Here is a 98,721-nt window from a genome sequence, read left to right on the forward strand (position 1 = left end):
CGGCTCCTTCGATCTCCAGCTTCGTCATCTTCAACACGCCGTATCCCAATGCAAGAATAATAGTCCTTGTATGGTGCCGCTCCCCCGTTTCCGCCGTAAGCACCATCGTGCCATCCTCCAACCGCTCCAGTCCGCTGATCTGCTGGCCTAATATGATCGTCGGATCAAACGTATGCGCCTGTTGGATGATCTGCTGAATAAGATGCTCGCAGCGAATCGGCGTGACGCCTCCGACATCCCAAATCATTTTCTCCGGATAAATTCTCAACCGGCCGCCCAGTTCCTCCTTCGCCTCGATCAGCTTCGTTTTCATATCGCGCATGCCGCTGTAGAAAGCCGCATACAGCCCGGCCGGCCCCCCGCCAATAATCGTTATATCGTAAAGCTCCAACGCCTGTGTCATGCTGCTGCCTCCTAAAGAATAGTTATCGTTCCCAAAATATTCACAGCATTTGTTGGCACTATTATACATGATAATGATTATCAATATCAAATTAATATGAGGCTCGGCAGACGTGGCCCAATTCCAAGCGTTGACAAAAGCAACATGCAGAAAGTGCCGGGAAAGTCCCGACACTCCGTTAGGGCAACCGGGATGCTGCCCGCGGCCAGGCTGGCGCGCCGCGCGCATTGCCCAGCGCGTGATGTCGCGCTGCATGACGGCAGTCGATCGATGCAGCAAGCAAAACCTGCAAAAGTGCAGTTTTTTTCGGTGGAAACGGCCCGGTTTGGCGAAAAGCCTGCGATTGTGCAGGAATTTCCGGTCAACTTGGGCTAGAGTGGGAGTTTGGGCGGAAAAACCTGCAAATTTGCAGGAATTTGCCGTAGGCAAGCGCAGCGGGGAGCAAAAAGATGCACTTTTGCAGGCTTTTCGCGCGTTGCCAGGTTGAGGCGCAGCGTAAACGGGCGGGTTCATCGATAGTTCCACTATGGCAGATCAACTTGTGTCGTGGTGTACCCATGGCGTGTTAGCTGGTACTGGTTCGTTAAGCGGCGGCCGGCACATCCCGCAAAACCTGCAAAAGTGCAGTTTTTTTCGTTGGAAACGGCCCGGTTTGGCGAAAAGCCTGCGATTGTGCAGGAATTTTCGGTCAACTTGGGCTAGAGTGGGAGTTTGGGCGGAAAAACCTGCAGATTTGCAGGAATTTGCCGTAGGCAAGCGCACCGGGGAGCAAAAAGATGCACTTTTGCAGGCTTTTCGCGCATTGCCAGGTTGAGGCGCAGCGTAAACGGGCGGGTTCATCGATAGTCTCACTTTTGCAGCTTTTCTTCACGCTGCCGGGCAGGATGTGCTTTCTGCTCTATCCGGGAGCAGTAAACCGTATGTCATGGTCTCCGGCATCGGCCGCGGTAAACTTGAGCAGGCGGCTCCTCTCCTCGGCCAAAGCAAAGCATAACGGCCCGCTGCACGAGCGGCTCGATACTGGCTTAAGTCGATGTACATTCGTTAGTGGCCTGACTGACACCACGATCCTGGCCCGAAAAGCACTGCCAAATCTATACTTTCAACTGCCATACCATGTCAATTTGCTCAAAATCGAGCGTTTTTCAACTGCTCGCCGGGATAAAACCGGGGAAGACGATCGGCAAGCTTTTAAAAGGAAAAACTGACTTTACGTAGAATTATTAAAATTATGAATACAAAACAAGGCAACTATATGTTGAAATATGCAGCTTTTATTTTGTTGTTTCTTGCCGTACTCCTTGGATTGCGGCTGATTTGGTTCGGGATCGTCGCGACCCCGGAGCATCCGCAAGCGTCGCGCGGCGTAGTGGATTTGCGCAGCTGGAATTTTAAACAGTCGCATTCCATCCCGCTGGACGGCGAATGGGAATTTTATCCGGGCAAGTTCGTTTCGCATGAAGACCTGCTGCGCCAAAACGCCGGCACGCCGCGCTATGTTCAAGTTCCGGGCGATTGGAGCGGCTCTTTGTCCGAAGCGGGAGACACGTCGTTCGGCTACGGAACGTACCGGCTGCGCATTTTGATCGATAAGCCTATAGATGAGCCATACGGATTCTGGTTTCAGGAGATCGAAACCGCCTCTATGGTTGAAATAAACGGAAAAGTCGAGTCCGCAATCGGGCGGCCGGCTGCGCAAGCGGAATTGTACAAGCCGAAGTCGGTCTCTTACACGGCCACTTATACCGCAGACGGTCAAGCGGACATCGAACTGATTATACAGGCTGCCAATTTCGACCATCCGCGGAACGGCGGAATTACGAGATCGATTCACTTCGGCTCGCAGGCGGCCATTGATACCGAGCGTTGGTACTCTATCGGTTTTCAGCTCGTCACGTTCGTCATTTTGCTGCTGCACGGCTTGTATGCCTGCATACTGTACGTTTTCAATCCCCGGCAAAAGGCATTCCTGGTGTTCTTTCTGCTGCTTGTTACCGTCAGCGTATCGATTGCGGCCGACCACGAAACGCTGCTGCTGATCTGGTTTCCGATCAATTACACGTGGGCTCTGAAAATCAAGCTTCTATCCTATATATGGCTGCCCTTTTTCATACTGCTTATGGCAAGAAGCTTCTCCGGCTATGCGGAACGCGTCAAACTGTTCTACGGCTATTCAGCCGCGCTTGGCCTTTATTCGGCATTTGTGCTGGCTGCGTCGGCGCAGCATATTTATGCTCCGGCCTCAGTCAACTTTTTTGCGGTTCTGTATATGTTCCCGATAGTTTGGTTTGTCTGGCTGATCGGAACGATGATTCTCAGAAATCATAAGGATTCCGTATTCCTGCTGTTTGCAGCCGTCAGCATTTTGTCCAGCGTCATCTGGGGCGTGATTTATCATAACGGAACGGCGATCCGGTTGTATTATCCAATCGATGTCATCGCCGCGATCGTCGGGTTTTCGGCTTATTGGTTCAAGCGGTATTTCCGTAATTCTGAGGAAAACGCCAAGCTTAACGAACAGCTCCAGGCCGCCGACAAGCTGAAAGACCAATTTCTTGCCAACACTTCGCACGAGCTGAGGACGCCGCTGCACGGTATTATCAATATCGCCCAAGCCGTCGTGACGAATGAAAAGCATACGATGAGCGAAAAAAGCTTCAATGAGATGAAGCTGCTGATTACGATCAGCCGCCGAATGTCGCATATGCTGAACGATCTGCTTGACATCGCGCGGCTTCAAGACAAGCGGATCGTGCTTAAGCAGGAACCGTTGGGCATCCAGTCGGTCGCTTCCGGCGTTATCGACATGCTTGAATTTATGACCGACGGCGCGCCCGTCCGGCTGAAGATGGATATTGCGCAATCCTTACCGCCCGTTTTTGCCGATGAGCAGAGGCTTGTGCAAATTTTATTCAATCTGCTGCACAACGCCATTAAATACACCGATTATGGCACGGTGACGATTTCGGCGGAAGTCAGAAACGGTCAAGCTGTCATCCATGTGACGGACACCGGATACGGGATGGAAGCGGAAACGCGGGAGCGCATATTTTTGCCGTACGAGCAAGGACCGCAAGGAATAAGCGGCGGCGGCATCGGGCTCGGACTGAGCATCTGCAAGCAGCTTGTGGAGCTGCATGGCGGCGTGCTGTCCATCCAGTCCGAGCTGGGACAAGGCTCGGTGTTCAGCTTTACGCTCCCTCTGGCCCAGCATTCAAGCGACGCTTTCCAGCCGCCGCATACCGCCCATGGAGCCGAGTCGTACTTGGAAGCCGCCGGCGGGCTGTTTATCGGGAATGCCGCTGTCGCCGAGGCCGCCGTTATGAGGGACGTGCACCCTGCTGCCGATCGGCTGAACATACTTGCCGTGGACGACGATCCGGTAAATTTGCGGGTGCTGGCCAGCATTTTTTCCGCGGACCCGTATAACATCAAAAGCGTCATGTCCGCCCAGGAAGCTCTGGAGCTGCTCGGTACGGAGCCGTGGGACTTGCTGATCGCCGACGTCATGATGCCGCATATGTCCGGCTATGAGCTGACGCGCCTTGTGCGGGAGCGCTTCACGAGCTCGGAGCTGCCGATTTTGCTGCTGACTGCGCGCAGCCAGCCCGAAGATATTTATTCCGGCTTCTTGTCGGGAGCCAACGATTACATCGCCAAGCCGGTCGACGCCATGGAGCTGAAATACCGCGTCCGGTCGCTGACGACGTTAAAGCAGTCGATCAACGAAAGCCTGCGTATGGAGGCCGCCTATTTGCAAGCGCAAATTCATCCCCATTTTCTGTTCAATACGCTCAATGCCATTATGGCGTTAAGCGAGATCAGCACGGACAAAATGCGCAGCCTCACAGAAGCTTTTACATCGTATTTGCGAATCAGCATCGACTTTTTGAATTCGGAGCAGCTGGTTGAGCTCGCCCATGAACTGGAGTTGGTGCGGGCCTATCTGTTTATCGAGCAGGAACGCTTTGAGGAGCGGCTGTCCGTCCAGTGGGATATCGAACCTGACATCGATCTGCTTCTTCCGCCGCTCACTCTGCAGCCATTGGTCGAAAATGCGGTCCAGCACGGCCTGCTCAGCAGAGCCAGAGGCGGCACGGTGTATATCCGGATTGCCCGCCTGGACCGCGCTACTCTTTTTGAGATCAAGGATGACGGCAAAGGCATGGACGAACAAAAAGTCCGCCAGCTGCTTGACCAGGCCGGAAAGAACGAAAGAGGCATAGGTCTGCTGAATACGAACCGCCGATTGACGCAGCGGTACGGCCGGGGCTTGACGATTCGGAGCCAGCCGGACGTGGGAACGACGATTTCGTTTGTCATTCCCGATCGAGACAAGCCGCCGCATTGGCCGCAATCGCCGCGTTTTTAAGACAGCGCAAAAAGAGCGCCGGGTTAGGGAGCTCAGTCTTAGCTCAGTCCCCCTAACCCGGCGCTTTCTTTGCATGTTCCGGCTTCAAACGCATTTTGATGACAGCACTCGCCGCCCGATCATGAAGCTCCTGCCGCGGATGCATGTTTGCCGCAATGGCTGCATTCCGCCTTCTGCTTCACATCGATCTCCAGCCGGTATCCTTGCAGCCACTCCCAAAAATGGGAAGGCGCATGCTCTTTCAAATATCGGATCATGTCCTCCTCTTCCTCCCAATCTCCGTGCCCTGCAACTTCGGCGATGACAATGTCCAGCCCTTCTTCCTGCTTTTCAGCCGCATTCCAGCGCGCTTTGCCGGCAAAAAGGCTCTCCAGCAGCAATTCTACCGATTGGATGAACCGATCCTCCAAACTTCTTTCACGAATAAAACATATATCCAAAACAAACTCCGACTTCATGGTGCAGTACCTCCTTGGATCGGCAGCAAGAGCCGCTCTCCCGATATCCCGGGCAGCGGATTCGGCTCTCACTCCCGACGTTCTTTTACATCGATTGTACGGGACCGGATACATTCCATCTGTGATCAATATCACGATGTCCGAATATCGTTTTGCTTGATTGTGATTCCAATCACAAAGCCGCTCGCATCGCTCCTTTATACTGTACCTGTAATCAAAACTTGCCGGCGAAATAAACGATATTCGGTACGGGGAGGTGATCCAAAATGAAACCTGCAGCTTCGCGAACTTTCGAATTGGATGTAAGACCTTATTTGCAGCAAAAAATGGAGCCTTTTCAAATGATTATGGATCAGGTCCGTTCATTAGAAATCGACGATATCTTTGTTTTGCACGCCACAATAAAGCCGACTCCCTTGCTGGGGATTATGAAACTGAAAGGGTATGCCCACAAAACAGAGCAAATCGACTTGCAGCACTGGAAGGTCACTTTTGTAAATAAGAAAAACAAGAAATGGCTGGATTCCCCGGAGGATTGGACGGCAAAAATGGCGGAAGAAGCCCCGGAGTGCAAAGAAACAGCGGCAGCCGATAAAAGGACGATAGAACTCGACAACCGTGGGCTTGAACCGCCGCAGCCGATGATTCGCACATTAAGCGCACTGGAAGCGTGCGGACTTGGCGACGAAGTGATCATTCACAATGATCGGGTGCCCGCTTTTCTCATCGAGGAATTGAATGCTCTTGGCTATGTGTATAAGATCGAAGAGCAGCCGGACGGCTCCGCCCGTGTTGCCATACAAAAGGTGAAGAGGTGAACGCCGATGTTCCGACTCCCCTTTTTGTTCATTGTAACGGGAATCACCGGGTTTGTGCTGTTTCATCTATCTTCGCTGGCCGCGCTGGCCGATTGGATGAACGGCTATATGCGCGGTCCGTCCGGCTGGTTTCACATTCATTTGCTCATATTGGGATGGGCCACAATGATTGCGATGGGAGCCGTATACCAGCTCATTCATGTTATTTTGCAGTCGAACGTTTACAGTGAAAAGCTTGCTTACGTTCATTACGCGTTTTTTACGGTCGGCACAGCCGGATTGCTGTACGGTTTTGCGGAAGGGAAAGTTGCCTGGATCGCGGGCTTTGCAACGATTGCGCTGATCGGTATTTTCCTGTTCGCCTGGAACATGGCCGTCACCTTATTCCGCGCCGCACAGTGGGACGCTATTACTGTCAGCACGGCCTGCTCCGTTTTGTATCTGGTTTTGACAGGGATTTCCGGCATGGCTATGGGGCTGAATTTTGCGCTGGGTGAGTGGAACATGCTGCATGAACGATTATTCGGCGCGCATATTTGGCTCGGGGCCGTAGGTTGGTTCGGGATGCTCATTACCGGATTCAGCTACAAAATGGCGCCCATGTTCTATTTGGCGCATGGATTTCCGACAAGATCGCGGAGTGTTACGCTTTGTTTGTGGAATCTCGGCGTTTTAACGGGTGCAGCTGCCTTCCTGTTTGAATGGGGTTTTTGGGCAAAATGGACCGCATTCCTATGTATAACGCTAGCCCTTGCCGCGTATAATTGGCATCTTGCCCAGATCCGCAAATACCGCCATAAGCGGCATCCGGGTGCGGGGATCGCATGGTCCGTTTGGAGCAGCCGCGTTCTTGCCGGCGCTGCCGCTGTGATGCTGGTGTATTTAGCGTGGAACACACATCGTGCATTGACGGCCGAATTTGTCACGCTTGCCGGCTGGATCTATTTGGCGGGTTGGGTTGGCTTTACGATTTTGTGTTATTTATCCAAAATTGTGCCATTTTTATGGTGGACGCACAAATATGGCCCGCAAGCGGGAAAACCCGGCATACCGACATTGGCGGAACTGCTGGGAGAAAAAAGAGTTCAAACTGGCCTAACCGCCCTTGCTTGCTCTCTGCTGCTTCTGTTTTCCGGTTTGATGTTAGGCGTACAGACTTTGGCAGTCGTCGGCGGAGTCGTATTTTCCGTCGTTTCACTCGGATATATTTCTTTCATCTCGCTTGTGTTTACCCGTTGACGAAAGGAGCAATGGCATATGGACGAAAGATCGGAAGAACGCATTCTCGGTCTGCTGCGGCAGGTGAACGATCCGGAGTTGGGGGTCAATATTGTCGATCTCGGGCTTATATATGGGATAGATTGGAAAGAGGATGAGCTTGTTGTCCGCATGACGCTTACTACGCCGGGCTGCCCGCTGCACGATACGATTGCCGGGGGCGCCAAGTACGTCCTCCAAGGCCAGCTGGGCTTCAAATCCGTCAAAGTCCAAGTCGTATGGGAACCGCCCTGGACGCCGAACATGATGTCGGACTCAGCCAAAGCACAGCTTGGATATGGCAAACCGGCCCGGTAGCGGAGGAAGTTCATTTCGGTTGCACCGGAACCGCGCTGAAAGAACGGGCCGCGAAACAAAAAGCCGGGATTCCCCTCCCCAAGGGTTCCCGGCTTTAGTTTCTCGCTCCGAACGATGCGAAAGCAGCACGCCGCCCTCGTTCTCCCTCCGCGGATAACACTTTTTCCAACTTGCTCAGCGCGCGCAGAAAAGCTGTAAGAGCTGATGCAAAACCCGCCTACTAGAGCCGGCACATCTACTTGGTGGCGCGAAGAGAACCGGTACATCTGATTGGCAGCGCGGAGAACCGGTACATCTGATTGGCAGCGCGGAGAACCGGTACATCTGATTGGCAGCGCGGAGAACCGGTACATCTGATTGGCAGCACAGAGAACCGGTACATCTACTTGGCAGCGCGGAGAACCTGCACTTTCCAGGCTGCCCGAGAAAATCGCGATACTCAGTTTGGGCTAATGGAAACAGTGAGGCCCTAATTTGAGGAACAACCGCTTTTTCTGGGCGCGCACCTCTCCTTGTGAGGTCACTGAACTGAACAAAATGGGCAGGAGACATCTTGATAGGAAAATGCCTGCGAAAGTGCAGGTTTTTTCTTTGGAATTTGCTTATTTTGGCGAAAAACCTGCAAAAGTGCAGGAATTTTCGCTGAAATTGAACCTGAGCCCATGTCCCCGCTGAAAAGCCTGCACAATTGCAGGAATTGTTAGTGGCCAGCGATCAAGAACGCAAATTCATGTATTTTTGCAGGTTTTCTTCGTGCTGCCAGGCAGATTGTAGTTATCGCCGCTGACCGCGGGGATTTTTCAACAGCCTGACTTTCGCAGGTTTTGCGGGCGCCACCCCGGTTAGCGAACGGCTGCGCTGTCTTCGCAGCAGGCAAATTTCGCCCATGTCAAAGACTTCCCCTCCACAACCATCACGGAGTGCCGGGACTCATTTGGTACACGACCCAGTCCGCCGCTTCTATAAATTGATGCGCCGCATCGTAGATATGCGGGGCTTCGTTCAAGGTTTGCCACGCTTTGGCAACCATCCACTCCGACGACGTCTTCCCCCCGTACCGTCCCAGGAAAGACAAACCCATCGCCTCCGCCGTCTCATTGATGCGGTTCGCCTCTCCCTATGCGGCATGGTGCTTCCACAGCTTGACATACGCATGCGGTTCATCGCGGTATGCTTCCTTCATGCACAGCGGCACGCCGGCCTCATCGACGGGAAGCATCGTGCACGCCGTAAAATCAACGCCGATCCCGATCACCTGCCCGGGCGCGATGCCTGAGCTTTGCAGCACCTCGGAGTCTGTCCGACGGAGTTACTTTTGTGCTTACCGGGTGAATAATGACTGCATACATTGCCGCTTACGCTGCATAATGACTGTCATTTTGCAGATACATACCTTCTACGTGGTTCATCGGACAGACTCCTCAAGCACCGAGCGGCGCAAAACTTCCATGTAATCGCCAGGATGCTGCAGCGCCCAATCCGGCTCAAGGGGCCTCCCCGAGCCGGGCAAAGCTTCGTCGATGACCCCATGCGGGTAGGGCGTCACATGGACGCCCGGTTCATCCCCGGTATCGACATCGACGAGAACCGCACGCCCGGATTCCGTACCGTAGTCAATGCCAATGACGTACTTCTTTTTCATGCGCCGTCTCGCTCTACCGGTACAAAGGCCCGAACGCCGAGCAAGCCCGATAATCTGCGCCCAACGGCTCGTTGATGCCGAACGCCGTCCAGGCGCTTGGCCGGAATACGCGGTCTTCGGGCACATTGTGCATGCAGACCGGGATACGCAGCATCGATGCCAGCGTAATCAATTCGGCGCCGACATGGCCGCTGCTGACGGCACAGTGGTTGGAGCCCCAGTTATTCATAACGGAGTACACGTCTTTGAACGCGCCTTCTCCGGTCACGATCGGAACGAACCATGTCGTCGGCCACGTCGGATTCGAGCGCTGATCGAGCACATCATGGACTTCCAGAGGAAGCTCGACGGAATATCCTTCGGCAAGCTGCAGCACAGGCCCGACACCCTTGATCAAGTTGATCCTTGCCATCGTCATCGGCATGCCGCCGCGCGTCGTAAAGTCTGTCGAATACCCGCCCCCGCGGAAAAAATCGACCGCCGGGCACCACTGCACAGCGTCCATACATGTTTGAGCCTCTTCATCGCTGATGTCCCAGAACGGCTTCATGGCCGGCTGCCCATTAAGCATTTGCTCACCGGTTCCATCCAACGCCGCAGGCCCCGAATTGATCAAATGAATGACGCCGCCCGCAGCCGCCCCCGTCAGCTCTTGCCCGGTCACGCGCTTCACGGCTTCCGGACTCCAGTACGTCCTCACATCGGCAAAAATTTGCGCGCTGTTCGTCAGCAAATGCCCGAAAAGCATCGTTACCGCATTGAGATTGTCATTTTCGGTAGACAGCATGAAAGGCTCGCGAATGCCGTTCCAATCGAACGAACTGGTCAAAATCGCCTCCATGAAATCGCCGTTCGGAAAATGATCCGTCCAAGCCCGCTGCCCTTGGAAGCCTGCGGCAATCGCATTGCGCCCCATCGCTTCCTCCTCGTAGCCCATCTCGGCGAGCTTCGGATTCCCGATCATCAAATCGCGGGCAATGAGCGTCATTTTCACGACCGTTTCCCAGTCCTGCTCCTTCTGCTCGGCCGTCCGCTGCAGCTCCGGCGGGTTGACGTCCGCTCCGGTCCGGCAGTTCTCCTTCGTCCAGGCAAGCGCTCTGCGATATTCGTCCTTGTCATAAATTTCGCGTTCCATCCGCCGCACGAATTCCGACATGTCCACATACTCATTGCGCATGCCCAAATATTCCTGGAAAAACGTCTCGTCCACGATGCAGCCGGCGATACCCATCGATACGGTTCCCATCGCCAAATACGATTTGCCGCGCAGCGTCGCCACCGCCAATCCCGCTTTGGCGAACTGCAGCAGTTTGGCCTGCACGTCCTCCGGAATGGAGCTGTCTCCGATATCCTGAACGTCTTTGCCGTAAATGCTGAAGGCCGGAAGCCCCTTCTGATTGTGGGCGGCGAGCGCCGAAGCCAGGTACACGGCGCCGGGGCGCTCCGTCCCGTTGAAGCCCCAAACCGCTTTCGGCATGGAAGGGTCGGTGTCGATCGTTTCGAGCGGATAGCACCAGGACGGCGTTACGGTAATTGTCAGCCCGACGCCTTCCTTGCGGAATTTTTCCGCCGCTTTCGCCGCTTCGGCCACGCCGCCGATCGTCGTATCGGCAATGACGCATTCCACCGGGTGACCGGACGAATGGCGCACATGTTCGCTCAAAAATTGAGCGCAAGCTTTCGCCATATTCATCGTCGGCTCCTCCAGCGATTCGCGGATACCGCCCCGGCGGCCGTCGATCACCGGACGGATTCCGATTTTCGGCAAATCTCCTTGCAAACGATTCGTGAACACCGCTGTACTCATCGATCATTCCTCCTGAAAGTAGGCTTGTTTGAGTTAGTTTTTGTACTGTTTGGCATAAGCTTTGGACAAAGCGTACAACTGCCTGACTTCGAGGCGGTTCGTCGCCGTAAATTCCAGATGATTTTTGGAACGGCTCACGTAGTTGGAATAAACGCCTTCCAGCATCAAGTAATATTTGGCGTTGACCGGGTACAATTGTTTTTCAATCAAGGAGGCTATGCTTAAAAACTGGATCAAGTGCTCGGCCTCCTCAGCCCGCTCCGCCCAATGACGCATCAACCAGACGTACAAATCGGGATGGAAATTCGCCATAATGCCGCTGTATCCCGTAATTCCAAGCTTGATCGTTTCCAGCAGCGTCGCCGTGTTCGCGTTATATATTTGAAGGCCTGTGCCTTGGACAGCTTCCATTTTTGCTTTTATATTTTCCACATCGCAGCTCGTATCTTTAAGAAAAAGGAATCTGCCGGTGTCCGCCGACCATTTCAACAATTCGGGGGAAATCAGTCTTTTGTAAGGAAACGGGCATTCATAAAACCCGAGCGGGACGTCCGCCGGAATTTGTGCAAGCAGCTTCTCCAGGTTGCTTTTGAAAACCTCGTCCGACTCGTCCTGCTGCGCCAGCCTGTTCGTAATCAGCACCAAAGCGTCAATTCCCGTCGCGGCGATCGCATTCAGCTCTTCCACCTGATCTTCCATCGTTTCCGCGATATGGCCCGAAGCTATGACAGGGACGCGTCCCGCTGCCTTCTCTTTGACAAAAGCCGCAACCCGAACCCGCTCCTCCAGGCTCAGAAAAAACATTTCGCTGGACTGGCATACCGCAAAAAGGCCGTCCACCCCGTTGCCGATATACCACTCAATCGCCCGTTCCAGAACTTCGTAATCAACCTCGTTTTCCGCTGTAAAAGGAGTGACCATCGTCGGCCACACGCCTTGGGCAAGTGCTTTCATCCGTTTCTCCCTCTCATTTCGATATAAATGAAATATTCGTGCTAATACGTTATGCTAAAACGTTTTGCTAATACGTTTTTATTATATTTATAAACCGTTTTCACGTCAATTCTTTCTTTGTAAACGCAAAAAAACGCCTGATTCGGCGTGCGGATGATACGAAAAACCGGATTGCAACCTGCAGCACAGGCCGACTCCGGTCATGATAGGTTCGACCGCCTTCAACCAAAAACCGCGCGGCATAGAGCCTTCCCGGTTGTTTTGATTGGCGCTTCGATTTCTATAGCAAGCTCCATTTTAAAGACGGAGACGATGATGACGCCGCTTCCGGTATTTGCGGATAAAACCCCAAATCAAGTACGGCCACGATTCTCTCCTTTTCCGATACGCCAAACTTTTGGCAATACCTGCGATCAAACATCCAGTCATAGAAAGAAACCTTTACACCCAGCGTCTTTTCCAAAGCCAGCAAATGAAAATTTTGAATGAGACAGAACACGGCGGCCAAATTCTCATTCTGTTTGTAAGTATCGTTTTCGTCCTTTATCGTCATAATTAGATGGGCCGGCGCCTGTTTATGAAAAAAATCCAATTCCCCCTTATTGTCGTATCCGATAAAAATAAATCTCCACGGCTCCCTGAGCCGATGATTCGGGGCCCATACCGCATGGTTTAACAGTTCAAGCACAAGTGCCTGCGGAACCGGACGCATTTCAAATCGGAGGTCGTGCAGCGGCCCAATAAGCCTATCCATCAGCTTCATCGTATTGGATCGGATCGGAATCCGTCTTTGCCATCACAATGACGTTGGCAGGCACCTCCACAAAACGCTTGCGATAGCTCTCGGCCAGCTTGCCCAGAACCAGTCTGGCCATTTTGCTTTCCTGCACTTTTTCCATTAAGTAGTCAGCCAACCGTTCCCGCGCTTCGAGAGTACCTGCATAGACATAGCGCCAACGTGCTTCTCCATCATAAGGACACAGTTGTTCGGCTTTTTGCAGCAGCTTGATGACCAATTCTTGCGAAACCGGCACGCTGTTGAATTTCCGGATACTTCGCCGTTCCCTGATTAAATGTTCCAAACTCACGCTTTGTCATCCCCCTAATGCAATCAATGTCTGATTCTGGTCACATCTTAATCGAGAATCATTATCAACGTCAATGGCGGGTGGGAAAGTGCCATAAATAGTCCGGTTAATCGCCTATTTTGGCAGCCTCGCGATTTTTAAGTCCCATCGTCTGTTCGCGTTCCAATAAACGAAAAAGGTCCTGGACAACGGCAGCTTGATCGGGATTGAGATTAGATCGGATGCCCGCCCATAAAATGGAAGAGAGATGCCGCGCTCCAGTCCGCTTGATCTATGTTATTTTTTGCAAGCATATCCTTGGAAAAAATAAGCAGGCAGCCTGTAAGCGGCTCATCCGATTCATTTTCCAGCCAACGATGAATTTGACCGGGGGAAATCAGACAGAGTGAATGCGGAGAGTAGCTGTACCTTTGAAAATCGATTTGAAACTTCCCGTAACCGCCGGTGGCCCAAAAGATTTCAAAACAATCATGCCGATGCGGAGCAAGTACGTCCGAATTATATGTAAGCTGTTCCAAACTTAATGACAGCAGCCTGAAATTGCGAGCTTGCAGCGACACGCCGGATATAATAGGAACGGTTTTGCTCATGGTCTTCTCCTCATCCAAACGACATGTAAAGAATAGTTTAGCGAAAACAATTCTCACAATCAATGCAATGAAGTTTAGGCGAACAAACTGACTAGATTGCCGTCGGGGTCTTTCACGATCGAGTATCGTTGTCCCCACACGGCGTCCCAGGGCTCGCGGTGACAACTGTATCCATGCTCCGTAATTTTAGTGTACAGCTCGTCTACCGCATCGCGGCTGCCGCACAGAAAGGCCAACTCAATTCGATGTCCGGAAGGTTCCTCCCATCCGCCGTACACATCTTCAATGATTTCCCGCGTGTCGAAGGCCAGCCGGAAACCGTTTTGCTGCACATCTACATGCACTTGGCTATTTGCACTTTCCGGAATTTCGAGGCCGAGCAAACGATAAAAATCCAGCGCCTTCTTCATATCCTTCGTCACAATGCCGACCATCCTAAACCAAGCTCACGATCGAAGGTTCTCCTGATGTGCCGTTCGCTGAAACTCAGCTTGTCCGCCAACGCCGACATTGAAATCGTCCCTTTGCTAGCATACAAGTATTGCATGCCGGCAAGCAGCAGCCGATCTGAGGAATCGTCGCTATTGGAGAGCAAGCGAAGGAATGTGCGTTCTGCGACGTCGATCATATCCCTCACGGTCAAAGCGGACAGAATCCCTTCGACCATCTCCAGCGCTTTGGCTCCCCAAACTTCCTCCAGATAGACATGATGACCGATAAAAACGGTGACTGGACATTGCAGCAGGCGCTGCGCCATCTCCGGATAAAAGCGGATGCCAAATAGAGATTGCGGCTCCGAAAAGCTCATTACCTCATATCGGGTCATCAAGCCTTCGATAAACGCGGCCTTCCGGGCAGAGGCGGAGTGTCGGTCGATAATCATGTCCACGCAGCCGTCAGGTATGATACGGTTCACTGCGGATGCGTGGGAATCTATGGTCCAATAACAGGCAATATACGCAGCCAGCTTCTCACAGGGCGCATATTCCCGATAGCTGAAGCCTGCAGGGAGCATATCGCGCTGAAGTCCGGGCGGCTGCACGGGGCGGTATCGCTGCATCATTGTTTATATGGCACCTCCAAACTTCATAAGTTCAGGGCGAGCGGATTCCTTCAAATGCGCAAGCGACCAAATGCTGGACGTATGAATCGTCCAATTTTTCACCTGTTACCAACAAGCGATAAAAAATCGGTCCGTAAATGAGATCCGTGCTTAATTCGGTATCGAGATTTTTCTTCAATTCCCCGCGCTGAACCCCCCGCTCCATAAGTTGCCGGGCCTCAAGCCGGCGAGGCCGGAAATATCGGGCCCGATATTCCTCCGCCAATCCTGAATCAATCTGCCCTTCGCCGATTAACTCGGCAATCACCATACCCTCTCGACTTGTCAAAAACCGGACTAAATTCGTGGCATGAATGAGAATATCATCGAATACTGATCCCGTGTCAGGCACGGGCAGTCTTGCCGCAGCGGCAGACATAAAACCATCCATCACCACGGCGGCCTTGTTAGGCCACCATTTATAAATCGTAGCTTTGCTGACCTTGGCACGATCAGCAATTTTTTCTACCGTGACCGCTCCAAATCCATTTTCCAATAAGAGATCATAAGAAGCGGTCAGGATCGACTTTTGCGTTTCAACATTACGCGGACGCCCTCTTTTTCCTTTTTCTTGCACCCGAACCCTCCCCTTTTTTGGGCTGCATGTTTGAACAACAGGTACATAAACTATACGTTCAGTATACTAAAAATGAAATAAAAAGAAAACGCCACTACATTATCGTAGTGACGCCAGACTGTTGAAAAACTCGCACGCAGGAGATAGCACATCTGCTTAACGTGGAGAAAGCCTGCAAATGTGCAGGTTTTTGCTCGCGGATACGCCTGCAGCGAAATATTCCTGCACATGTGCAGGTTTTTTTGCTGCTGCACGAGCTCAGCCCCATTTTAATCGGGAATTCCGCACAATTGCAGGCTTTTCCTCAAAAAGAGCTTCATGCACGGAAAAAGCCTGCACTTTCGCAGGCTTTTACGTTTGCCAAGCCGCTTCACGTCAAGCACCCTCCGGCTGCGCCGATAAAGTGTCGCGACTTTCTCGATACTCTAGCGCCGCTGCGTTATCGTAGTGACGCTTTCTTTTTAAGACCCAGGAGTCTGTCCGATAATGACAGCAATTATGCATCGTGAGAGGCAATATACGCAATCCTGATTTACCACGATATGCACAAAAGTAGCTCCGTCCGACAGACTCCTAAGGGATCTGCCCCCTGACCCCACCGCTGCCAGGGAAGCGATGGGGGTTCTGTACATTTGCATTACGAATACCTTGTGGGACAAGGCTTTTTCAATTTTACACCTACGTTCGTGAGTGCTACTGCGCTCTGTCTTCCACCTTCTGCTTAAGTGAATTTGATTAGCTTGCCTCGAATCCACTCGGCAGTCTGCAACCATCGTTGCACAATCGCCACTGTCTTCGCTCCGGTGCTGCCGCGCTTTTTTCAGCTTAACCTTGAGTGGCGTTCCCGTTGTCGATCAGCTTGGCTTTGATCAAGAACCGTTGTACAATCGCCGCAGTCTCGGCCCGGGTCAGATTGCCCATTGGCTCCAATCCTTCCGACGAGCCCTTCACAAGACCGTTCTTCACGGCCGCAGCAACGGCCGGCTTCGCCCAAGAAGCTACAGCCCCCCGGTCTGCGAACGGGGACAGCAAGGATTCTGCATCACTCGCAGCTGTCTCTAGCCCCGCCAGCTTCATCGCCCGGGCCATGATCACCAATGCTTCCTGCCGGTTAATGGTCTGAGCGGGATCGAACATCCCGTTCTTGTAGCCTTCGATCAAGCCATACTCCGCAGCCTTGGCTACGGCCCCCGCATACCAATCGCCGGGCTTGATATCGGTGAATGCGCTGCTGCTGCCGTTGTCGGCCAAGCCCAACGACCGTACGACAATCGCCGCGAATTCCGCCCGCGTAATAGAAGCATCCGGGTTATAGCGGTACGCATCCACACCCTTGACAATCATCCGCGAGGCCATATCGTTCACGGCCTGCTTCGACCAATGCCCCTCTACATCCACAAATGTCTTCGGATTCCAGATCAGTGAATAGTCGCTGTTCGTGAGACTGTTCACTACCGCATAATGCTTTCCTGCCCGAGTCTTGATGAAGGTTGGAACATGGCGAACGCTGCCATCCGGATTCACTACCGCAGCCGTTGTCACCTTGCTTGGGTCGAGGCCGTCGGGAAGCGGAATTTCGCGTTCCACGTAGCTGCTGAAGTGCTCCACGCTTACCGTTTTGCCGTTGTAAGAGGCCGTCACCTTAAAACTGACAGGCGGAACCACGATTCCATAGTTTCCTTGAGTCGCCGCAGTCTTTGCGAGATCCGCCACGGATTCATCGCTCTTGGCAATGTCCACATGAACGACGATGTTCGACAACCCGACCTGTGTTCCCAGTTTGGAGGAAACCTCGTCGATAGCGACTTGCTGCGCCGGCAGCTTGTAGATACCGTTTGGCGTCTGTACCTCCAGGACTACCTGCTTGGTTGCCATGCTCTTCACCGCGTCGCCGGTCAATACAACCGACACCTTCTCCACACTGGCAGTCACAGGAACGACCACGGTGGATTTGTCTGCCGCAAGTTTCAACTGTTCAACCAGCTTGGCTTGGTCGACAGTGGCCGTCAGCACGTTCTTGCCGTTCTCCTTGGCAATTGCGCCTGTGGCAATTTGCTCTTTCACCACGCCGTCGACGATGACTTGCAGGCCATCTTGCTTCTCGACGGTTGCGCTTGAATTGGTCGAAGAAGAAGATGAAGAATTGCCCGAACCCGAGCTGTCCGAAGAATTGCTCGTCCACTTCGCATAGAGCGTCACATTGGACGTTACCGTATCCGTCGCAAAGTTCCACGCATTCGTCCACGCCGCGTCCTTGTACCACCCTGCGAACGTATAACCGGCCTTCGTCGGCGCTGTCGGCTTGTTGATGGTCGCACCGCTGTTTACGGTAATGCCGCTAACCACGCTGCCTCCCTGCGTATCGAACGTCACGGTGTATTGAACTGCCGGAATCGCCGTCCACTTCGCATAGAGTGTCACACCAGCCGTTACCGTATCCGCTGCAAAATTCCACGCATTCGTCCACGCCGCATCCTTGTACCAGCCTGCGAACGTATAGCCAGCCTTCGTCGGCGCTGTCGGCTCGCTGATGGTCGTACCGCTGTTTACGGTAATGCCGCTAACCACGCTGCCTCCATACGTATTGAACGTCACGGTGTATTGACCTGCCGGAATCGCCGTCCACTTCGCATATAGCGTCACATTGGACGTTACCGTATCCGCTGCAAAGTTCCACGCATTCGTCCATGCCGCATCCTTATACCAGCCAGCGAACGTATAACCGGCTTTCGTCGGCGCTGTCGGCTCGCTGATGGTCGTACCGCTGTTTACTGTAATGCCGCTAACCACGCTGCCTCCCTGCGTATCGAAGCTGATCGTGTACTGCACCGGTCCTTCGCTCACCGTGACCTTGCCGGTCGTCAGTGTTGCTTCCATTTCGTTTGCTAGCGAATCCGAGATTGAGAAATGGCTCAAATCTTCAGTCCGCACCGTCAATGGCTTGTCCCCCGCTGTCGTCCCGCTCTTGATTTTGAAGCTGACAGTGAACAGCTTCTCTCCCGCTGCAATCGGCGTATCTCCGGCATCACTGTCCGCCCACACGGCTTTTAGCCAGCCCGTGCCGTTATCGTAGTTGGAGTCGAAGTAGTCTCCCGCTTCTCCCGTAATCTTCGTTACTTCCAACGCTGCCGAGTCAAAGTCGATTTGTACGCCGTAAGCCCCGATTCCATACGTCGAGCTGGCTACCGTTACCGGCACGTTAACCGTTGACCCCGGTGTTCCGCTCTTTGCGCCGATCTCAATATGTGCCGCGTTCCGCGTCCACTTCGCATAGAGCATCACATCGGACGTTACGGTATCCACGGCAAAATTCCACGCGTTCCTCCCTTCCGCTTCCTTGTACCAGCCTGCGAACGTGTAGCCGGCCCTTGCCGGCGCCGCCGGCTCGCCAATCGTCGTGCCGTCGCTCACATGGGTGATGCTGTCAACCCCGCTGCCTCCCTGCGAATCGAACGTCACGGTGCGAGTTCCGGCAATCACGTTGATCTTGCCCGCTTCCACATTTGTCAATGGGAGGTTTCCCCCCTCATAGAGATCGTGCTTGGGCACATTCAGCGCCAGTTCCCCAGGCTGTGCGGTATTTTTGATTTTGAAATGAAGGGTGAATACTTTCGTATTATCAGTCATGATGGAGTATTCGACCAGATTGGCTCGTACGTTGACCGTACCGGCATTGGAGAAATCCGGCACGAAGGTATCGCCATTTTGATTAACGCCTAAATTGTTGGTAATTTCATTTCCCTGCACCAGCTCCAGTGACCCGGGATCGAATGAGATCGTAATGTCATATTGGTTAATTAAGTCGATCGGCGTCAGATATACTGCCGCTTCAACGGTACCTCCCGGACTACCTTCCGCACTGCTTACCTTGAGAGAGTTCTTCGGGTCCGGTGCGCCGGCCGCCAGCGTACTGAAAGACAGTATCATGCTGACAGCAAGTATGATCGAAATCAGTTTCTTCCAATGCATTTCATCAGCCCTTTCCTGCAACGATCGCGAGAATTGCTTTTACATCGGCTTCGTCCCATCGCCCGTCACCGTTCATGTCCAGTCCTTGCAATTGCTCCGGCGTCAGCGTGATCTTGCCCTTGATATGCTGGGTCAGGAGCAGCGCATCGGCAGGGGTTACGGACCCGCTTCCATCCGCATCGCCCATGACGATCTTCGAATAGTACGCCGTGTACAGAACGTCCGCCGTTACTGTCGTGGCCGCTACCTGCTGGCTGTTGAGCTTTGTAAGCCCTCCGTCACTGCTCCAGCCTGCAAATCGGTAGCCGTTGGCAGGGGTAACCGCCGGCACCTCCGCAGGATGCCCTCCGATCGTCACCTGCTCGCTCGTTCTGTTGATCGTGCCATGATCCCCGGGCGCGTAGCTCACCGTCGCATTCTGCGGCGTTGAGTCGCTGACCGCAATCTCCAGTGTCTGCGCCGTTCCCGCACTGAACGTGAAGGCCAACCTCGTCGTCCCAACCGATTGCGCGGCCAAATACTCCTTCTTGATCGTCACCGTATTTCCGCTTACCGTATAGTCCACGCCCGCTCCCAGCACCGAGGATTGGTTACTGATGCCGGTCAGTGTATTTCCATTCAAGGACAGCGTAACATTCACATCGGTATAATCCGCAGACGAGGCATACTTATCGAAGCTTGCGCCGGACGGATCGATTGTGCTGTTCGGCTGCACGGTTCGCTTTAGAATGATTCCGTTCTGACCCACCACCACATAGGTGTTGTTGCCGTAACTGACTTTGTTAAGTTCTTCCTGGGTACCGCTCGCCAGCGGCGTCCAATTCATGCCGTCGGTCGAGGTTAAAATAACCCCGTCTTTTCCCACGGTTACAAAAGCGCCATTACCGTAGCCCACGCCGTTAAGTATGCTCTGTATTCCGCTGGTTTGCGCGACCCAATCCACACCGTTGGTTGAGGTCAGGATCGTTCCGGTATCTCCCACCGCTACAAACTTGCCGTTGCCGTAGCCGATGCTTTTAAGATTGACTTGTGTGCCGCTCGTTTGCAGCGTCCAGTTCTCTCCATCTGGCGAAGTGATGACCGTGCCTCCGGCGCCTACCGCCACAAACAGATGACGACTATAGCTGATGCCATTGAGCGTGTTCGTCGTGGGACTCGTGACTTCAGTCCAGGTTGCTCCGTCAAGCGAGGTCCGGATTTTGCCTCCATATTTGACCGCTACAAATTTCCCCTCGCCGTAGCTCAAGCCATAATAAGAATCCGTCCACGCGCCGCCTGACGCTTGACTTGTCCAGGTTGTTCCGTCCGTTGAAGTCATGATTCTGCCGCCAGATCCTAACGCCACGTATGTGCCGTTGCCATAGCTAACGTCTTCAAGACTGATCGACGAATCCATTGCTTGCTTCTGCCATAACGCACCGTCGCTGGAAGTCAGGAGCGTTCCGTAATACCCTACTCCCACGAATTTGTTATTGAAGAAACCGATGCCTCGAACGGGCTGTGTCGTGCCTTGAATCCGACTCGTCCATGTCACACCGTCGGCAGAAGTCAGGATCGACCCATAAATGCCCACCGCCACAAAGATGTTGTTGCCATAGGTCACAGCATTCAGATTGTTGGTCGTACCACTGCTCTGCGCTTGCCAGTCGTTTGCGTAGTTGGAGGCAGTGTAGACCTTACCACCGATCCCCACCGCGACATACTTGCCATTCCCATAAGTGACGCCAGAGAAACCGTCTATGGCGGCGCTGCCCCTGTTCTTGCCAATTGCCCACGCCTGCCAGTTAGTTCTCGAGAGAAAAGTCGAATAAATAATCCCTCCCTGACTGCCTACCACCACATACTTGTTGTTGCCGTAGGCAACGCCGGTATATCCTTCCCAATTCGTATAAGCGCCCCCGTCAGTCCAAGTCACCCCGTCATCCGAGATCACCCGTGTTGGGGACGCTCCTGTCGCAAGAAACCAGCCGTTGCCATAGGTGATGGCCATGAGCCTATCCGTTGTAACGCCTGTTATTTCTGTCCATGAAGATGCGTCGCTTGAGACCAGAATCTTTCCCGACCCTCCCACCGCCACAAACTTGCCTCCACCGAAAGCGACACCCAGAAGATTGGTGGTGCCGACTTGCTGACTTGACCATATGACCCCATCGGTTGAAGTGAGGATATACCCCCAGTTTCCCACCGCCACATATTTGCCATTCCCATAAGTAACCCCGTTAAGAATAGCGTTGGAATTGCTTCTTTGGCTGCTCCAGGTTATTCCGTCTGTGGAAGTTGCAATCGTCCCGTTTTCTCCCACCGCCACGAACATGTTGTTGACGTAAGCCACGGCGTTAAACGTATTGCGCGTGGGCAAAGGACTCCGGAGATCCCAGCCGTACGAACCGGCTGTCGCATACTGCGGAATCATGGCTCCTATGATCACGAAAGCCAGCATAATTGAAAGCCATTTTTTGAGCGCCGCCATTGTCTTTCTTCACTCCTTTTCGATTTAGCCCGATCCGGACCCGTTGCCGGGACCTGAGAAGGGGACCTGGTTGATTATGCCAACCGGCATCTCCAGTGTAACAAAGCGGTTCTCAACATTTTTACAACATTCCCTAAAAAACGACAAAAAACGGCCATCGGATAAACACCCGATAACCGTTTCCTATCGAATACAAGCACGCTTCCGCGCTAATTCTCCTCCAGCAGTATCCGCTCTTTCATGGCTTGCGCTTGACGGGCGCCGGCCCTATCGCCGATTCGTTCATGCACATCCGCCAGCAGATCGTAATATTCCTCCCGTCCCGGCTCCAGCTCAATCAGCTTGCGCAGCAGCATGACCCTGGACTCATTTCCGGCTTCGCCCAGGGAGGCAAGAAGGCCGACTATGAAGGCGGAGCGCAGCTCGAGCCGGTAGGCGTCCGCCCAGTGATAATGATCGGTCTCCAGATAGTCGCCTCCGTACAGCGCCACTGCCTTCTGCCCGCCTTCCCCGCGAAGGCCCGACTCCAGTCCTTTCAGCAGCTCTTCCAGGTCGCTAAGCATGACCGCCGGGTCGAGCCAGTACCGCTCGTCGCGGTACCGGACGATCTCCCCGTAGCCCTCCGACTTGAACATGCTCCGCAAGTAATAGAGCGACGTATGCAGCAGCTTCTGCCCCCGCTCCGCTTGATCGTTCGGCCATAAATGCTCCAGTATGGCATACTTGTAGACCGGCTGTCCCCGATGATGCCAGAGAAAAGCGAACAGCTCCTTGGTCTTGCGGGTGCGCCAGGTCAACAGACGGCCGTCCGAGGTATACAGCTCCATGCTTCCCAGCACCTTCAGCGACAACGCCGGCTTCTCTGCATCGGGCCCCTCCGGCGCGCCCTTTCTATCCGGTCCAGCCTGTTCGCCGCCTTGGCCCCGCTTTTTGGCTTGCAATTTCTCGTAGCGCGCTAGCGTTTTGAGCAGCTTATCCTTGGCGACCGGCTTGAGCAGATATCCGATCGCTTCCGTATCGTACGCATCTACCGCATACTGGTGGTAGGCCGTCACGTAGATCACTTCGGCGTCAGGACAACGGGCGAGCAGCGCCTCGGCGGCCTCCAATCCGTTCATTCCCGGCATCTCGATGTCCAGGAAAATGAGATCCGGGCGCAATGCCTCGCATTGGCGAAGCGCTTCGGCGATCAGTTGGAATTTGCCGACGACCGCCATGCTGCCGATCTCATTCAGCTTGATCTCCAGTACATCAAGCGCGATTTCTTCATCGTCAATCAGAATGGCTCTCCACATGATGCTCCTCCGTCAAAAAGATCGTAATTCGGGTACCGGTACCCGGGCTGCTGACAATCTCCAGCTTCCGCCCGTATCTCATTTGCAGCCGGCGGTTGACATTGCCGATCCCGATGCCGCCGGTATGTCCTTCCTCCAACTGCGCCAGCTTGTCCGCGTCCATCCCGACGCCGTCATCCTCAACGACAATCTCCACGCCGTCCGCGCTCTTGCAGACGATGATGTCCACCGTTCCTCCCTCGGGCTTCGGCCCGATGCCGTGGCGGACGGCATTTTCTACGATGGGCTGGAGGGTCAGCGGCGGCAGAAGGCTGCGCGCACTTTCGTCAATCGTATACCGGACCCGGAGCCGCTGGCCGAAGCGAAGCTGCTCAATCGCCAGGTAGGCGCGGACCAGCTCCAATTCCCGTTCCAGCGGGACCGCCTCGCCCTGGAAGATGAACGTGAACTTGGCGCGAAGATAGGTGGTCAGATGCTCAATCGTCTCACGCAGCTTGTCCACATCCTTATAGCTCAGCCCGACCAGTGCGTTCAGGCTGTTGTATAGGAAGTGCGGCGTAATCTGGGTCTGCAAAAAATCCATCTCCCGTCGCACGGCCTGCTCCGAGGAGCTTTTCATCGCCAGCAGCGACTGGACGCGGGCCTTGAGCTCCGCAATCTCGAACGGCTTCTGCAAAATATCGTTGGCCCCGGCTGCAAAGGCGGCGAGAATATCCCCCGTCTGCCCGGACGCGGTCAACATGAGCACCGGGAGCTCGGCCAGCCCGTGCAGCGTCCGAGTATCCCGGCAGATGTCCAGGCCGGACACGCCGGGCATCATCAGGTCCAGCAGCACCAGATCCGGCTTGCTGCTCCGAAGCGCTTCGAGCGCCTCCTCCCCGCTCCCCACCGCCGTATATGTATGCTTCATGGAGGCGATCGCGTCCATCGCCACCTTCAGGTTGGAGGGCTCGTCGTCGACGATCAGTATGTGAAAAGCCTCCCCGCCGCCGTCACCGCCCACCCCGACTGCGGAGCGCAGCATCGGATTCTCCCCGAATTCCGCGTATTCGGCATATTCGGTGTAATCCGCATATTCCGCGGACGCAGCCGCCTCGTTCTCCACGCCTCCGGCAACCGCAAGCGTGAACGTGAACCGCGAGCCTCGTCCCACCTCGGATTCCACCCGCATGACGCCGCCCTGCAATTCGACAAGCTGCTTCGAGATGCTCAGCCCGAGCCCGATGCCGTCACGCGAGCGAGCGCCTTCCTCGTCGTATTGGAAGAAAGGATGAAATAGATCGCCCATGATCTCCGGCGGTATCCCCCTGCCGGTGTCACTGATCGTGACGAACAACCTCTCTCCCTGTCTCTGAGCCGATATGGACACTGTTCCATGGTCGGTGTACTTCAATCCGTTTTCCAATAAATTATGCAAAATTTGCCGCAGCCGGTTCTCATCGGCCAGAACAAGGGGCAGCCCCGGCGGCAGCTCGTTAGCGAACCGAACTCCGCTTTTGACCGGTGCGATCGACAGCGTCTCCATCACGAAGGCGGTTGAGATGTACAGGTCCACCGGCTTCGGCTGCACCCGCAGCTCGCCGTAGCGAATCCGGTTCATATCGAGAATGTCGTTCACGAGCCCGGCTAGCCGCCGTCCGATTAGATTCAGCAGCCGGATATTGTCGCGATGCCCGGACGCAAGCGGAGCGTCGGTGTTGTCGAGCAGTGATTGCGACAGATTGACGATGCCGTGCAGCGGCGTCCGAAGCTCATGCGATGTTTTGGCCAGGAATTCGTCCTTCTGCCGGTCGTAGATCAGTAATTGCTCGGCCAGCCGCTCGATCCGCAAGTAAGCCGTACGTATCCGGTCGGTCATGAGGAACGATTGCGACAATACCACCAACAGCAGCGTTACAATCATATAGTACGGGCTGTCCAGCGCCAGCTGATAGCGAGTCTGGGCAAACACCCAGCTGAAAATGAGGAAAAATGCCCCGAGCAGAATATAATAGATCCTTACACCATGATGGAGATTGCGGAAAATAAACGTAAAAATGAAACCGAAGGCCAGCATCTGCATCAGGATACCGGGCAATAGGATCGGTACCAGATACTCGTTAGGAATCACGACCAGAACAGCCATAAACACATAACAAACACGCAGAAACCCCTTCAGCCATCTGCCGGGCTTATCGTCCAGATAGAGACGCACGTAATGAATAAAGAACAGAATCGACAGCGACGGCAGGATGAAGAGCAGCTTCTGCAGCAGCGGAAAGGAGATCGTCGGCAGCAGCGAGGCCACGACAATCTCGTCATCGATACCAAAGAACAGACCCAGGGACAGACAAAACAGACTGAAAAAGATCAGGTACGGTTCCCTGCTCCATTGTCTGAACATGCCTGCGAAATAAATACCGAAAACCAGAAGCGTTGTGATGAGAATCATGTCGGCCATGCGGGCGTTGTCCCGCCGGTTCTGCACCGTATCCGTCAACCCGAACTCCGGCGCTTGCACGAGCCCGCCTTGCAGATAACGATAGCTCGCCACCTGAATGATAATCTCGATCGTATGGCTCTCGGCCTTAACCGTCCCGAAAAACGGCAGGTTGCTTGGAACAAAACGGTCAACTGCCAAAGCGGGACGCCCGGAGCCCCCAAGATCGTCGCCCGCCATATAGATGCGGCTGGACATGCGGATTTTCTTCGCTCTCAGGCTGTAAAAATCGGAATCGCTTACTTCCACCCGAAGCCGATATGTACCCGCGCCGAAGCCGCTGGCCGATACGCTGCCCTTCCAGTCGCCGGGGACGCTCAACAGCCTCCGCTGACCTTGCAGCTCCTCTTCATGACCGGCAAAGTCGCCGGGCGTCAGTAGCCGGTCCTTGTAAAATTCCCATTCCCCCCGAAGCGGAATAATTCCCTGCACCGCAAAATCCCAATCTCTGGCGTCCAGCACGCCCGCCCGTGCCTCAGGGTAATCCGCATCGGGATGGAGCCATTCATAGATAGTGAGAGAGGTGGTTACGGCAAAGACAACGATCATGCCGATCAGCACGAACAATTGTTTTCTCATGGGGACGTGTTCCTTCCTGTTAAAAGAGAAGATTCGAAAACACCATCCACCTTTTCTCACTGGGTGGATGGTGTTTCCCATTACTTAGAGTCTTGTAAGGATATAGACTCACGAAGACGTTTGATATCACTTAATGGGGGCAGACCGAACATTCGAGCATATTCGCGGCTGAACTGGGAAGGACTTTCATAGCCCACTTGGAATCCGGCATTCGCAGCTTCCGGAATATCTGAAAGCAATAAACGGCGAGCCTCCTGCAATCTTACTTGTTTTTGATATTGCAAGGGGCTCATTGCAGTAACTTCTTTGAAATGAGAGTGCAATGAAGATGCACTCATGCTTGCAGCCGCAGCTAGCTCATCAATACGCAAAGGCTTAGCGAAATCGCGGTTAATAAGATTAATCACTTTTGCGATCCGTTGGGCATTACTGCCGGCCACGGCGAACTGTAAGACGGAAGCTCCCTGTTCATCCCGTAAAATCCGATAAAGAATTTCACGGATTATTAGAGGAGCAAGAGCAGGAATATCCTGAGGTGTATATAAAAGACGGACTAACCTCAATACAGCATCGAGAAGAGACGGACTAGTTTTACTTACCATCAGGCCGCGCCTCGAACCTTCCTTATGATTCCATTCTGAATTGAACTCCTTGATCATATCAACTATCTGATCCGTACTAAAATCCAGTTGAAGACTAAGGTAAGGATGCTGTGGAGTGGCTTGGATGATTTGTCCGGTAATCGGCAAATGTACGGAGGCAACCAGGTAGGACGCTGGATTATATCGATAACTCTCTTGTCCTAGCATAATCAATTTCGATCCTTGTGCAACAATACACAATGATGGATTATAGATCGAATAGACCGGTTGAGATTCTCCATTAGAGCGAATGAACTTCAATGAAGAAATGGCTGTAGAATGCGTTCCTTCACTATAACGATCAATAATCAAAGCCAATTCTTCCTGCTGTCTAATGATCTCGTCATCCAATGCCATTTTTATCGTCACAGTCTCCTTCCTTTGCTCCGTTTTCGCTTCATTTTATTATGATTTGGAGTATTATGCAATAACTCAACAGGAATCGGCTACCGGATAACATCTCATTTGTTACATACTGAAATTACCGAAAAGCTTACTTGCGCTGCAGGATATTGAAAGGATGCGTTCGCAAGTAACCATAATAAATCAAAGGAGGAAATCAAAATGGAGAAAAAAAACATTGTAGAACAACAATCCTATGTCGGTATGTGGGTTACCCGGGACGGTATTTTCTACCACGGAGGCATGATTTTTTATCGGGAAAAATAAACGTTCATATCGAGAGAGGAACTAAACAAACATGTCAAGCACTTTAAAAATTTACACATTAGCGATTCTTAGTTTTTTAGTCGGAACATCGGAGTATATCATAGCGGGTATACTGGATAAAATTGCAGAGTCAATGGGTGTCTCGGTGGTGACAGCGGGTCAACTGATTACCGTATTTTCGCTCGCTTACGCTTTTGGTGCACCGTTCGTGATGGCTTTGACTGTCCGTATGGAGCGACGAAAACTTCTGCTTTACGCTCTATTCTTATTTGTAATAGGAAATGGAATCGCCTATGTATTGCAGGGATATGAACTACTTATTATATCGCGGATCGTTATGGGTGTAAGCGCAGGGGTCACGGTTGTTTCCGCACTAACGATAGCGTCCAAGGTTGCCCTGCCAGGCAAGCAAGGAAGTGCTCTTGCAGCCGTGCTTATGGGCTTTACGGCTTCCTTGATTTTCGGTGTTCCGATTGGAAGAGTTATTGCCTCCGCATACGATTGGAAGGCCGTTTTCGGGGGAATCGCATTGGTTGGGCTACTGGCGATCATCATTATTTCGCTTACGATTCCGCGAATAGATGGGGAGGAACCTGTACCCTTGCGTAATCAACTCGCACTACTGAAGCAAACGAAGATGGTTATTGCTTTATCCGTTACTTTCTTCTGGATTGTTGGCTATTCCATTTTCTACTCCTACATTTCACCATTACTTATTACGGTAACCGGGATGAGCGATAGTACCTTAAGCACTGCGTTATTCGTTATTGGCATCGCCAGCTTGATCGGATCTAGGTTCGGGGGATTCGCCACGGACAAATGGGGAATTCACAGCGCCCTATTCGGAGGATTATCGATTAATGGCATAGCTCTAATTATGATCGAATTAACGATCCATTCTCCGGCTATTTTGATCCCGATGTTAATCCTTTGGTCGTTCGCGGTATGGGCTCTGGGTCCTCCGCAACAATTACACTTAATTACGCTCGCTCCTGAATCTGCGGGAATTATGCTTAGCTTAAACAATTCGGTACTTCAGCTCGCCATGGCTGCCGGTGCTGGAATCGGGGGCATTGCCGTAGAGCAAGTATCACTGTCGTCCGTCACCTGGGTTGCGGCTGCAGGAATTGCGTTTGCTATTTGGGCAGTCATCTTATCCCGCAGAAATTCCCGATCCAAAAATCCGTCCGGATGACCGGACATCAATCGATTTAACACAGGAGGTTTTTATAAGTGAAGTATCCAAAAGTTTGGTTCGTTACAGGATCATCTAAAGGTTTAGGGCTTGCACTAACACAAAAACTCTTGGCAGAAGGATATCGGGTTGCTGCAACGTCAAGAAGCCTCGATGCGCTAATAACAGCCGTAGGTACCAAAGAAACAGATTATTTTCTGCCTTTGCAGGTTGACCTTGCCCATGAGCAGGATGTTCGAACCGCCATTACATCTGTAATTAGCAAATTTGGCAATGTTGACGTTGTCGTTAATAACGCAGGCTATGGGCTGCAAGGAACGTTCGAGTCGCTGACCGACCAAGAGATACGCGCCCATTTCGACATTAACGTATTTAGCATTATGAACGTATTGCGTCATGTTATTCCGCATCTTCGGAATGCAGGCTCAGGTCACATCTTTAATATTTCCTCCATTGGCGGGTTTAGAGGTGGTTATTCCGGTTGGGGCAGCTACTCTGCCACCAAATTCGCAGTATCCGGTCTTACAGAGGCTTTGGCTGCTGAGGTGAAACCGTTCGGAATATCGGCCACCGTTATTTATCCCGGTGCTTTCCGTACCAACTTCCTAACCAAAGAATCATTGGCAATCTCACCAAATCCAATCCTTGCGTATATGGAAGCTCAGGCTTCAATTGATCGCTATCTTGAATCGTCAGGTAAACAGCAGGGGGATCCCGCAAAGGCCGCTGACGTCTTGATACAAATTGCCTCAACTTCCACTCCTCCGCTGCATCTGTTTTTAGGGCCTGATGCTTATGCAGCGGCGAATGAAAAGATAAAGAGAGTGATTCATGACTTGGAAAATAACAAGGATGTAACTCTTTCTACCTCATTTGAAGAATGATACATTGAGGAGTGCTTCCAGATTCATTCCAGAATGGCCACTCCCCCGCGCCGAAGTCCCAGCATGCGCCTACGGCCGGCTTCAGGCATGTTGCCACTCCTATTATAGCGAAAGTAATTAATCGACAAACCTGCCGACTTGCTTGGTTAAACAATTGGCGCACGCAGTGTTATCCAGCCTATAATTGCAACGAAGCTGCCGAGATATAGCCTGACTCAAAGTGCGCGAAAGGACTCATAAACATCCACTTGATGTCGGGGTTTCCCTCCTGAGGCTTCAGATCTTGACGCTAAACATACTTTGCGGGTAATTTCTTGTCGCGAAAAAAACGACAAGAGACTCCCTTGGAACGTCGAAAGCCTCTATAGATCAAAGTTCCTTTGTTGATAGTTTCTTGTCGTTAGACTATGCGGGTGACAAACGAATACATCCATCGGACAATGGATAACCGGGATCATCGGCATGGTGTGAAAAACCTGCAAATGACCAACATTGCCAGTCGTTCGCAGACAACCAGCGCGCGGTGTTGCACCGTATGACGGCGGTCGGTCGACTCTACATGCGGCCCTTGTCGGTTGAGCATGTAAAATCTGCAAAGGTCAGGGAACGGAACTCGCGCGCAGAACCGGATGTCCTGGCTGCCTTGCTGTTTGGCTGCGCGGAGAAAGCCTGCGAAAGTCGGGCTGCCCGGAAACCCCTGCGTTAGTGGCGACAGCCACAATCTGCCTTGCTGCACGAAGAAAACCTGCAAAAATACATGAATTTGCGGCCTGGGTCGCTGTCCAAGAGGAATTCCTGCAAAAGTGCAGGCTTTTCGCCGGATATATGGACACAGATTCACTTTCAGCGGAAATTCCTGCAGTTTTGCAGGTTTTTCGCCAAAACAAGCCAATTTCGGAGAAAAAGCCTGCACTTTCGCAGGTTTTCTCCCTACCAAGCCGCTTCCTACCCGGTTGTGCAGTTCCACGACCTACGCCAGGAAGCGCGCCAGGTTCCCCTAATCTAACGAAGTGCCGCGATTTTCTCGGGCGACTTGACTTTCGCAGGCTTTCATCAGATCAGCCTGCCAAGCCGCAGCACGACACTCGCCGTGCAGCACTGCAACCCGCGCCTGGAGAGGCGCATCAGGAAAGAGCCATTTCACAACGCCTCTGACAATTCGGTCTTCATCGGGTCCGGGCTGAAGACGAAAATGAACAGCGGCAATGCCGGTTATAGGTCACGTATTCCTCTCACCTCGAATCCTACTTGTTGTCAAGCAGATAGTCATTGGACTGGTTGTCAGCCACCCATAATGAAGCCGGAATCGGCGAACAGAGAAATCGTGTTGTCGGAGACCTTCGTTCCGGGTCTTTGGATGAACGGGCGATGGCGAGCCGGCTGCACTTTGCTGCGCGATCTCACGTGTGACCGTTTAAAGCGGAAACGCCTTCTTGTCAAAAACAAAAAACACCGGGAAGTCCCGGTGCCGCAACGTTAATTTTGGTGGAGCCTAGGGGGGCTCGAACCAGGCTCGAACCCCTGACCTCATCGCTGACAGGGATGAGGTCTCCCGGTTGAGCTAAGTCCCCGTGCCGGGCAAGAGGAAGCCGCCCCAGCTAGAGGAAATCGCCGCAGGACTCTCGGATTACGAAGCTCGTGTCGAACATTTTGGTGACCGGACCTGTCGTTTTATGATGCATCAAGTTAATCAGCATCCTGACGCACTCGCCGGCCATTTCTTCAACGGGCAGATGGATCGTCGACAGCGCCGGAATCGTAAAAGGCGTCACATCGTCGTTGTCGTAGCCGATGATCTCGATCTCGTTCGGCACGCTTTTGCCGAACGCGTGCAAAGCGGCCAAAGCGCCCACGGCCATCTGGTCGCTGATGACAAACAGCGCGGACGGCTGCACGCCGCCGCCGGACAGCAGCCGCCCGGCCGCCTCGTATCCGCCGCGCTCGGAGAAATCGGCGAACGCGATATGTTCCGCCGCCACCTCCAAACCAAGCTCGGCCGCCTTCGCAAGAAAGCCGTTCATGCGCAGCCTGATCGCTCCGGACGAGACGCTCGGCACGATGGCTCCGACCCGCCGGTGTCCGCGGCCGGCAAACAACCGGGCGACTTCCTGTCCGCTCCTGAAGCTGTCCACATGCACCGTCGAATATTTGTCCGAACTTCTCTGATACAACACAATCGGGACGCCCAACTGCGCTTCCTCCAGAAACGCCTCGTCCTCCTCCGTCGGAATCGCGATGATCGCCCCGTTAAACCGCGTGCCCGTAATCAGACTCCGGGCCTCTTTCAATTTGGAGCCCACGTAGGGCTGTATGAGCATTTCGTACTCGTCTTCAACTTCCAGAAGCGCTTCCTGGAGTCCCTTCAAAAACCGGCTGATCAGCGCGGTCCGGGTATCCAGCGCCCAAAACAAGGCGATGATCGGCAGCACGATTTCTCCGCCGCTGCGCAAACGCCGGGCGGAAATGTTCGGCCGGTAGTTAAGCTGTCTGGCAGCTTCGAAAATTTTTTGCTGCGTCGCCGGCGATATGCGATACTGCTCGCCTTTGCCGTTCAGCACGATGGAGGCGGTGCCTTGGGACACATGTGCCAACTGGGCGATTTCTTTAATTGTGGCCATCCAAATTGCCTCCGACATGTACATAGTCTTGTCGCGCACAGCGTTCTGACGCTGTGCTAATACGTTTCATTCATCTTACTCGGCAAGGTTGGCCGATGTCAACCGCCCTGCGGGAGGCACGCAAAGACGCCCGCCCCGCCCCGGCACGCCCCCTGTCTAGCTGAGCCAATAAGCCAGCACGGACAGGAGCACCGAGGCGATCGTCATCGCCGCCGCAGGGCGCAGCACTCTCGCCCCCAGTTCGCGCAAGTTGACGTTTAATCCGAGCCCTGTCATCGCCATCGTCAGCATAAAAGCCGTCACGCCGGATATCCCGTTCATCGCCGATGGTGCGGCGGGAATATAAGGCGTCAGCACATAGCTGCCGAACAGGCTCATTGCCAGGAAGCCGAGGAGAAACCAGGGAAACGCGATTGGCGCGCCGGCGCTGGAATTTCCTTTGCGCTTCATCCCATACATCAGGATAAAACATAACGGCACCAGCAGACATACGCGCCCCAGCTTAGCAAGCAGCGCAAAGGTCAGAGCGTCCTGCCCGGCAGGCGCCGCCGCCAGCGCCACATGGGCGATCTCGTGAAGACTGATGCCCGACCATACGCCGTACTCAACCGGCGACAATGGCAAATACGGCCTCAGGACGGTGTAGACGACGGCAAAGACGGTGCCGATCAGCGCGACGATGCCGACTGCCAGAGCCGTATCCTCGTCTTTGGCTTTGACGATCGGCGAAACCGCGGCAATGGCTGCGGCGCCGCAAACGCCGGTTCCGATGCCGAGCAGCAGCGAAAGCGGCAGATCGGCTTTGAGCCATTTGGCGAGCAGCATCGTTGCCGCAATGGCCAGGACGATCGTTCCCGCATCGCGGACAAGCAGCCCTAATCCTTGGTTAAAAACATCATGGATGTTCAATTTTAATCCATAGAGCACGATGGCGCCCTGCAGCACTTTTTTGGACGAGAACTGAATCCCCGAACGAAACATCTCCGGATATCCCCATACTTGCCGAAACAAAACCGCAATCAAAATCGCGCATCCGAGCTGGCCCAAATGCAAAAGTCCCGGAAGCCGCGATAATTCAAGACCGGCCCATGCAATGACGAAAGTAAACATAATGCCGCCCAGCCACTGCCGGACGGACGCAGGCTTCACTTCTTTTATCCGCTTGATGGCGACTCTTTCTTCGGATGCTCCTGCCATATGCTTCACCTCCATTGGTTTTACATGTTCAGATTAAACCTTTTATGTACATAAGAAAAATAAATCATTATAATATTGATCATAAGTAAATATATATAATAAGATCGCGATGAATGGGCGGTTGATACAGTTGGATCAACATTTGGTCGTCTTTGTTAGGGTATGCGAGCTGGAAAGCTTTTCGAGGGCTGCAGAAGAACTGCATATGACCCAGCCGGCGGTCAGTCAATATATCCAAACGCTTGAGCGCTCGGTAGGCGTCAGGCTTCTTGATCGGAGCAATAAATTCGTGCGGATGAATAAAGCCGGGCAAATCGTCTATCATCATGCCAAAGAAATTTTGGGCTTGTATTCGCGCATGCAGCGCCTGGTCGACGATTTGTCGAATACGGCAAGCGGGAATTTGACCGTCGGCGCGAGCTATACGTTCGGCGAATACGTGCTGCCGCGTATTATCGCCTCTTTGCAGCGGCAATATCCGCGCATTGTGCCGGCCGTTACGATCGGGAATACGAAGCAAATATGCGAGCTGGTGGAAAACCGGCAGTTGGACGTGGGCATCGTCGAAGGGGATTTTAATTCGAACAAGCTTTTTTCCGAGTCGTTTGCGGAGGATTCGATGTACATTTTCGCTTCCGCCGATCATCCGTTTGCGGAGCTGCAAGAGGTGCGGAAGTCTCAACTGCAGGGAGAAACCTGGATCGTTCGCGAGGTCGGATCGGGGACGAGGGAAGCCGCAGACAAAATGTTCGCCGCTTTTCAATTTGCGCCTGAGCGCCTGCTGGAATTTGGCAGCACGCAGCTTATTAAAGAATCGGTGGAAGCGGGTCTCGGGATCACCCTGCTTTCCCGCTGGGCTACGCAAAAGGAGCTTTCCCTCGGCACCCTGCGCATTCTCACAACAGCCGGCACCCCGTTTACCCGCCGGTTCTCCATCATTACGCAATCGGCGGAATTCCAGACCAAAGCCATTGAAGTGTTTTGGGAGCTGGTGCGCAGCTCGGGCCGGCAAACGGACAGTTGAGCAAAAAGAAAAAGCCATGCCTTAAAAGGCATGGCACAGGCTGTTGAAAAACCTCCATGTTAGAGGAGATAGCCATAATCTGTCTGGCTTCACGAAGAAAACCTGCAAAAATACATGAATTTGCGTCCTTGATCGCTGTCCACGAACAATTCCTGCAAAAGTGCAGGCTTTTCACCGAACACATAGACCTATGCTCACTTTCAGCGAAAATGGCTGCACTTTTGCAGGTTTTTCGCCAAAACAAGCCAATTCAAGAGGGAAAACCTGCACTTTCGCAGGTTTTTTCCCTGGCAAACTGCTTCCTGCCCAGTTGTGCAGTTCCACGACCCACACCGGGTGAGGCGAGCGTCCGGAAAAAGCGGCTGTCCTCCAAATTAGCCACGCTCGTTCCCCTAGCCCTCACAGCGTGTCGCGATTTGCTCGGGCAGCCCTCCCCGCCTTAAAGGGGCATGGGCTTATGCGAATCAGCCTTTTACCGAGCCGAGCATGACGCCTTTGGCAAAATGCTTCTGCAAAAACGGATAAACGAGCAAAATCGGGATCGTCGCAAAGACGATAACGGCCATACGGATCGTTTGCGGCTGGATCTCGGTTTCTTCGAACCCGGTGTCGCCGATCCGGCTTTGCGCCAAAATGACGATTTCGCGCAGCAGCACCTGCACGGGCCATTTGTGGCTGTCGTTGATGTACATGATCGCGCTAAAAAACTGATTCCAGTGCGCCACCGCATAAAACATCCCGAACGTAGCGATAGCCGGCATGGACAAAGGAAGCACAATGCGGAACAATACGCCGACATCCGTACAGCCGTCGATCCTTGCGGAATCTTCGAGCCCGTCGGGGATTTGTTGGAAAAAGTTTTTCAGCACGATCAGGTTGAACGCGCTGATCGCATTCGGGATCATAAGCGACCACAGCGAATTCGTCAATCCGAGCCAGCTGACGATGAAATAGGTCGGAATCAGCCCGCCGCTAAACAGCATCGTGAACAATACGGCCATCAGAATCGTCTGCCGGCCGCGCAGCGTTTGCCGCGCCAGCGGATAGGCCATCAGACACGTCAGCAGCAAGTTGATCGCGGTGCCGAGCACGGTGATGTAGATCGAGACCAGCAAGCTGCGCAGCAGCGTATTCGTCGAGAAAATATATTTGTACGCCGATAAGGAAAATTCCTTCGGAAAAAGAATGAACCCTCCTTTGGCCGCCTCTTGAGGACTCGTAAACGAGACGGCTAAAATATAAACGAACGGCAGCACGGTGGCCAGCGCTATGGCCGCCAACACGACATAGTTCATGCAATCGAAAATTTTGTTGCCCCACGTATTGTCAACCCGAATGTGCGTCTGATTCATGCCAAACTCCCTCCCGACTTGTATTCCGTTCTAGTACACGCCTTCCTGGCCGAATCTTTTGGCCAGCCAGTTGGACCCGAGCACCAAAACGAGGCCTACCAACGATTTGAACAACCCGACGGCTGCGCTGTAGCTGTATTGCGATTGCGTCAATCCTTTTACGTACACGTACGTATCGAACACCTCGCCGACTTCGCGGTTTGTAGGAGTCAGCATCAGGAAAATGTGCTCGAACCCGGAATCGAGAAACGTTCCCATGCGCAATATGAGCAAAATGACAATCGTGCTGCGGATCGCGGGCAGCGTTATGTGCCACAACTGTCTCCAGCGGTTCGCCCCGTCGATGCGGGATGCTTCATACAATTGCACGTCCACTCCGGCTAATGCGGCCAAAAAAATAATCGTCCCCCAGCCCACCTCTTTCCAGATCGATTGCGTCACAATGACGGTTCTGAACCATTCGGGCTCCAGCAAAAATGCGATCTTGTGTCCGGTAAAGGCCAACAGCATTTCATTGACGACCCCGCCCTCCGTCGTAAGCAAAATGTAGAAGATCCCGACCACGACCACCCAGGATACAAAGTGGGGGATATACACCATCGTCTGCACGAAACGCTTGAATTTTTCCACCCTGACTTCATTCAGCATCAGCGCAAGCACGATCGGCAGCGGGAAAAAGAAAACGATATTGTACACGGCCAGCAGCAGTGTATTGCGGAACAAATCCCAAAATTGCGGTTCGGTAAAAAAGCGCTCGAAATGCTTCAACCCGACCCACTGGCTGTTCGCGACGCCGATAATGGGCTTGTAATCCTGAAAAGCGATCACGACGCCGTACATCGGAACATATTTGAAAATGAGAAAATACAGCACCCCGGGCAGCAGCATTGCGTACATCCACTTGTCTCTGAGCAATTCCCTCATCAAGGGGCTGCGCTGCGACGCCTTGCTTTTGTTACGCACGGCGCTGCTGTGGGCATGAGTTGGCGAGTCCATAGATCCTCCTCCTAGTCTGGTTGAAAATAAGAGCAGCTGCGCACATCGCGCGCTGCTCCTTGCATGGCGGTCATTTGCTTGACGCCGCAAACGATTCTTCGTACTCCTTGATCACTTTATCGCCGCCGGACTTCCGCCATTTGTCCACCTCGGCCTGCCAGCCGGCGTCGTCGATTTTGCCCATGATATACTTCGTCTCCGCATCGCGGATGATCTGGTCGAGCTCGTTGCCGCGCTCGCTGTACGTCGCCGAGTTTAAAGTAAGCGCCGGATTCGGCACCGCGTACTTGATGTTCTCTCTGGCCATTTTCGTCGCTTTCTCCGCGACCGGAATGTCTTTGAGATCGGCCACATTGTAGCCTTCGATATTGAGCAGGCCGTCGCGGTACGGCTTGACCTCGCGCTGGAACAAGTTAAAATCTTTGTACTCCGTCCGGTTTCCGTCAACTTTGACGTAATGCTTGCCCTCGATGCCTCTCATCTGCAGCGTGGACATCGGCTCGTCCAGCAGCTTGTCGAGGAAGGTCAGCACCTTTTTCAAATCCGCTTCCGTTTTTACCGCCGATTTGGGGATGGCCAGGAAGCCGAAATTCCCCGGCTCTCCCGCAATGCGCGGGTTGTCGGTGCCGCCGAACGGGGCGATGTCCCACACCGCCGCTGGCAGCGTCTTGCTCATCGCGGACTGATAGCCCTGCACGTTTTGCGCGGAGACGTTCAACCGGATGCCCACGCGTCCGTCATACATCGTTTTATCGAGCTCGGTTACATCGTACACGGCAAAATCCGGGTTGATCAGCTTTTCCTCGTACAGCTTTCTGAACAGCTTCAGCACGTCCATGTACGGCTTGGTCACGAATTCCGGCGTAAATTTGCCCTTGTCTTCGCCCCAGCGGTTGACGCCGCCGATGCTGACGGCCAGCCTCGTAATAACGGGCTGCGTTCCGGCATTGTAATTTTTAAACAGCATCGTGCCGTATGTGTCGTTTTTGCCGTTTTTGTCCGGATCGTCCTTTGCGAACGCTTTCATAACGTTGTACCAATCATCCAGCGTGACCGGAAACTTGAGGCCCATACTGTCGAACCAGTCTTTGCGGTATACGACCGCCGCCCGGCCGATATCCCGGTAGTTAGGGATGCCGTACACTTTGCCGTCAACTTTGATATTGTCGTAATAGCGCTTGTCCTGGGCGGCCAAATTTTTGTAGTCCTTCAAATACGGCCCGACTTCCCAGAACGCCCCGTTGCGCGCCGCGCCCAAAATGCTCGGCACATAGTTCACCTTGAGAATTTGGGGAAGATCGCCGGAAGCGATCATCACGTTTACTTTATCGTCAAAAGCGGCCTGCGGAATCCACTGAATCGACAGCTTGGTATTCGTATAGCTTTCGACAGCCTGCTCCACTTCGTTGCCTTTGGCCGGAATGTCCCCGACCTGGCGCAGCGCTATGGAAATCGGGTAAGGCTTGCCGTCCGCCGACTCGGCGGACGGCTTGGCCGTTCCGGCGGAAGCTCCCTCTTTCCCCCCATTCGTGCAGCCGGCCACAAGTCCGATTGTCAGCAAGCCGGAACATGCCATTGTGAGCCATCGTTTGCCTCTCATGTTCATTTCCCCTTTTTATATAAAATGTAAAAGGCAGCGCTTACTTTTTTGTCTGGGCGGTCCGGTCCTGCAATTGATGGACGGAAACCTCGCCCCAGCTCAAATCTTCGACCTTGTAGGCGGCGATTTTATCCCAATCCAGCTCCATGCCCAGCCCCGGCAGTTCCCGCCCCGGCACGAGCAAATAGCCGTTCTCGTATTTTACCGGATGCTTGACGATATCTCCGACGTACAGTTCGGGGCCGGTTGGGTCGGACGTATAGTTCAGATTGACCAGCGAGCTGCCCAGGTGAGCCATGGCCGCCGTGCCGATCGAAAGCTCCTGCGTCGTTCCCATCAGGCAGCCCTTGCCCGCCACTTCGGCTGCGGCGGCCGCTTTCCTTGCGGCTGTTATGCCTCCGATAAAGATCGGCGAAATGTTGAAAATATCGACGCTGTCATGGCGGATCATCTCGTATTGATGACGGAAGCTCCACACATGCTCGCTGACCGGATAATCCGATTTGAAGCGAAAATGATGTAAGCCTTCGAAATCATTTTGCATGGCAGGGCTTTCAACCATCTGAAAATCGTACTTCGACAACCGCTTGACCGCTTGCAGCGACGCTCTCCAGTCCAGCAGATGGCTGAAATCGAGCGATTTGATCGTCACGCTGGAGCCGAATTCGCGCTTGACCCCGTCGAGGAACGCTTCGTCGGCATCGAGGTTTTTGCCTACGTACAGCCTGAACGTGTCGAACCCTTGCTGCAGCCGCTTTCGCACAACGCCTAGATTCACTTCCACTTCTTCCATAAAGCGGTGCCGGAATATCGGGAAGCACACCTTGATCCTATCCTTGATCGAACCGCCGATAAAGTCGGCCACCGAAACGTTGAGCGCTTTGCCGCAAAGATCGTAAAGCGCAGCGTCGATGCCGTTGCGGATAAAATTGCCCTTTTCGTAGTAAAAATTGGCTTCTGGGAAGTTGCTTTTTAGTTCCATGTTGATCAATGAAATGTCAAACGGATTTTTGCCGAGCAGGATGCTCTTGAGCACTGTAGTCAAATCTTTCAAATCAATCGAATAATGCGGCAGGTGGGAAAAGTCGGACATTTCGCCGATGCCTGTCAGCCCTTCGTCCGTCATAAGCTCTACGATGACATGTTTGCTTACAAAGCCCGTGTCCCGGGGCACCCCTACTACCGTCAGCCGAATATCGGATAGCTTCATTCTGGTTTCGCTCCTGTCCTATCAAAATCGTGCCGGGTTCCCTCGCACAAAGCGAGCAGCGCCAGCCCTTGGGTAAATGGCGTTATTTCATAAGGAATGCTGTTGTATGCCAGCGCGTCGGCCTTGACCGGCGTTCCGGAAGAGCCCCCGGCAACGTTGCCGGCTTCGTCCACCTGCCGGACAACGGCGGCAAGCGCCCGTACGGCCGAATCCATATGCTTGCGGTCGATGAAGCCAAGGCGGATGCCTTTCAGCAATCCGTAAGCGATCCCCGCCGTCGCCGACGTTTCCAAATACGTCGCTTCGTTATTCAAGACGGTCCGCCATAATCCGGATTCGTCCTGAAGCTGGATCAGTCTTTCAACCTGAGCGTTCAACCATTCCAGAATCGCATTCTTTTGCGGAAATTCGTCGGCAAGCAGTTCCAAAATCTCGACAATGCCGGCCGTCATCCAGGCGTTGCCCCGTCCCCAATGAACGCCGATCCATTTGCGCTGCGCGTCGTTCCAGCCGTGGTAAAACAGCTTCTCCTGCGGGTCGAACAACAGCCGGCAGTGAATATGAAGCTGTTCGGCCGCTTCCTGCAAATACCGTTCGTCCTGCAAGGCGGTTCCCCGCTGCGCCATATACAGCAGACTCATGAACAGCGTATCGGCCCACACCTGATCCGACCAGTCATTGTCGAGCACGGTGTGCTCCAGCGCCCCCGAGGCCGTTCGCGGACCGCTCTCCAGCAAATAGCCGTCGAATGTGCGAAACAGCTTGGCATATTTGCCGTCGGCGTTGCGATCGGGCAGCCGCAGCAGCATCAGCAGCAGCGAATTCGAATTGACGCATATTTTTTCGATATGCGAATCGATCCGTTCATCGATCCACGCCTTCATTCCGGCCTCGAACCGGCGATCCTCCCATACGTCCTCAGCCCGGCCTACGCCGTAAAAGGCCACGCCGATGCTCCAGTCCCATCTCCGCCAGCGAATGCCTCCCGGCTGCTCCGAATATGTATGGCTCAATTCCAGCGTCCGCTCGGCGGTCAGCCGGATCAGCTTGAGCAAGCCGGTTTTATTCAGGTTAGTCGTCAACGAAAACTCCTCCTGCCGCGTAAGTATACGTCCATTAATGCGCTTTCAATTTGTTTAAGCATGTTTTTGCAGCCCCCAAGCTTGGATCATAGCCGCAACCTCCGCCATCTCCCTGCTCGTCAAAACGCTGATCGGCGGACGAACCGAATTCGTCGCGATGCGTCCGAGCTGGTGCATCGCTTCCTTTACGACGCTGACGTTGTTGCCGTTCCGGTTCGCCTCGCGCAGCTGCTCGAACGGTAAAATATCTTTCCAAACTTCCATCGCCTGCTTGTAGTCGCGCCTTTTCAAAGCTTCGAGCATCGCGAACGAGCGCTCCGTATCGACATTCACCATGCCGGAGGTGAAACCTTCCGCGCCCGCAGCGTAAAACGTAGGCGCCCACATCTCGGCCGTTCCGCAAATCCAGACGATATCCTCTTTAATCTCCTGCACCGCCCGGCTGAACGATGGAGGATGATTGATCGCGTACTTCACCGCGATCACATTCGGAATCGCCGCCGCCTCCGCGATCGTTTCGTGCGTAATCTGCTCGCTGCGGATGTACAGCACCATCGGCAGCGAGGTTGAAGCGGCGATCTGTTTGTAATAATCGACGACGCCCTGGGACAGCAGGTAAGGGTGCACCGGCTGATGGACCATAATTCCGTCGGCTCCCGCTTTCTCGGCGTGTACGGCCAGCTCGCAGGCCGTTCTTGCGTCATAGCCGACGCCGGCTATGACCGCGCACCGCCGGTCGACGGTTTCCGTCACAAACCGGGTCACCTGCTTCGCTTCCTGCAAAGTCAAAGCGTAAAATTCCCCGGTGTTGCCGCACGGATAAACCGCTTCGATACGGCGCTCCAGCAAAAAATCGATATTCGCTTTCAAGGAGACCCAGTCGATTTCCAGATGCTCGTCAAACGGGGTTACGTTGATCGCATTAATGCCTTTCAGCTTGCTTTTTAAAAGTTCGAACATCGAGATCATAGCCTCCTTTCAACATATTTAGGCGTTCGGGTTTGTGCTTTCCTTGACAAATACGATTGTCCGGCGAATGTGCGAGATCATCGCTTTCTCCGCACCGTCGGCGTCCCTGGCGATAATATTGCGGTAAATTTCGTAATGTTCCTGAAAACCGCGCTCTAGCTCGTCTTTATGAGACAAAGCCTTTTTGCGGAAAGAACGGTCGAACGAGCGGATCGCTTCGATCTGCTGAAAAATATAGTTGTTTTTGGCGCACATGCGGATCAGCTTGTGAAAATGCTCGTTCAGCACAATGAGCTGTCCGGCGTCCTTCGCTTCCGTATAGGCTCGCATCTTGTCGATCACGGCCGTCAATTGCGCGATTTCCTCGTCCGCTATTTTCAGAGCGGCCAGCCGTGCCGCCACTCCTTCCAAAGCGGAGCGGGCCCAGTTGATTTCCTCCACGGAGTTCATAATGTCCCCGGAGACGAAAGTTCCCCGCCGCGCGCTCGTCGTTACAAGCCCTTCCTGCTCCAGCCGGCGCAGCGCTTCCTTGAGCGGCGTCGTGCTGATGCCGAACTGCTTCGCCAGCTCCCTTTCCTTCAGATGATGGCCGGGCTTGTACTGCTCCGACAAAATCGCGTCCTTCAACCGCTCGTATATGACATCGCGAATGGACCGCGTTTGCGAAGCGATATCATCGTTATGTTCCTGCACATCCATACCGGGTCCCCCTTTTTTGCCGTCCTTCGTCCTATCGACGCTATGCCTTGATAAAAACCGTTTTGATCGCCGTAAAAAATTCAATCGCCGCCTGGCCCTGTTCGCGGGAATGCGAGCTGGACTGCTTCATGCCGCCGAACGGCGCCTGCAGCTCGACCCCTGCGCTTTCCGCATTGATGCGGATGAGCCCGGCATCCATGTCCTGGATAAAGGACATCATATGTTGAATATTTTGCGTAAAAATCGATGCGCTCAGCCCGAACTCCACATCGTTGGCGATATGAAGTGCCTCTTCCATAGAGTCGACCTCAATCAGCGCCAGCACCGGCCCGAATATTTCTTCTTGGGCTATCGTCATCCGGGAGTTTACTTCCCCGAATATCGTCGGCTCGATATAATAGCCGTCTTCCAAACCATTCGGCTGCCCGCCGCCATACAGCAATACGGCGCCCTCTTCAACGCCTTTGCGGATGTAAGAGGCGACGGTATTGTATTGATTCTCGCTGGCGCAAGGGCCCATCCACGTTTGGGGGTGCATCCCGTCGCCGATTTGCAGCTGTTTCACGCGGGAAATCAGCTTGGACGCGAACGCTCCGAACACCTCTGTATGTACGATGACCCGGCTCGTCGCCGTACATTTTTGCCCGGTGGAGCGGAAGCCGCCGCTGACCGTCGCCTCCACGGCCTGATCCAGATCCGCGTCGGCCGCGATAATGATCGGATTTTTGCCGCCCATCTCCAGCTGATACTTCGCTCCGCGGGCGATGGCGCCGATGGCGACTTTTTTGCCGACCTGATTCGATCCGGTAAAAGTAATCGCGTTAATATCCCGATGATCGATAATGCCCTGTCCGATCACCGATCCTTGACCGGTTACCAGATTGACCGTGCCCGCCGGAAAACCGGCTGCATGAAAACATTCCGCCAGCTTGACCGCTGTAAGCGCCGCCTCGGTTGCAGGCTTGATGACGACGGTATTCCCGTAGACGAGCGCAGGGGCCATTTTCCAAACGGGAATCGCAATCGGAAAATTCCACGGCGTGATGACGCCGATAACTCCGAGCGGCACGCGCGTCGTAAACATCAGCGCCCCGCTGTCGGTGGAAGGAATTACATCGCCGACCTTGCGCATGCCTTCCCCGGCGTAATAGCGCAAAATCGCGACGCCTCTCGCCGTCTCCCCCTTCGCCTCCGCCAGCGTCTTGCCCATCTCCCGCGTCATTGTCTCGGCGATTTCATCCAGCCGCCGCTCCAGAACGGCCGCCGCTTTATATAAAAATTCGCCTCTCGCGGGCGCGGACAGCTTGCGCCATGACGGCTGCGCCTGCTTCGCCGCCTGCACGGCGGCATCCAGATCGTCCGCGTTCGAGCTTTGCACATAGCCGACAATCCGGCCCTTCGCGGACGGATCAAAGCTGGGCTCAACTTCGCCCGTCAAAGAAGGTACCCACTGGCCTCCGGCATAATTCAAGGCTGTGTAAACGGATTCAGCACTCAAAAGAATTCAGCCCTCCTTGAAAACATCATATTTGATATCTGATATATCAGATATTATCGTAAAATTCCGCCCCCGTCTACCCCTTTCCGCAAAAAAATCTGTGGTATCTGCAAAACTCATGCAATCGGCATATCCGACACCGCGGGCCGAAACTGCGGCGCAGCTGCCAGTGCGCGGTGTTGCACTGCATGATGGCGGTAAATCGACCAAGGACGCTCCTGTGTCATCTGCAATTTCGGCCCCCTCCCCGTGAACAGCCAGGCCACAAACCCCGGACCAACAAAATTTCGAGGCGACGCTATGTGCTTGTATTGCACCCACTAATGAAAACAAATTCTGCAACAAAACTTTCAACGACATGTCAGGTACTTCGATGGCAGCCACATATAAACCCAATCTCCGGGCCAAATATTTTGAACGCTCCCCAAATTCATCGAACGGCTAAATATTCACATTTCAACCGCGTTTTACTGGAGATACATGATTATTAGCTTCGCTAAGATGAAGAATTTTGACGCATGAAATCGTTCCAAGAAGAACTCATGCATCCGAGTCGATTTATCAAATCCAGCATGTCAATTCGTTCCACACTCGCTTGAAGCAATAGGGTTCTGACCGCCGCCATGCGTCGGCGGCACAACGCGCGCCCGGGATTCGCGCACGTTGGGGATGAATAGGTTCGAGGGTATTGCCGACCAAATACATCGATAACTACATGTTTTGATTCCGTTCCGTTTTTTGGAGTTGCGTAAGAAACCGGAGCTTGCTGACAGGCGGAAGAAGGTGTTACGGATACTTGTAAGGGGTGAATTTTAAAACTGTATAAGAATTCCGGACGGCTGTTTAAAAACGCAAGGTATCTGAAGGCCGTAAAACTTGGAACAAAATTCTTAAATAGTCCGTTAGTATCTCTAAAGGGAGGCGAGCAATGATGCGGATATTTTCCAATTCAAAGGAATCGTTTACAGTAACGCTAACAACATAGAATGGGTGCAAAAAGCAGAACTTACAATTGGAAAAAGTATCGGGACCATTACGAAACAGTATAAAGATGGTCTTCCTTTCAATGATGAAATGGCGACCCAACTTCCTGTTGGAACCGAGATTTACGAACCAATGAAAAAAAGTGGACCCATACTCATTGTGAAATTAAACGGCGAAGAAGTAAGGTATTTAGGACAAATAGAAGGCTAATTTACCTAAAAAGTAACAATGTTTACGAAAACAGCGTGTTGTTTTCGGAAAAGCCGTTGGGGGTTTGGCGGGCAACCGGTTCTTTTGCCGCCAAAAAACGTCGCAGCGGCGGGTGAAGCGGCCCGGCAGCACGAAAAAGCCTGCGAAAGTGCAGGCTTTTTCCATGAAAATGGTTCGTTTTGGCGAAAAGCCTGCAATTGTGCAGGAATTTCCAATCAAAACGAGTCTGCGCCCGTTTTTTCGCGAAAAAAACTGCACTTTTGCAGGAATGTTCCGTTACCAGCGGAGCAGCGGGCAAAAAACTGCACTTTTGCAGGCTTTCTGCGCGCTGCTCTAGGCAGATGCCACTGCCGGCGCTCCGCGCCACCTGCCAGGCGGCCAGCTCGATGCGCTAGCTCTAGCGGCTGACGCCTTCCGGCGGCCTCGCCTTGCCACTTCCGGCGCGCCCCGCCGCCAAGCGTTCCGCCGGTAGCTCGCTCCACAGCCCCCGCGGCCCCCCCGGCGTCCGGCCGCTAAAGCCGCTTAACCGGCGGCCCCTGCGCCGGCCTGTATAGATCGACTTCCACCGGCGGCGAGTGCCATCGGCCTTTTAGAACGGGCTGCTGCGGCCAATACATGCGGAGTGTGAGGTTGAACGGTTCCGCAGGCGCCGGCAGCCAGTTCGGCTCCCGCTCATGCCCCGGCGAAGCATGCTGGATATAAATATCGAGGGAGCCGTCTTTATTGTAGTTCAGCTTTCCGAGGTGCGGAGCGACGGCATAGCGTTTTAGCGGATTTTCCACCAAAAATCCTGCGGCGTTATAGAGCGTCACCGACCAGAAAGCATTCGCCGGAGGCAGCCTGCCCGCATTGAAATGCATCACATAATTGTTGCTTCCATCCAGCGGGCTGCCGTCGCTGTCAACAGAGCTGTACGCATACACCGCATCTTCCGGAAGGTTGGCGCCAAATAAATTCATCGCCACTACCGCCCGCCGGACGTAATCTTTTCCATAAAAGCCCATGTTTTTCAGCAGCATGCTCCAGCCGTTCGTTTCGCTTTTTTTAAATAATTCATCTGAGGCAGTGCGGATCGTTTGCGGGCCGCTGCGGACGGCATTAGCCAAAGCCTGCTGCACGGTCGGGTGAAGTTTGTAAAAGTCGAAATGCGGACCCGGAATGAGCCCCATCGCACCGAGCTCCGCCGTCATGGCATGCGACTGGATAGCCGGATAAGGCGGGTTCCGATACATCACCGACATCATCAAATTGAAAAACGCAGCCGCATCCATCGATGCGATCACATCCCTGGGAGAACGCCGCCCCAAAATAATGTGATTATGGAGCAAGGCGTCCCATTCGGGCATTCCGGCAGAGACGAAGCCGTTCAGCCTTGTTAATTCGTACTGCTCCTGGATGGCGTGCACCGCCGCATAATCCGCCGGGCCGTTCGTCTGCGTGCGCCCTGTAATCCATACCGCGTTGGTCGGGGCGGCAATTACCGGAATGCCGACGGGAAGCGCGCCGTGCCAGCCGGGCCCTACGATTACAAACACTCGTTCACCCGTTCCTGTCGTGCGGGCTCCGACGGAAGCGAACACGTTCGACCAGGCGTCCAGCAAAGGCAGCACGTAGTAGCGGTTATCCGTAGTTGGCACATGCAGCAGCAGCGGGCCCCGCGACAAATCCAGCCAGGCGGAGGAATACAGCGTATCCACGTTAGGTCTGACGACGAGTGTAAATTTTGGTGTCGCCGGCACTTTTTGATGATAAAACCGGTTCATCTGCGCCAAACTTAACAACCCGCTTCTGCGGGTAATATCCATAAGCAGCAAAGGGTATCCGTATATATACGCGTGCATCGCCCAATCGTTGAGGACACGATTCGTGCCGTAAGCCGGATCATCCGAGCCCGTCCCGGGAACGAAACTTCTTCTTTCTTTGAAATAAGCGTAATCCATACATCGCCTCCTTCACGCACGCTCCGATCTGCGTAAACGCACTCTTCGCAGGGGCAGCCGCAAACTTGTTCCAACCATTTTATGTAGCATAGGCTGTACGTGACAACAGGCGATATATGGAGTCGGCTTACACAGCAGGGAATTTTATCGTTACGGCGGTCCCTTTTCCTTCTTCGCTCCGGATATGTACGGAGCCTCCGTGAGCTTCCGTTAATTTTTGCACGATTGTCAGTCCGATGCCGCTGCCGCCGGATTTGCGGTCCCTGGATTTATCCACCCGGTAAAATCGCTCGAACACGAATGGCAGCTCTTGAGGACGTATGCCAATGCCGGAATCGGCAACGGTGAATACCGCATGCATCGGTTCCCTGCTCACGACAATGACGACTTCCCCGCCGGACTTCGTAAATTTCAGGGCGTTGGACAGCAAGTTCAGCAAAATCTGCATAACCCGTTTGCGGTCCGCCTGAACAAGGTACGGGTTCGCTCCCTTCACTTTAAGCTGCACGCCTTTTTGCAAATAGGCCGCCTTTACCGATTCCACGCTCTGCAGCACGATTTCCGTCAAGTTTTCCCGGTTCATCCGTACCTGAAAATGCGGCGACTCCATTTCCGTCAGCTGCTCCAAATCCCCGACCAGATCAGCCAACCGCTCCACCTCTTCATAGCACGATTCCAGACGCTTTGGAGACGGCTCCCATATCCCATCCATCATCGCGGCCATATGGCTTTTGAGCGTCGTCAGCGGAGTACGCAGCTCGTGGGCGATGTCGGCGGTCATCGCTTTTCGCAGCTGCTCCTGTCTTTGCAACTGCTCCGCCAGACGATTCAACGATTGGCCGAGATCGGCAAGCTCGTCTTTTCCTCTGAGCTCCGCTCTGACATGCAGTTTTCCTTGGGCCATCTGCTCGGCCGTCTTTTTCATGTTAATAAGCGGGGCCGTGATCCGTTTGGCAACTAGCAGGCTGACGGCGGCGACAAGCACGATAACGATCGCAGACGTCCATACGACAGATTGGATAAGCGCTTCTTCAAAATGGGAGTCGAAAGCGGCCGTATCCATATTTTGCTCCATCGCCTGCTGCTGGTATAAAGAGAAATGATAGTGCGTTTGCCAAATAAACGTAAGCGTGGAAATAAGCAAAACGCCTGAAGCGATGCTAACAAAAGCGATCGTCAGACGTAAATAAAGTCCTTTCAAAGCGCGGCACCTCCCGCGAAGCGGTAACCGACACCGTAGACGGTGACGAGAAACTGCGGGTTTTTGGGATCGTCTTCGAGCTTGTAGCGAAGATTTTTGATATGCTGGTCGATCGTTCTCGCATCCCCGTCGAAATCGAAGCCAAGCACCTTTTCAATCAGCTGCTCGCGGGTAAACGTACGGTCCGGGTGGCGCGCCAATGAAATCAGGAGCCTGTATTCGTTAGGCGTCAAATTCAGCGGCCGCTCCTTTTTGAACACCTCATGGCGGCGGGTATCGATCACAAGCCCTTCCGCAAAATGGATGCTGTCGGCCAACAGCTCGGTTTCCGTGGATCTTCGGAGAATGGCTCTGACCCGGGCCACAAGCTCGCGCGGATTGAACGGCTTTGTCAAGTAGTCGTCGGCCCCCAGCGTCAATCCTTCGATGCGGTCGTCGGCCGCCACTTTTGCCGTAAGCATCAAAATAGGCACGGACGAACGCTGCCGGATTTGCCGGCACACCTGCTCTCCCATCATGTCCGGCAGCATCAGGTCCAGAATGACCAAATCGATCGAGCCTTTGGCTACATATTGCAAAGCTTCGGCGCCTGTCCCGGCTTCCTGCGTTTTGAATCCTTCATTTTCCAAGTAGGACGCCACGACTTCTCTGATTTTCGCTTCGTCATCGACCATGAGTACGGTCTTCATCGTCTTCGCGCCTCATTCGCAATGATCCATGCTGCCGCGGCCAACATACGGTACCCCCTATATATTTTATTTGATCAACTTATTCACCGTCGTTAAAAGTTCGGCTATTACGTCATGATCGCCTTCCTGCAGCCGTTCGACGACGCAGCTTTTCATATGATGCTCGAGCAGCAGCTTGCCGACGCCGTTCAAGGCGGATTGGATCGAGGCGATCTGATTCAACACATCGTCGCAATAAGTGTCCTTCTCGATCAGCCCTTTAACCCCGCGGACTTGTCCTTCGATGCGGTTCAGTCTGCTGATTAAATTCGTTTTGATTTTGTCCGAATGATGGCTCTTCCGTTCACCCGGGGAATGGCAAGATTCCGTAAGCTCCGTATGGTTTGGTTCCATGCAAACGTCCCCCTCTCTGCGATTGATTATACCAATATCCCCTATCCTATGCAAAATGCAACCGCTTCTACACAACTTCTACATATGAACGGGTTATGATGAGGTTATAAGATCCGCATGACAAAACAAGATCTGGAGGTAAACATGATTAAAGCTGTGACGAGTTTAAAATATTTGTGGATTGGCGGAGCGATTTCCGCCCTGCTTGCAGGGTGTACGAACGCCGACAAAAACATGGAGGGCATGGATCATTCCAAAATGAATCATGCCATGAATACGGAAGAGCCACGGCAGACCGGACCATCGGCAGAGAGCAAAACGAACAACAGCGAAACCTTGACGGCAAAAGAAATTACACTGACGGCAAAAGCCAGCAATCTAGAAGTACTTCCCGGTAAAATCATCCCAGTATGGACCTATAACAATTCAGTTCCGGGACCGCAAATCCGGGTCAAACAAGGCGATGTCCTGAAGGTCAATCTGAAAAACGAGCTGTCCGCCCCCGTTACGATCCATTGGCACGGCGTGCCGGTTCCGAACAATATGGACGGAATTCCCGGCGTCACACAAAACGCCGTACAGCCCGGGCAAACGTTTACGTATGAATTTAAAGCCGAAGTGCCCGGCACTTACTGGTACCACTCCCATCAGGACAGCGTCAATCAGGTGGATAAAGGTCTGTACGGTTCTTTGATCGTAGAGCCGAAAAACGAGGAAAAACCCGACCGCGACTACACGCTTGTTCTGGATGAGTGGATGAGCTCGGGGACATCCGGCATGGATATGTCTGGAATGGATATGTCCGGTATGGATCATTCCAAAATGAATATGGACGCCTCCAACCATGCGTCAACTGCAAATTCCCAAAGCTCTGCGGCCGCAGGGCACGATATGAGCATGTATGACCTGTACACCATCAACGGCAAATCCGGGTCCTCCATCGACAAGCTTACTGTCAAAAAGGGCGACAAAGTCCGCATCCGTTTGATCAACGCAGGCTATAAATCGCATAACATGCATTTGCACGGCCAGGAATTTAAAGTGACCGCGACAGACGGGCAGCCGATTCAAAATCCGCCGCTCATCAAGGATCAACTCATTGCCGTCGCTCCGGGAGAACGATACGACCTTGAATTTGAAGCGGTCAACCCGGGCGTATGGTACTTGGAAGAGCACGGCAAAGAGGCTCCTGTCAAAAACATGAAAGCCCTCATTCAGTACGAGGGTTCCTCGGACTCGAAAGACCGGGCTGACGACGACAAGGATTTGCCGGTTCTGGACATTACGAAATACGGCAAAGCGGCCAAGGCCAAATTCACACTGGACCAGAAATACAACCTGGATTACACGATGGACCTGGGGACGAACGAGCATCAGGGCAACCCCGTATACACGATCAACAACAAGGCATACCCGAATACCGACGCGATTCAAGTAAAAACAGGGGATTTGGTCAAAGTTCGCCTCACCAATACATCCAAATCCGACGATCACCCGATGCATTTGCACGGCCATTTCTTTCAAATATTGAGCAAGGACGGCAAGCCGCTGGAAGGATCGCCGATCATCAAAGACACGCTGAACGTGAAACCGGGCGAAGAATACGTCGTCGCTTTCGAAGCGGACAATCCCGGCAACTGGATGTTCCACTGCCACGATCTGCATCATGCCGCCGCGGGCATGGTCACGAGCGTCAACTACCTGGATTACAAAACGGATTTCGTCCCCGATCCTAAGGCGGGGAACATGCCGGAGTAATCGCGGCCACCCGGCTTCACCAGCAGCAAGCAAAAATCCCCTCCGTTCGCATCTGCCCGGAGGGGATTTTGTTTGCACCATCGTATTATTCGCTCCGATCCGCTCGGTCTTTCATTTGCCGGAGCAAGCGCTGCAAGTTTTTGGCGGAAACCGGCACAAAGTCATTGTTTTCGAAATATACGGATTGGCGGTCTTCGTTGTAGCCTTTCAGCTGATTCAAATGAACAATGTAGGACCGGTCCACACGTTCAAAGCCTGCCTGCTGGAATGCGGAAAGAATCTGCTCGAATGACGTGGGATATAGATAATATGCAGTTTCCGTATGTACAGTAATTGCATTCCTATGTATAGTAAAATACAAAATATCCGATTCTTCCAGCTCATACACAGATCCATCCTCACGCAGAACTCGCATTCTTCTTTCCAACTCCAATAGTGAATTTAATTCTTCGCCTGTCTCAGTTCTTGCGGTACTTTCGGTGAAGCAAAGCACGGTTTGTTTCTTTTTTGAATCCCTTTGGCAGAACGAGTCAGCATATCGGATATTTTTTTAGCTATCGCCGCTTTCATCATGACCACCTCCTTTCGCAGGCAGTAAAGTTAATGACTGAATTAAAAACGACAGTGCCAGCAGCCAACTTCCCGCGGCAAAATTGACGGCAACTATGCAGAACGAAATCAGTTTAAGCCGGGGATGCGCCGCTTTTTCGACGCTCGTTTCCGAATCGATGTTAGGCGCAAAAAGCAGGACCAAAAGCACGCTCGCGAGGTTGGCTATCATCGTCAGCGAAGAATGGTACAGCGGCACATGGGGCACGATCGTAAAAATCGCGACACTGACAAGATTGCACCCCCACGTCGTCCGCACATGCCTGCCGCCCGAGAAATACCGCAGCACATTGACGGCGACGAGGCACAGCAGCGTCTCCTTCAGCTTGCCGCTCAGCCAACCGATCAAAAGCGATTCCACGACGATCAACGTGGTATTGATGTAAATGATAAGCGCATATCGGAGCACTTCGACAGAGCTCGTCTGCTCCGGATTTGCACGCTTGATCGCAGTTGCGGCGCGGGCGGCAAGACTATCAATCATCGCTTAGCTCCCTTCTGTTCGCCCAGGACAATAAGGCCAGCAAAGCAAATCCGAGCGAGACCGGAATGATGAAAAACAATTTGCTCATATGCGCCTGTACAAAATAGTAAATCAGTGTGATAGGGATGACCGCCGGCACGTACAGCAGAAGAATATGCCTGTTTTTGCCGCGAAGCGCAATCGAGCCGTGATTGCTGTGAGGTACGAAAGAGAAGCCTTTGTTTCTTAAGTGGATCAACTTGCCGATGAGACAGGCGATGATTGCAGATATAAGCTGCAACAAATATGTCGTCGCCTGATTAGGGCCGGGTTCGTTATGTATAAAGCCGAGCACATTCATGAAAAAGTACAAGCCTGTCTGAATGAGCAAATAAGCGATAAAACCGGTTGCGGCCATCACCGCGGCATAAAACACATGAACCCTGAACATCAGCCAAAGGAACAAGAACGTCAACACCAGCTGCAGAAGTATATCCAGAGTGAAATATCCGTACATCTCGCGGAGGGAGAAACTGATAAAGCTGGCAATGATACTGGCGAAAACGATCGACGAAACATAAATGTCAAATTTAAAAAGCTTGAACATCAAATAATACATCGCTGAAGTTTCAATAACGCTTAGCAGCATAAAAAAAAGGAAGACCATCTATAACTCTCCCAATTATCGGTAATTAAGTTCTAATATTTACTATAATGCGAAATGCAAAGATTGACAATATAGGAATTAAAAAAAATAAACAGCGCCCAACGCATAATTTCCGCTGCGCACTGTTCGGTTCGTACGCTATTCATACCTGCGGGCCCCCTCGCTTACAATATCGGCGAGATCAGCTTGGAAATCGATTCAAGAAAACGGATGCGCAGCGAGCGCTTTTCGTATTCTTCGAGCGTCAATTCCAGGCAGCCTTCCATGTCTTTCCAAAAAATATGTTCGAGCGATGTCGCCGTCTCCGCATCGTATATCAATGCGCTCGTTTCGAAGTTCAGCCGCAGACTGCGAATGTCCAGGTTCGCCGTCCCGACGGAGGCGACCCGGCCGTCGACGACGATCGTTTTGGCGTGCAGGAAGCCGTTATCGTACAAGTAGCATTTGACCCCCGCCTGCAGCAGCTCCCCGGCAAAATACAGCGAAGCCCAATGCACGAACAAGTGGTCCGCTTTTTGCGGGATCATAATTCTTACGTCGATTCCCGACAGCGCGGCGATCCGCAAAGCGTTCAGCAAGCTTTCCTCGGGAATGAAATACGGAGTTTGCACGAGAATGCGGCGTTTGGCCGAATGAATCATTTTCAAAAACGTATGGACAAAATGCGGCCACTTCTCATTCGGTCCGCTGGCGATAATTTGCATCGGCACCCGGCCGGACGCCTCCTGTTCCGTCCTCTCGGGGAAGTACGCCGGTTCCATATCGATCTTGGACGCCGACGCCAGATTCCAGTCCAGAACGAACCTGGCCTGCAGCGCCAGAACGACGCTTCCCGACAACCGCAAATGCGTATCCCGCCAAAAGCCGAACCGCCGGTCCAGACCCAAATATTCGTCGCCGATGTTAAAGCCGCCCGTATAACCGACGATACCGTCTATTACAACCAGCTTGCGGTGATTGCGGTAATTGACGCGGTAATTGAGATAAGGAATGCGGGACGGGAAAAAAGCCGCCACCTCTCCGCCCGCTTCCCTCAGCTCCCGAAAAAAAGCGTCCTGCAGCGAGCGCGAACCGATATCGTCATACAGCAATCTGACCCGAACTCCTTCGCCGGCTTTTCTTGCCAGCGCCGCGACCACTTTTTTGCCCAGCTGATCGGGCTTTATAATATAGTACTGCAGATGAATATGATCTTGCGCTTGTGCGATCCGGTCCAGCAAATCGTCGAATTTGGACACGCCGTCCGTAAAAATGCGAACTTGATTGTCGTGCGTAATAAAAGAATCGTTCGTCGCTACGTTCAAGTAAACCAACTCGCTGTACGGCTGCACCTCGGGAAGATCGCGAAGCAGCAAGCCGTCCTTCAATTGCTGCGACTGCTCAGTGATCACTGTCTGCACCCTCTCCAGCATCGACTGGTTCCATTTGTACAATTTTCTGCGGCTCAAATTTTGCCCGAAAATAAAGTACAAGACAAATCCGAGAATGGGGATGAAGAGCAGCACCATTAACCATGACCAGGTTGCCGCCACATTGCGCCGCTCCAGGAATACAATAGTCAAAGCGAGCAGGATGTTGATCACAATAAAACCTGTAGGCAGATGGGAAAGCACATTCATAGGAACACTCCATATCTCCCGTGACCGGATAAAGCGCTGAAGCTTTTTCACGAATCGCCGAGGAATCGTTTAAGCAAGTTAAATTCTATTATACCTAATTGTTTCTTGACTGAAAATAAACGCGGCTCATGACAAAAAAAGGAGCTCTATCGCAGCGGATAGCACTCCTTTATGTCGGAACCTAGCGGTTCGTGCGCTTGCCCGGGAAATAGCCGGACGGCCCTATTTCCCCGCTTCGTCAGCCAACGATTTTCCCGTCCCACGGCAAGCCTTGCCGGTACCGGTCGCGATCGTTTTTGCGCCATGCCGACAGCACTAAGGGATCGTACATCTCCCATATTTCGCATGGATCGGCATCGGAGCTGCTGGCTTCGAGAATCGCATTGACAGCCCGTCTTGCGGCCTCATTCGCGCTCTCCATCGTCGCCAAATCGGTGTTGGTCCGCACGTAATCCGCCGCCAGATACAAGTTCGGAATCGCCGTATACGCGTTGGGCCGCAAATACCAGGTGTTGACCTTGTTCACGAGCAGCGGCTCCAGATTGATCGTTTCATGCGGATTCGGAAACTGAATGTCCGAGTCCAAAAACCAGTCCACGAGCTGATCGTCGGACAGCACAACGGATCCGCCGGCATTCAAGCTTTTTTTCGTCTGCTCCCAGACCTCGTTCTTGATTTCCTCCTTAGTGCAGCGCATCGCCGGCTTCCCGTACAAAATTCCCGGCGTATGCCAGTCCGAAATGTCCACCGACAGCACGTCTTTGACCAGGCCGTTACCATATTCGGCCAAATCCACGTCCGGCCAAAATTGGGCCTGTGAAACCGACGTAAGCGCCCAAGGGCTGTCCATATGAATGACATGGCCGCGAATGACCGGTACGTCCCGGTTCAAATAAAATTGAATCCCGTTCATCCAATCCACAGACTCCGCAAGCTTCTTGATGCCTGACAGCGTCGCATCGGCCTGCAGCATCTCGCTTGTAATCAGCTGCGCCATCACTTCTACGGGCAGCGCGGAAATAAAATAGTCGCCCGTCACCATCGTCGTGACGCCGCCCTGCGTAACCGCTGCGCCCGTAATGATTCCGCCCGCGCAGTAAATGTAATCGACCTTGGCGTCCAGGTGGTACTCCACTCCGTTCGAGGTCAAATAATCGAGCCACGGCTGAATCCACACCTCATTGGTCGGGCCGCACAGCAGCCGGTCCGCGCTGGAGCCCGGCGTCACCATATCCATCATCAGCGTGGCCCCGACCGTGCCGATTGTGCCTGTATTGGCCTCGTGCGCCTTGGCCGCGACCAAAATCCGCGTCAGCCCCGTGAACACCTTGCGGAACGCCTCTGACTGCTTATCGGCCTCAATGAAATCCCACCAAGCGATCTGCTGGTATTCCAACTTCCTGCGCTCGTCGCAGCTGGTCATCACCTGCCACAGCCTGGACACATACTGCTCCACGTCGTAATCGCTAAGACCGAGGCCGTTGTCAAACAAAGATTTGATCAGCGTCTTCCAATCCTGGAACGTCCGCGGAAATTCCGCCATGAACGGCAGCATAGCCCGGTCAAAGAAAGCCAGTCCCAACTGCGAGCCCTCCACCAAATTGTCGAAAACGCCCTGCGGATTGTCCCCGTAAGGAATCCGCTTCATCGTATCGGTAATATGTTTGTAAAACTTCGGAAAAAAGCGGAACCCGTGCTCGCCGGGCAAATCCCGCCTGCCTTCCGTACCCGAATTCGGCATCGGCATGCTCCGCGCCTTGCCGCCGGGTATCGATTTCATTTCGTATACGGCAACCTGAAAGCCGCGCTCCATCAATTCATGAGCCGCGCTCATTCCGGCTACTCCGCCGCCAAGGATGACTACCTTGAGACTCATCCTGCCTGCTCCCCCTGCCCTTTGGAATTGAACTCCGAACGAATACAGCGCTCTCCGGGGATGAAGGCTATTTTTTTATCAGGCACAGCTTCCGCAAATAATAGACGCCGCCTACTTTGATGACTTCATCGGAGTAGCCTTCGATCAAAGCTCCGGCATCCTCCAGCTCCCCGTCAAACCATACTTCGACTGTAGTTTGAAACAACATGCATAGGTACAGGTCTGCGTCTGTCGAACATACTTCTGTCCGGCGCATCGTACACTTCCGCCTCCCGTCTTTATTTTCATCCGGCATTGTATTTATCGTCATGACTTGAAGATTTATAAAGACCCTTGAGCGCAAAAAAGAATCCTTAATAAATCAGTCTGCCGGCGAAAGTCGTGACACCCTGCGCAACACAAAATGGGCAGAAGGCACCATCGTTAGAGAAAAAACCTGCGAAAGTGCAGGTTTTTCCTTCGAAATTGACTTGTTTTGGCGAAAAGCCTGCAAAAGTGCAGGAATTTTCGCTGAAAGTGTACTTGAGCCCCTGTACCCGCTGAAAAGCCTGCACAATGGCAGGAATTTTTGGTGGACAGCGTATCCATTGAGCAAAAACTGTATTTTTGCAGGTTTTCTTCGCGCAAGTAGGCAGATTGTGCAACTGGTTATGGCGTGAGGAGTTATGGGAAGACTCAAATGCGCAGGAATGTTTCGGTGCTAGCGTGCCCACGAGCAAAAAGCTGCACTCTCGCAGGTTTTCTTCGTACTGCAAGCCTCGGTGTTACAAATGTCGGTGGCGCAAACCTCCGCACCACAAGCCTCTGTGCTACAAACCTCCGTACCGCAACCTCCGCGCTGCAAACGAAAGCGAATGGAAATTTTTAATTGAAACTACACTTCGAAACGTCATCTAGTCTAATAGTCTAACACTTTTTATTAATATTATGACGATTCAAAGACCGGGATTCCTTACATAATAAATGGAGTCTCGGTCTAAACCTTTATTTTCGCTGGTGCAATGGAGCAAAGGTTACGAGGATATAAGCGTAGACGAAATGACCGACCGAGTATTAGCCGTTTTGGCGGAAGGCGCAGGCCGAATTGCGTTTAAGGAAAAAAGTTGTAATCGTAAAACGAAATGCATGACCGCTCGTACGTCAAAAGCTGCCGGATGTAACGGCAGCTTTTTTGAATTATCTTGCCCGTGTCCAGTATTAAGGACTTCTAGGTATCGACTCGACATATTCCTACCACGCACTCCCAGCACCGTATGCGGAAACATATTATCTAATTTGTGCAAATTTTTTAGCCATACTCCTTCCTTATTGCTGAAACAGACGAATCAGTTCCTGAACATTTCCTTCTTCATCGATAGCGTACACCGCACCGTCGTAGGAAGCAGCGATGCCATGACTCCCACGGGATGCAAGGCTGCTGATGCCGTTGGCAGCGGCTTTGATCTTCTTCGTCTCGTTGGTCCTCACGTTCCAGATACTGACGTAGCCCCAATAATCACCGGCAAACACGACACCGTTGTCGTTGAAACTGACGCTTTTGATCGAGTAATTATGCAAATTATGAAAACTTAACAGCTTGCCGTTGTACGGTTCGAACACCCGAACAAAGCGGTCCCTTCCAACCGTTGCCACCAGTTGCAGTTCACGGCTGAACGCAACGTCGTTGACGATGAACGGAGATGATTTCAGATCTACGGGCGGCGCATTCAGATCCGCCCTGTTGAACAGATAGGATTGTCCGCCTGTCGATCCCGACAAGATGAATTCTTTCTCGATCACCAGTCCTTTGATCGCGCCATCGTGCGCTTTAAACCGATGGACTTCTTGATAACCATCTAGTTCGATCTGGTGAATGAAACCGCCGTATGTACCTACAAAGAAGGAATGGGCCGTTTCGTCATATTTAATTTTATTGATCGGTCCCGTGTCCAACTGTACGGAGATGCGCAGTTCGCCTGCATTGAGATCATAAATATGAACGACGCCCGCATGGTCGCCCCATGCGGCCAGGCCCCCGCTTGTGGAGAGGCCCGCTGCATTATTCAGAATGCCGCTAGCTTGACCAACGGCAATGCCGTTTACACGGAATATCCCATCATCTGAAGCCGTAATAATCGTATCTCTGTTAATATCAAGATCATTGATGGAAGGGGTCGCTTTCACGACATCCTTTTCCAGAATCGTTTCGTTATTCACATCCCATACGCTGTATTTCACGCCGAAGCTGCCTCCCAGAATGTGCTGCTCATCAGGATGCCAGGTAAAATCGACCTCCCACTGATACGGGTATGAGGGCAGTGTTTTGATATACTGCAGATCCGCATCCCATATTTTAATTTTGTGATCGTAGCCCGCTGTTAGCACATACCGCTGGGAAGGTGATACCTTGATCGTCTTAATTCCGATCTCGTGGGCTTCGACCCGCTTCACTTCTTCGAACGTATCCGTGTTCAGCACGATAAGCTCCCCGCTGTCGAGCCCAAGAAACGCCTGTTTCTTCGAGGCAATGCCAGTCACAATATCCAAATCATAATGAAAGGGCCCCAGAGTTGTAATAATTTCACCGGTCCTTAACTCCCAGATATAGACAAGGCCGTCGTTGTCGCTGGTGTAGACTTGGTCGCCGTTCACCCAGACGGATTTGACGCTATTCTTGTGCTTCGTGAATTGCACCAAAATGCGGCCTGAATTTAACTCCCATACCAGCACTCGACCATCATGCTGATTGGAAGTGGAAATCAGCAACCGATCGTTATCCGCTAGGGTCAGTGATTCTACATCATCGTTGTGTCCGAATAATTCGGCAACCACTTCGTTCTTATTCAAGTCCAGCACGCGAATCGTATAGTCCGCCGAAGCCGTGACCAGATACTTGTTATCCTGGGTCAGCTTCACCGCATTCACCAGATGGTTATGCCGGGTAAGCTGTTCGGAGCTTCCTTTTTTGTAATTCCATTTAATAACCCGCTTGTCATATCCGGCCGTGTACACATATTCGCCTTTCTGATCAATCGCAACCGTCTTGATAGGTCCCGTATGAGCCATTGGTTCCTTCACGTCCTTTTTTTATTTGAAAATATCGCGTCTGCCATTTGCCTGCTGACTTCCTTATACAAATCCGGCGCTGCAAGCGCAGTGCCGCTTATCAAGCCGCCCTGATTATGCTCGACAAGCGCAATCAGTTCCGAACCGCAGCGGATCGCACGCTCCAGCCTCGCGGTCTCGATCTGCTTTGCCTGCAGGATGACCAGGCCTGCCGTCCCGATGGAACCCAGAACGCGCACCCTGTCGATCCGTTCCATTAACTTCACGTAGATCAGCCCGCCAGGCGAAGGATCGAATCGCCGATTGTATACCTCACCGGGCTGTGCCAGAGAGCTGCGGTATCGGGCGGCAACCCGGAAACCGCTGAACAAGCTCGGGATGTTGCCATGCCGCCGGGTGCAGCGAGCCAAATCCAGTTTGTGCTCGCAAGTTCCGCCACGTAAAATCCGATAATGCAAATTGTCGGGAACACCTATCGGATTGCACGCATAAGACAAATTCCGGCTGGCAGTCCATTCCTCAACTCCACCGCCCATATTTCTCACCCGATAATAGGACAAGTTGCCGGAAAGGTTATTCGTCTTATCCGGGAGCGGACGCCCGGATTCGGTCGTGTTTGACACTTGCACGTTATCCGCGTTGCCCCAAGGATACTCGCGGCCGTCCAATCCCTTGGCTGCCTTCTCCCACTCTACCTCTGTAGGCAGGCCGAATTGCAGCGTACGGTGGCCGTGGGAAAGCCAACTGCAAAAGCGTTCGGCTTCTTCCGGCGTAACCGGAAAGGCAGGCATCTCCGCCGGATATCGCTTCATGTGCGCGGCAAGAAGCGCATTCACTCGGGGGTATCCCACAGAGGAGCGAATGTAAGAAGCCATCATCCCGAAAGTTACGGGGACACTCGCGATGAAATACGCTGCCACCTGCAACTGGCGTGCAGGCAGCTCCTTCAGTAACCAGTCGACGGGGATGTCGAACTTACTGGCCACAGCCTGAAGGTGGTCCCAATCCGCTTCTCTCCCGAAGGAAAAGTAGCCCCGGGGAATGGCTGTCAGCTGCAACTGGTTGACAGCCATATGTACAGCCTCATTCCTGAAACCAGCGATGTCCGTCGCTTCTTCGACTCGCTCAAGCGCCCTCACCGGTCACCTGCGGCCGGTGGCGCCTGCAGGTGACCGGTCTTTTTGATTTTGCTATCAACATACTTCTGATTATGAACGCTGCCGCCGACCCATTTGACGATGACGTTGGACACAGTAATTCCGGCTCTGCGAGCTTCTGTCACTTTGAGCGGATTGTTCGTGATCAGTTGAATTGGCAGTGTCCGCAAATGCCGGATGATGTGAAACGTTTCCTCGTACCGCCGCTCATCGGCTCCAAAGCCAATCAACTCGTTCGCCTGTATCGTGTCATATCCCATCTCCTGGATTTTGTAAGCAATATTTTTGGCAAACAGCCCGATCGAACGTCCTTCATGGTTGGCCAAATAAAATACAGCCCCCGTCCCCTGCTGAACAATCCGCTCAAACGCATGCTTTAGTTGAGGGCCGCAGTCGCATTTTTCACTCCCAAAAATATCCCCCGTATGGCACGTGCTGTGAATACGCACAAGCGCCTGCTCGTTGCCTGCGAAATTGCCGTATACGAGCGCCGAAGAAACTTGTCGCTCTTCCAGACGCTGGCGCCGAATAAACGCCAGAAGCGGCTCGTCCGGCAGAACACCGCCACCAGTGAACCAGCAGTACCACTGAAAAAAATACGTATTGCCGCCAATAGCAACCGGCAGATTCACGGGTCCAGAGACATAAATAGGCTCATCTTGCCGATAAGGGATCTGCGTGACGTGCTCCGTTAGCAACCGTTCCAGTTGAATCTCCCGCTTCATTACGCTTCACCTGTCTTATTGGAGTGTTGTTCCCGAAATAAAATTCACGCACTTTAATTAGTCTCCCTTGTGAAAGACGATAAGCGAACAGGAATCCGCCATTGCCAGCAGCTAACAGCAGATCATCGCCGCCGGAAGACGTCAGCATATATAGCCCTTTGACATAATCAGGCAGGTCTTCGACAAGATCAATAATTTCCCCGCTCTCGTAATCGTAGACGCCTATCTGCAGGCCATAGCTGGATACATAGGCATAGGAACCTGCGACGATCCCTTCCTCCCTAGTGTTGGTTAGAAGCTCGCCAAACTGTTTAATGACCGAATAATCAGACTTCGATAGCAGTACATAGCCGTAAGGAGCACCGATCAGTTCAATATAGGCCTCCTTCACTTTCAGTCTTTTTGGATAACCCTCAAATTCATGCTTGCCCAGCAAACTCCAATCAGAGGCAGCCAGAACTTGAAGAGTGCCGCTCTTCGTTCCCGCCAATACATGCTTATCGTTATAACCGGCTACATATAGCGGGCCTGCGAAGCTTTTTTCGCGCAACTTGCTACCCGCGGCGGTATCTAATTCCAGTAGCCGTCCGTTATCTAAAGCGACAAGCGCCAGCGTTCCTGCCTCGTTCAAGCTTAGATGCTTTGGCAAATCTTCCAGATTGGCCACCCATTTAACCGAACCGAAGCGGTCCGCTTTAAAAACGAGGTTCCTGCGGGACAATGCCAAAAAGGCTCCATCATGAAGTACTTTTAGGCGGAAAATGAGCCCGAAATCATAACGAAACTGCTGCTCTACTTGAACAGACACGCTGTTAAAAGGCTGCTCGGCCACTCTAAAAACATGAACACCCTGCCCGGATGGACTATATAGCAGCTTGTTATCCGCAGGATGCGGTTCCAACGCCCAATGGCAGACGTAATCGTAATCCAAACGGGCGGTTACTTCGCCGAACCGGTTGATACGCAGTGTTTCCCCCGATTGCAGAAGCACAAAGATATGATCATCTGAAGCTATCGTCGCATACGTAATCTGATGGTTAAACGGACCCAGAATCCGACTCAGCTTTAGGTCCTTCTCCTGGTTGTCGAACACGTACAGTTTGCCGTCGAAGCCACCAGTATACACTTCTGTGTAATCAGAATTAAAAAAGATGAATTCCACATCATCGCGCGTAAAATTGTAACTTTTCCGTTCCAGCGTTTGCGCGTCAAACGTAATAATGCCATTCTCGACATTGAAGCCGTCGTCAATCCCGTAATCCTGTGTAGCAATGAACCGATCGTGCCGTCTGTCGTAACGGACTACGTGAACATTGCCGCCGTCAATCTGAACCTTCCGTGGAAACTCGAACGTGTTCAGCTGTCCCAGATACACAATGCCATTCTTGTCGGCAATAATGTGCACGTCTGCATTCTCGGCGCTAATGTGGTCGATGAGGGAGTCAGCCGCCAGCGGCTGGAAAATATCAACAAGATTGAACGTGTCAGCCTCAATCTTAAGCACCTGTCCATAGCCGTTGTTCGTGTATACAAACCCATCGTGAACACCGATTCCACGGGCGTTGCTGATTGTCGGTTCCTCATCCTCCTGCACCCACTCATTGCGCCGGGCGGCGAATTCGTCGTGCACACTGATCAGATCAAGGGTTGCTAACTCCCATTTGGCAATGGTCCCCTTGTTATTGCGGGTGTACACATGGGTGTCGTCAAAAACAAACGAGGTGATCTTGCGGGTATAAGTACTTACATGGGAGCTGAGTATGACCTGCAGATCAAGATTATACAAATGAAGCCTGCCTTTAATATCGGAAGCCAGTATGGCTTGCAGGCCCGGAACGTATTCGATTTTGGAAAATCGGTCTGTCAAGGGACATTACCTCCTTTATGAAAGAAAGAAGGAGATGCACCATCGCCTTCTTTCTTCGTAAGTACGATTACTTCGCTGAGTAAATGTTGTTGCGAACCGGCTTCACGAAGCTGCTTTTTTTCATCGGAAACACCTCCTCCATTTTCGGAATACCTTTATTTTACTTAAAATACAAATAAACGAATATAGGTTTTTAATACTATTAAGATCAAATTACTAGGTATTTAATTTGACGAATTTTGTTATTGTATAGATTATAATGTATATTCTCTTCCTCCTAAATGCTTGTAGTCTTCCTCTCCAACTCCGGCCTCACATTTTGGTACAACCGCCCAGTTCGATACGTCCAAATAACAACAGCCACACTGCCCATTGCGAGAAGCGTAATAAACCCAATTAACGGCAGGGAGCCGCTACTCTCCACAACCGTCGTGAACGACATCAGCAGCAAAAGACGCAGCAGCAAACCAAACGTCGTATAAAATCCAGATACACGGCCAATATAGGCATCAGGTATCAAATTCATCATCATCGTTGTCCGGATAATTTTGGTTCCTGCATTACCGAATCCGGTAAACAGTGCAAATAGCAAGAACGAAACCGGCTGGCGGAATACGAACATACCCAGCAAACTTGCGGCAAAGACAGACATCATCCCGATCAGCGCCATGAAGCTGCCGAAGCGATTAATCAGAAGGATGACGATGAAGCCGGACACAATGGCCCCACTGGCATAAATGGCATTATATAGCCCCAGGAACGAGCCAGGCTGGAGAAGTTCTTTGATTATATATATGGGCATTAAATAATTACCCGCCATTACAATTAGGAAAGTCATATAGGAAGCAGCCAAAAAGACGAGCAGCCGAGGGTGCGTGCGAAGATAGACAAAGCCTGCTGACAGATCCAGCAGCCAACCCGATCGTTGTCCGGCAGCCTTCCCTTCGCGAGCCGTTGGGTGATACGGAATGAGAGCAATAAGTATGAAACTGAGCAGATAGCTGATGATGTCCAGACTCAAAATGACAGGTAGATCCTGCTTGGCCAGCATCAAATTGGCAAGAAGGCCTGCAATGATGGGATCCATCTGATTGAGGATTTCAAAAATTGTATTGACTGTCTTGTACTGGGAAGAATGAAACATTTCTTGTACAATTGCATTGAAAGCGGGAAGATGAAGTGTGTAGTAGAGAGATCCTGCCAAAGAGATGACGATCAAGTCGTATGTACTGAAATAGTGCTTGTAGATGCCACTCATCGTAAAGCATGCGATCAGTCCACCGCTCAGAACCTGCGCCCCCAGCAGCACTCGCTTGCGTGAAAAACGGTCAACGATAGCCCCGATTGACGGAGACAGCAAAAACAGCGTAACGGTCACAACGATCATGATGACCCCTAGCGCATGCTCTCCACGCTGCTCAATAACATACCATGGGAGCGTAACCGAGGTGATGCCCGTTCCCACAGAGGAAGTAAACGTGGCCAACAACAGCATCACAAACCGAAAATCGCGGAAAATACGCAGCATCGATTCAACGCCTTTCACTTGAATTTTTTTAATCTTCCCATAGTATAGATTTTCCAGACCGAATTGTAAATGAATACCAGGATGAATACCAAGCTTTTCTCAGTCCAAAGGCCAGCCTAGCGTTTGGTTTCTCACTAACGATCCCGACTTAGCATCATGTTGCTTTTCGACTAAAAGGAACCCGTCCAAACGAAAGGTCGGTTGATTAAGTTATCGTTCTCCGTTATTGGTATTCAACTCAACTACCATAGACATGTAAATGTCTATGAGATCCTCTTTATCCACTTTAAAACCAAACCGTTCATAAAGACGTTGAGCAGGGCTTCCTTGCAGGACATTTAATGTCACCCGTTTTCCAATTATATAATCTTGTTTTAGAAGATATTCTAATACCTGACTACCCATGCCTTTACCTTGGTAATCGGGATAAATATAAAAATGTTCCAACAAGTACCCATCTAATATCGGTTTAAAAGCTATGCAACCAATAAAGGAAGAATCCGCTTTAATGATCCATGTATGAATTGGGTCAAATGCATCACGAAAGCGTTGGCGAACCTTCTCTTCATTAAATCTTCCTAATCTGGTTAAATCATCGCGCAGTACAATTGCCCGTAAATGAGCAATTGTCTCAACATCGGAATTTTGGGATTGGTGAAGAGTAATCTGTTCCATCTCATATAACAACTCCTTTTACTGTAGATAAGCCCTCGCTTTCCGCTATCATCCAAGGCTTCAACAAGCCTTTTCAGTTCCTTCAAATTCATGGACAAACCATCTCCGAACCCATAATTAGAATTAAAAAAAAGCATGCCATTACCTGCAGCAGGTACGGCATGCCTCGTTGCAGCGGATTACGCTTCTTGCTCTTGTTTCAATTCGAGGCTCGTATGAATGACTTCGCCAATGATCGTTTGCGGATTGATGAGCAAATTCAGTACTGGACACGCCTTCTCCACCGCCTCATGCAGTTCGGCGATCGTTTGCTTGGGTTCCGGTGAGACGATGTGCAGCTTGTACTGGATATTATGCGGATAAATCGGAATATCCTCGTATCCCGGTCGGCTGGCCAGAGGGTGCTGCTGCCCTGTAACCTCGACTTCGAGCGAATCCAGCTTAACCCCACGCTCCGCTGCTTGTATCAATGTGATATGAGTGATGCAGCTGCCCAGAACGCCGAGCTGTAGCTCCGGCGAGCTCGGACCGAGGTCATAGCCGGCAAAATCCGGCGGGCTGTCGCTTAAGATTTGAAAATCGCGGATGCGGATTTCCCGTACTCCGCTCCGTCCTTTAGCCCGTACCTTGGCACCAAAGCGGTGAGGCTCCAAATTTGGTGTATTCAATGCCTTTTCCCGTCTGGTGATCGAGGCTTCCCGCTTTTGCAGCAAATATTCATTAAGAGTACTCATTGGTTTACACGCTCCAAAGTATAAGATATTGAAAAAGCATCCAAGCTTAATCATAAAACGTCACCGGCTCCCGGTTATCTGGCTCACCTCCTCCCGCACAAAGCGGGTCCACCGGATCCCGGGTCTCATTTGTATGGGGCTCCTTCTGGATTAAATTATTGCCTCGAATCCAACGCATCGCGCAGACCGTCTCCGACGAAGTTAATCACCAGAACGGTGATCAGGATCATCGCTCCCGGCGGAACCCACAGCCACGGCTGATCGGTCAGTACCGTCAGAGACTGCGCATCCGTCAGCATATTGCCCCAGCTGGCCGTCGGCGGTTGTACCCCCATGCCGAGAAAGCTCAGCCCGGCCTCGCTCAGAATGGCAGAGGAGATGCCAAAGGTGGCGTTGACGATAATCGGACCGATAACGTTCGGAAATACGTGCTGAAACAAAATACGCGGCGTGCTTAAGCCCAGGGCCACGCCTGCTTTAATATAATCCATCTGTTTGACCGCCAGCACATTGCCCCGAACTAACCGTGCCACTCCAGGCCAGGAGAATAAGGCAAGCGCCAAAATGATGGTGGTCATATTGGAGCCGAGGACACTGATGATAACCAAAATGACCATCAGAAAAGGAAAGGCCATAAACATGTCCGTTATGCGCATGATGACGATATCGAACCAACCGCCGAAATAAGCGGAAGTAATGCCGATGAAGGTACCGAAGCTGACATACAAAGCCACCGTGATAAAACCGACCAGGAGCGAAACTCTTGTCGCATAAATGAGACGACTCAGAACATCCCGGCCGACCTGATCCGTTCCGAGCCAATGCTCGGAAGACGGGCCCGCCGAGAACACGCCCGTCACTTCCTTCGGATCGTGCAAGGCCAGCAGCGGAGCGAATACCGCTGTGAAAATAAGCAGCACGGTAACGACAAGCCCTGCTACGGCCAGCTTATGCCGAACGAACCGGCTCAATAACTGCCTGATGAACGGGTCTGCAGCATCCTCATCCAATGTTACAACGACGGCGGGCCGGAGCCGAGCTTCCTTCAGTTCAAATTCGGATTGTGCCATAACCCACCTCTTTTAGTTATATTTGATTCTGGGATCGGCGGCGGAGTATAACAGATCGGTGAGCAGGTTGGTCACGAGTACGATACATGCAGCCACAAGGTTGAGTCCCATCAGCGTCGGGTAATCTCTGGACAGGATCGATTGAATCGTAAGCTGGCCGATACCGGGCCATTGAAAAATTTGCTCGATCAGCACGCTTCCGCCAAGCAGCAGCGGAATTTCCGTTCCGACCACTGTAATGATCGGGATCAGCGCGTTGCGCAGCGCATGCCTGTTCGTAATGATCAAAGGATGCAGACCTTTGGCCTGCGCCGTACGCAAATAATCCTGCTTAAGCACATCCAGCATGCTGGCGCGCACATATCTTACCTTTTTGCCGGCTATGAGAATACCGAGAACGAATACAGGAAGGATCATATGGCTGATCCGGTCCCCTATCCCCCCTTGCCCTCCGAGCGTAACCATCCCGCCGGTCGGCAGCAGCTTCAGCTGAACCGCAAATATATAGATCAAGCTGAGCCCGAGAAAAAATTGCGGAATCGACGTACCGATGAAGGAGAGCCCTGTCATCACGTAATCGAATCTCGTGTTTTGCCTGATGGCGCTGACGATTCCTACGGGAACGGCGATAACGAGGCCCAGAATGAGCGAAGCGGAAGCAAGCTCCAATGTGGGGCCGAGCCTCTCACCTATCATTCGGGTCACCGGCGCGTACGTGCTGAAGGAGTACCCGAGCTCGCCGTGCAGCAGATTTCCCAGCCATTTGAAATACTGAATCGGCAGCGGATCGTTTAACCCGAGCAGTTCTTTCTTTGCGTCCAGCAGTTCTTTGGGCGTATTCGGGTCAATGAGCATCTCCACGGGATTACCGGGCGCTAAATTAATAATGAAAAAATTAATCACCGTGATTCCTAATAAAACGGGTATCGCAATGAGCACCCGCCGAACGATGTAATGGAAAATCGGAAGTCCTCCTTTACGTTCATTCTAATGCAGCGGAAAGTGGCAGGCTGCTGCGTGCGCCTCTCCTATAAGCGCCGGCTCTTCCCGCTTGCAGCGGTCCTGAGCATAAGGGCATCGGGGGTGAAAACGGCACCCCTGCGGAGGATGGGCGGGACTTGGAACGTCGCCCTTAATAACCATTCTTTTACCGGAGCGCAGCGTCGGATCCGGTGCCGGGTAGGCGTTCAGCAGAGTATGGGTATAGGGATGCTTGGGCCTTTTGAAGAGTTCATCCTTATCCCCGATCTCCACGATTTTTCCCAAATACATGACGGCGATCCGCATACTGATATACTTGACGGCACCGATCCCGTGTGCAATAAACAGATAGGTCAGATTTAATTCTTTTTGCAGATCGGCCAGCAGATTGAGAATTTGGGCCTGGATGGAAACATCGAGCGCGGATACCGGTTCGTCGCAAACGATGAGCTTTGGTTCAAAGGAAATCGCTCTGGCTATCCCGATACGTTGACGCTGTCCTCCGGAAAATTCGTGTGGGTATCTGTTTTTATACGAACGCGGAAGTCCCACCATATCGAGCAGCCGGTCGACCTTGGCTTGGACCTCACTGCGTTCTGCCAGCCGATGGGCAATTAACGGCTCCGATAAAATATCATTGATCCGTTTGCGCGGGTTCAGGGAAAAATACGGGTCTTGGAAAATGATTTGCAGCCGGGTTCGGATCGGCCTTAATTCCTTCTGCGAACGGTAAGTGATATCCTCATTCTGAAAAAGAATGCGCCCTGCGAACGGGTTCTCCAGTCTTACAACGGAACGGCCGATGGTCGATTTGCCGCAGCCGGATTCGCCGACAAGTCCAAGGGTTTCGCCTTCATGAATGTTCAGGCTGATGTCGTCTACCGCCTTGATATGGCCGACGGTACGGGAGAAAATGCCTTTTTTGATCGGATAATAGGTCTTTAACCGTTCAACCTGGAGTAAGGGCGAACCGGTTCGGGGAGATAGATCCATGTTTCTGTTCATACTCGGACCTCCTGAAGCAGCGGTTTCGGTTGAAGCTGTGAGTCCTGCTCCTGCGCTATCCAGCATCTTACCTGATGCCCGGGACGAATAAGTGCAAGCTCGGGCTGCTCCTGCCGGCATCGGTCGGTTGCCCATACGCAGCGGGTATGGAAGCGGCAGCCCTGCGGCATGCGCTGCAGCGAAGGCACGACTCCCGGAATGGCTGTCAGGCGGTCATTCCCGTTGTCCACCCTGGGAATGGAATCCAGCAGCCCCCGGGTATAAGGATGCAGCGGTTCGCGAAAGAGAGTGAATACATCCGCCTCTTCTACGATTTGACCCGCATACATCACTACGACTTTATCGGCCATTTCCGCTACGACGCCGAGATCATGGGTAATGAGCATAACGGCCGCACCACTCTCCTCGCGCAGCCGCTTGATCAGCTCAAGAATTTGAGCCTGGATCGTCACATCCAGCGCTGTAGTAGGCTCGTCGGCGATGAGCAGCCTGGGCTTGCATGCCAATGCCATCGCGATCATAATCCGCTGCCGCATACCGCCGGACAACGTATGGGGATATACCTTCATCAGGGCTTCGGCCCGGGGAAGACCGACCTTGTGCAGCAAATCTACCGCATAAGCCTTGGCTTCCCTGCGTGACAACCCCATATGTTTGCGTATGGTTTCCAACAGCTGTTGGCCGATCGTAAGGACAGGGTTCAGGGAACTCATCGGCTCCTGAAAAATCATCGAGATATCCTTGCCCCGCAGCTCGCGCAGCTCCTCTTCGGACAGCGACGCCAAATCGATACCGTTAAAGCGGATTTCCCCTTGTTTAACCCTCCCGTGCTTGCCCAGCAACCTCATGACGGATAGTGACGTTACGCTTTTGCCGCAGCCGGATTCTCCGACGATGCCAATGGTTTCCCCCGGCATCAGCGTAAAGCTGACTTCGTCGACGGAGGTCACCTCTTCCCGACCTGTCCAAAACACGGTCTGCAGTCGCTTGATCTCAAGTAATGGCTCCATGCCCCCCCTCCCTGTCAAACCAAAACGGGAGCCTGGATTTCCTGCGGAATGGCAGGCACATAAGGCTTACCCTGCGTGGACCTTTGAAACTCCTCTTGCGCCTGGGCCAAAACTTCTCCTCCGTCTGTCAGCAGTTCGTATGCCGCAAGACCAAGCAGCTTGGCCGCTTGGTGCATGCCCTTGAGCCCGATCGGTGAACCGAATGCTGCCGTCGCCTGCCACGTGTGTACTTGGACGCCGAACGGTGCGCAGGTGGTTGTGATTTGTCCGACCGGTGTAATCCAGGACACATCGCCCACATCGGTTGAACCGCCGCCGGCCGTTTTATAAGCAGGTTTGAAATTGACGAAGGTGGTCGGCAGCAGCTCCCCTTCCGCGAGTCCCAGTTCCTGCCGCCGTTTGACAGCGGCCTGCTGTATGGAAGGATCCAGCGTTTCAACGATGGCTGCCGCAAGCTTATAATCCTCTTCGGTAAATTCAAGCTCACCCGCCCCATCCTTTTGCCTGAACAACAGCTGGTTCAGTGTATCATTCACGTTCAAATCGTATGCTCCGGCTTTAATTTCCCAAGTGACCTCCGTCTCCGTCATTAAAGCTGCACCCTGTGCAATCTTCAGCAATCTTTCTAATAATTCGTCGACATGCTCCCGATTGGCCCCGCGAAGGTAATACCACACACTCGCTTTGTCAGGAACCACATTGGGCGCCCCTCCGCCGTTCGTGATCGAATAATGGATGCGGGAGCCGTCGACTATGTGCTCCCGCAAATAGTTCGCCCCGATATTCGTCAACTCGACGGCATCCAGCGCGCTTCGCCCGAGATGCGGGGCGCCGCCGGCATGAGCGGCTCTCCCGTGAAAGAAGAATTCGATCGAAGTGAGCGCCGAGGTGGGCGTATTCCAAGGCACATTGGAGCCCCCGGGGTGCCAGGTTAAAGCGGCGTCCAAATCGTCAAAGACACCTTCCCGGGCCATGAAGGTTTTGCCGGACAGCACCTCTTCCGCCGGGCAGCCATAGTAGCGGATCGTTCCCGTTAACTGCTCCTCTTCTATGCGCTGCCTAAGGGCGATGGCCGCAGCTACGCCAGCCGTCCCGAGGAGATTATGACCGCAGCCGTGCCCGGGACCGTCCGGTGTAATGGCTTCCCTCACCGCACTTACCTTCTGCGATAGGCCCGGCAATGCGTCGAACTCTCCCAAAATGCCGATGACCGGCTTGCCGGAGCCATATTCGGCTACAAACGCGGTTGGAATGCCGCCGATCCCGAATGTGACATTGAAACCGACTTCCTCCAACACGGAAATTTGCAGCTTGGATGCGAAGGTTTCCGTATACGCCACTTCGGGCCGTTCCCAAATGCACAGCGCCAGCTCCGCAAATTTGTCCTTATTCTCTTCCAGCCATTCCACCAGCCGCTTCTTCCCCATTTTCATTCTCCTTTATCTCCTGTTTATTTTTTTGTATCCCACTGGTTGATGTTGTTGAACATTCCGATGTCCAGGGGCTTTCCGACGATTAAGTTCTTGGATACCGCCAGCAGGCGTTTCTCCGAATAGACGGCAAGCGAAGGAACATCCTGATGCAGAACCTCTTGAAGTTGATTGTAAATGGCATGGCGTTTTGCCGGATCGGATTCGATTTCGCCTTTGACGATCAGTTCATCGACCTGCGGATTGTTGTATTTCAGGTAGTTGTTGGTGTTGTCGCTTTTGAACAAAGTGAAGTAGGAGCTCGGTTCAATATAAAAGTCCCGCGTGAAGATAGTAAGGTCGTACTCGCCCTTACGTACCTTCTGAATCAAGGTGGCAAAATCGTATTTCTGCACCTCGATTTTAAGGCCGACCGCCGTTAAATTCTGAACCAGAATATCCGCCGCCTGCTCACGGATTTTATTCCCCACCGGAATCAAGAACCGGATTGGCCTCGCGACATCCCATTTCGCTTCCTGAAGAAGCTTTTTCGCCTTATCGGGATCATAGGTATATTTGGGAATATCTTTGTTGTAGTACGGGTGGTAGCTTGGAATGCCTCCATCAATAATTTCACCCTGCCCTTTGAGCAGTTGATCCACGATCAGCTGGCGGTTCAGCGCGTAAGCAATGGCCTGGCGTACTCTCGGATCGGGAATTTTCTCCGTATTGAAGAACAATTCCGGCGGCACGGACGGGTTGCCTGTCGTCAGCTCGATGTTCGGCAACCCCTTGACCTTCTCGTACTCGGTAATCGGGATAAGTCCAACGGGCACAGAGTTCATCTGGATTTCTCCCGTTTGCAGCTGGGCTACCAGATTCGTTGCCGGCAACACTTTGACGAAAATTTTATCAAGCTTGGCTGCATCGCGGTAATAGTTGGTATTCTTTACAACCTCGGCATACTGGCCTTTGGCAAAATTAGCAAACTTAAAAGCGCCTATCGTCACTTCCGGCTTTTGAAAATACGGATGTGTGGCGAGCTGCTCAGGCTGAACATCCTTCAATATATGCTGCGGCAAAAAGAATACCTTCGTGCCGAACCGCTCCTTGAAGATCAGCGGGTCTACCGGTGTTTTCGTTTTTACCTCAAAGGTTTTATCATCGACGATCTTTAGACCGCTGATCTCCGTCTTGCCCTCATCGAGCTTGCCCGCTCCGTTCAAGCCCTCGATAAAATTAAGCTTGAAATTGGTATCCACCTTCGGGTGAAGCGCCATTTTTAGCGTAAAGGCGACATCGGCGGTCGTGAAGGGCTGGCCGTCATTCCACTTTGCTGCAGAATTTATCTTGACGATATACGTCTGGTTGTCTTTGGTTTCGACGGATTCGGCGAGCTTAGGTTGAAACTCGAATTTTTCGTTCAAATCCAGCAGCGAATCGTTGAGCAGAGCGATGACATTATCGGAAGCCGAGTCGCCCTGATCGTTGATTTGGTTAAGGGTAACGGGAGCATTGACGATTCCGATATAGACGGCTTTCTCCTCTTGGTTTGCCCCTGCCGGTTTATCTGCTGCCGGAGTCTGGGAAGCGATCGGTATTGAACCCGGCGAGCCGCAGGCGGCTAAGACCAGCAAAAGAGCTGCGACCGCATAGAGTATGACGACGTGTAGATGACGATGCATAAATCCAATCCCCTCTCTCATTATCATATAATTCCTATAGGTTAAGTATAGATAAGTTGTTCCTTAATTTACCACCTTAAGGTCAACACTGTCAATTGACTTGCCAATAGATTTTCTTTATCCATTCGATGCTATAATTACTGTTTTCAATTGAAGGTATTCGATCATTCGAAGGGCACGCCGAACAAAAAAAGAGACATCACACACATGCTGTATGCAATGTTTCTGGATGGCACCAGAATCGGCGGGTCGTCGGTCAGTTCCTAGTAAAACTCATACAGGATCGAAAAGGATATGAAACACGCTGGAAAGAGCTTATCGTGCTACTGGCATCCAAGATGCAGTTCTTTAGCGGTGCCCGTTTGCACTTGGGGCAATGGAATCGCTGAATTCGGCCTGGATGGAGGCCGCCGGGGCTGAACAGCTCATCCACGCGCAGCTCCCATCGCGCGGTGTTGCGCGGCATGACGGCAGCCGGTCGGCAAAAAAAACCGGAAACCCCATAAGGGCTTCCGGTTTTGGCCGTTTAACGGCTGCGGATCGTTTCTTTGTACAGCGCGATATACTGCTGTGCGGACTTTTTCCAGCTAAAGTCGCATTTTTTCATGTTTTGCTGGATACGCAGCCACGCTTCGCGATCGTTCTGGTAGAAGAACACAGCCCGCCTGATCGTATGAAGCATGTCATGCGCATTATAATTGGTGAATGTGAAGCCCGTTCCTTCGCCGGTGAATTCATTGTAGGGCAGCACCGTGTCCTTCAGGCCGCCGGTTTCCCGGACAATCGGCACCGAGCGGTATCGCAGCGCGATCAGTTGGCCGATACCGCACGGCTCGAACTGCGACGGCATAAGGAACAGATCGGATGCCGCGTACAGCCCACGAGCCATCGTCTCGTCAAAATAAATGAGCGCCGCAACTTTGTCCGGGTTCGCTTCCGCGGCGTGGCGGAACATTTGCTCGTAGCCGTAATCGCCCGTTCCCAGTACGACGAGTTGAATGTCGAGCGACAATATTTCCTGGAGCACGTGCTGGATAAGATCCAGCCCTTTTTGCTGTACGAGCCTGGTGACCAGCGCAATCATCGGCGTATCCCCGTTGACCGGAAGCCCGAGCCGCTCCTGCAAAGCCAGCTTGTTTTGCTGTTTCTTGGGCAAAGAATCGCGGTAATTGACAGCCAGATGCGGGTCATTCATCGGATCGAACGTTTCATAGTCGATGCCGTTGACGATGCCGGTCAACTGATGCTTCCGGTGCCGCAGCAAACTGTCCAAATATTCGCCGTAATACGGAGTTTGAATCTCCTCGGCGTAGGTTTGGCTTACCGTCGTAATCTGGTCTGCGTAAAGGAGTCCGCCTTTCAAAAAGCTTGCTCCGCCATGCAGCTCGAGTGCCGTACCGGTGAAATGGTCGTCGCTTAGGCCGAACAAATCTTTCAAGAGCGATTGGCTGAAAACGCCCTGATATTTCAAGTTATGAATCGTCGTGATCGTTTTGATCGGGGCAAAAAAAGGCAGATGGCTGTAATGAGCCTTCAGCAGTACCGGAATCATACCCGTCTGCCAATCGTGGCAGTGGATCAGATCAGGTTGAAAATTGAGAACCGGCAGCGCTTCGATGACGCTCCGGCAGAAGAAGGCGAACCGTTCCGCCTCGTCGCCGTACCCGTACAGCCCCGAACGAAGAAAATAATATTCGTTATCCACAAAGTAGAAGGTAACGCCGTCTGCCTGAAGCACATCGATGCCGATGAACTGCTTTCTCCAGCCTACATAGATGTCGAACACCGCTGCGGATTCCATCTGCTCTTTATATTTCGGCGGGATGCTTCCGTATTTCGGCAAAATGACCCGCACGTCAAGCCCTTGGCGCGCAAGCTCCTTCGGCAGCGAGCCGATGACGTCAGCAAGGCCGCCTGTTTTGGCAAAAGGCACCGCTTCGGATGCGGCAAACAATATTTTCATCGTCCCACTCCTCTGAGGATTTGTAAAAGCTTAAATCACCTTCGTTTTGGCTGCGATAAACGGAGCTTTGTTGTCTCCGGTAAGCACCCGGCCTCTGCTGATAAAGACGTCCTTATCGAGAATGGAGTTCTCGATGATTACATTTTCCTCGATCTCGCAGTTTTGCAAAATGATGCTGTTTTTCACATAAGCGCCTTTGCGGATTTTTACGCCGCGGAACAATATGCTGTTCTCCACCTTGCCCTCGACAACGCAGCCGTTGGCGATCAGCGCATTTTTGACCGCTGCGCTTTCCAAATATTTGGCCGGCGGCTCATCCTTAACTTTCGTATAGATCAGATTTTTCTGGAAAAACAGCTCCCGCCATACGGCCGGATTGAGCAGCTGCATGCTGTGCTTGTAATAGCCCTGGATCGAATTCACGACGCCGACGTGCCCTTCGAATTTATAGCCGTAAACGCTTAGCTTGTCGATGTTTTTCATGATGCCGTCACGCACGAGATGATCGTATCCTTGCGCCAGGCAGGACTCGACCATATCCAGCAGCAGCGCTTTGCTCATGATGTACATTTCCATCGAGATGTTGTTCGTGCGCAGCCGCCCGGTATGATCCTCGATCAGCGTGATCTGCCCGTTCTCCTTGACGGCAAGCCGGCGGAATTTTCCTTGCACATCCTCATCCGTCTGCTTGTAAATGACGGTAATGTCCGCTTGCGATTCCTGATGAAAACGCACCGCATCCACATAATTGATGTTGCACACCATATGGCTCCGCGAAATGATGACGAGCTCTTCTTTTCCCCGGTAAAAATAGTCGCGGTGGCTGTAAAATTGATACAAATCGCCGCGGGAAATGCCTGTCGGCTCATCCAAAACGGAAGGCAGCACGAACAACCCCCCGCGCTTGCGGTCGAGATCCCACTCCTTGCCCGACCCGAGATGATCCATCAAAGATCTATATTTATGCTGCGTGAATACGGCGACATTATCGATGCCCGAATTCACCATGCTCGAAAGTGTAAAATCAATCAGGCGGTATCTCCCGGCAAAAGGCACGGAAGCGGCACAGCGGTAATACGTCAGTTCCTCCAAATCGTCAGGTTCATTCACTAAATTGATGACGCCCATCACATGCTTCATATCGAAATCATCCTTTCTGATTTGTATTCGCAGGAACCCGTTCATTACCGCCGATCAGAACGATTTCGCCGTTGCCGTCGACCTTCGCGCCGTCCTCCACTACCGTATTCTCGCCAATGATGGCTTTGTTGATCGTCACATTGCTGCCGATCTTCGCATTCGGCATAATGACCGAATCGCGGATGCTGCTGCCTTCGCCGACCTGTACCCCGTAAAACAGCACCGAATGATCGACATCGCCGAAAATCGCGCATCCTTCGTTCACCAGCGACCTGCGCACGGTGGCCGTCGGAGCGACATACTGTGCCGGCTGGTAAGGACTCAAGGAATATACCCGCCAATCTTTATCGTTAAGGTTTAAACCGTTATTGTCGTCGAGCAGATCCATATTCGCTTCCCACAGGCTGTCGATCGTCCCTACGTCCTTCCAGTAGCCTTCGAAAGGGTAAGCGAACATGCGCGCCTGTTCCTTCAGCATCATCGGAATGATGTCTTTGCCGAAATCTTTGCTGGAGTCCGGGTTCGCTTCATCCCGCGTCAAATAATCTTTAAGCACTTTCCAGTTGAATATATAAATGCCCATCGAAGCCAGATTGCTTTTGGCTTCCTTCGGCTTTTCCGCAAACTCCGTAATCGCCTGCTGCTCATCCACGCTCATGATGCCGAAGCGGCTCGTTTCCTCCCACTTCACCTCAATGACTGCGATTGTGGCATCGGCTTTCTTTTGCTTATGGTACTTGAGCATCAAATCGTAGTCCATTTTATAAATGTGGTCACCGGAGATGACCAGCACATATTCCGGATCGTACTGCTCGATAAATCCGATATTGCGGTATATCGCATTGGCCGTGCCTTTATACCAGTCGCCGCCCTTCTGTTCCATGAACGGGGGCAGCACGGTGACGCCGCCGTATTTGCGGTCCAAATCCCAGGAGCTTCCGATCCCGATGTACGAGTTCAGCACCAGGGGCTGATACTGGGTCAGCACGCCTACCGTGTCGATCCCCGAATTCGTACAATTGCTTAGGGTGAAATCAATGATCCGGTACTTTCCGCCGAAATGTACGGCAGGCTTTGCCAGATTGTTCGTCAGTACGCCTAGTCTCCGGCCTTCCCCGCCGGCGAGGAGCATGGCAACGCATTCTTTGCTTCGCATTGTTGAATTCCCCCTATTCCTTCTGCATTGTCGATTTGGACTGCGTCTACACACTTGATATAGATAGCGGCTAGCGGCGGTAAACGGAGCGCCAAGCTGTTCGGAAAGCCATGCCACGGCTCAGGCTTGCTGGCCAGCAGCTCCGAATTGCTTTGACCCGAACCGCCGTAGCTGACCGAATCGCTGTTGAACACTTCCTTGTACGCGCCTTGCCGCGGAACGCCGATCCGGTAATCCGGATGGACGACCGGGGTAAAATTGCACACAAGGATGAGGTCATCCGCGGGACTTGCGCCTTTGCGAATAAAGGCGACTACGCTCTGACTTTGATCGTGGGGGTTGATCCACTGAAATCCGTCCGGACTGTGATCCAGCTCCCACAAGGCGGGCTCATCCAGGTAAAACCGGTTCAACTCCTTGACGTAATGCTGCATGCTGCGGTGCATGTCGTAATGCTCCAACAGGAACCAATCCAGTTCTTCTAAATCTTTCCATTCATCGAATTGCCCGAATTCCCCGCCCATGAAAAGCAGCTTTTTACCGGGATGACCGAGCATGTAACCGTAAAAGGCGCGCAGATTGGCGAACTTTTGCCAGTAATCTCCCGGCATTTTATGCAATAATGAACGCTTGCCATGAACGACTTCGTCATGGGACAGCGGCAAAATGTAATTTTCGGAGAACGTGTACATGAAAGAAAAAGTGATCAAATTATGATGATAGCGCCGGTGAATCGGATCCAGCTTCATATAGCGAAGCATGTCGTTCATCCAGCCCATATTCCATTTGTAGTTAAAGCCCAGACCTCCGTCGTGAACCGGGGCGGTGACGAGCGGCCAATCCGTGGAATCCTCCGCCATCATGAGCGCATGAGGGTAATAGGAGAACACCACTTGATTCAGCTTGCGGAGAAACGCGACCGCTTCCGGATTGTCCGTACCGCCGTACTGATTGTAGATCGGCTCTTCGGACCACCTGCCGAAATTGAGGTGCAGCATGCTCGCCACCGCATCGACCCGTATCCCATCCATATGATACATGTCCATCCAAAATACCGCGTTGGAGATCAAAAAGCTGATGACTTCCGGTCTGCCGAAGTCGAACGTCAGCGTTCCCCACTCCAGCTTCTCGGCTTTTCGCGAATCCTGATATTCGTACAGCGGCGCGCCGTCAAACTGGCGCAAACCGTGATCGTCCTTGCAAAAGTGTCCCGGCACCCAGTCCATAATGACGCCGATGCCCCGCTGATGGCAGCGGTCCACAAAATACATGAAATCTTTCGGAGTTCCGTGCCTGCTGGTCACCGAGTAATATCCGGTCGCCTGATATCCCCACGAGCGGTCGAAGGGGTGCTCCGCCAGCGGCATCAGCTCGATATGGGTATACCCCATCTCGGCGGCGTAATCGACGAGCTCCTCGGCCAATTGCCTGTACGTGTACAAATCCTCGCTGTGCCGGTCCTTTTTGCGCCATGTTCCCAGGTGGACTTCGTAAATGGACAGCGGCTTGTTGTAGGCCGATCCGTCCTGCTTGCGCTTTTGCCAAGCCTCATCCTGCCATTCGTAGCCTTGCAGATCGCAAACCCTTGAAGCGGTTCCCGGACGAATCTCCGAGTAAAAGGCATAGGGATCGGCTTTGAGCACAATCCGGCCGTTCGCGGAGTGAATCTCGTATTTGTAATGATCGCCTTCCCGCGCTTCGGGCACGAACAGCATCCAGACGCCGAGCGTGCTGAGCCGCTCCATGACATGGCTGCCAGAACTCCAGCCGTTGAAATCGCCGAGAATGCAGATCCTGCGGGCGTGCGGCGCCCAAACCGCGAACCTGACTCCTTCCTGTCCGGGCGTGCGGCTTACATGCGCCCCCAAAAGCTTGTAGCTGTGGTAAAGGGATCCTTCGTGAAGCAAAAATAAATCTTCTGAACTGGGTATCTCTTTCATCTTCACCATATCCCTCCCTGATTCAGCCTGCTTCCATAGAGTACAAATACTACAAAAATCAAGGAATTCCTTTAATCGCAAATAAGAAAAAAGGAAAATGCGCTCCTCCCGGTGAAATGTATAAATATATCGAGCTGAAAGGTGGAAAATAGACAATGAATGACAAAATGAAAGGGCTGATCGTCGGGTTGACGATCGGTTCCCTGTTGAGCGGGACCGCTGCATTTGCAGCAGGCAGCCAAATTGAAGTTGCCTTCCGAAATCTCAAGTATATGTTCGATGGCGTGGAAAAAGCACCCGCAGAAGGAAAAGGATTTATTTATGAGGGCTCCACTTACGTTCCGCTGCGTTTTGTCAGCGAAGCGTTGGGAAAACCCGTGGAATGGGATGAAGCGAACGAAACGATCTGGGTCGGCAAAAACCCGAGCCATGTGGCAGCGACGTACAAAGGCGGACAAGTGACGGAAGGCGAACTGGACAAGTTCATCGCCGTGCTGGCCTTCCTGCAGCCGCAAGGCGCCGGGGATGCAAACGACCGCAGCTACCGGGAGTATATGGTCAAGCAATTGATTCAGTTGAAAATTTGGGCAAGCAAAGCTTCCGAAGCGGAAGCCGCCGACGCCAAGACAGAAGCGGATAAGCAAATTGCCCTTTGGAAAACCAAGGAATCCGAACAGCAAATTCTTGATTCGCTAACCGCTGCGAAGCTGACCGAAGCGGATGTAAGCGGCTTTTTGACGACTCATTTCACCGCGCAAAACGCCGCTGCTTCCAGTATCTCAGATGCGGAGGCAAAAGCCAAGTTTGACGCAAATTTGGCCGCCGACAAGGATATGTATACGACGGTCTCCGTCCGCCATATCCTGATCGCGACGACCGATATGAGCAGTCCTGAGCGGAAAGCGCTGCGCACGAAGGAAGAAGCGCTCGCCCGCGCCAAGGAAGTGCAGCAAAAACTGAAGAACGGCGGCGACTTCGCCGCGCTGGCCAAGGAATACTCCGACGACCCCGGCTCCAAAAACAAAGGAGGGTTGTACGAGAACGCGCCGGTGAGCGGCTGGGTGGCGAACTTTAAAAAAGCGGCCCTCGAGTTGGAAGTCGGCAAGCTCAGCGAACCGGTCGAGAGCGAATACGGCTACCACGTCATGAAAGTGGAAGCGCGGAAAGTCAAAACATTCGACGACGTGAAAGCCGATCTTCGCAAACAATTGGCCAATGAAAAAATGCAGCAGTTTGCCCAAAAAGAACTCCCCGCGCTGATTGAAAAGATCGATTTAAGTCAATAAATGGTGTACAATGGATGTTTGACAAGTATACAAGTTGAAGGATGGATTACAGCATGTTTTTTGCAAAAGATTGGGCCGATTACGAACTCCTCGACACCGGCGGAGGCGAGAAACTGGAGCGCTGGGGCACTTACGTGTTGAGAAGGCCGGACCCGCAAATCATCTGGCCTTTGGAAAATGAAACGAAGTCCTGGCTGCAGGCGGACGCCCATTATCACCGCAGCTCCAGCGGAGGCGGACAATGGGAGAACCGCACCGAGCTGCCCGAGCGCTGGACGATTACATACGACCAGAAGCTGACGTTCTACATCAAGCCGACCGGTTTCAAGCATACGGGCTTGTTTCCCGAGCAGGCGGTCAACTGGAAATGGATGATCGAGAAAATTCAAGGCGCAGGCCGCCCGATCAAGGTGCTGAACCTGTTCGCCTACACGGGCGGCGCCTCCCTCGCTTGCGCATATGCGGGCGCCGAGGTATGCCACGTCGACGCCTCCAAAGGCGTCGTGCAGTGGGCGAAGGAGAACCTGCACCTCTCCGGACTCGGCAGCCGCCCCGTTCGGTTCATTACGGACGACGTATTCAAATTCGTGCAGCGGGAGCAGCGCCGGGGCAGCAAATACGATGCCATCATTATGGACCCGCCATCCTACGGGCGCGGGCCGAACGGCGAAACGTGGAAGCTGGAGGACGATCTGTTCCCGTTCATCCAGACGTGCATGTCGATTTTGACGGACAAGCCGCTTTTTATGCTCGTGAATTCCTACACGACCGGCATTTCCGCAACCGTGCTGCACAACATTTTGACGATGGCGATGAAGCAGAGGCACGGCGGTACGATTTCCAGCGGCGAAATCGGCCTGCCTATCACCCATTCCGGGCTCATGCTGCCCTGCGGCATCCTCGGACGCTGGGAGGCGTGAGCCGTTGGCCGGACCGATCGAAGAAGCGGACGCTGCGCAAATTCCGATTCTGTATGAAGACAACCACGTGCTCGTCGTGGTGAAGCCCGTCAATATGCCGACGCAGGAGGACGACTCGCGCGACCTGGATTTGCTCAGAACGCTGAAGGCCGACCTGAAGCGCCGCCACAACAAGCCGGGCAACGTGTACCTCGGTCTCGTGCACCGGCTTGACCGTCCCGTTGGCGGCGTCATGGTATTCGCCAAAACGTCAAAAGCCGCGTCCCGGTTATCGGACGCGGTGCGGACCCGGCAGCTCGACAAGACGTACGTCGCTGTCGTGCACGGCACGCCGCCAGTTCCGCAGGCTACGCTGCGGCACTGGCTGCGCAAAGACACGCGGACGAATACCGTCAGCGTGGTCAAACAAGGCCAGCCGGACGCCAAGGAGGCCGTGCTGGACTACAGGCTGCTCGGCAGCCGGGACGGTTTCAGCTTGATCCGGATCAAGCTGCTCACCGGGCGGCCGCACCAGATCCGCGTCCAGCTCGCGGCGGCGGGCTGCCCGCTGTACGGCGACCAGCGCTATGGCGCCGCCGTGAACAAGCCCGGCCAGCAGCTTGCGCTCTGGTCGACGGAGCTTGCCTTTGAGCATCCGACGCTCAAAAAGACGCTGCGCTTCCGCTCGCTGCCGCCGGACGAGCGGCCGTGGCGGGAGTTTGTAAGCCTCTTCTCAGAGGACTAGCTTGCGTACTCCCGCCCTGCACCTGCCTGCGCGTGCGGCGTCAGCCGGCGACTTTGCCGAGCAAATAAATGAGCAGTTTCTGATTATGGGCGGAAACGCGGCTAAGGTAAGAATCCAGCATTTCTTCGCGGATTCGAATCCCTCTCGCGCATTCCGCCTTTCCTTTGTCCGTCACGTTGACCCATACGATCCGGCGGTCATGCTCATCCCGCTCGCGTACGATCAACTCGTTTTTTTCCATCCGGTCCAGAAGCGTCGTTACGGCGGCCGGCGTCGTCGCCAAATGCTCGATCAGGTCGGACGGCTTCATGCGCTCGCTGTTCAAAAGCAGTTCCAACACATTCAGTTGTCCTTCCGTCAACGTCGGCGAAAGCCCTGTCTCCATTTGCGTCTTCAACTCTTTTGACAGCCTCACCCATAATTTCCCGAATTCCTCTGAATACACAGTCATCAACTCGCTTCCTAAAAAGCCCCTGATTTCAGTATACCATGATGTGAAAACGGTTTAAAGGTTAACGGCATTAATATTTTCAGACAATGTCCGCGCGCTCCCTTGAGACATGCTGTCGAAAACGATTGAAATATCGGCGATCTGCGCCGCGGTTAACATAATGGCTGACTCCGACATATACTGAGACGTAAGGCAAGAGTAGGCATCCGTCTACTCCCGTTGTTATTTGCTACCGCGAAAAGGAGTGATTCAGGGTGGAAGCTTGGAAACAGGAAATTGGCAAAAAGGCGCTGGATGCCGGTCTAATTAAAGACCCACAGTGGCTGGATCGATTGGATGAACCGATGCCGCTGTGGGTCGTGTTGGAAGTGGCGTTTCAGCTTATCGAAAAGCTGGATCCGCCCACTGTCAGCTATGACTGAGAAATTTCGGCAGCGCGCCGAACCTGAGCCGCTACAGCGGCGCTCTTAACAAATCGATGATCGCATCCGTTTTCGTCACAGGCACAAGCTGCTTGCCCGTCGATTTGCGGTCTTCCAGAGGCGCGGTTTCCGTGGAAAAGCGCACTTTCTCACCGCTGCTCATCAAAGCTGTGACAACGTAATCCATCTTGACGATAAACGTGCGGACCAAGGCCGTGCCGTTCGGTCTGACCCGCTTGCCCTCCTTGAATTCGAAGGTCGGAATGCCTTTGCCTCCGCGTCCTTGCAGCGGATAATCCACGACCAGGGAACGTTTGGCGTAACCGAGGTCGGAGATGACAAGCACCTCTCCCTCATCGCCATATATCCATTCCGCCGAGACGACTTCATCGTCTTGCTTGAGCTGTATGCCGCGCACGCCAGCGGCCGAGCGGCCCATCGGGTTCACTTCCTCTTCGCGGAAGCGGATGCTCATTCCCTGCTTGGTGACAAGCAGTATTTCCTTCGTATTGTCGCTCAGATGAACCTGCAGCACTTCATCCTGCTCATTCAGCTTGCAGGCTACGATACCGTTCGAGCGGTTCGTCATGTACTCCTTCAGTTCCGTCCGTTTGACCTGTCCTTTGCGCGTTACGAAGACGAGCGATTTGCCCGGGTCGTCGAATCCTTTCACCGGAATCACGCTGACGATCCGGTCTTCCTTGGAAGTCGGAATGACGTTGACAATCGCCGTCCCGTTCTCCTTCCACTTGTACTCCGGCACCTGATGGACAGGCAGCAGGAAGTACTGTCCTTTTTGCGTAAAAATGAGCAGGCTTTCGATCGTATTCACGTCAAGCAGGAAGCGGACGTAATCGCCTTCCTTCAGTCCTGTGCTTTCCAGCTCGCCGCCGGAGCGCGTGAACGACAGCTTGCTTGTCCGCTTCAAATATCCTTCGTTCGACAGCGTCACGAACACGTCCTCCGGAGTGACCATCACTTCCAGATTGACCTTCAGCTCTTCCACTTCGCCCTGAATCTCGGAGCGGCGGTCGATGCCGTATTTTTTGCGGATATCGCCGATTTCGTCCTTGATCACGCCCAGCAATTTTTTCAGGCTGCCCAAAATGCCGCGCAAATACGCGATCGTTTTTTCCACATCGCGAAGCTCTTTTTCCAGCGCTGTAATTTCCAGATTCGTCAAACGGTATAATTGCAGGACGAGAATCGCGTCCGCCTGCCGCTCCGTAAATCCGAACTGGGCCACGAGGTTGTTTTGCGCATCCTGGCGGTTTTTGGAAGCCTTGATGGCGGCAATGACCTCGTCGAGGATGTTCAGCGCCTTCACGAGCCCTTCCAGCACATGAGCGCGGTCTTCGGCTTTCTCCAGCTCATACTGCGAGCGGTGCGTGACGACTTCCTTCTGGTGCTCGATATACGCCGCCAGCATTTCCTTAATGCCGAGCTGGCGAGGCGCTTTATTGACGATCGCGACCATATTGAAATTGTAGGTCACTTGCAGATCGGTTTTTTTCAGCAAATAAGCGAGAATGCCCTGCGCATCCGCATCTTTTTTCAGCTCGACGACGATTCTCAGCCCGTTGCGACCGCTTTCGTCGCGCACCTCGGCGATGCCTTCGACCTTTTTCTCCAGACGGATGTTCTCCATCGCCGTAACAAGCCGGGATTTCACCACTTGATACGGAATTTCCGTAATAACGATCTGCTGTTTGCCGCCGCGCAAATCCTCGATCGCGGTTTTGGAGCGGACATAAATGCGCCCCTTCCCGGTGCGGTACGCTTCGCGGATGCCTTCCTCGCCCATAATGATGCCGCCCGTCGGGAAATCCGGGCCTTTGACGATGCCCATCAATTCCTCGATCGTAATGTCCGGCTTATCGATCATGGCGATGCAGGCGTCGATCACTTCGCGCAAATTGTGCGTCGGAATTTCCGTGGCGAAGCCAGACGAAATGCCGCTGACCCCGTTCACCAGCAGATTGGGATAACGGGCGGGGAGTACGACCGGCTCCTTCGTCGAATTGTCGAAGTTGTCCTTGAACAAAACCGTCCGCTTCTCGATATCGCGCAGCAGTTCCATCGCGATCTCCGACAATCGCGCTTCCGTGTAGCGCATCGCCGCCGCCGGATCGTCGTCCAGCGAACCCCAGTTGCCGTGGCCGTCGATGAGCGTATGGCCCATCTTCCATGGCTGCGCCATCCGCACCATGCCCTCGTAAATCGAGGAATCGCCGTGAGGATGGTAGTTCCCCATCACGTCGCCGACGGTTTTGGCCGATTTGCGGTACGGCTTGTCCGGCGTATTGCCCGCATCGTACATCGCGTACAAAATGCGCCGCTGCACGGGCTTCAGCCCATCGCGGACATCGGGAATCGCACGGTCCTGAATAATATATTTGGAGTACCTGCCGAAGCGGTCGCCGACGACCTCTTCCAAAAACGCAGGCAAAAACTGTTCTAATGTGCTCAACGCTCGGTCACCACTCTTTATGATCTATACGGAAATCGGCGCGATTCGCAGCCGCTCCCGTCTTACTCTTCGAATTCGGTAAAATCGACATTCTCGATGATCCATCGCTTGCGCGGGTCGACTTTGTCGCCCATGAGCGTCGATACCCGCCGCTCCGCTTTCGCGGCATCCTCGATCTGAACTTGCAGCAGCGTGCGCGACTCGGGATTCATCGTCGTTTCCCACAGCTGCTCCGGATTCATCTCACCGAGACCTTTGTAGCGCTGAAGCTCGCTGTTTTTGCCGAGCTCCTTCATGACGGTCTGCAGCTGCTCGTCGGTCCAGGCATAGCGCTGCGCCGCGCTTTTGCCGCCTTTTTTGGTCACCTTGTAAAGCGGAGGCTGGGCGATATACACTCTTCCCGTATCGATCAGCGGCTTCATATACCGGTAAAAGAACGTCAGCAGCAGCACTTGAATGTGCGCGCCGTCCGTATCGGCGTCCGTCATAATAATGATTTTGCCGTAATTCGATTCTTCAGGATCAAATTCCGGGCCGATCCCCGCTCCGATGGCGGAAATGATCGCCTTGTACTCATCGTTTTTCATCACATCGAGAAGCTTGGCTTTCTCGGGATTCATCGGCTTGCCCTTTAGAGGCAGTATCGCCTGATGCTTGGAATCGCGTCCCTGCTTGGCCGATCCTCCTGCCGAATCCCCTTCCACGATGAACAGCTCGTTGCGTTCAAAATCTTTCGACTGCGCCGGCGTCAGCTTGCCGTTCAGGTTCGAGCTCTCGCTCTTCCCCTTCTTGCCGCTGCGGATTTCTTCGCGCGCTTTGCGCGCCGCTTCACGGGCTTTGGCGGCTTGCACCGCTTTCTTCAGCATCATCTGCGCGACCTGCGGGTTTTCCTCCAGGAAAACCGCCATTTTATCCGCGACGACCGCGTCCACCGCGCTGCGCGCTGCGGCGCTGCCGAGCTGGTCTTTCGTCTGGCCGACGAATTCGACATCGCCCATCTTGATGTTGATAACGGCCATCATTCCTTCACGCAGGTCCGTACCGTCCAAATTTTTCTCTTTTTCCTTGAGCAGCCCCGCTTTGCGGGCGTATTCATTCATCACGCGCGTGTAAGCGGTCTTGAAGCCGGTTTCGTGCGTGCCGCCGCCGCGCGTCGGAATCGAGTTGACAAACGAAGCGATCGTTTCCGTATAGCCGTCGTTGTACTGCAGCGCAACCTCGACTTCGATCTCATCCTTCTCCGCCGCGAAGTGAATCACCTCATGCAGCACCGTCTTCTCTTCGTTCAAAAACTGCACGAACTGGCTCGCGCCGCCCTCGTACTGGAACGTCTCCTGCTTGTCGGTTCTTTCATCCTTCAAATTCACCTGCAAGCCCGAGTTCAAAAACGCGATCTCCTGCAAACGCTCGGCAATCGTATCATAGTTGACCGCGGTTCCGCCCTGGAACACCCGCTTGTCCGGCTTGAACGTGATCTTCGTTCCCGTGCGGTTCGTATTGCCGGTCACGATCAAGCCGGTAACCGGCTCGCCCACATGCTCGACACCGGCATCGTCGACCCAATACTCGAACCGCTGCTTATGGATTTTGCCGTCGCGGTAAATTTCCACTTCCAGCCACTCGGACAGCGCGTTCGTCACGGAAGCGCCCACGCCGTGAAGCCCGCCCGACTTCTTGTAGCCCGCTCCGCCGAACTTGCCTCCTGCATGCAGCATCGTAAATACGACCTGCGGCGTAGGAATTCCCGTTTTGTGCATCCCGGTAGGAATGCCCCTGCCGTTGTCATGCACCGTAACGGATTGATCCTTATGTATCGTTACATGGATCTTGGAACAATGCTTGGCGAGATGCTCGTCAACCGCGTTATCCACGATCTCCCAAATCAAATGATGCAGGCCCGACGAGCTGGTGCTGCCGATGTACATCCCCGGCCTTTTGCGCACCGCAACGAGTCCTTCCAGCACCTGAATATCATCCGCGCCATAATCCGACGCCGGGGCGCTCTGATTTGTCATTATATCTAGCTGCTCGGTCATCGAAGCCCTCCTTCATGTTTTTCCGTCAAAATAGTTCGTCAGCATTAATTCAATACATCTTTTCGCGTGAATACGGTAAATGAAACGATCAGGGAAGCAATCGCCCAGACGCTTAGTACGGTAAGCGAGAAAGCCAAATCCATCCCTTTTATCGGAGGAAGCGATCCTGTCAAATAATCGGTTAACTCCAGATTAACCATGAATAAATATTTGGCCGTTTCCCATGATGATACCATATTGGAAAGAATGGTGCCGGAAATAAGTACAGCCAGCATGACACCCATACCTGCCGCCGTTGAACGGATCAGCACGGACAGCATAAGCGACATCAAAGCGACGACCAGGGACGAGAACCAGACAAGCCCGAACTCCATCAACAGAAAGAACCATTGGTCGACCGCCCTGACAAGGCTGAAATCCACATTCGAACCGCTGAGCTGAATCCCGATAAAAACCGGCAGCGACCATCCATTGTAGCCGAAAACAACCCCGGAAATCAAATAGCACAGCACGCCCGTTGCCAAAACAGTCAGCGATGTAAAGAAGACGACGGTGATTAACTTACTCAATAGGATTTTCCAACGCCTTACCGGTCTTGTCAACAATAATTTAATCGTCCCCGTAGAATGCTCCGATGATACGATGTCCGCGGAAATGACCATAATGATCAGCGGAATGAACAATCCGACCGCATTTTTAACAAATTCGCGGGTAAAAGTGACCGCATTGGGCGAGTTAGGGTCTACATTTTTTTCCAAATAATAATTGGCGACCTGAATCTGCACCTTGAGCTGCTGCTTCCACTCGTCCGGCGTGCGGGCGCTGCTCAGCCGCTTTTCCCAATCGGCGATTTTTTGCCGCTGGTCCGCTCTCCAATCGGTAGTGCCGAACTGCTTCTGCGTATTTTCGGCAACGCGCATTTGCGCATACGTAAACATCGGAATCAATGCCAGTAAAATGAGGATGATGACGTAAAACCGTTTCTTTTTGATCATCTTGATGCATTCGTTTTTGACCAGCGCATACATGCTACTCAATTCTTTCACCCTCCGTCAGGCTCAAGAACAAATCTTCGAGCGTAGGATTTTTGATTTCTACGGAATAAAGGCTGATTCCTGCTTGAATGAGTTCACGGCTAAGCTGGGGAACGTCCTCTTGATTCATCTGCACGGCGATGAACTTCATGCCGTCGCCCGCTTCCTGGCCTTCCGGCGACGCGTTTTCCTCGATCGCTTGCACCAAGGGCGAAGCGGCAAAAATCCGCTCGGCCGCATCTCCCGGACGAACCGTCCACACCACCTTGCCGCCCTGCGCGACCAAGTCTTCGACGGACCCTACTTTGATCACTTGACCATGGCTGATGATCGCCACTCTATCGCACATTTGCTGAATTTCACTCAGCAGATGGCTCGAAACGAACAGGCTCAGGCCGCCTTCCGCCAACCGCTTGATGAACTCTCTCATTTCCTTGATCCCCTGCGGGTCCAGGCCATTCGTAGGCTCGTCCAAAATAAGCAGGCTCGGACGGCCAAGAAGCGCCTGGGCGATGCCGAGACGCTGGCGCATGCCCAGCGAGTACGTGCGCACCTTGTCGTGAATGCGCTGATCCATGCTGACAATTTCCACGACCTCGGCAATCCGTTTTTTATCCACATCAGGCAGCATCCCCGCGAAATGCTCCAGGTTTTCCCAGCCCGTCAAATACGGGTAAAGCTCCGGATTTTCGACAATGCAGCCGACATGCCGCAGCGCCTGATCGTGCTCCTTGTGGACATCGTAACCGCAAATTTGAATCGAGCCTTCCGTCGGACGGATCAAATCGACCAGCATGCGTATCGTCGTCGTTTTGCCTGAACCGTTAGGCCCCAAAAAGCCGAAAATTTCTCCGGCATATACGTCAAAGGATATCCCTTTTATGATCTCTTTATTTTTAATCCGTTTTTTTACGTTTTTCACAGACAATACCGTATTTGGACCAGGCGTCATTTCCCGTTCATCCCCCTACTTCAAAATTTGCACAATGCGGTCGGCAATACGATCGTAACCGTCCCCATTCGGATGAAAATGATCGGCTGAAGAAATATATTTGAGCAAGTTTTGCTCGAACAGGTCATATGTAGGCACAAGCACCATATTTTTGTATCGGTTCGTCATCTCAAACACATTGTTGTTCCACTTCTGGACAATCAGCGAGCCTTTCCGTTCCGGATCCAGATCGAGAAAAGGATGATACAAACCGACGTAGAGCATAACGGCGTTCGGATTCGTTTTATGGATGGCTTCTACGATGCCGTTCATTCTGTCCAGCGCGGGACCTACTCTTGCTGCCGCCGCTTCCGGGTTGAACTCCTGCGGATCTTCGGAGAAAATCCCGTTCCCTCCGTCAAAAAGGTCATTGCCGCCTATCGTCAGCAGCACGATATCCGCTTGCGCGATCGCATCCTGCGTCTTTTTCAATTCCAAATCTTTCAGCAGTTGGCCGCTCCTATATCCTGGAATCGCCAGATTGTTCAATACAAAAACAGGCTTGCCGCTCTGCTGTTCCAGCTTCTCGCGAACGCGGCCGACATAGCCCTTGCCCGTATTGTCGCCTGTTCCGGCAGTCAATGAATCCCCCAGAGCGACGATCTGCAGTTTGTTTTTGGAGTCGATATACGTTTCCTTGCCGCTTTGCGGCGCAGAGATCGCATATTCGCTTGAGCCCGCTTTCGGAAACAAAATTTGATTAACCGCATAAATAAAGCCGACAACAAAAACGACCGTTGCTATCGTGGCCGAAAGCCCTACAATCCCCCAAATCCATCTGGATGATTTCAAAAAAAGTCCCTCCTGCGAATAAATGGCTTATTTCACTCTAAGAGTAAAGCTTCTTGCCGCATTTTGCAAACTTCTGCCAAGAGCGACAAAACCCTCTCTGCCGGGACAGAGAGGGTTTACGCGAAGCAGCTTAATGCACGCCGCCCGATGCATATTCAGTTCCGCAAGGCCCCCCGGCTTCATTGATTTCCAGCCGTATCTCGGAGCCGTCGTGCCTATAGATCGGGTAGTACCAATGAGCGATTTTTTGCGCTGAGATGCCTGTATAGTGACAAATAAACGCCCGGCGGAAGCGGTCCTGCGACGTATTCGGGTACGATCCGTGAATCATGCTGCCGTTAAAAAACAGCACATCCCCCGCCTCCAAACTCAGCGGGATCGCTTGACGCCCTTCCGGCACGTCCACCTCTTCCTTCGTGAAGGACTGCTTCGGATCGGCATCGTGCGGGCATAACACGTCTAGCGTGTTCGTTTGCGGGACGACGAACAATCCCCCGTTCTCTTCGTCTGCGGCATCCACGGCAGTCCATGCGGCTATGCATGTGCCCGGCTCCACCTGCAAATAAAAGTTGTCCTGATGCAGCGCCTGCCCCTTCGCGCCCGGAGGCTTGAAATAAAACATGCTTTGCGCGGCAATCGGTTCTTCCTTCAGCAAATCCGCTAAAATATTCATGACTCTCGGATCAAGCATGTATGCCATCGAAAGATCGTCGACCTTGTGCGGATGCATCATCCGCGGGTACATTTTCAAAATATCGTTCCCCGCTTCCTCGCGCGAAACCGGTTCAAAACAGCCGGGAATCGGCCCCGCAGCATGCAGCTTCATAAAATGGTCCCGCAGCTTCTCCGCTTCCCCCGCAAAAAGCCCTCTTACAACCACATAACCTTCCCGATAAAATTGCTCCACCTGGTCTGGTGTCAACACGCCTCCAAGAGCTTTAGATTCCAAATTTAAAGCCTCCATTCCTTGTTGTCATTGTGTTTTTCACAATTCTATTTTAAAATAAAAACGCCAAAGGAGGAATGCATACAATGGCTAATAACCTTGATGATTCTGCTATTCATAAAGAAACACCGAGCCCTTCCCCCGGCGTTTTCGTAGCCGGACATTTCAAGGAACAGCCGGGCTACCTCGTTCATCGTTCCGGCGGCACCAGAGACTGGCTGCTCACCTACACCTTGGCGGGAACCGGCGCTTTTCAAATCAACCAAACTACGTACACCGTCCAAGAAGGCGATATCGTGATGTTGACGCCCGGAACTCCTCATCACTACTACACCCCACAGGATACCGTATGGGAATTTATGTGGGTTCATTTCATTCCGTCGCCATCGTGGTCATCGCTGCTGCGCCTTCCTCAAGCCGCCAAAGGGCTGCTTTTCGTCCAGTTGGAGCTAAAGCGGATACGTGAACGCATCGCCGCCGCCTTTCAAAGATTGCTCCAAGACAGCTTGGAAACGGAAGCCGGAACACTCCGCATGCAGCTGTCCATGAATGCGCTCGAAGAAATGGTGCTGCTCCTTGCTCAGGCAAACGGTTCCGGCAATAATCGGGTGCTTGATCCCCGTGTAACGCAAGTGATGGACCTGCTGAACCTGCAAATGAGCGAACCGCACACCATTGAATCTCTTGCAGCAAAAGTCGCGCTTTCCCCATCCCGGCTATCCCATCTTTTCAAAGAACAGGTAGGAGAATCCATTATGGAAACTTTGCAAAAAATCAGACTGCGCCACGCAGCACGCCTTCTGGAGTACACAACCCGGCAAATATCGGACATCGCAGGAGATGTAGGCTATCGCGATCCCTACTACTTCACCAAATTGTTCACAGGACTCTACGGAAAAAGCCCCACCAAATATCGAACCAACCTGCACAAGCGCGGCTAATAACTTAGAGGCTCCAGCCGCGCTCTCGTCCATCCATCTCACCAGCTACCTTATTCCCACTATCCCTTTTGCTCAGGCTCGTCGATTTGGTGCTTCTCTCACACTGCCACGTTCTCGCCAGCTGCCCTTATTTCCACTATCCCTTTTGCTCAGGCTCATCAATTTGGTGCTTCTCTCACACTGCCGCGTTCCCACCAGTTCCCCCTTATTTCCACTATCCCTTCTACTCAGGCTCAGTAATGGCTTGCTTTCGCCCCAAACTGCATTAGCAAGTCTGCTTGCAACTTTCCTGCTTGATCGGCTGTACTTACTTCACTGTCAAACTTCCTCATGAACGAAGGGGATAGTGGTCATAAGCGTCATCAAAAGATATAGCGCTCTGGATTGCCCATATTTTTCCATATCATTGTAATTCAGAAAGTCTCGCACCTTTTTCTCACCTCATAATATATAACCCCTAACGCATAACCGGCACATTGCGCGCAAAAGCTTGCTAAAATACATCTTTTTCGCTCCTTCATGCGCTTGTCTAAGATTATTCCTGCAATTCCGCAGGTTTTACCGCTCAAACTCCAGCTCAGCCCGGTCTCTCAAGCCGCTTTACACACGACTGACTTTCTTCGGCGATAAAACCGTATAAAAAAACTGCCCGATCGCCAAAGCAACCGGGCAGCATTAAGAAGTGTTAACCTGCATCCTGTAAAAATTTGTACTGGGCCTGGATAAGGCCGTAATATATTTTTCGCTCGTTCATCAATTCATCGTGATTGCCGCTTTCCATCATTCGGCCGTGGTCGAGGACGATGATTTTGTCGGCATTGCGAATGGTCGAGAGTCGGTGCGCGACGATGAACGACGTTCTTCCGGCGAGCAAGGTTTTGAGCGCTTCCTGGATTTTGAGCTCGGTTTCCGTATCGATGCTTGCCGTCGCTTCATCGAGAATAAGTATGCGCGGGTTCGCCAGCAATGCGCGAGCGAAGGAAATCAGTTGCCTTTGCCCCATGGAGAGCACGTTGCCCCGTTCCTGGACTTCGGTTTCATAGCCTTGAGGCAAAGCCGCTATAAAATCGTGCGCGTGGACGGCTTTAGCCGCTCTTTCCACTTCTTCATCCGTAGCGTCCAGCCGTCCGAAGCGGATGTTGTCGCGGATCGTGCCGGAGAAAATAAACGTATCCTGCAGCACGATGCCGACCTGGGAACGCAAGCTTTGGATCGTTACTTCGCGGATATCCTGCCCGTCGATAAGAACGCGGCCCTCCACCGGATCGTAAAACCGGCACAGCAAGTTCATGATCGTGCTTTTTCCCGATCCGGTATGGCCTACAAGCGCAATCGACTGGCCCGCTTTTACATCCAGGTTGATGCCTTTCAAAGCAGGTCTGCCGGGCTCATATTCGAACACCAAATTTTCGAATTTCACGTTTCCGGCAATGTCCGGCAGTTCTTTGGCGCCGGGAAGTTCCGCTACGGAAGGCTTTTCATCGATATATTCGAAGATTCGCTCGGAAGAGGCCATTGCCACCAACAGTTGGGAATACATTTGTCCCAAGCGGGTAATCGGCTCCCAAAAATATCCGATGTACGTTGCGAAAGCGACCAATAAGCCTACCGAGATTTCTTTGGATTGAATCATGTGGGCGCCCAGCCAAAACAAGATGCAGTAGCCGATCGCTCCCGTAATTTCGATAATCGGCCCGAAGCTTTGATTCAGCATTGAGGCGCGGTTCCACGATAGGCGGTTCACCATGTTCATGTTACGAAAAAAGTTAATATTTTCTTTTTCCTGCGTATACGCCTGGGTAACCCGAATGCCTTGAATGCATTCGTTCAAATGCGAGTTTAAACGCGACTGCTTGATCGTGACATCCTGCCACGCCCGGCGGATTTTCAGGCGCAATTTGGTCGAAATGAGAAACATCAGAGGGACGGTTACGATGATCGCCGCGCCCAATTTGAAATTATAAGAAAGCAGAATGATCATAATGCCGCAAAGCTGAACGCAGTCGATCAGCAAATTGACGACGCCGTTCGTGAACAGATCCTGCAAAGAGTTCACGTAATTCGTCACCCGAACCAAAACCGAGCCCGCAGGACGCGTGTCGAAAAAGCGAAACGAAAGCTTTTGGATATGGCTGAACAGATCGTGCCGGAGATCGTAGATGACGCGCTGGCCGATCATATTCGTGTAACGGATCCGGTACGTGTTGGCGACCCACTGCACGATATAAACACCGAACATAATGCCCATCAAGATGAATAAAAGCTGGCCGTCCTTCGGCGTGATCGCGCGGTCGATCGCATATTTAATAAGCAGCGGCACCGTCAGCTTCGTCAATGCGCCCACAAACATCATCACGATGATGATCGGCAAAAATTGCTTCGCGTAAGGCTTCATGTAACCGAATAGACGTCTAAGCTGGTTCCAGTCAAACGGCTTGTCGATCAGCTCGTCATCCTGATATACGAATCGCTGTCCGGACTGCGAATCTTCCGGCTGAGAGGAATTTCCGGCTTGCTTGGAAAAAGTGCTCAATGCGCCAACCTTCTTTCTAAAGAAGATGAATAGCCGTCTGCCTCCGCGCGCCCTTCCGTGCCTGGCTGATCCGCATACTGGATCCGGTAAGTTTGACGGTAAAGGCCCTCCTGCGCCAAAAGCTCCTGATGCGTTCCTCTTTGTACGATCCGGCCTTGATCCATGACGATAATTTCGTCCGCATGCTTCAGCGAAGAGATCCGGTGAGCAATAATAAACGTCGTACGGCCCTGCATGACTTCTTTGAATCCGGCCTGGATTTCATGCTCTGTTTCCATATCGACAGCGCTCGTCGCGTCATCGAGAATAAGAATTTTCGGATCTTTCAGCAGCGCCCTCGCGATTGCGATCCGCTGTTTTTGCCCGCCGGATAAGCCGAGGCCGCGCTCGCCGACAATCGTATCGTAGCCAAGCGGCAGCTCCATAATAAAATCGTGGGCTTTGGCCAGCTTGGCCGCGCGGATGATTTCTTCCATGCTCACGTTTTTGCGCCCGTAAGCGATGTTGTTGCGGATTGTAGAGGAAAACAAGAACGTTTCCTGAAAAACCGCCGCAATTTGGCTGCGCAGGCTTTCTACCTGGATGTTGCGAACATCCTTGCCATCGAAGGTGATATGTCCTTCCTTGACATTGTAAGCTCTCATCAACAGGCTGACCACCGTCGTCTTACCGGAGCCCGTGCTGCCCAGCAGTCCGATTACGGAGCCGGGAGGTGCATCGACGGAGAAATCGTACAGCGCCGGCTGTTTTTCGGGATAGGCGAAAGTAACCCGGTCAAAGCGAACATGGCCGCGAACTTTCGTTTCAGCCAGCGAAACGGCTTCCTGCTGATCTTTTACGTGTATGTACTGATGAAGAATTTCCAAAATCTTTTCGCCGGAAGCTTTCGTTTGAGTAAAGTTATTGATATGAAAGCCGAGTCCCCACATCGGGCCGATAATGTACCAAATGATGCTGAAGCACGCGACCAATTCGCCGAGCGTAATCGTTTCCTGAATGACCATGTAGCCGCCGGCTCCGAGTAAAAGAACGACGCTCAAGTTCGCCAAAATTTCCATGACGGGAAAATATTTGGCCCATATGTGCGACGTTTCCACGTTCATTGCCCTGTATTCTTCGTTATGAGTCGAGAACTTTTTTACTTCATGGGGCTCGCGGGCAAAAGATTTTACCGTGCGGACTCCCGTAATATTTTCCTGAACGGCCGTCGTCATCGTTCCCAGCGACTTGCGCACCAGACGAAACGCGGGATGAATCTTGCCTTCGAAACGAACTGCTGTAAAAACGAGGAAAGGCATGGAAACCATGGTGATGAGCGTCAGCTGCCAATTGATCGAAAACATCATGGCCATGCCGAAAATCAGCATCAAAAAGACGTTCAAAATTTGCGCGAAGCCAAAGCCGATAAAGTTCCGAATCGCTTCCAGATCCGCTGTCAGACGCGACATCAAGTCCCCGGTACGCGCCTGATCGTAATACTGAAACGACAAGTACTGCAGCTTGTTGTAAAGCGCGTTGCGCATATGGAACGCAACCCGATTTCCGAGCCTTCCTCCGCAAAGGCCGTGCAAAAACTGAAACATGCCTTTCAAAGTTACGACGCCAACGACAAAAAGCGACAGCTTCGGCACCAAGTCGAACCTTTGTTTCGTAATTACATCGTCGATCAAATAGCGAAGCAAATTCGGATACACGAGTCCAAGCGCGGTCGCTGTAACCAGGCATAGAATCGACCCGAACAACAGCTTCTTCTCCGGCCAATAGAACTCTTTCAGTTGCCTAAAGACGTCCACTTTTAAAGCACCCTCCTCAAGAAGGAAAATTGGGAAAAGCTGAGAAAGCGTTTCAATACTTAATGAATCTTATCACCATCCCCCTATCGGAGCAACGAGAGGATAACGGGATTTATACGCTTAAACCCGCATAACTCCACAAAAACTTGCAGGAATCCATGCCATTCTTGGATATCTTTCAAATCCTAAGATATGTAAGCCCTTACATGGCAATGCACCCAAAATAACATCATATGCTCGGGATTGTGAAAAAGATCACGACATATAAATTAAAAGGACGCTGCCGCTGTGATGTGCGGAAGCGCCCTTTTTTTAATCCATCAGCTTTTTCAGCTGCTGTTGTCTGGACAATAAATCGTCCAAATCGATTTTCATTTCCAATGCGTTCAAAAGCCCTCGAACGTGCTCGTTCAGCTGTTGGGCCAGCAGCTCTTGCAGCTCTGTCAGCCATTCTTCCAACTGTCTGGAATACGCCTGGTCAAGAGCCGACGTTTGCCGTTCCATGAGCTCGGACACGGGCTCGCTGACGCGGCTTTCCAGCTCCGCTCTCAGCTTGCTTTTGCCGTCGCCTTCAAAAAACTGCTTGGCGTTTTTAAAATAACCCGTCAGCAGCTTATCCGTTACTTCGCTGGCGTCAAAAGCCGTCGTTACCGAAGGCGTGTCAAACTTGCGGGCATCGTACTCGCCGCCTGCGAAGCCTTCCACGAGCTCGGCAAGCTGCTCTCCCCAGCGCTGCGCGCGGCGGCCGGACAGGCGATTGATCGCGTTCTCGATGCGCAGCGTCGTAGCCAGCACTTCCTGGGACAGATCGAAAACGATCATCCGCTGCAGCTCGTTCCATGCCAAACGGAGCGCCAGCTTCGGATCGCGCGCTTCCTCGCGGAACGTGGAAGGGTTGAAGGCGTAATTGTACAGCTCGCCGAAGCGGTACATCGTTCTCTGCTTCACGTAGTAAAGCAGTTCCTGGATTTCTTTGCGCAATTCTTTGACGTCTGCGCCGTGATCCGCTTCCCGAAGCAGCTTGACTCCCGCTTGCTCGGCCTGCTGGAGCTTGTCGATTTGCCGTTTGCGCTGTTCCTCCCCGGATTTGGCGCTTTCCAGCCATTGCTGCATCGTTTGAACCGCACGTTCCAGCTCAAGGTTAGCCGAATGAATGGCAACGTCGCTCAATTCGCCCAACGTAAACTGCAGGAAATCGTTCTCGAACGGACGAATGCCGGATTGGGCGACAAGCGCGGAATCTCCCGCTACTTTGCCCTCGGCGGCCAAATAGCTTGAAATCGGATAAATGCGCGGATTGCGGATGCCGTGCCGGAGCAAATTCGTCTCCACGTGCTTGACTACGCCGTCCAGCTCCTCCTCGCTTGCCGCAAGGTCGGCGGCGTTGACGATAAAAAACATTTTATCCATTTCAAAGCTGTCTTTGACGCGCCCCAACTGCAGCAGAAATTCGCGGTCCGCTTGGGAAAAAGCGTGGTTATAATAAGTGACGAAAAGAATCGCGTCCGCATTTTTGATATAGTTAAAAGCTACTCCCGTATGCCGCGCATTGATCGAATCCGCGCCAGGCGTATCAACGAAAATAATGCCTTGGTCAGTCAGCGGGTTGGAATAAAATAATTCGATAAATTCCACAAAGCACGATTTCGATTCATCGGCGACATAACCGGGAAACTCGTCTTTCGTAATCCGCAGCTCAGCGCCCAGATGGTCTTTGGCTGCCGTCCATCCTTTCTCGACGGCTTTGAGGAAGGAATAGTGCGGCTTGCCCTTGGGCGTTACGTCGGCGGGCGTCAACCCGCCGATGCGCGCGAGAGCCGAGGCCATATCGGACGCCTGGACGCCGAGCAGCTCCAGCGAGTACAAGACGTCCTGGAGGATGGCGTCGGCCGACTTCATCCTGACCTTGGCCGTACCGTGCGGCCAGCCTTCCTGCGGCGGCAGGATGCGGTTGATCGCCGCCGTCGTCGGGTTCGGCGACACCGGCAGGACGCGTTCGCCAATGAGCGCATTGGCGAACGAGGACTTGCCGGCGCTGAATGCGCCGAACAGCGCAATCGTGAACGTCCGC

General features: G+C 52.8%; 80 protein-coding genes and 2 pseudogenes (1 of these 82 running past the window's edge). 15 read left to right on the forward strand and 67 right to left on the reverse strand.

Going from position 1 to position 98,721, the window contains the following annotated elements:
• Positions 1-403, reverse strand: partial view of an FAD-dependent oxidoreductase gene (locus AC6RNO_RS19510; protein ID WP_497106448.1) — the start only. 653 nt of this gene lie to the left of the window's left edge; 403 of the gene's 1,056 nt are visible here — the first part of the coding sequence; the start codon lies at positions 401-403; its stop codon lies off the left edge, out of view.
• 192 nt (positions 404-595) lie between these two features.
• Between AC6RNO_RS19510 and AC6RNO_RS19515 the strand changes: the two genes are divergently transcribed.
• Positions 596-778, forward strand: a complete 183-nt coding sequence (locus AC6RNO_RS19515) for a hypothetical protein (protein ID WP_497106449.1) — start codon at positions 596-598, stop codon at positions 776-778.
• A gap of 856 nt (positions 779-1,634) precedes the next feature.
• Entirely contained in the window at positions 1,635-4,775 is a 3,141-nt protein-coding gene (locus AC6RNO_RS19520; protein WP_497106450.1) for an ATP-binding protein, read from the forward strand.
• A gap of 119 nt (positions 4,776-4,894) precedes the next feature.
• On the opposite strand, the gene AC6RNO_RS19525 is transcribed toward AC6RNO_RS19520, so the two are convergent.
• The gene (locus AC6RNO_RS19525; protein ID WP_474681914.1) at positions 4,895-5,233 is read right to left on the reverse strand and encodes a hypothetical protein; all 339 of its coding nucleotides are present in this window, start codon (positions 5,231-5,233) and stop codon (positions 4,895-4,897) included.
• Positions 5,234-5,499: 266 nt separating this feature from the next.
• Between AC6RNO_RS19525 and AC6RNO_RS19530 the strand changes: the two genes are divergently transcribed.
• The 4 genes from AC6RNO_RS19530 (at position 5,500) to AC6RNO_RS19545 (ending at position 8,301) form a co-directional block, all read left to right on the forward strand.
• Positions 5,500-6,051, forward strand: a complete 552-nt coding sequence (locus AC6RNO_RS19530) for a DUF2249 domain-containing protein (RefSeq protein ID WP_474681915.1) — start codon at positions 5,500-5,502, stop codon at positions 6,049-6,051.
• Between the two features lie 6 nt (positions 6,052-6,057).
• Positions 6,058-7,290, forward strand: coding sequence for a hypothetical protein (locus AC6RNO_RS19535; protein WP_474681916.1), 1,233 nt, complete (start codon positions 6,058-6,060; stop codon positions 7,288-7,290).
• An 18-nt stretch (positions 7,291-7,308) separates the two neighbouring features.
• Positions 7,309-7,626 (forward strand): iron-sulfur cluster assembly protein, encoded by a 318-nt coding sequence (locus AC6RNO_RS19540; RefSeq protein ID WP_497106451.1) that lies wholly within the window; start codon positions 7,309-7,311, stop codon positions 7,624-7,626.
• A 474-nt stretch (positions 7,627-8,100) separates the two neighbouring features.
• Positions 8,101-8,301 (forward strand): hypothetical protein, encoded by a 201-nt coding sequence (locus AC6RNO_RS19545; RefSeq protein WP_488436237.1) that lies wholly within the window; start codon positions 8,101-8,103, stop codon positions 8,299-8,301.
• Positions 8,302-8,554: 253 nt separating this feature from the next.
• On the opposite strand, the pseudogene AC6RNO_RS19550 reads toward AC6RNO_RS19545, so the two are convergent.
• From AC6RNO_RS19550 to AC6RNO_RS19620, 15 genes and pseudogenes are all read right to left on the reverse strand, one after another.
• Positions 8,555-8,914: pseudogene (locus AC6RNO_RS19550) on the reverse strand (ribulokinase); the annotation flags it as partial.
• Positions 8,915-9,057: 143 nt separating this feature from the next.
• Positions 9,058-9,268, reverse strand: a pseudogene (locus AC6RNO_RS19555) (ribulokinase); the annotation flags it as partial.
• Between the two features lie 13 nt (positions 9,269-9,281).
• Positions 9,282-11,075: an L-fucose isomerase gene (locus AC6RNO_RS19560; protein WP_497106452.1), complete on the reverse strand. Its 1,794-nt coding sequence runs from the start codon at positions 11,073-11,075 to the stop codon at positions 9,282-9,284.
• Between the two features lie 33 nt (positions 11,076-11,108).
• Positions 11,109-12,029 (reverse strand): dihydrodipicolinate synthase family protein, encoded by a 921-nt coding sequence (locus tag AC6RNO_RS19565; RefSeq protein WP_474681920.1) that lies wholly within the window; start codon positions 12,027-12,029, stop codon positions 11,109-11,111.
• Positions 12,030-12,309: 280 nt separating this feature from the next.
• Positions 12,310-12,783: a nitroreductase family protein gene (locus AC6RNO_RS19570; protein ID WP_497106453.1), complete on the reverse strand. Its 474-nt coding sequence runs from the start codon at positions 12,781-12,783 to the stop codon at positions 12,310-12,312.
• Positions 12,776-13,117 (reverse strand): nitroreductase family protein, encoded by a 342-nt coding sequence (locus tag AC6RNO_RS19575; RefSeq protein ID WP_497106454.1) that lies wholly within the window; start codon positions 13,115-13,117, stop codon positions 12,776-12,778. Before AC6RNO_RS19575 ends, AC6RNO_RS19570 begins: the two co-directional genes overlap by 8 nt.
• 212 nt (positions 13,118-13,329) lie before the next feature.
• Positions 13,330-13,707 (reverse strand): AraC family ligand binding domain-containing protein, encoded by a 378-nt coding sequence (locus AC6RNO_RS19580; protein ID WP_497106455.1) that lies wholly within the window; start codon positions 13,705-13,707, stop codon positions 13,330-13,332.
• 74 nt (positions 13,708-13,781) lie between these two features.
• Positions 13,782-14,141, reverse strand: coding sequence for a VOC family protein (locus tag AC6RNO_RS19585; RefSeq protein ID WP_497106456.1), 360 nt, complete (start codon positions 14,139-14,141; stop codon positions 13,782-13,784).
• Positions 14,126-14,770, reverse strand: coding sequence for a DUF6597 domain-containing transcriptional factor (locus tag AC6RNO_RS19590; RefSeq protein WP_497106457.1), 645 nt, complete (start codon positions 14,768-14,770; stop codon positions 14,126-14,128). The genes AC6RNO_RS19585 and AC6RNO_RS19590 overlap by 16 nt, the downstream gene beginning before the upstream one ends.
• A gap of 31 nt (positions 14,771-14,801) precedes the next feature.
• A complete protein-coding gene (locus tag AC6RNO_RS19595; RefSeq protein ID WP_497106458.1) occupies positions 14,802-15,386 on the reverse strand; it encodes a TetR/AcrR family transcriptional regulator C-terminal ligand-binding domain-containing protein in 585 nt (194 codons plus the stop codon).
• Positions 15,387-16,211: 825 nt separating this feature from the next.
• The gene (locus tag AC6RNO_RS19600) at positions 16,212-19,355 is read right to left on the reverse strand and encodes an InlB B-repeat-containing protein (protein WP_497106459.1); all 3,144 of its coding nucleotides are present in this window, start codon (positions 19,353-19,355) and stop codon (positions 16,212-16,214) included.
• Positions 19,356-19,359: 4 nt separating this feature from the next.
• The gene (locus AC6RNO_RS19605) at positions 19,360-21,825 is read right to left on the reverse strand and encodes a X2-like carbohydrate binding domain-containing protein (RefSeq protein WP_474681929.1); all 2,466 of its coding nucleotides are present in this window, start codon (positions 21,823-21,825) and stop codon (positions 19,360-19,362) included.
• Positions 21,826-22,034: 209 nt separating this feature from the next.
• The gene (locus tag AC6RNO_RS19610) at positions 22,035-23,120 is read right to left on the reverse strand and encodes a response regulator (protein ID WP_497106460.1); all 1,086 of its coding nucleotides are present in this window, start codon (positions 23,118-23,120) and stop codon (positions 22,035-22,037) included.
• Positions 23,098-26,178, reverse strand: coding sequence for an ATP-binding protein (locus AC6RNO_RS19615; RefSeq protein WP_497106461.1), 3,081 nt, complete (start codon positions 26,176-26,178; stop codon positions 23,098-23,100). The genes AC6RNO_RS19610 and AC6RNO_RS19615 overlap by 23 nt, the downstream gene beginning before the upstream one ends.
• An 80-nt stretch (positions 26,179-26,258) precedes the next feature.
• Entirely contained in the window at positions 26,259-27,176 is a 918-nt protein-coding gene (locus tag AC6RNO_RS19620) for an AraC family transcriptional regulator N-terminal domain-containing protein (protein WP_497106499.1), read from the reverse strand.
• Between the two features lie 343 nt (positions 27,177-27,519).
• Between AC6RNO_RS19620 and AC6RNO_RS19625 the strand changes: the two genes are divergently transcribed.
• Positions 27,520-28,683 (forward strand): MFS transporter, encoded by a 1,164-nt coding sequence (locus tag AC6RNO_RS19625; protein WP_497106462.1) that lies wholly within the window; start codon positions 27,520-27,522, stop codon positions 28,681-28,683.
• A 38-nt stretch (positions 28,684-28,721) separates the two neighbouring features.
• On the forward strand, positions 28,722-29,567 hold the full coding sequence (locus AC6RNO_RS19630; RefSeq protein WP_497106463.1) for an SDR family NAD(P)-dependent oxidoreductase: 846 nt from the start codon (positions 28,722-28,724) through the stop codon (positions 29,565-29,567).
• Positions 29,568-30,021: 454 nt separating this feature from the next.
• Here the strand turns inward: AC6RNO_RS19630 and AC6RNO_RS19635 are convergent, their stop codons facing one another.
• From AC6RNO_RS19635 to AC6RNO_RS19645, 3 genes are all read right to left on the reverse strand, one after another.
• The gene (locus AC6RNO_RS19635) at positions 30,022-30,534 is read right to left on the reverse strand and encodes a hypothetical protein (RefSeq protein WP_497106464.1); all 513 of its coding nucleotides are present in this window, start codon (positions 30,532-30,534) and stop codon (positions 30,022-30,024) included.
• Between the two features lie 631 nt (positions 30,535-31,165).
• The gene (locus AC6RNO_RS19640) at positions 31,166-32,185 is read right to left on the reverse strand and encodes a substrate-binding domain-containing protein (protein ID WP_497106465.1); all 1,020 of its coding nucleotides are present in this window, start codon (positions 32,183-32,185) and stop codon (positions 31,166-31,168) included.
• A gap of 156 nt (positions 32,186-32,341) precedes the next feature.
• On the reverse strand, positions 32,342-33,382 hold the full coding sequence (locus tag AC6RNO_RS19645; protein ID WP_497106466.1) for a putative sulfate exporter family transporter: 1,041 nt from the start codon (positions 33,380-33,382) through the stop codon (positions 32,342-32,344).
• A gap of 130 nt (positions 33,383-33,512) precedes the next feature.
• On the opposite strand from AC6RNO_RS19645, the gene AC6RNO_RS19650 reads away from it, so the two are divergent.
• A complete protein-coding gene (locus AC6RNO_RS19650; protein ID WP_497106467.1) occupies positions 33,513-34,406 on the forward strand; it encodes a LysR substrate-binding domain-containing protein in 894 nt (297 codons plus the stop codon).
• Between the two features lie 464 nt (positions 34,407-34,870).
• Here AC6RNO_RS19650 and AC6RNO_RS19655 read toward each other — a convergent pair whose 3' ends face one another.
• From AC6RNO_RS19655 to AC6RNO_RS19715, 13 genes are all read right to left on the reverse strand, one after another.
• Complete coding sequence (locus AC6RNO_RS19655) at positions 34,871-35,758, reverse strand: ABC transporter permease subunit (RefSeq protein ID WP_497106468.1); 888 nt, start codon at positions 35,756-35,758, stop codon at positions 34,871-34,873.
• Between the two features lie 30 nt (positions 35,759-35,788).
• Positions 35,789-36,682, reverse strand: coding sequence for an ABC transporter permease subunit (locus AC6RNO_RS19660; protein WP_497106500.1), 894 nt, complete (start codon positions 36,680-36,682; stop codon positions 35,789-35,791).
• 142 nt (positions 36,683-36,824) lie between these two features.
• Entirely contained in the window at positions 36,825-38,354 is a 1,530-nt protein-coding gene (locus tag AC6RNO_RS19665; protein ID WP_497106469.1) for an extracellular solute-binding protein, read from the reverse strand.
• A gap of 40 nt (positions 38,355-38,394) precedes the next feature.
• The gene (locus AC6RNO_RS19670) at positions 38,395-39,564 is read right to left on the reverse strand and encodes a mandelate racemase/muconate lactonizing enzyme family protein (protein ID WP_488436256.1); all 1,170 of its coding nucleotides are present in this window, start codon (positions 39,562-39,564) and stop codon (positions 38,395-38,397) included.
• Complete coding sequence (locus AC6RNO_RS19675) at positions 39,561-40,646, reverse strand: glycoside hydrolase family 88 protein (protein WP_497106470.1); 1,086 nt, start codon at positions 40,644-40,646, stop codon at positions 39,561-39,563. Before AC6RNO_RS19675 ends, AC6RNO_RS19670 begins: the two co-directional genes overlap by 4 nt.
• A gap of 54 nt (positions 40,647-40,700) precedes the next feature.
• Positions 40,701-41,606, reverse strand: a complete 906-nt coding sequence (locus tag AC6RNO_RS19680) for a dihydrodipicolinate synthase family protein (RefSeq protein ID WP_474681943.1) — start codon at positions 41,604-41,606, stop codon at positions 40,701-40,703.
• Between the two features lie 27 nt (positions 41,607-41,633).
• Entirely contained in the window at positions 41,634-42,314 is a 681-nt protein-coding gene (locus tag AC6RNO_RS19685) for a GntR family transcriptional regulator (RefSeq protein WP_474681944.1), read from the reverse strand.
• A gap of 40 nt (positions 42,315-42,354) precedes the next feature.
• On the reverse strand, positions 42,355-43,812 hold the full coding sequence (gene gucD / locus AC6RNO_RS19690) for an alpha-ketoglutaric semialdehyde dehydrogenase GucD (protein ID WP_497106471.1): 1,458 nt from the start codon (positions 43,810-43,812) through the stop codon (positions 42,355-42,357).
• 1,216 nt (positions 43,813-45,028) lie between these two features.
• A complete protein-coding gene (locus AC6RNO_RS19695) occupies positions 45,029-45,373 on the reverse strand; it encodes a hypothetical protein (RefSeq protein WP_497106472.1) in 345 nt (114 codons plus the stop codon).
• Between the two features lie 145 nt (positions 45,374-45,518).
• On the reverse strand, positions 45,519-46,946 hold the full coding sequence (locus tag AC6RNO_RS19700) for a DUF1254 domain-containing protein (protein WP_497106473.1): 1,428 nt from the start codon (positions 46,944-46,946) through the stop codon (positions 45,519-45,521).
• A gap of 127 nt (positions 46,947-47,073) precedes the next feature.
• Positions 47,074-48,147: an ATP-binding protein gene (locus AC6RNO_RS19705; RefSeq protein ID WP_497106474.1), complete on the reverse strand. Its 1,074-nt coding sequence runs from the start codon at positions 48,145-48,147 to the stop codon at positions 47,074-47,076.
• Positions 48,144-48,836 (reverse strand): response regulator transcription factor, encoded by a 693-nt coding sequence (locus AC6RNO_RS19710; RefSeq protein WP_474681949.1) that lies wholly within the window; start codon positions 48,834-48,836, stop codon positions 48,144-48,146. The genes AC6RNO_RS19705 and AC6RNO_RS19710 overlap by 4 nt, the downstream gene beginning before the upstream one ends.
• A 66-nt stretch (positions 48,837-48,902) precedes the next feature.
• Positions 48,903-49,229 (reverse strand): metal-sensitive transcriptional regulator, encoded by a 327-nt coding sequence (locus tag AC6RNO_RS19715; RefSeq protein WP_474681950.1) that lies wholly within the window; start codon positions 49,227-49,229, stop codon positions 48,903-48,905.
• 144 nt (positions 49,230-49,373) lie between these two features.
• Here AC6RNO_RS19715 and AC6RNO_RS19720 point away from each other — a divergent pair, with 144 nt between their 5' ends.
• Positions 49,374-50,987 carry a multicopper oxidase family protein gene (locus AC6RNO_RS19720; RefSeq protein ID WP_474681951.1) on the forward strand — a complete coding sequence of 538 codons (1,614 nt, stop codon included), beginning with the start codon at positions 49,374-49,376 and terminating at the stop codon, positions 50,985-50,987.
• Positions 50,988-51,072: 85 nt separating this feature from the next.
• On the opposite strand, the gene AC6RNO_RS19725 is transcribed toward AC6RNO_RS19720, so the two are convergent.
• From AC6RNO_RS19725 to glgB, 24 genes are all read right to left on the reverse strand, one after another.
• A complete protein-coding gene (locus AC6RNO_RS19725; protein WP_497106475.1) occupies positions 51,073-51,402 on the reverse strand; it encodes a LytTR family transcriptional regulator DNA-binding domain-containing protein in 330 nt (109 codons plus the stop codon).
• Positions 51,403-51,428: 26 nt separating this feature from the next.
• A complete protein-coding gene (locus AC6RNO_RS19730) occupies positions 51,429-51,560 on the reverse strand; it encodes a hypothetical protein (protein WP_474681953.1) in 132 nt (43 codons plus the stop codon).
• Entirely contained in the window at positions 51,538-52,080 is a 543-nt protein-coding gene (locus AC6RNO_RS19735) for an accessory gene regulator ArgB-like protein (RefSeq protein ID WP_474681954.1), read from the reverse strand. The genes AC6RNO_RS19730 and AC6RNO_RS19735 overlap by 23 nt, the downstream gene beginning before the upstream one ends.
• Positions 52,073-52,726 carry a hypothetical protein gene (locus AC6RNO_RS19740; RefSeq protein ID WP_474681955.1) on the reverse strand — a complete coding sequence of 218 codons (654 nt, stop codon included), beginning with the start codon at positions 52,724-52,726 and terminating at the stop codon, positions 52,073-52,075. Before AC6RNO_RS19740 ends, AC6RNO_RS19735 begins: the two co-directional genes overlap by 8 nt.
• Positions 52,727-52,890: 164 nt before the next feature.
• Positions 52,891-54,345: a cardiolipin synthase gene (gene cls, locus AC6RNO_RS19745; protein ID WP_474681956.1), complete on the reverse strand. Its 1,455-nt coding sequence runs from the start codon at positions 54,343-54,345 to the stop codon at positions 52,891-52,893.
• A 238-nt stretch (positions 54,346-54,583) separates the two neighbouring features.
• On the reverse strand, positions 54,584-56,221 hold the full coding sequence (locus AC6RNO_RS19750) for an FAD-dependent oxidoreductase (protein ID WP_497106476.1): 1,638 nt from the start codon (positions 56,219-56,221) through the stop codon (positions 54,584-54,586).
• Between the two features lie 67 nt (positions 56,222-56,288).
• A complete protein-coding gene (locus tag AC6RNO_RS19755; protein WP_474681958.1) occupies positions 56,289-56,477 on the reverse strand; it encodes a hypothetical protein in 189 nt (62 codons plus the stop codon).
• Between the two features lie 1,049 nt (positions 56,478-57,526).
• On the reverse strand, positions 57,527-59,266 hold the full coding sequence (locus tag AC6RNO_RS19760) for an outer membrane protein assembly factor BamB family protein (RefSeq protein ID WP_497106477.1): 1,740 nt from the start codon (positions 59,264-59,266) through the stop codon (positions 57,527-57,529).
• Between the two features lie 8 nt (positions 59,267-59,274).
• Positions 59,275-60,339 carry an SUMF1/EgtB/PvdO family nonheme iron enzyme gene (locus AC6RNO_RS19765; RefSeq protein ID WP_497106478.1) on the reverse strand — a complete coding sequence of 355 codons (1,065 nt, stop codon included), beginning with the start codon at positions 60,337-60,339 and terminating at the stop codon, positions 59,275-59,277.
• Between the two features lie 62 nt (positions 60,340-60,401).
• Entirely contained in the window at positions 60,402-61,148 is a 747-nt protein-coding gene (locus AC6RNO_RS19770; RefSeq protein ID WP_497106479.1) for a GTP cyclohydrolase II RibA, read from the reverse strand.
• Positions 61,078-63,015 carry a hypothetical protein gene (locus AC6RNO_RS19775; RefSeq protein WP_497106480.1) on the reverse strand — a complete coding sequence of 646 codons (1,938 nt, stop codon included), beginning with the start codon at positions 63,013-63,015 and terminating at the stop codon, positions 61,078-61,080. The genes AC6RNO_RS19770 and AC6RNO_RS19775 overlap by 71 nt, the downstream gene beginning before the upstream one ends.
• Positions 63,016-63,292: 277 nt before the next feature.
• The gene (locus AC6RNO_RS19780; RefSeq protein ID WP_497106481.1) at positions 63,293-64,543 is read right to left on the reverse strand and encodes an MFS transporter; all 1,251 of its coding nucleotides are present in this window, start codon (positions 64,541-64,543) and stop codon (positions 63,293-63,295) included.
• A gap of 210 nt (positions 64,544-64,753) precedes the next feature.
• Positions 64,754-65,218 carry a GNAT family N-acetyltransferase gene (locus AC6RNO_RS19785; protein ID WP_497106482.1) on the reverse strand — a complete coding sequence of 155 codons (465 nt, stop codon included), beginning with the start codon at positions 65,216-65,218 and terminating at the stop codon, positions 64,754-64,756.
• 179 nt (positions 65,219-65,397) lie between these two features.
• Positions 65,398-65,952: an OsmC family protein gene (locus AC6RNO_RS19790; RefSeq protein ID WP_497106483.1), complete on the reverse strand. Its 555-nt coding sequence runs from the start codon at positions 65,950-65,952 to the stop codon at positions 65,398-65,400.
• A gap of 155 nt (positions 65,953-66,107) precedes the next feature.
• Positions 66,108-67,022, reverse strand: coding sequence for an oligopeptide ABC transporter permease (gene opp4C, locus AC6RNO_RS19795; protein ID WP_497106484.1), 915 nt, complete (start codon positions 67,020-67,022; stop codon positions 66,108-66,110).
• Positions 67,023-67,034: 12 nt separating this feature from the next.
• Complete coding sequence (locus AC6RNO_RS19800) at positions 67,035-67,985, reverse strand: ABC transporter permease subunit (protein WP_497106501.1); 951 nt, start codon at positions 67,983-67,985, stop codon at positions 67,035-67,037.
• 24 nt (positions 67,986-68,009) lie between these two features.
• Positions 68,010-69,008 carry an oligopeptide/dipeptide ABC transporter ATP-binding protein gene (locus AC6RNO_RS19805; protein WP_497106485.1) on the reverse strand — a complete coding sequence of 333 codons (999 nt, stop codon included), beginning with the start codon at positions 69,006-69,008 and terminating at the stop codon, positions 68,010-68,012.
• Complete coding sequence (locus tag AC6RNO_RS19810; protein ID WP_497106486.1) at positions 69,005-70,018, reverse strand: oligopeptide/dipeptide ABC transporter ATP-binding protein; 1,014 nt, start codon at positions 70,016-70,018, stop codon at positions 69,005-69,007. The genes AC6RNO_RS19805 and AC6RNO_RS19810 overlap by 4 nt, the downstream gene beginning before the upstream one ends.
• Positions 70,019-70,032: 14 nt before the next feature.
• Positions 70,033-71,445: an amidohydrolase gene (locus AC6RNO_RS19815; RefSeq protein WP_497106502.1), complete on the reverse strand. Its 1,413-nt coding sequence runs from the start codon at positions 71,443-71,445 to the stop codon at positions 70,033-70,035.
• Between the two features lie 23 nt (positions 71,446-71,468).
• Positions 71,469-73,112 carry an ABC transporter substrate-binding protein gene (locus AC6RNO_RS19820; RefSeq protein WP_497106487.1) on the reverse strand — a complete coding sequence of 548 codons (1,644 nt, stop codon included), beginning with the start codon at positions 73,110-73,112 and terminating at the stop codon, positions 71,469-71,471.
• A 526-nt stretch (positions 73,113-73,638) separates the two neighbouring features.
• Positions 73,639-75,075, reverse strand: coding sequence for a glycogen synthase GlgA (gene glgA / locus AC6RNO_RS19825; protein WP_474681960.1), 1,437 nt, complete (start codon positions 75,073-75,075; stop codon positions 73,639-73,641).
• A gap of 30 nt (positions 75,076-75,105) precedes the next feature.
• Entirely contained in the window at positions 75,106-76,215 is a 1,110-nt protein-coding gene (gene glgD / locus AC6RNO_RS19830; protein ID WP_474681961.1) for a glucose-1-phosphate adenylyltransferase subunit GlgD, read from the reverse strand.
• A gap of 7 nt (positions 76,216-76,222) precedes the next feature.
• Entirely contained in the window at positions 76,223-77,371 is a 1,149-nt protein-coding gene (locus AC6RNO_RS19835; protein ID WP_488436267.1) for a glucose-1-phosphate adenylyltransferase, read from the reverse strand.
• A complete protein-coding gene (gene glgB / locus AC6RNO_RS19840) occupies positions 77,314-79,311 on the reverse strand; it encodes a 1,4-alpha-glucan branching protein GlgB (RefSeq protein ID WP_497106488.1) in 1,998 nt (665 codons plus the stop codon). The genes AC6RNO_RS19835 and glgB overlap by 58 nt, the downstream gene beginning before the upstream one ends.
• 155 nt (positions 79,312-79,466) lie before the next feature.
• On the opposite strand from glgB, the gene AC6RNO_RS19845 reads away from it, so the two are divergent.
• The 3 genes from AC6RNO_RS19845 to AC6RNO_RS19855 are packed head-to-tail and all read left to right on the forward strand — an operon-like array spanning position 79,467 to position 82,241.
• Entirely contained in the window at positions 79,467-80,597 is a 1,131-nt protein-coding gene (locus tag AC6RNO_RS19845; protein WP_497106489.1) for a peptidylprolyl isomerase, read from the forward strand.
• A gap of 53 nt (positions 80,598-80,650) precedes the next feature.
• Positions 80,651-81,517, forward strand: coding sequence for a class I SAM-dependent methyltransferase (locus tag AC6RNO_RS19850; protein ID WP_488436269.1), 867 nt, complete (start codon positions 80,651-80,653; stop codon positions 81,515-81,517).
• 4 nt (positions 81,518-81,521) lie between these two features.
• Entirely contained in the window at positions 81,522-82,241 is a 720-nt protein-coding gene (locus AC6RNO_RS19855) for a pseudouridine synthase (RefSeq protein WP_497106490.1), read from the forward strand.
• Between the two features lie 40 nt (positions 82,242-82,281).
• On the opposite strand, the gene AC6RNO_RS19860 is transcribed toward AC6RNO_RS19855, so the two are convergent.
• Positions 82,282-82,692 (reverse strand): MarR family winged helix-turn-helix transcriptional regulator, encoded by a 411-nt coding sequence (locus tag AC6RNO_RS19860; protein WP_474681967.1) that lies wholly within the window; start codon positions 82,690-82,692, stop codon positions 82,282-82,284.
• 254 nt (positions 82,693-82,946) lie between these two features.
• Between AC6RNO_RS19860 and AC6RNO_RS19865 the strand changes: the two genes are divergently transcribed.
• Positions 82,947-83,114, forward strand: coding sequence for a hypothetical protein (locus AC6RNO_RS19865; protein ID WP_474681968.1), 168 nt, complete (start codon positions 82,947-82,949; stop codon positions 83,112-83,114).
• Between the two features lie 31 nt (positions 83,115-83,145).
• Here AC6RNO_RS19865 and gyrA read toward each other — a convergent pair whose 3' ends face one another.
• The 6 genes from gyrA to AC6RNO_RS19895 all read right to left on the reverse strand — a co-directional run bounded on the left by gyrA (position 83,146) and on the right by AC6RNO_RS19895 (position 91,386).
• Positions 83,146-85,584, reverse strand: coding sequence for a DNA gyrase subunit A (gene gyrA / locus AC6RNO_RS19870; RefSeq protein ID WP_497106491.1), 2,439 nt, complete (start codon positions 85,582-85,584; stop codon positions 83,146-83,148).
• Positions 85,585-85,646: 62 nt separating this feature from the next.
• The gene (gene parE / locus AC6RNO_RS19875; RefSeq protein WP_497106492.1) at positions 85,647-87,620 is read right to left on the reverse strand and encodes a DNA topoisomerase IV subunit B; all 1,974 of its coding nucleotides are present in this window, start codon (positions 87,618-87,620) and stop codon (positions 85,647-85,649) included.
• Between the two features lie 44 nt (positions 87,621-87,664).
• Positions 87,665-88,657: a DUF2705 family protein gene (locus tag AC6RNO_RS19880; RefSeq protein ID WP_474681972.1), complete on the reverse strand. Its 993-nt coding sequence runs from the start codon at positions 88,655-88,657 to the stop codon at positions 87,665-87,667.
• Entirely contained in the window at positions 88,650-89,606 is a 957-nt protein-coding gene (locus AC6RNO_RS19885) for an ABC transporter ATP-binding protein (RefSeq protein WP_488436273.1), read from the reverse strand. Before AC6RNO_RS19885 ends, AC6RNO_RS19880 begins: the two co-directional genes overlap by 8 nt.
• Before the next feature lie 15 nt (positions 89,607-89,621).
• Positions 89,622-90,437, reverse strand: coding sequence for a GDSL-type esterase/lipase family protein (locus AC6RNO_RS19890; protein WP_497106493.1), 816 nt, complete (start codon positions 90,435-90,437; stop codon positions 89,622-89,624).
• Between the two features lie 130 nt (positions 90,438-90,567).
• Positions 90,568-91,386: a phytanoyl-CoA dioxygenase family protein gene (locus tag AC6RNO_RS19895; protein ID WP_497106494.1), complete on the reverse strand. Its 819-nt coding sequence runs from the start codon at positions 91,384-91,386 to the stop codon at positions 90,568-90,570.
• An 83-nt stretch (positions 91,387-91,469) separates the two neighbouring features.
• Between AC6RNO_RS19895 and AC6RNO_RS19900 the strand changes: the two genes are divergently transcribed.
• Entirely contained in the window at positions 91,470-92,324 is an 855-nt protein-coding gene (locus AC6RNO_RS19900) for a helix-turn-helix domain-containing protein (protein WP_497106495.1), read from the forward strand.
• A gap of 685 nt (positions 92,325-93,009) precedes the next feature.
• On the opposite strand, the gene AC6RNO_RS19905 is transcribed toward AC6RNO_RS19900, so the two are convergent.
• The 3 genes from AC6RNO_RS19905 to AC6RNO_RS19915 form a co-directional block, all read right to left on the reverse strand.
• Positions 93,010-94,857 carry an ABC transporter transmembrane domain-containing protein gene (locus AC6RNO_RS19905; protein WP_497106496.1) on the reverse strand — a complete coding sequence of 616 codons (1,848 nt, stop codon included), beginning with the start codon at positions 94,855-94,857 and terminating at the stop codon, positions 93,010-93,012.
• A complete protein-coding gene (locus tag AC6RNO_RS19910) occupies positions 94,854-96,650 on the reverse strand; it encodes an ABC transporter ATP-binding protein (protein WP_474681978.1) in 1,797 nt (598 codons plus the stop codon). Before AC6RNO_RS19910 ends, AC6RNO_RS19905 begins: the two co-directional genes overlap by 4 nt.
• A gap of 312 nt (positions 96,651-96,962) precedes the next feature.
• A partial coding sequence (locus AC6RNO_RS19915; protein WP_497106497.1) for a dynamin family protein occupies positions 96,963-98,721 on the reverse strand: 1,759 nt, incomplete at its 5' end.

It is taken from the genome of Paenibacillus sp. sgz302190 (assembly GCF_059820445.1).

Bases quoted from the DNA above. Each gene is read 5' to 3' on its own strand.
- AC6RNO_RS19530 (WP_474681915.1), top strand. From the start codon at position 5,500: ATGAAACCTGCAGCTTCGCGAACTTTCGAATTGGATGTAAGACCTTAT.
- AC6RNO_RS19625 (WP_497106462.1), top strand. From the start codon at position 27,520: ATGTCAAGCACTTTAAAAATTTACACATTAGCGATTCTTAGTTTTTTA.
- AC6RNO_RS19900 (WP_497106495.1), top strand. From the start codon at position 91,470: ATGGCTAATAACCTTGATGATTCTGCTATTCATAAAGAAACACCGAGC.
- AC6RNO_RS19820 (WP_497106487.1), bottom strand. From the start codon at position 73,112: ATGCATCGTCATCTACACGTCGTCATACTCTATGCGGTCGCAGCTCTT.
- AC6RNO_RS19720 (WP_474681951.1), top strand. From the start codon at position 49,374: ATGATTAAAGCTGTGACGAGTTTAAAATATTTGTGGATTGGCGGAGCG.
- AC6RNO_RS19560 (WP_497106452.1), bottom strand. From the start codon at position 11,075: ATGAGTACAGCGGTGTTCACGAATCGTTTGCAAGGAGATTTGCCGAAA.
- AC6RNO_RS19660 (WP_497106500.1), bottom strand. From the start codon at position 36,682: ATGAGGGAATTGCTCAGAGACAAGTGGATGTACGCAATGCTGCTGCCC.
- AC6RNO_RS19730 (WP_474681953.1), bottom strand. From the start codon at position 51,560: ATGATGAAAGCGGCGATAGCTAAAAAAATATCCGATATGCTGACTCGT.
- AC6RNO_RS19540 (WP_497106451.1), top strand. From the start codon at position 7,309: ATGGACGAAAGATCGGAAGAACGCATTCTCGGTCTGCTGCGGCAGGTG.
- AC6RNO_RS19665 (WP_497106469.1), bottom strand. From the start codon at position 38,354: ATGAGAGGCAAACGATGGCTCACAATGGCATGTTCCGGCTTGCTGACA.
- AC6RNO_RS19670 (WP_488436256.1), bottom strand. From the start codon at position 39,564: ATGAAGCTATCCGATATTCGGCTGACGGTAGTAGGGGTGCCCCGGGAC.
- AC6RNO_RS19710 (WP_474681949.1), bottom strand. From the start codon at position 48,836: ATGAAGACCGTACTCATGGTCGATGACGAAGCGAAAATCAGAGAAGTC.
- AC6RNO_RS19570 (WP_497106453.1), bottom strand. From the start codon at position 12,783: ATGGATAGGCTTATTGGGCCGCTGCACGACCTCCGATTTGAAATGCGT.
- AC6RNO_RS19785 (WP_497106482.1), bottom strand. From the start codon at position 65,218: ATGGAACAGATTACTCTTCACCAATCCCAAAATTCCGATGTTGAGACA.
- cls (WP_474681956.1), bottom strand. From the start codon at position 54,345: ATGAATGTGCTTTCCCATCTGCCTACAGGTTTTATTGTGATCAACATC.
- AC6RNO_RS19700 (WP_497106473.1), bottom strand. From the start codon at position 46,946: ATGGATTACGCTTATTTCAAAGAAAGAAGAAGTTTCGTTCCCGGGACG.
- AC6RNO_RS19645 (WP_497106466.1), bottom strand. From the start codon at position 33,382: ATGGCAGGAGCATCCGAAGAAAGAGTCGCCATCAAGCGGATAAAAGAA.
- AC6RNO_RS19685 (WP_474681944.1), bottom strand. From the start codon at position 42,314: ATGGATGTGCAGGAACATAACGATGATATCGCTTCGCAAACGCGGTCC.
- AC6RNO_RS19535 (WP_474681916.1), top strand. From the start codon at position 6,058: ATGTTCCGACTCCCCTTTTTGTTCATTGTAACGGGAATCACCGGGTTT.
- AC6RNO_RS19525 (WP_474681914.1), bottom strand. From the start codon at position 5,233: ATGAAGTCGGAGTTTGTTTTGGATATATGTTTTATTCGTGAAAGAAGT.
- AC6RNO_RS19735 (WP_474681954.1), bottom strand. From the start codon at position 52,080: ATGATTGATAGTCTTGCCGCCCGCGCCGCAACTGCGATCAAGCGTGCA.
- AC6RNO_RS19655 (WP_497106468.1), bottom strand. From the start codon at position 35,758: ATGAATCAGACGCACATTCGGGTTGACAATACGTGGGGCAACAAAATT.
- glgB (WP_497106488.1), bottom strand. From the start codon at position 79,311: ATGAAAGAGATACCCAGTTCAGAAGATTTATTTTTGCTTCACGAAGGA.
- AC6RNO_RS19850 (WP_488436269.1), top strand. From the start codon at position 80,651: ATGTTTTTTGCAAAAGATTGGGCCGATTACGAACTCCTCGACACCGGC.
- glgA (WP_474681960.1), bottom strand. From the start codon at position 75,075: ATGAAAATATTGTTTGCCGCATCCGAAGCGGTGCCTTTTGCCAAAACA.
- AC6RNO_RS19805 (WP_497106485.1), bottom strand. From the start codon at position 69,008: ATGAACAGAAACATGGATCTATCTCCCCGAACCGGTTCGCCCTTACTC.
- AC6RNO_RS19620 (WP_497106499.1), bottom strand. From the start codon at position 27,176: ATGGCATTGGATGACGAGATCATTAGACAGCAGGAAGAATTGGCTTTG.
- AC6RNO_RS19755 (WP_474681958.1), bottom strand. From the start codon at position 56,477: ATGCGCCGGACAGAAGTATGTTCGACAGACGCAGACCTGTACCTATGC.
- AC6RNO_RS19565 (WP_474681920.1), bottom strand. From the start codon at position 12,029: ATGAAAGCACTTGCCCAAGGCGTGTGGCCGACGATGGTCACTCCTTTT.
- AC6RNO_RS19810 (WP_497106486.1), bottom strand. From the start codon at position 70,018: ATGGAGCCATTACTTGAGATCAAGCGACTGCAGACCGTGTTTTGGACA.
- AC6RNO_RS19740 (WP_474681955.1), bottom strand. From the start codon at position 52,726: ATGGTCTTCCTTTTTTTTATGCTGCTAAGCGTTATTGAAACTTCAGCG.
- AC6RNO_RS19590 (WP_497106457.1), bottom strand. From the start codon at position 14,770: ATGATGCAGCGATACCGCCCCGTGCAGCCGCCCGGACTTCAGCGCGAT.
- AC6RNO_RS19600 (WP_497106459.1), bottom strand. From the start codon at position 19,355: ATGCATTGGAAGAAACTGATTTCGATCATACTTGCTGTCAGCATGATA.
- AC6RNO_RS19585 (WP_497106456.1), bottom strand. From the start codon at position 14,141: ATGGTCGGCATTGTGACGAAGGATATGAAGAAGGCGCTGGATTTTTAT.
- glgD (WP_474681961.1), bottom strand. From the start codon at position 76,215: ATGAAGCATGTGATGGGCGTCATCAATTTAGTGAATGAACCTGACGAT.
- AC6RNO_RS19615 (WP_497106461.1), bottom strand. From the start codon at position 26,178: ATGAGAAAACAATTGTTCGTGCTGATCGGCATGATCGTTGTCTTTGCC.
- AC6RNO_RS19860 (WP_474681967.1), bottom strand. From the start codon at position 82,692: ATGACTGTGTATTCAGAGGAATTCGGGAAATTATGGGTGAGGCTGTCA.
- AC6RNO_RS19515 (WP_497106449.1), top strand. From the start codon at position 596: ATGCTGCCCGCGGCCAGGCTGGCGCGCCGCGCGCATTGCCCAGCGCGT.
- AC6RNO_RS19610 (WP_497106460.1), bottom strand. From the start codon at position 23,120: ATGTGGAGAGCCATTCTGATTGACGATGAAGAAATCGCGCTTGATGTA.
- AC6RNO_RS19790 (WP_497106483.1), bottom strand. From the start codon at position 65,952: ATGAGTACTCTTAATGAATATTTGCTGCAAAAGCGGGAAGCCTCGATC.
- opp4C (WP_497106484.1), bottom strand. From the start codon at position 67,022: ATGGCACAATCCGAATTTGAACTGAAGGAAGCTCGGCTCCGGCCCGCC.
- AC6RNO_RS19580 (WP_497106455.1), bottom strand. From the start codon at position 13,707: ATGAGCAAAACCGTTCCTATTATATCCGGCGTGTCGCTGCAAGCTCGC.
- AC6RNO_RS19815 (WP_497106502.1), bottom strand. From the start codon at position 71,445: ATGGGGAAGAAGCGGCTGGTGGAATGGCTGGAAGAGAATAAGGACAAA.
- AC6RNO_RS19765 (WP_497106478.1), bottom strand. From the start codon at position 60,339: ATGGCTGTCAACCAGTTGCAGCTGACAGCCATTCCCCGGGGCTACTTT.
- AC6RNO_RS19725 (WP_497106475.1), bottom strand. From the start codon at position 51,402: ATGCGAGTTCTGCGTGAGGATGGATCTGTGTATGAGCTGGAAGAATCG.
- AC6RNO_RS19520 (WP_497106450.1), top strand. From the start codon at position 1,635: ATGAATACAAAACAAGGCAACTATATGTTGAAATATGCAGCTTTTATT.
- AC6RNO_RS19845 (WP_497106489.1), top strand. From the start codon at position 79,467: ATGAATGACAAAATGAAAGGGCTGATCGTCGGGTTGACGATCGGTTCC.
- parE (WP_497106492.1), bottom strand. From the start codon at position 87,620: ATGACCGAGCAGCTAGATATAATGACAAATCAGAGCGCCCCGGCGTCG.
- AC6RNO_RS19680 (WP_474681943.1), bottom strand. From the start codon at position 41,606: ATGTTCGAACTTTTAAAAAGCAAGCTGAAAGGCATTAATGCGATCAAC.
- AC6RNO_RS19640 (WP_497106465.1), bottom strand. From the start codon at position 32,185: ATGGCCACAATTAAAGAAATCGCCCAGTTGGCACATGTGTCCCAAGGC.
- AC6RNO_RS19760 (WP_497106477.1), bottom strand. From the start codon at position 59,266: ATGGCTCATACGGGACCTATCAAGACGGTTGCGATTGATCAGAAAGGC.
- AC6RNO_RS19750 (WP_497106476.1), bottom strand. From the start codon at position 56,221: ATGAGTCTCAAGGTAGTCATCCTTGGCGGCGGAGTAGCCGGAATGAGC.
- AC6RNO_RS19770 (WP_497106479.1), bottom strand. From the start codon at position 61,148: ATGAAGCGGGAGATTCAACTGGAACGGTTGCTAACGGAGCACGTCACG.
- AC6RNO_RS19715 (WP_474681950.1), bottom strand. From the start codon at position 49,229: ATGGAACCAAACCATACGGAGCTTACGGAATCTTGCCATTCCCCGGGT.
- AC6RNO_RS19780 (WP_497106481.1), bottom strand. From the start codon at position 64,543: ATGCTGCGTATTTTCCGCGATTTTCGGTTTGTGATGCTGTTGTTGGCC.
- AC6RNO_RS19605 (WP_474681929.1), bottom strand. From the start codon at position 21,825: ATGGCGGCGCTCAAAAAATGGCTTTCAATTATGCTGGCTTTCGTGATC.
- AC6RNO_RS19835 (WP_488436267.1), bottom strand. From the start codon at position 77,371: ATGCGAAGCAAAGAATGCGTTGCCATGCTCCTCGCCGGCGGGGAAGGC.
- AC6RNO_RS19885 (WP_488436273.1), bottom strand. From the start codon at position 89,606: ATGACGCCTGGTCCAAATACGGTATTGTCTGTGAAAAACGTAAAAAAA.